106 protein-coding genes (2 of these 106 cut by a window edge) are annotated in these 114263 nt (G+C 62.7%); 54 read left to right on the top strand and 52 right to left on the bottom strand.

All coding sequences use genetic code 11. From position 1 onward, the window contains the following. Positions 1–264, bottom strand: the beginning of a protein-coding gene (locus tag B5525_RS05455; protein ID WP_079565085.1) for a c-type cytochrome. 285 nt of this gene lie to the left of the window's left edge; only the first 264 of its 549 coding nucleotides appear in the window; the start codon lies at positions 262–264; its stop codon lies beyond the left edge, outside the window. 210 nt (positions 265–474) lie between these two features. Here B5525_RS05455 and B5525_RS05460 point away from each other — a divergent pair, with 210 nt between their 5' ends. Then, a complete protein-coding gene (locus tag B5525_RS05460; protein ID WP_079565086.1) occupies positions 475–1221 on the top strand; it encodes a 3-deoxy-manno-octulosonate cytidylyltransferase in 747 nt (248 codons plus the stop codon). 125 nt (positions 1222–1346) lie between these two features. Beyond that, positions 1347–2207, top strand: coding sequence for a prephenate dehydratase (locus B5525_RS05465; protein ID WP_079565087.1), 861 nt, complete (start codon positions 1347–1349; stop codon positions 2205–2207). Between the two features lie 155 nt (positions 2208–2362). Here the strand turns inward: B5525_RS05465 and B5525_RS05470 are convergent, their stop codons facing one another. Beyond that, positions 2363–3382 carry an LLM class flavin-dependent oxidoreductase gene (locus B5525_RS05470; RefSeq protein WP_079565088.1) on the bottom strand — a complete coding sequence of 340 codons (1020 nt, stop codon included), beginning with the start codon at positions 3380–3382 and terminating at the stop codon, positions 2363–2365. A 408-nt stretch (positions 3383–3790) separates the two neighbouring features. On the opposite strand from B5525_RS05470, the gene metF reads away from it, so the two are divergent. The 5 genes from metF to B5525_RS05495 all read left to right on the top strand — a co-directional run bounded on the left by metF (position 3791) and on the right by B5525_RS05495 (position 12207). Then, on the top strand, positions 3791–4696 hold the full coding sequence (gene metF, locus B5525_RS05475) for a methylenetetrahydrofolate reductase [NAD(P)H] (RefSeq protein ID WP_079572978.1): 906 nt from the start codon (positions 3791–3793) through the stop codon (positions 4694–4696). A gap of 3 nt (positions 4697–4699) precedes the next feature. Then, positions 4700–8587, top strand: a complete 3888-nt coding sequence (metH, locus tag B5525_RS05480; protein WP_079565089.1) for a methionine synthase — start codon at positions 4700–4702, stop codon at positions 8585–8587. Positions 8588–9812: 1225 nt separating this feature from the next. Next, positions 9813–10136, top strand: coding sequence for an effector-associated constant component EACC1 (locus tag B5525_RS47710; protein WP_425305289.1), 324 nt, complete (start codon positions 9813–9815; stop codon positions 10134–10136). A gap of 6 nt (positions 10137–10142) precedes the next feature. After that, positions 10143–11441: a caspase family protein gene (locus B5525_RS05490; RefSeq protein WP_079565091.1), complete on the top strand. Its 1299-nt coding sequence runs from the start codon at positions 10143–10145 to the stop codon at positions 11439–11441. Between the two features lie 424 nt (positions 11442–11865). After that, positions 11866–12207 carry a hypothetical protein gene (locus B5525_RS05495; RefSeq protein ID WP_079565092.1) on the top strand — a complete coding sequence of 114 codons (342 nt, stop codon included), beginning with the start codon at positions 11866–11868 and terminating at the stop codon, positions 12205–12207. Between the two features lie 66 nt (positions 12208–12273). Here the strand turns inward: B5525_RS05495 and B5525_RS05500 are convergent, their stop codons facing one another. The 3 genes from B5525_RS05500 to B5525_RS05510 form a co-directional block, all read right to left on the bottom strand. Then, positions 12274–13182, bottom strand: a complete 909-nt coding sequence (locus tag B5525_RS05500) for a class I SAM-dependent methyltransferase (RefSeq protein ID WP_079565093.1) — start codon at positions 13180–13182, stop codon at positions 12274–12276. A gap of 218 nt (positions 13183–13400) precedes the next feature. Further along, positions 13401–13712 (bottom strand): hypothetical protein, encoded by a 312-nt coding sequence (locus B5525_RS05505; protein ID WP_244567837.1) that lies wholly within the window; start codon positions 13710–13712, stop codon positions 13401–13403. Positions 13713–14238: 526 nt separating this feature from the next. Further along, the gene (locus B5525_RS05510) at positions 14239–14871 is read right to left on the bottom strand and encodes a glutathione S-transferase family protein (RefSeq protein WP_079565094.1); all 633 of its coding nucleotides are present in this window, start codon (positions 14869–14871) and stop codon (positions 14239–14241) included. Between the two features lie 164 nt (positions 14872–15035). On the opposite strand from B5525_RS05510, the gene B5525_RS43615 reads away from it, so the two are divergent. Together B5525_RS43615 and B5525_RS43620 are read left to right on the top strand one after the other, a co-directional pair. Then, complete coding sequence (locus B5525_RS43615) at positions 15036–16064, top strand: hypothetical protein (protein WP_154073075.1); 1029 nt, start codon at positions 15036–15038, stop codon at positions 16062–16064. Then, complete coding sequence (locus B5525_RS43620) at positions 16048–16485, top strand: hypothetical protein (RefSeq protein WP_154073076.1); 438 nt, start codon at positions 16048–16050, stop codon at positions 16483–16485. The genes B5525_RS43615 and B5525_RS43620 overlap by 17 nt, the downstream gene beginning before the upstream one ends. A 74-nt stretch (positions 16486–16559) precedes the next feature. Here the strand turns inward: B5525_RS43620 and glpK are convergent, their stop codons facing one another. The 6 genes from glpK to B5525_RS05540 form a co-directional block, all read right to left on the bottom strand. Next, positions 16560–18065 (bottom strand): glycerol kinase GlpK, encoded by a 1506-nt coding sequence (glpK, locus tag B5525_RS05515; protein ID WP_079565095.1) that lies wholly within the window; start codon positions 18063–18065, stop codon positions 16560–16562. Between the two features lie 258 nt (positions 18066–18323). Then, positions 18324–19097: an SDR family NAD(P)-dependent oxidoreductase gene (locus B5525_RS05520; protein WP_079565096.1), complete on the bottom strand. Its 774-nt coding sequence runs from the start codon at positions 19095–19097 to the stop codon at positions 18324–18326. 176 nt (positions 19098–19273) lie between these two features. Then, entirely contained in the window at positions 19274–20416 is a 1143-nt protein-coding gene (gene pimD / locus B5525_RS05525; protein ID WP_079565097.1) for a pimeloyl-CoA dehydrogenase small subunit, read from the bottom strand. 274 nt (positions 20417–20690) lie between these two features. Further along, on the bottom strand, positions 20691–21881 hold the full coding sequence (gene pimC, locus B5525_RS05530; RefSeq protein WP_079565098.1) for a pimeloyl-CoA dehydrogenase large subunit: 1191 nt from the start codon (positions 21879–21881) through the stop codon (positions 20691–20693). A 180-nt stretch (positions 21882–22061) separates the two neighbouring features. Then, complete coding sequence (gene pimA / locus B5525_RS05535; protein WP_079565099.1) at positions 22062–23738, bottom strand: dicarboxylate--CoA ligase PimA; 1677 nt, start codon at positions 23736–23738, stop codon at positions 22062–22064. A 228-nt stretch (positions 23739–23966) separates the two neighbouring features. Next, the gene (locus B5525_RS05540) at positions 23967–26063 is read right to left on the bottom strand and encodes a 3-hydroxyacyl-CoA dehydrogenase NAD-binding domain-containing protein (protein ID WP_079565100.1); all 2097 of its coding nucleotides are present in this window, start codon (positions 26061–26063) and stop codon (positions 23967–23969) included. 166 nt (positions 26064–26229) lie between these two features. On the opposite strand from B5525_RS05540, the gene B5525_RS05545 reads away from it, so the two are divergent. The 9 genes from B5525_RS05545 (at position 26230) to B5525_RS05585 (ending at position 36295) form a co-directional block, all read left to right on the top strand. Continuing rightward, the gene (locus B5525_RS05545; protein WP_079565101.1) at positions 26230–27093 is read left to right on the top strand and encodes an IclR family transcriptional regulator; all 864 of its coding nucleotides are present in this window, start codon (positions 26230–26232) and stop codon (positions 27091–27093) included. Between the two features lie 69 nt (positions 27094–27162). After that, on the top strand, positions 27163–27960 hold the full coding sequence (locus B5525_RS05550; RefSeq protein WP_079565102.1) for an ABC transporter ATP-binding protein: 798 nt from the start codon (positions 27163–27165) through the stop codon (positions 27958–27960). Next, a complete protein-coding gene (locus B5525_RS05555) occupies positions 27957–28670 on the top strand; it encodes an ABC transporter ATP-binding protein (protein WP_079565103.1) in 714 nt (237 codons plus the stop codon). The genes B5525_RS05550 and B5525_RS05555 overlap by 4 nt, the downstream gene beginning before the upstream one ends. An 11-nt stretch (positions 28671–28681) precedes the next feature. Continuing rightward, positions 28682–29560 (top strand): branched-chain amino acid ABC transporter permease, encoded by an 879-nt coding sequence (locus B5525_RS05560; RefSeq protein ID WP_079565104.1) that lies wholly within the window; start codon positions 28682–28684, stop codon positions 29558–29560. Positions 29561–29562: 2 nt separating this feature from the next. Next, the gene (locus B5525_RS05565) at positions 29563–30579 is read left to right on the top strand and encodes a branched-chain amino acid ABC transporter permease (RefSeq protein ID WP_079565105.1); all 1017 of its coding nucleotides are present in this window, start codon (positions 29563–29565) and stop codon (positions 30577–30579) included. A 145-nt stretch (positions 30580–30724) separates the two neighbouring features. Continuing rightward, on the top strand, positions 30725–31954 hold the full coding sequence (locus B5525_RS05570) for an ABC transporter substrate-binding protein (RefSeq protein ID WP_079565106.1): 1230 nt from the start codon (positions 30725–30727) through the stop codon (positions 31952–31954). Positions 31955–32151: 197 nt separating this feature from the next. After that, positions 32152–33381 carry an ABC transporter substrate-binding protein gene (locus tag B5525_RS05575; RefSeq protein ID WP_079565107.1) on the top strand — a complete coding sequence of 410 codons (1230 nt, stop codon included), beginning with the start codon at positions 32152–32154 and terminating at the stop codon, positions 33379–33381. A gap of 175 nt (positions 33382–33556) precedes the next feature. Then, entirely contained in the window at positions 33557–34786 is a 1230-nt protein-coding gene (locus B5525_RS05580) for an ABC transporter substrate-binding protein (protein WP_079565108.1), read from the top strand. Between the two features lie 225 nt (positions 34787–35011). Beyond that, positions 35012–36295 carry a glycerate kinase type-2 family protein gene (locus B5525_RS05585; RefSeq protein ID WP_079572980.1) on the top strand — a complete coding sequence of 428 codons (1284 nt, stop codon included), beginning with the start codon at positions 35012–35014 and terminating at the stop codon, positions 36293–36295. A gap of 169 nt (positions 36296–36464) precedes the next feature. Here the strand turns inward: B5525_RS05585 and B5525_RS05590 are convergent, their stop codons facing one another. Further along, on the bottom strand, positions 36465–36995 hold the full coding sequence (locus tag B5525_RS05590) for a MarR family winged helix-turn-helix transcriptional regulator (protein WP_079565109.1): 531 nt from the start codon (positions 36993–36995) through the stop codon (positions 36465–36467). A 291-nt stretch (positions 36996–37286) separates the two neighbouring features. Between B5525_RS05590 and B5525_RS05595 the strand changes: the two genes are divergently transcribed. The 7 genes from B5525_RS05595 to B5525_RS05625 all read left to right on the top strand — a co-directional run bounded on the left by B5525_RS05595 (position 37287) and on the right by B5525_RS05625 (position 44950). Further along, positions 37287–38327 carry a branched-chain amino acid ABC transporter permease gene (locus B5525_RS05595; protein ID WP_079565110.1) on the top strand — a complete coding sequence of 347 codons (1041 nt, stop codon included), beginning with the start codon at positions 37287–37289 and terminating at the stop codon, positions 38325–38327. A 5-nt stretch (positions 38328–38332) separates the two neighbouring features. Continuing rightward, positions 38333–40102 (top strand): ABC transporter permease subunit, encoded by a 1770-nt coding sequence (locus B5525_RS05600; RefSeq protein WP_079565111.1) that lies wholly within the window; start codon positions 38333–38335, stop codon positions 40100–40102. Further along, entirely contained in the window at positions 40099–40830 is a 732-nt protein-coding gene (locus B5525_RS05605) for an ABC transporter ATP-binding protein (protein WP_079565112.1), read from the top strand. Before B5525_RS05600 ends, B5525_RS05605 begins: the two co-directional genes overlap by 4 nt. 148 nt (positions 40831–40978) lie before the next feature. Next, a complete protein-coding gene (locus B5525_RS05610) occupies positions 40979–41164 on the top strand; it encodes a hypothetical protein (RefSeq protein ID WP_079565113.1) in 186 nt (61 codons plus the stop codon). A 476-nt stretch (positions 41165–41640) separates the two neighbouring features. Continuing rightward, positions 41641–41913 carry a hypothetical protein gene (locus B5525_RS05615; protein WP_079565114.1) on the top strand — a complete coding sequence of 91 codons (273 nt, stop codon included), beginning with the start codon at positions 41641–41643 and terminating at the stop codon, positions 41911–41913. A gap of 210 nt (positions 41914–42123) precedes the next feature. Further along, positions 42124–43335 (top strand): multidrug effflux MFS transporter, encoded by a 1212-nt coding sequence (locus B5525_RS05620; protein WP_079565115.1) that lies wholly within the window; start codon positions 42124–42126, stop codon positions 43333–43335. A gap of 229 nt (positions 43336–43564) precedes the next feature. Next, the gene (locus B5525_RS05625) at positions 43565–44950 is read left to right on the top strand and encodes a glycosyltransferase (protein WP_154073077.1); all 1386 of its coding nucleotides are present in this window, start codon (positions 43565–43567) and stop codon (positions 44948–44950) included. A gap of 81 nt (positions 44951–45031) precedes the next feature. Here the strand turns inward: B5525_RS05625 and B5525_RS05630 are convergent, their stop codons facing one another. The 9 genes from B5525_RS05630 to B5525_RS05670 form a co-directional block, all read right to left on the bottom strand. Next, on the bottom strand, positions 45032–46183 hold the full coding sequence (locus tag B5525_RS05630; RefSeq protein ID WP_079565116.1) for an ABC transporter substrate-binding protein: 1152 nt from the start codon (positions 46181–46183) through the stop codon (positions 45032–45034). A gap of 203 nt (positions 46184–46386) precedes the next feature. Continuing rightward, entirely contained in the window at positions 46387–46806 is a 420-nt protein-coding gene (locus B5525_RS05635) for an acyl-CoA thioesterase (protein WP_079565117.1), read from the bottom strand. Between the two features lie 10 nt (positions 46807–46816). Further along, a complete protein-coding gene (locus B5525_RS05640; RefSeq protein ID WP_079565118.1) occupies positions 46817–47578 on the bottom strand; it encodes an SDR family NAD(P)-dependent oxidoreductase in 762 nt (253 codons plus the stop codon). A gap of 38 nt (positions 47579–47616) precedes the next feature. Continuing rightward, positions 47617–49494: a feruloyl-CoA synthase gene (locus tag B5525_RS05645; protein WP_079565119.1), complete on the bottom strand. Its 1878-nt coding sequence runs from the start codon at positions 49492–49494 to the stop codon at positions 47617–47619. Between the two features lies 1 nt (position 49495). Further along, positions 49496–50299, bottom strand: coding sequence for a crotonase/enoyl-CoA hydratase family protein (locus tag B5525_RS05650; RefSeq protein ID WP_079565120.1), 804 nt, complete (start codon positions 50297–50299; stop codon positions 49496–49498). A 197-nt stretch (positions 50300–50496) separates the two neighbouring features. Continuing rightward, on the bottom strand, positions 50497–50958 hold the full coding sequence (locus B5525_RS05655) for a DUF3237 domain-containing protein (RefSeq protein ID WP_079565121.1): 462 nt from the start codon (positions 50956–50958) through the stop codon (positions 50497–50499). A 12-nt stretch (positions 50959–50970) separates the two neighbouring features. Continuing rightward, complete coding sequence (locus tag B5525_RS05660) at positions 50971–52287, bottom strand: TRAP transporter large permease (protein ID WP_079565122.1); 1317 nt, start codon at positions 52285–52287, stop codon at positions 50971–50973. 2 nt (positions 52288–52289) lie between these two features. Beyond that, the gene (locus tag B5525_RS05665) at positions 52290–52799 is read right to left on the bottom strand and encodes a TRAP transporter small permease (protein WP_079565123.1); all 510 of its coding nucleotides are present in this window, start codon (positions 52797–52799) and stop codon (positions 52290–52292) included. An 82-nt stretch (positions 52800–52881) separates the two neighbouring features. After that, positions 52882–53898 carry a TRAP transporter substrate-binding protein gene (locus tag B5525_RS05670; protein ID WP_079565124.1) on the bottom strand — a complete coding sequence of 339 codons (1017 nt, stop codon included), beginning with the start codon at positions 53896–53898 and terminating at the stop codon, positions 52882–52884. A 137-nt stretch (positions 53899–54035) separates the two neighbouring features. On the opposite strand from B5525_RS05670, the gene pobA reads away from it, so the two are divergent. Both pobA and B5525_RS05680 read left to right on the top strand, forming a co-directional pair. Beyond that, positions 54036–55205 (top strand): 4-hydroxybenzoate 3-monooxygenase, encoded by a 1170-nt coding sequence (gene pobA / locus B5525_RS05675; protein ID WP_079565125.1) that lies wholly within the window; start codon positions 54036–54038, stop codon positions 55203–55205. Positions 55206–55480: 275 nt separating this feature from the next. Next, positions 55481–55906, top strand: coding sequence for a PaaI family thioesterase (locus tag B5525_RS05680; protein WP_079565126.1), 426 nt, complete (start codon positions 55481–55483; stop codon positions 55904–55906). A gap of 178 nt (positions 55907–56084) precedes the next feature. Here the strand turns inward: B5525_RS05680 and B5525_RS05685 are convergent, their stop codons facing one another. After that, the gene (locus B5525_RS05685; RefSeq protein WP_079565127.1) at positions 56085–56984 is read right to left on the bottom strand and encodes a LysR family transcriptional regulator; all 900 of its coding nucleotides are present in this window, start codon (positions 56982–56984) and stop codon (positions 56085–56087) included. A gap of 124 nt (positions 56985–57108) precedes the next feature. Between B5525_RS05685 and B5525_RS05690 the strand changes: the two genes are divergently transcribed. Next, complete coding sequence (locus tag B5525_RS05690) at positions 57109–57738, top strand: pyridoxamine 5'-phosphate oxidase family protein (protein ID WP_079565128.1); 630 nt, start codon at positions 57109–57111, stop codon at positions 57736–57738. A gap of 3 nt (positions 57739–57741) precedes the next feature. On the opposite strand, the gene B5525_RS05695 is transcribed toward B5525_RS05690, so the two are convergent. Then, positions 57742–58470 (bottom strand): glutathione S-transferase family protein, encoded by a 729-nt coding sequence (locus tag B5525_RS05695; RefSeq protein WP_079565129.1) that lies wholly within the window; start codon positions 58468–58470, stop codon positions 57742–57744. Positions 58471–58696: 226 nt separating this feature from the next. Between B5525_RS05695 and B5525_RS05700 the strand changes: the two genes are divergently transcribed. Both B5525_RS05700 and B5525_RS05705 read left to right on the top strand, forming a co-directional pair. After that, a complete protein-coding gene (locus B5525_RS05700; protein ID WP_079565130.1) occupies positions 58697–59395 on the top strand; it encodes a helix-turn-helix transcriptional regulator in 699 nt (232 codons plus the stop codon). Between the two features lie 139 nt (positions 59396–59534). Next, positions 59535–59855 carry a YkgJ family cysteine cluster protein gene (locus B5525_RS05705; protein ID WP_079565131.1) on the top strand — a complete coding sequence of 107 codons (321 nt, stop codon included), beginning with the start codon at positions 59535–59537 and terminating at the stop codon, positions 59853–59855. A 47-nt stretch (positions 59856–59902) separates the two neighbouring features. Here B5525_RS05705 and B5525_RS05710 read toward each other — a convergent pair whose 3' ends face one another. Both B5525_RS05710 and B5525_RS05715 read right to left on the bottom strand, forming a co-directional pair. Continuing rightward, positions 59903–60304 carry a hypothetical protein gene (locus tag B5525_RS05710; protein WP_079565132.1) on the bottom strand — a complete coding sequence of 134 codons (402 nt, stop codon included), beginning with the start codon at positions 60302–60304 and terminating at the stop codon, positions 59903–59905. A 171-nt stretch (positions 60305–60475) separates the two neighbouring features. Continuing rightward, entirely contained in the window at positions 60476–60832 is a 357-nt protein-coding gene (locus B5525_RS05715) for a DUF3307 domain-containing protein (protein ID WP_172900099.1), read from the bottom strand. A 401-nt stretch (positions 60833–61233) separates the two neighbouring features. Between B5525_RS05715 and B5525_RS05720 the strand changes: the two genes are divergently transcribed. After that, on the top strand, positions 61234–62631 hold the full coding sequence (locus B5525_RS05720) for a TAXI family TRAP transporter solute-binding subunit (protein WP_079565134.1): 1398 nt from the start codon (positions 61234–61236) through the stop codon (positions 62629–62631). 101 nt (positions 62632–62732) lie between these two features. On the opposite strand, the gene B5525_RS05725 is transcribed toward B5525_RS05720, so the two are convergent. Then, positions 62733–63614 carry a DUF6537 domain-containing protein gene (locus tag B5525_RS05725; RefSeq protein WP_079565135.1) on the bottom strand — a complete coding sequence of 294 codons (882 nt, stop codon included), beginning with the start codon at positions 63612–63614 and terminating at the stop codon, positions 62733–62735. A 17-nt stretch (positions 63615–63631) separates the two neighbouring features. Continuing rightward, positions 63632–64300: a Crp/Fnr family transcriptional regulator gene (locus B5525_RS05730; RefSeq protein ID WP_079565136.1), complete on the bottom strand. Its 669-nt coding sequence runs from the start codon at positions 64298–64300 to the stop codon at positions 63632–63634. A 328-nt stretch (positions 64301–64628) separates the two neighbouring features. Here B5525_RS05730 and B5525_RS05735 point away from each other — a divergent pair, with 328 nt between their 5' ends. After that, positions 64629–65741 carry a cyclic nucleotide-gated ion channel gene (locus tag B5525_RS05735; protein WP_079565137.1) on the top strand — a complete coding sequence of 371 codons (1113 nt, stop codon included), beginning with the start codon at positions 64629–64631 and terminating at the stop codon, positions 65739–65741. Beyond that, a complete protein-coding gene (locus B5525_RS05740) occupies positions 65738–66535 on the top strand; it encodes an enoyl-CoA hydratase/isomerase family protein (RefSeq protein ID WP_079565138.1) in 798 nt (265 codons plus the stop codon). The genes B5525_RS05735 and B5525_RS05740 overlap by 4 nt, the downstream gene beginning before the upstream one ends. Before the next feature lie 171 nt (positions 66536–66706). On the opposite strand, the gene B5525_RS05745 is transcribed toward B5525_RS05740, so the two are convergent. From B5525_RS05745 to B5525_RS05780, 8 genes are all read right to left on the bottom strand, one after another. Then, complete coding sequence (locus tag B5525_RS05745; protein WP_079565139.1) at positions 66707–67402, bottom strand: nitroreductase; 696 nt, start codon at positions 67400–67402, stop codon at positions 66707–66709. Positions 67403–67406: 4 nt separating this feature from the next. After that, positions 67407–68651, bottom strand: coding sequence for an acyl-CoA dehydrogenase (locus B5525_RS05750; RefSeq protein WP_079565140.1), 1245 nt, complete (start codon positions 68649–68651; stop codon positions 67407–67409). A gap of 20 nt (positions 68652–68671) precedes the next feature. After that, complete coding sequence (locus B5525_RS05755) at positions 68672–69919, bottom strand: acyl-CoA dehydrogenase (RefSeq protein ID WP_079565141.1); 1248 nt, start codon at positions 69917–69919, stop codon at positions 68672–68674. A 128-nt stretch (positions 69920–70047) separates the two neighbouring features. Continuing rightward, a complete protein-coding gene (locus tag B5525_RS05760) occupies positions 70048–71175 on the bottom strand; it encodes an acyl-CoA dehydrogenase family protein (protein ID WP_079565142.1) in 1128 nt (375 codons plus the stop codon). 145 nt (positions 71176–71320) lie between these two features. After that, on the bottom strand, positions 71321–73195 hold the full coding sequence (locus tag B5525_RS05765) for an AMP-binding protein (RefSeq protein WP_079565143.1): 1875 nt from the start codon (positions 73193–73195) through the stop codon (positions 71321–71323). 43 nt (positions 73196–73238) lie between these two features. Then, a complete protein-coding gene (locus tag B5525_RS05770) occupies positions 73239–74045 on the bottom strand; it encodes an enoyl-CoA hydratase/isomerase family protein (protein WP_079565144.1) in 807 nt (268 codons plus the stop codon). 165 nt (positions 74046–74210) lie between these two features. Beyond that, positions 74211–74969 carry an SDR family NAD(P)-dependent oxidoreductase gene (locus B5525_RS05775; RefSeq protein WP_079565145.1) on the bottom strand — a complete coding sequence of 253 codons (759 nt, stop codon included), beginning with the start codon at positions 74967–74969 and terminating at the stop codon, positions 74211–74213. A gap of 146 nt (positions 74970–75115) precedes the next feature. After that, positions 75116–75769 carry a TetR family transcriptional regulator gene (locus B5525_RS05780; RefSeq protein ID WP_079572982.1) on the bottom strand — a complete coding sequence of 218 codons (654 nt, stop codon included), beginning with the start codon at positions 75767–75769 and terminating at the stop codon, positions 75116–75118. A gap of 151 nt (positions 75770–75920) precedes the next feature. On the opposite strand from B5525_RS05780, the gene B5525_RS05785 reads away from it, so the two are divergent. From B5525_RS05785 to B5525_RS05800, 4 genes are all read left to right on the top strand, one after another. After that, a complete protein-coding gene (locus B5525_RS05785) occupies positions 75921–77093 on the top strand; it encodes an acetyl-CoA C-acetyltransferase (protein ID WP_079565146.1) in 1173 nt (390 codons plus the stop codon). A 119-nt stretch (positions 77094–77212) separates the two neighbouring features. After that, complete coding sequence (locus B5525_RS05790; protein ID WP_079565147.1) at positions 77213–78757, top strand: acyl-CoA synthetase; 1545 nt, start codon at positions 77213–77215, stop codon at positions 78755–78757. Positions 78758–78928: 171 nt separating this feature from the next. Continuing rightward, positions 78929–80095, top strand: coding sequence for an alpha/beta hydrolase (locus tag B5525_RS05795; protein WP_079565148.1), 1167 nt, complete (start codon positions 78929–78931; stop codon positions 80093–80095). A gap of 121 nt (positions 80096–80216) precedes the next feature. Beyond that, positions 80217–80582, top strand: a complete 366-nt coding sequence (locus B5525_RS05800) for a hypothetical protein (protein WP_079565149.1) — start codon at positions 80217–80219, stop codon at positions 80580–80582. A 115-nt stretch (positions 80583–80697) separates the two neighbouring features. Here the strand turns inward: B5525_RS05800 and B5525_RS05805 are convergent, their stop codons facing one another. Beyond that, positions 80698–81420 (bottom strand): hypothetical protein, encoded by a 723-nt coding sequence (locus tag B5525_RS05805; protein ID WP_079565150.1) that lies wholly within the window; start codon positions 81418–81420, stop codon positions 80698–80700. 186 nt (positions 81421–81606) lie between these two features. Here B5525_RS05805 and mbfA point away from each other — a divergent pair, with 186 nt between their 5' ends. The 4 genes from mbfA (at position 81607) to B5525_RS05825 (ending at position 85619) form a co-directional block, all read left to right on the top strand. Next, complete coding sequence (mbfA, locus tag B5525_RS05810; RefSeq protein WP_079565151.1) at positions 81607–82578, top strand: iron exporter MbfA; 972 nt, start codon at positions 81607–81609, stop codon at positions 82576–82578. Between the two features lie 11 nt (positions 82579–82589). Next, the gene (locus tag B5525_RS05815) at positions 82590–83465 is read left to right on the top strand and encodes a hypothetical protein (RefSeq protein ID WP_154073079.1); all 876 of its coding nucleotides are present in this window, start codon (positions 82590–82592) and stop codon (positions 83463–83465) included. 61 nt (positions 83466–83526) lie between these two features. Next, positions 83527–84057, top strand: coding sequence for a cytochrome b (locus tag B5525_RS05820; RefSeq protein WP_079565152.1), 531 nt, complete (start codon positions 83527–83529; stop codon positions 84055–84057). 89 nt (positions 84058–84146) lie between these two features. Further along, positions 84147–85619, top strand: coding sequence for an amidase (locus tag B5525_RS05825; RefSeq protein ID WP_079565153.1), 1473 nt, complete (start codon positions 84147–84149; stop codon positions 85617–85619). Between the two features lie 101 nt (positions 85620–85720). On the opposite strand, the gene B5525_RS05830 is transcribed toward B5525_RS05825, so the two are convergent. Next, entirely contained in the window at positions 85721–86809 is a 1089-nt protein-coding gene (locus B5525_RS05830) for a Zn-dependent alcohol dehydrogenase (RefSeq protein ID WP_079565154.1), read from the bottom strand. A gap of 350 nt (positions 86810–87159) precedes the next feature. Between B5525_RS05830 and B5525_RS05835 the strand changes: the two genes are divergently transcribed. The 3 genes from B5525_RS05835 (at position 87160) to B5525_RS05845 (ending at position 89886) form a co-directional block, all read left to right on the top strand. Continuing rightward, on the top strand, positions 87160–88158 hold the full coding sequence (locus tag B5525_RS05835) for a glutathione S-transferase family protein (RefSeq protein WP_079565155.1): 999 nt from the start codon (positions 87160–87162) through the stop codon (positions 88156–88158). Between the two features lie 25 nt (positions 88159–88183). Beyond that, on the top strand, positions 88184–88885 hold the full coding sequence (locus B5525_RS05840; protein WP_079565156.1) for an SDR family NAD(P)-dependent oxidoreductase: 702 nt from the start codon (positions 88184–88186) through the stop codon (positions 88883–88885). Positions 88886–89055: 170 nt separating this feature from the next. Then, positions 89056–89886, top strand: a complete 831-nt coding sequence (locus B5525_RS05845; RefSeq protein ID WP_079572986.1) for an enoyl-CoA hydratase — start codon at positions 89056–89058, stop codon at positions 89884–89886. A 113-nt stretch (positions 89887–89999) separates the two neighbouring features. On the opposite strand, the gene B5525_RS05850 is transcribed toward B5525_RS05845, so the two are convergent. Next, complete coding sequence (locus B5525_RS05850; protein WP_079565157.1) at positions 90000–90614, bottom strand: GNAT family N-acetyltransferase; 615 nt, start codon at positions 90612–90614, stop codon at positions 90000–90002. 74 nt (positions 90615–90688) lie between these two features. Further along, positions 90689–90868, bottom strand: a complete 180-nt coding sequence (locus tag B5525_RS05855) for a DUF1127 domain-containing protein (protein ID WP_154073790.1) — start codon at positions 90866–90868, stop codon at positions 90689–90691. Positions 90869–91004: 136 nt separating this feature from the next. Between B5525_RS05855 and B5525_RS05860 the strand changes: the two genes are divergently transcribed. The 4 genes from B5525_RS05860 (at position 91005) to tcuB (ending at position 95915) form a co-directional block, all read left to right on the top strand. Then, a complete protein-coding gene (locus B5525_RS05860) occupies positions 91005–91904 on the top strand; it encodes a transcriptional regulator GcvA (RefSeq protein WP_079565159.1) in 900 nt (299 codons plus the stop codon). 132 nt (positions 91905–92036) lie between these two features. After that, positions 92037–93347 carry an MFS transporter gene (locus tag B5525_RS05865; protein ID WP_079565160.1) on the top strand — a complete coding sequence of 437 codons (1311 nt, stop codon included), beginning with the start codon at positions 92037–92039 and terminating at the stop codon, positions 93345–93347. A gap of 74 nt (positions 93348–93421) precedes the next feature. After that, entirely contained in the window at positions 93422–94819 is a 1398-nt protein-coding gene (gene tcuA, locus B5525_RS05870) for an FAD-dependent tricarballylate dehydrogenase TcuA (protein ID WP_079565161.1), read from the top strand. Further along, the gene (tcuB, locus tag B5525_RS05875) at positions 94806–95915 is read left to right on the top strand and encodes a tricarballylate utilization 4Fe-4S protein TcuB (RefSeq protein WP_079565162.1); all 1110 of its coding nucleotides are present in this window, start codon (positions 94806–94808) and stop codon (positions 95913–95915) included. Before tcuA ends, tcuB begins: the two co-directional genes overlap by 14 nt. 1120 nt (positions 95916–97035) lie before the next feature. Here the strand turns inward: tcuB and B5525_RS05880 are convergent. Then, the gene (locus B5525_RS05880) at positions 97036–97548 is read right to left on the bottom strand and encodes a Spy/CpxP family protein refolding chaperone (protein WP_079565163.1); all 513 of its coding nucleotides are present in this window, start codon (positions 97546–97548) and stop codon (positions 97036–97038) included. Positions 97549–98269: 721 nt separating this feature from the next. On the opposite strand from B5525_RS05880, the gene B5525_RS05885 reads away from it, so the two are divergent. Continuing rightward, entirely contained in the window at positions 98270–99106 is an 837-nt protein-coding gene (locus tag B5525_RS05885; RefSeq protein WP_079565164.1) for a PhzF family phenazine biosynthesis protein, read from the top strand. A 60-nt stretch (positions 99107–99166) separates the two neighbouring features. On the opposite strand, the gene B5525_RS47120 is transcribed toward B5525_RS05885, so the two are convergent. The 4 genes from B5525_RS47120 to B5525_RS47715 form a co-directional block, all read right to left on the bottom strand. Further along, positions 99167–99289, bottom strand: coding sequence for a hypothetical protein (locus tag B5525_RS47120; RefSeq protein ID WP_276328838.1), 123 nt, complete (start codon positions 99287–99289; stop codon positions 99167–99169). 417 nt (positions 99290–99706) lie between these two features. Next, a complete protein-coding gene (locus tag B5525_RS47125) occupies positions 99707–99829 on the bottom strand; it encodes a hypothetical protein (RefSeq protein ID WP_276328839.1) in 123 nt (40 codons plus the stop codon). Positions 99830–100077: 248 nt separating this feature from the next. Beyond that, a complete protein-coding gene (locus B5525_RS05895; protein ID WP_079565165.1) occupies positions 100078–100434 on the bottom strand; it encodes a hypothetical protein in 357 nt (118 codons plus the stop codon). 589 nt (positions 100435–101023) lie between these two features. Then, positions 101024–101659, bottom strand: a complete 636-nt coding sequence (locus tag B5525_RS47715) for a GDSL-type esterase/lipase family protein (RefSeq protein ID WP_079565166.1) — start codon at positions 101657–101659, stop codon at positions 101024–101026. A 198-nt stretch (positions 101660–101857) separates the two neighbouring features. On the opposite strand from B5525_RS47715, the gene B5525_RS05905 reads away from it, so the two are divergent. Beyond that, positions 101858–102649, top strand: a complete 792-nt coding sequence (locus tag B5525_RS05905; protein ID WP_079565167.1) for a transporter — start codon at positions 101858–101860, stop codon at positions 102647–102649. 83 nt (positions 102650–102732) lie between these two features. After that, positions 102733–102969 carry a hypothetical protein gene (locus B5525_RS43630; protein ID WP_154073081.1) on the top strand — a complete coding sequence of 79 codons (237 nt, stop codon included), beginning with the start codon at positions 102733–102735 and terminating at the stop codon, positions 102967–102969. Between the two features lie 297 nt (positions 102970–103266). Here B5525_RS43630 and B5525_RS05915 read toward each other — a convergent pair whose 3' ends face one another. From B5525_RS05915 to B5525_RS05925, 3 genes are all read right to left on the bottom strand, one after another. Further along, positions 103267–103680, bottom strand: coding sequence for a Rieske (2Fe-2S) protein (locus tag B5525_RS05915; RefSeq protein WP_079565168.1), 414 nt, complete (start codon positions 103678–103680; stop codon positions 103267–103269). Positions 103681–103763: 83 nt separating this feature from the next. Continuing rightward, the gene (locus B5525_RS05920; RefSeq protein WP_079565169.1) at positions 103764–104873 is read right to left on the bottom strand and encodes an amidohydrolase family protein; all 1110 of its coding nucleotides are present in this window, start codon (positions 104871–104873) and stop codon (positions 103764–103766) included. Further along, the gene (locus B5525_RS05925) at positions 104870–105955 is read right to left on the bottom strand and encodes an amidohydrolase family protein (protein WP_079572988.1); all 1086 of its coding nucleotides are present in this window, start codon (positions 105953–105955) and stop codon (positions 104870–104872) included. The genes B5525_RS05920 and B5525_RS05925 overlap by 4 nt, the downstream gene beginning before the upstream one ends. 171 nt (positions 105956–106126) lie before the next feature. Between B5525_RS05925 and B5525_RS05930 the strand changes: the two genes are divergently transcribed. Together B5525_RS05930 and B5525_RS05935 are read left to right on the top strand one after the other, a co-directional pair. Next, positions 106127–107092, top strand: coding sequence for an MBL fold metallo-hydrolase (locus B5525_RS05930; RefSeq protein ID WP_079565170.1), 966 nt, complete (start codon positions 106127–106129; stop codon positions 107090–107092). A gap of 6 nt (positions 107093–107098) precedes the next feature. After that, complete coding sequence (locus B5525_RS05935) at positions 107099–107581, top strand: CinA family protein (RefSeq protein WP_079565171.1); 483 nt, start codon at positions 107099–107101, stop codon at positions 107579–107581. 228 nt (positions 107582–107809) lie between these two features. Here B5525_RS05935 and B5525_RS05940 read toward each other — a convergent pair whose 3' ends face one another. Further along, on the bottom strand, positions 107810–109120 hold the full coding sequence (locus B5525_RS05940; protein ID WP_079565172.1) for an HlyD family type I secretion periplasmic adaptor subunit: 1311 nt from the start codon (positions 109118–109120) through the stop codon (positions 107810–107812). After that, positions 109117–110865 (bottom strand): type I secretion system permease/ATPase, encoded by a 1749-nt coding sequence (locus B5525_RS05945; protein ID WP_079565173.1) that lies wholly within the window; start codon positions 110863–110865, stop codon positions 109117–109119. The genes B5525_RS05940 and B5525_RS05945 overlap by 4 nt, the downstream gene beginning before the upstream one ends. Positions 110866–111247: 382 nt before the next feature. Here B5525_RS05945 and B5525_RS05950 point away from each other — a divergent pair, with 382 nt between their 5' ends. Continuing rightward, on the top strand, positions 111248–111664 hold the full coding sequence (locus B5525_RS05950; protein ID WP_079565174.1) for a DUF1236 domain-containing protein: 417 nt from the start codon (positions 111248–111250) through the stop codon (positions 111662–111664). Between the two features lie 72 nt (positions 111665–111736). Here B5525_RS05950 and B5525_RS05955 read toward each other — a convergent pair whose 3' ends face one another. The 3 genes from B5525_RS05955 to B5525_RS05965 all read right to left on the bottom strand — a co-directional run. Then, complete coding sequence (locus B5525_RS05955; protein ID WP_079565175.1) at positions 111737–112006, bottom strand: GlsB/YeaQ/YmgE family stress response membrane protein; 270 nt, start codon at positions 112004–112006, stop codon at positions 111737–111739. Between the two features lie 114 nt (positions 112007–112120). Then, positions 112121–113104, bottom strand: a complete 984-nt coding sequence (locus B5525_RS05960) for an ABC transporter ATP-binding protein (RefSeq protein WP_079565176.1) — start codon at positions 113102–113104, stop codon at positions 112121–112123. After that, positions 113101–114263: the 3' portion of an Asp-tRNA(Asn)/Glu-tRNA(Gln) amidotransferase GatCAB subunit A gene (locus tag B5525_RS05965; RefSeq protein WP_079565177.1), read on the bottom strand. Its footprint extends 250 nt past the window's final position; 1163 of the gene's 1413 nt are visible here — the last part of the coding sequence; the start codon falls outside the window, past its right edge; its stop codon occupies positions 113101–113103. The genes B5525_RS05960 and B5525_RS05965 overlap by 4 nt, the downstream gene beginning before the upstream one ends.

Genomic DNA, 114263 nt, shown 5'->3' on the forward strand with positions numbered 1-114263 from the left:
GGTATGGCAGGCCGCGCACTTCTTGGCGGCGGCCGCGCCCTTCTCGACGGAGGCGGTCTGCAGCAGCTTCTCGATCGGCTCGGACGGCGCGGCGGCTTCCTTGGGACCGGCAGCTTCGCCTTCGGCCTTCGCGACGATGGCGAAGCCCGGCTTCTCCGGCAGCTTGGGCGCGAAGAGCGCGCCGGCGGTGAAGCTCGTCACCAGCAGAATGAGGCAGGTGCCCAGAATGGCACCGAGAATTTTGTTGAGTTCGAAGGAGTCCATTTTCGGATCAGGCTCCAGGCCGGAAATGTCGACTATAGGCCGGAGAGAAACGGCCGCGGATGCTACAGGAATCAGGCTTTCGCACCGCACCCGCAAGCCACGATGAGATATCGGTTTGCCCGTGCTCTGGCAACCCGTATAAATGCAACAGCTTTCGCCCCATCCCCATCATTTCCGGCTTGTTAGCGACCGGGCCCAGACCTCACTCTGATGACCAAAACTCGCGCCTTGGTGCTGATTCCCGCCCGCATGGCGGCTACCCGGCTGCCCGGCAAACCGCTGCTGGATATCGCCGGCCTGCCCATGATCGTCCATGTGCTGCGTCGGGCCGAGGCCGCCCAAATCGGCCGCGTCGCGGTCGCCACCGACACGGCGGAGATCGCGTCCGTGGTCACCGCCCATGGCGGCGAAGCCGTCATGACGCGCCCCGACCACCCGTCCGGCTCGGACCGGATCTACGAGGCGCTGTGCCAGCTCGATCCCCGTGGCGAGATTGAGGCGATCATCAACCTGCAGGGCGACCTGCCGACCATTCCACCTCAGGATGTCCGCGCCGCGCTCGCATTGCTCGAAAATCCGGGCGTGGACATCGGAACGCTGGCCGCCGAAATCCGCAGGGATGAGGAGCATACGAACCCGAGTGTCGTAAAGTTGGTGGGCTCACCGTCGGGCGACAAAAGGCTCCGGGCGCTGTACTTCACTCGCGCCACCGCGCCCTATGGCGACGGCCCGCGCTACCATCACATCGGGCTTTATGCCTATCGCCGCACGGCGCTGGAGCGTTTTGTCACCCTCGCCCCTTCGACGCTGGAGCGGCAGGAAAAGCTGGAGCAACTCAGGGCCCTGGAGGCCAGCATGCGGATCGACGCCGCCATCGTGGGTTCGGTGCCGCTCGGCGTCGACACGCCGGCCGATCTCGAAACCGCGCGCGAAATATTAAAGCCTCGTTCTGATTGAATCAGAACGAGGCTTTGTCATTTTGTTTTGACGTGTTTTCTTCACGCGAACCGGCATCCACTTCGCTCGAAAACGCTCTGGAAAAAGCCTGAGCGGCTGCTACAAGGCGCGCCAGGAACACAACCATGACAAAAAAGCTGAAAATCGCATTCCAGGGCGAACCGGGCGCGAATTCCCATATCGCCATCGCCGAGGCCTATCCCGACGCCGAGCCGCTTCCCTGCGCGACCTTCGAGGACGCGCTGGCCGCGATCTCGTCCGGGGAAGCCGACCTCGGCATGATCCCGATCGAGAACTCCGTCGCCGGGCGCGTCGCCGACATCCATCACCTGTTGCCGCAGTCCGGCCTGTTCATCGTCGGGGAATATTTCCTGCCGGTCCATCACCAGGTGATGGCGCCGCGGGGCGCCAAGCTGGCGGATATCAAAACTGTTGAGAGCCACGTCCACGCGCTCGGGCAATGCCGCCGCATCATCCGCGAGCGCGGCATCAGACCGATCGTGTCGGGCGATACCGCGGGCGCGGCGCGCCTCATCGCCGAGCGCGGCGACAAGAGCTGTGCCGCGATCGCCTCGCGCCTTGCGGCCGATATCTACGGCCTCGATATCCTGGTCGAGGACGTCGAGGACGAAACCCACAACACCACGCGCTTCGTGGTGCTGGCGCGCGAAGCGAAGTGGGCCGCGCAGGGTTCGGGGCCGCTGGTGACCTCGTTCGTATTCCGGGTGCGCAATTTGCCCGCCGCGCTCTACAAGGCGATGGGCGGCTTCGCCACCAACGGCGTCAACATGACCAAGCTGGAAAGCTACATGATCGACGGCAATTTCTTCGCCACGCAATTCTACGCCGATGTCGACGGCCATCCCGAGGACAAAAATCTGGCCTTCGCGCTTGAGGAGCTGAAATTCTTCTCGCGCGAGTTCAGGATCGTCGGCGTCTATCCCGGCCATCCGTTCCGGAGCACGTTCAGCGAAAAGGCGGAGTAGGTTTGACGTCGTCCCGGCGAACGCCGGGACCCATACCGCGTGATCTCTCAATAAGGCAGCGGTGGTCGACACCTTCCGCCTAACCAACACCTGTGGTTATGGATCCCGGCTCGCGCTTCGCTTGGCCGGGACGACGCGGGTTTATGCGTTGGTTCCTACGCCGCGACCTTCTTCCCCAATCCGAACGCATCCGCGAGCAGGCTATAGGATTTCTTGCGCGCCTCGTGATCGTAGACAGCGGTGATGATCATCAGTTCGTCGGCCCCACTCGCCGTGATCATCGGCTGCAACTTTTGCATCACAGTGGCGGGGCTGCCCACGAACAGGCGCGAACGGTTGCGCGCGATCGAGGCGCGCTCGGAGTCGGTGTAGGGATAGGCCAGCGCCTCCTCGATGCTGGGGAGCGCCAGATACTGGCCGCGGTCGCGGCGCAGGCGATTGAGGTCCATCGATGAGGCGAGCTTTTCCGCTTCTGCATCGGTTTCGGCCGCCACTACGGCCACGGCTAGAATGCCGTGCGGCGTCGCGCGCCAGATCGACGGCTTGAAATGCGCCTTGTAATTGGTCATCGCCTCGATCGCGTCGTAGCTCGCGAAATGATGCGCGAACGCGAAACCCATGCCGACTTGCGCCGCGAGCTCCGAACTGTAGTCGCTGGAGCCGAGCAGCCAGATCGGCGGCAGCGGCGAATCGTCGGGCATCGCCACCACATTGTTGTAGGGATGGCCGGGCGGAAAACCGCGGGTCTCCCACAGGATCAGTTCCTGCAGCCGTTCCAGGAAATCATCGCCCTCGCGGCGGTCGAGCCGGCTGCGCAGCGCATGCGCGGTGGCGCCATCGGTGCCCGGCGCCCGGCCGAGGCCGAGATCGATGCGGCCGGGAAACAGTGCCTCCAGCATCTTGAAACGCTCGGCGATCACCAGCGGGGCATGGTTGGGCAGCATCACGCCGCCGGAGCCGACCCGGATGCGGCTGGTCACCGCGGCGATCCGCCCGATCATCAGGTCGGGCGCGGGGCTCGCGACCGAAGCTAGATTGTGATGTTCGGCCAGCCAGTAGCGGACGTAGCCCAGCGCGTCCGCGTGACACGCCAGATCGATGCTGTTGCGCAGTGCCGCCGCCGGTTTGGTGCCGGTGGTGACCACGGAAAGGTCGAGGATCGAGAGCGGTATCATGGCCCCAACCTAGTGCGCCGGATCGGGCCGACAAAGCCTCGTCCGGCGCAGATCAGGAGCGCGCCGGCGAAGGACCGGTCAGCGAGCCCGGCTAGACGACGAGTGGGACGAAAATCAGATGTTCCCATAATTCTGATTCTGCCCATCCGGGGCATTGTCATCGGCATCCCAGCCATCCATTCATTAATCGTCTAAAATAGCTGTATATGGCAATTTTGACGGGAACCGTGCCTGGTCGATTCCCTTCCCACCCCCTGTGAAATTGAACCTATATTTCATTTTTCTTGTAAAAATTGGGCAATTTCCCATGAGCGATGGGCTATTGAAGAGGCATCGTTTGGCCTATTTTAGAGCTCTGCAGCTAGAGCTGTCGCGCAGGCGGGTTTGAAACGGAGTTTTGCGGTGCCGATATCCGAGTTTACGCCCCCCGCGCCCGACGGCCACCGGACGCCGGCGATTTCGTTCGAGTTCTTTCCGCCCAAGACCGAGGAGATGGAAAGGAGCCTGTGGGAGACCATCAAGCGTCTGGCACCGCTGTCGCCGAGCTTCGTCTCCGTGACCTATGGCGCCGGCGGATCGACGCGGGAGCGCACCCATTCCACCATCGCCCGCATCCTCAAGGAGACCGAGCTGCTGCCGGCCGCGCATCTGACCTGCGTCGGCGCCGCCCGCGGCGAGATCGACGACATCGTCGGCCGCTATCGCGATATCGGCGTCCGCCACATCGTGGCGCTGCGCGGCGACCCGCCCGGCGGCATCGGCACGCCCTACTCCACTCATCCCGACGGCTATCAGACCTCGGCCGAACTGGTTGCGGGCATCAAGCGGCAGCATGGCGACATCGAAGTCTCGGTTTCCGCTTATCCCGAAAAGCACCCGGAAAGCCGCGACTTCGATGCCGACATCGACGTGCTCCAGGCCAAGGTCGATGCCGGTGCCGACCGCGCCATCACCCAGGTGTTCTTCGACAACGACCTTTATCTTCGCTACCTCGACCGGGTTCGGGCCCGCGGCATCGCCATTCCGGTCGTCCCCGGCATCATGCCGATGCACAATTTCAAGCAGGCCCGCAATTTCGTCACCCGCGCCGGCACCACCGTGCCGGACTGGCTGGCCGCAAAATTCGAAGGCCTCGATGACGACGCCGAGACCCGCAAGCTGGTGGCTGCGACCGTTGCGGCGGGCCAGGTGCAGAAGCTGGCCAAACACGGCATCGATACCTTCCACTTCTACACCATGAACCGCGCGGACCTCGTGTTCGCCATCTGCCATTTGCTCGGTATTCGCCCCAAGGGCGCACAGAAAGCCGCCTGACCGATGACCGTGCCTGTTTCCCCCAAGCGAACCGCTTTGCTCGCGGCAGCCCGCGAGCGCATCCTGGTACTCGACGGCGCCATGGGCACCATGATCCAGGGCCTCGAATATGACGAGGCCGCGTTCCGCGGCGAACGTTACAAGGATTTCCACCGCGACCTCCGCGGCAACAACGATCTGTTGATCCTGACCCAGCCGAAGGCGATCGAGGACATCCACGCCGAATATCTGCGCGCCGGCGCCGACATCGTCGCCACCAACACGTTTTCTTCGACCTCGATCGCGCAGGCCGATTACGACCTCTCCAGCATTGCCTATGAGATGAACCTCGAGGGCGCAAAACTGGCGCGCGCCGCCGCCACGCGGGTGACGGCGGAGGACGGCAAGCCGCGCTTCGTCGCCGGCGCCATCGGCCCGACCAACCGCACCGCCTCGATCTCGCCCGACGTGTCCAACCCCGGCTACCGCGCCGTCACCTTCGACGACCTGCGCACGGCCTATGGCGAGCAGATCAAGGGCCTGCTGGACGGCGGCGCCGATCTGCTGCTGGTCGAGACCATCTTCGACACGCTCAACGCCAAGGCGGCGCTCTATGCGATCGCCGAGATCACGGAAGAGCGCGGCATCGACGTGCCCGTGATGATCTCCGGCACCATCACCGACAAATCCGGCCGGCTGCTGTCGGGGCAATTGCCGGAAGCATTCTGGAATTCGGTGCGGCACGCCCGGCCTGTCACCATCGGCTTCAACTGTGCGCTCGGCGCCGAGGATCTGCGCGCCCATATCGCCGATATCGGCCGTGTCGCCGACACCCTGGTGTGCGCCTATCCCAACGCCGGCCTGCCCAACGAATTCGGCCAATACGACGAGAGCCCGGAATACATGGCGCGGCTGATCGGCGAATTCGCACAGGCCGGCCTCGTCAACATCGTCGGCGGCTGCTGCGGCACCACGCCGGATCATATCGCCGCCATTGCCGGCGCCGTCGCGCCGCACAGACCGCGCATCGTGCCCACCATCGAACCGCGGCTGCGGCTGTCCGGGCTCGAGCCGTTCGAACTGACGCCGGCGATCCCCTTTGTAAATATTGGCGAGCGCACCAACGTCACGGGCTCGGCGCGCTTCCGCAAACTCGTCACCGCGGGCGATTACACCGCAGCACTTCAGGTGGCGCGCGACCAGGTCGAGAACGGCGCCCAGATCATCGACGTCAACATGGACGAGGGGTTGCTGGATTCCGAAAAGGCGATGGTGACGTTCCTCCACCTCGTCGCCGCCGAGCCCGACATCGCCCGCGTGCCCGTGATGGTCGATTCCTCGAAATTCGCGGTGATCGAAGCCGGCCTGAAATGCGTCCAGGGCAAGCCGGTGGTGAACTCGATCTCGATGAAGGAAGGCGAGGCGAAATTCATCCACGAGGCCAAAATCGCGCGGCGCCATGGTGCCGCCGTGGTGGTGATGGCGTTCGACGAAGCGGGGCAGGCCGACACGTTCGCGCGGAAAACCGAGATCTGCAAGCGCGCCTATGACATCCTGGTCGGGCAACTGAACTTCCCACCCGAAGACATCATCTTCGACCCCAACATCTTCGCGATCGCGACCGGGCTCGAGGAACACAACAATTACGGCGTCGACTTCATCGAGGCGACGCGCTGGATCCGAAAAAACCTGCCGCACGCGCACATCTCCGGCGGCGTGTCGAACCTGTCGTTCTCGTTCCGCGGCAACGAGCCGGTGCGCGAGGCCATGCACTCGGTGTTCCTGTATCATGCCATCAAGGCCGGCATGGACATGGGCATCGTCAATGCCGGGCAGATGATCGTCTATGACGACATCGACCCCGAATTGCGCCAGACCTGCGAGGACGTGGTCCTCAACCGCGACCCCGGCGCGTCGGAGCGGTTGCTGGCGCTGGCGGAGCGATTCCGCGGCCAGGGCAAGCAGACCAAGGAGCAGGATCTCGCCTGGCGCGAATGGCCGGTCGACAAGCGGCTTTCCCTCGCGCTGGTGCACGGCATCACTGAATATATCGAGGAAGATACCGAGGCGGCGCGGCTGACCGTCGAGCGTCCGCTCAACGTGATCGAAGGCCCGCTGATGGCGGGCATGAACATCGTCGGCGACCTCTTCGGCGACGGCAAGATGTTTTTGCCGCAAGTCGTAAAATCCGCCCGCGTCATGAAGCAGGCGGTCGCCTATCTGATGCCGTTCATGGAAGAGGAAAAGGCGCGCAACCTCGCCAACGGTATTGCCAGCGACGGCCGAAACTCCGCCGGCAAGATCGTGCTCGCCACCGTCAAGGGCGACGTCCACGACATCGGCAAGAACATCGTCGGCATCGTGCTGCAATGTAACAATTTTGAAGTGATCGACCTCGGCGTGATGGTGCCGGCGGCGAAGATCATCGAAACCGCAAAGGCCGAGGGCGCGGACATCATCGGCCTGTCCGGCCTGATCACGCCCTCGCTCGACGAAATGAGCTTTTTGGCCGGCGAACTGGAACGCCAGGGCATGAATGTGCCGCTGCTGATCGGCGGCGCCACCACCAGCCGCGTCCATACCGCGGTCAAGATCGACCCGAACTACCGCAGCGGGCCGGTGGTGCATGTCAACGACGCCAGCCGCGCCGTTGGGGTGGCCTCCTCGCTGCTCTCGCCGGAGCGGCGCGAGGCCTATGCCGCCGAAGTGCGCGCCGACTACGCCAAGATCTCCGCGGCCCATTTCCGCGCCCAGGCCGACAAGAAGCGCCTGAAGCTCGCCGCCGCCCGCGCCAACGCGGTGACGATCGATTTTGCGAAAACGCCGCCGAAGAAGCCGGCGTTCCTGGGCATCAAATCGTTCCGGGATTACGACCTCGCCGAGCTGGCAAATTATATCGACTGGACGCCGTTCTTCCAGACCTGGGAATTGACCGGGCGTTTTCCGGCTATTCTCGACGACGCCAAGGTCGGCGAAGTCGCGCGCTCGCTCTACGACGACGCGCGCAAGATGCTCGACCGCATCATCAAGGAAAACTGGTTCAAGGCGCAGGCGACGATCGGCTTCTGGCCGGCCAACGCGCAGGGCGATGACATTGTGGTCTATGCCGACGATTCTCGAACCAAGCAGATCGCTACGTTCCACACGCTGCGCCAGCAACTGGAAAAGCGCGAGGGCCGTTTCAATGCAGCGCTGTCGGACTTCATCGCCCCGAGCGCGAGCGGCGTGCCCGATTATATCGGCGCCTTCGTGGTCACCGCGGGCATAGGCGAGGATGTCATCGCCGACCGTTTCAAAAATGCCAATGACGATTACTCCTCGATCCTGTGCAAGGCGCTGGCCGATCGCCTCGCCGAAGCCTTTGCGGAGCGCATGCATGCGCGGGTGCGCCGGGAATTTTGGAATTATGCGCCGGACGAGGCGTTGACGCCGGAAGATCTCATCCTCGAAAAATATCAGGGAATCCGCCCCGCGCCGGGCTATCCCGCGCAGCCGGATCACACCGAGAAGGCGACGCTGTTTGCGCTGCTCGATGCCGAGAACACGGCCGGCGTGAAGCTGACCGAAAGCTTTGCGATGTGGCCGGGCTCGTCGGTCTCGGGGCTTTATTTCGGTCATGCCGAAAGTTTCTATTTCGGCGTCGGCAAGATCGAGCGCGACCAGGTCGAGGATTACGCCGCGCGCAAAGGCTGGAGTGTCGCGGAAGCCGAGCGCTGGCTGGGGCCTGTCTTGAACTATATCCCAACGCAGGATCAATCCGCGCAGGACCGCCGCGTCAAGGAGGCGATGCCGACGCTGGCGCCGGCCGCCGTGCCCGCCAACGATATCGCCTCCCCCGAACTGGCCGCGCATCCGCCGGGCTGCAACTGCGCGGTGCACCTGGCGTATCGCAAGAAGGCGGCAAGGGCGTAGCACTTTTCCGCTCAAAGGTGCGCGGTGCCTCACCAAACTCAGTTGTCATCCCCCGCGAAAGCGGGGGATCCAGTACGCCGCGGCCTCTCGATGAACCACTGGCGTCTCTGGAATACTGGGTCACCCGCCGGAGCCTGTCGTCCGGCCGGCCAAAGGCCGGACCGGATGGCGGGTGACGACAGCTGAGGACGTGGTGCGCTGGGTCCCGCAATGACGGCAAGACACGACTCGGCGTTCTCACGGCGCGATGCGCCCGAGCTTTGCTTCGAACCTTCCGCCCTCTCCGAAAAGAGGGCGCAGGGAATGCCGGGCGCCCGATGCGCCCGATAGCCGCGTGTGCAGAGATAGTGGAGTTAAGCACACGCGTTGTCAGGTCACACCGGAAACGTCCGGCATTCCCCGCGCAATGGTTTTACGGCTTATAGCGCGCTCTCCCCGGTGACCGGGCTTTCTTGCCACCGTCATCAGCGGAATCGCTTCCGCCAACTTGACGCCAGCGTCGGGGCGTCAGGACCACACGATTTTGCCGTCCGCAAAGCGAGCGCCCTCGTCTTTGGCGCCGCTTGCGTCCACCGCATCCTGTCCCGCGTTCGTGACGATCTCGAGCCGCCCCTCTGTGGGACAGGACGGCGAAGGTTATACAGGTGATTTGCGCCTTCGGAAAATCAGAATATTTTTGCAAAGGGGGCCGGACAGCGGTGTCGCCAAGCGACCCGACGGGCAAATCACTTGGGTGGCATTGGAAGAAATTCGCCGAGAAAATCCGGCCGCACGATGGGCTCTAATCCCTCCCCCTTTGCCGGCGGGGTATAGCAATGGTGAAAATTGGGCCTGTCTTGATCAGAATCCCTCCTGGCTGAGAAGTTCAGCGGATATCCCGATTAGCTACCTATGCGGTCGTCTTTCGCGGAAGCGGTCTTGCACGCGACCTCTCGCCGGCAGCGCCGATCGGAATCGGGCGAACGTCTTGATCCTTCACCAGAAATGCGAGGGTAACTTATCCTAATCCCAAGGAAGTGCTGACGGGCTTTATTGGTGGCGGGGACCAATTAAGCCCGGCGATCAAGCAGGCTGCCCTCGCGAATTTAACCATCAAAGGTTGGATCGAGATACTTTCACCTTAAGCGTGTGAGGCGTATGATGTTATCTGGCAATCCATGCGAAAGGTGTTTCCATGGAGATAGAGTTCTTTGACGAAAAGGCGGATCATAACAGTTCCGACCTAATGCGCTGGCTTCGCGATGAAGGGGTTTCCGAAGTTATGTTCGATCGGAAACGCGCGCCCCTTGAGCCGGGGGGGATGGGAGGTGACTTTCTTCCCGTGATTCAAGCCTCATTACCATATGCCTCTGCGACACTGTCGGCTCCAGCCGTCCTTCTGATAATCAAGTCGATAGGAACGTGGCTTCAGGCGGCGAAACGGAAAACCAAGATTCGGATTAAATGTCCGAACGGCGCTGAACTAAACATCGAAACTGACGGCAACAAGAATGTTGACGATAAGATCCTAGAACTCGCTAAACTTTGCTCTCAACATTCCTCACATTGAAAAACAATGACGCTTTCATTTGAACCGTCAAAATCTCGCGTTGTGTTAATCGGCACTACGCATTGTGAGTTCGATGAGGCAAATTTGCCGGATTTGCCCGCGGTTGAGAACAACCTAAAAGAGCTGGCCAAACTTTTCTACAATCCAGAAATAATAGGTCTTCCGACGCGCTGCGTCGAAACAATTCTGGATGCACCCTCTGCGACGTCCTTACTGATCCGTCTAGCCGGTGCAGCAAACAGTGCCACCGACACCCTTTTAGTCTACTATTCCGGACACGGCATCAAATCGAGCGTGGAGTCAGGTCTATTTATAGCGACAAGAGAAACAACTCAGGAGTTGTGTTTTATAAATGGGGTCGAGTGGCAAAAAATTCAACGAATTATTGCGCAATCTCCGGCGGCCAAGAAAATCTTGATTTTTGACTGCTGCTACAGCGGTGAAATTCACGCGGGCGAAATGGGTGGCGCAGCCGAAGCCATTCTTGCGAACGCGCTCGACATAAAGGGCACCTATTCGATATCTTCAGGATCAAAGAACTCTCAATCCTTCTCGTTACCAAAAGACCCATACACTGGATTCACTGGAAGACTAATTGAAACCTTGACAAATGGTATTAGCGAGAAGGTAGAAGCAATTACATTGGATAGGTTGTTTGATGATCTGAAGCGACGAATAGCGGCTTACCCGAATTTACCGGCTCCGCAAAAACGCAATCTCGGTGAGATTAACGAGTTTGTTTTGGCCAAAAATGTTGCATGGGCCTCCGATCCTGAGGTTAGGCTTGAAAAGCTCGAACAGAAATACAAGCGACTGCTTGCAGAGAAGCAAGCGGAGATCAACCAGATCAAGCAGGACAAAGAGGAAATACAAGGGCGTGTCTTGCAGGAAAAAATGTTGGAAATCGACCGACTTCAAACAGACGTTGGCAAATTAGAGGATAGAAATCGAAGCCTGATGGTGACGGCAAAAACGAAGGATGAAGAGGTCGAAACGATCAAGCGAGCGCTTGCGGAAAAGATGGCAGCGCTAAAAAAGAAGGATGAAGAGATCGAGACGATCAAGCGGCTGCTTGCCAAAATCCAATCCCAAACGCCCTCGGAAATGTATGCGAGATGGGCAGAAAATCGGCGTAACGCTCGGGACGAGCTAAAGAACGCTCGGGAAGACAAGCAAAAGGCTGAAAAAGAAATCAACAAAAAAAATGAGACGACAAAAAAGACTTGGACCGGATTTGTATTACGAATCCTTGGAGCACTCGTTTTGATGTACATTTTTTTTCAAGTGTTTGTCAGCCACCGCTAACAACTCAAGTGCATAGCTGCTCTTCACGTATATAATGCGTTGGAATATTTTCGTCTAATCGATAAACAGTCTCAGGCTGAAAATTGCTAACTCGAGTTTTGAAATTAGCAGTTTCTCGATCCAAAATCGCCGATCTCCCGGTGCCAAGTGAGGGTTTGCTGGACAGTTGGTTAAGCTAATCCCCCCTTGCGGGCAGGGTAGCGCAGCGAACGATGTGTCGGGGCGTGGCGCTTGGCTGTGCGCCAAGAATCTCTTTGCTGAAGCACCCCCCACCCGACCGGCCTTCGGCCGGCCACCCTCCCCGCCGCAAGCGGGGGGAGGGATGAAGAACGCCTCGAGACAAATGCTCCGAATGACGGAATTGTAACTGGCAGCACGCTGCGAATCACCGGCTAGATCGGACGAAGGCCGAGGGGACACCGCCATGTCGCGCCATCACATCCTGCCGCCGATCGTCTACACGCCGGCGCCGCCGAAGCCGAAGAAGACCGAGCGGCGCCCGACGAGCGCGTTGCAAAAGAGCGGCGCGGCCGCGAGCGGGGATGTCGGCGAAACCCAGGAAACCGGCGAGGTCTTCACATCGGGCACGCTGGCGCAGGCTCCCGTTCATCCGCGGGGCCCGTTTGCGCCGGTGGAATCAGCCGAGCGCCGGATACCGTCCACCACCGGCAAGCTCAGCGATGGCACGCTGAAGGAATTGCTGCTGGCGCAGGAACGGGATCAGCAAGGCACGGCCGTTGACGGCACACCGGACGCGAAGCCCTAGCACGGCGCGCCCCGTGCCGCGTCCCCGGCATCTGCGGGATCCCACGGCCGCTTCAACGCACCGCAGCTAATCGCGGGGGAAAGATATCCCAATTCCTGCGCCAGGATACCAATGGTCCTTGGGATTTTCCTTGAAAAACAAAAAATGCCTTCCCGTCCTGGCGGAAAATTTAAAAAGCTCATTCGTGACATGGGAATTATCGCCGAGAACAATCGCCTTCGGTGACAGCCTGGATTCGACGAGTCCGTACTCCTGCCCCTCATACTCGGCGGAGTGATCGCTGTCGTTGATGAAGAGGTCGATGGTTTCGTCGATGCCCCGCAACGACGCGATTGAATCGCCATACAGGATTTTGCCGTACTGGTTGAGTGGCTCCGCCAAAAGAACGCCGGCGTCGGGATTGATGTCTGTGCCGTAATATTTACCGGCGTACCCCTCCCCGGCGTTACGGCGCAACGCCGAACATAGAAGGACACTTCCGAGACCGAAATGCACCCCCGTTTCTATTGTCACGCGCGGCTTCATCGCTCTGGCTATGGCATACCATCCCAGCCGTCTTCCAAATGAAGTTGGTTTGTCGATTGGAAGCGCCGCTGCCCTCGGGCAAAGATAATCTGACAGGTCCGCCTCGGGCTCTTCAAGATAAGAGCGAATAATATCAATCTCGGCGCCCGTCACGGTGGAAACGGTCGCAGCAAGATAGTCAAGGCTCTGTTCGGTCAAATCGTACGTGAAGTTATCGTTCTCGCGGGAGTGGTGCGCCCATCGCGGAATCTCCAATCTGGCATATTGGAAATAACTTTCTGCGAACTCTATCCGGGATTTTACCAGATCGACGGGCGGCGGGTTCGTCGGCTCAGTTAGCTGGGGTGGCACCGAAGGACTTCCGACGATCGTGAGCGCCATTCGCTTCAGCGGAGCCTTCACCGAAACAGGCAATCTTCCAACGATCGAACGATAGGCTGTGTGCAACATGGTCACCCCGGAGTTGATGGCGGCAACCTACCACACAACCGGGGTTCGAACAGCCGTCACGGCGGCAGCCGCGGATGTTTCGTGCTTGAATCGTCGATTTCCGTGTCGACACGCCGACATTGCTTGATCTCGTCGCCATCGCACGTGCCACCAGGATGCGCCGCCGCGCGGCGGTCGCACCCTGGTGATTGTGTTTCAGGCTGACGTTGCTGCGCGCATCACTGGCGGACATGGCGACGACCATCGTAGCCAAAGGAATGATGGAGCTGGGCGCGGGACGAGGCAGCAGGGCGCCCCATTGCCGCATAAGCGTTGCTTTCCCGAAAGACAGGAGCCGCACCGTTTGCCCGCTCCAGGCCCATTCTGCCTGCAGGTGTCAGCGCGCCTCCGTTGAGGACATCCCGGTCCGGGTATTGCGCCTGAAACGCATCCGGATTCGAGTTGGCCCAGGTTGGGAGCTGCGCGCTTGCAGAGCTTACCGTGGCGATCGACAGCAGCGCTGCTGCGATCAGAATTTTGAATGTAGTCATTGTCGTTCTCCGTGTTGTTCTGTGCGGAGAACTCGCGCTGGCGATCACTGCTGCTTGGTTAAAGAACGTTTCCTGCGGAGTTTTCTGTTGAGGAGTATGTAGGCGTCGCATCGGAGAATGCTCGCCGAGTGAACATCACGCTTGCGCGACACTGCGTGAATGGCGGCTTGTGTGAATCACCAATCGTGTTCGATCAGCATGCGGCAGGCGTGATTTCAATAGCGTTGACAATGGCACGGCGTTGCCGACGGTGTAGCGGAGCAACGACTAAAAAATTATTTCGATTCCTAAAAACGCATTTAGTCGCTGCGGCCTCTTGTCCCTCCCCCTTGCGGCGTCGAGACGAGCGAAGTTCGCTCTTGGGGTGGCACATCGTGAGTGAAGCGAACGATGTGACGGGTAGGGGTCGCGCACGGCAGTGCGCGGAAAAATTCCTTTGCTGAAACACCCCCCACCCGACCGGCCTTCGGCCGGCCACCCTCCCCACCGCTTGCGAAGCCGCAAGCGGGGGGAGGGACTAGAACGCTCAATCGCCGCTCGGCGGGGCGAGCGGCTGCGCGATTTCGGCGAACACCGGCAGCGCCTCACAGCGCGCGCAATGGGCCGCGAGTTCGGGATAGCGCGCGGCGGGAAACAGCGCCGGGTGCGCCTCGCCGGCAAAGCGCAGCACGCAGGCGACCGCGATGTCAGCGTGGCCGATGCGTGTCCCGAACCAGTACGGCGTGATGACGCCGGCGCGCTCCTGTTCCAGCACGTCAAGCACGCCACCGACCTGGCTCACGCAGCGATCGACCCAGATTTTCGACGGCTCCTTGCGCAGCACGCGCTCATAGACAAGGCTCACCGCCTTGTCGCCGAGCCCGGTCGCCAGCGCGCATATCTTCAAGCCATGCCGCCGCTCCGGCCCGCGCACGGCGATCATCGCCTTCTCCGGCCCAACCAGCTCGTCGAGATAATCCAGGATCGCCGTGCTCTCGATCAGCGCCTCGCCGTCGTCCAGCACCAGCGTCGGCACCCGCCGCAGCGGGTTATAGGGCGCGATCTTGTCGCCTTCGCCGAAGGTCGACCACGGCCGGTGCTCGAAGGCGAGCCCGTAAAGCCGCAGCGCAATCGCGACGCGGCGGGTGAAGGGGGAGTCGTATTGGCCGATCAGGAACATGGCTTAGTAATTATCCTCAAGAAGATGGAGTTAGCGAGCACGCATTTTGCGCCGCAGCTCTAGCGTGGTTTCCGATTGACCAGATCGCTCACTTCTCGTAATAGTTGTAACTATATTTACGTCACAAAAATTGAATCGAGCAAACCTTTTGAATTGGAGGCAAGATGTTGAAAGAACTTTTTGGTGCCGCTCTTGCAGTGGCCCTGGCTCTATTAAACCTCTTGGTCAGTTCTGACGTTGCCTTTTCTGACAAGCTTGCCTGCGATTTAGTCGGTCATTTAGGACCTAACATTCCGAATGCAACAAGCGAACGTCAATCATTTTTTGAAGGCGGGAAGAATTATCCAATAGACATACATTCATTGTCTGAACCCGCACCTTGGCAGCAAAACTTCCTTTGCTTCCGCTACGAGGTAGTAAATCCCAGCAATGAAACAATTCCACTCTTATTTTGGAAGCTGATCGACGATTTCGGCGCACAAGATTTGGATACATCTCGACAGCGGGTAAGAGTCAGACCATCGGCCTTTAAAGATCCAATACGGGCTCCAACCGAGTTGAGCGCCTTTAGACGGGCTCATGTTGAAGCCGAGGTTTGGATGAGCGTCGAAGATGCACAGAAGAAAGCGGCAGACGCCAACAATCCATCCCTACAGTTTATTTATACAAAGCCAACCAACTACGGCGGAGCCATCGCAAAAGCCGTCGCATTAGGACAGCTTCCCGATTCAGAGGTTCTGCAGGTCCAAAATAAAGGCGACCTTTCTCAAATTCCCCCCGTGGCTGATGTGATCGAGAACTCATCAGGAAAAGTTAGGGTCTCTTCCTACGTGATTAGAGAAAAGGGTGCGATTTTCACCGAAATTTCCGCTAGGCCCGCTTCCAACAAGGTCAGACCAAGAATATTCGCACCGGCGTTGCTAGCTATGTGGAGCAAATCTCCCGAGATATTCGTCTCAACATTGGCTCGCTTGAGGGAGTCACCCGAATCTCTTGAAATTTCAACTGTTGACGGGACGGCGCGAATCCAAATGCCTAGCAATGCTGCAGCTAATGCGCCGCTTTTCTTAGTCGAACACCCAATTACAATTCGTTGGGAGGGGAACAACCCGAGTTCGCAATGCATACTAGTTGCCTCGTACAGCGCCTTCCCCGTGAATCTAGGAGAAGATTTCTGTGAATCAAAGAAATGAGCTTCTGAAGCTTGGATTTGGCAAAGCTTGTGAGTTTGTTTTTGGTGGGATAGGAGGTTGGTTGGCGGGTATGTTGGTTGCTGCAGGAGGTGCAGGATCTCAGATATTTTATTATCAAGAGGGATGGTACAGAGCTTTCGGAGCTTATCTGCTAATCCCTCTTTTTGTAGTTCTTGCTTATATTTTCTTGCTTCCTAATTACCCGCCAAGACCCCGTTGGGTCATCGCGATACTTGCCGCGTTACCTATGTTGATTACTTTCTTGGTGGCGCGAGCGTACATCCCTCCATCAAGCAGCTTTGGAGTTGTGGAATTTGTGGCTTTTTGGACATTCATAGCCCAGCTCGCCGCAACAATTTTGTTGGGCAGTTGGTTTCTTTTCTGGCAGTTGCGCGACGAGCTTTATCCTAGCTCACGCTAATGGGCCTATCGACTTCGGGCTCAGGAGACGAAGCGCGGCCAGAGATGATCAGAATAGAGAACGTATTCGCGCAACTACCCCTCCCCCTCGTCGCTCGCCAGCAGTCCCTTCACCGCGCGCGCCCACCCGGCGAGCTTCCGCTCCCGCGTGGCCTGGCTCATGTTCGGCTTGAAGCGGTGTTCCAGCCGCCAGTTGTCGGCGAATTTTGCGGGCTCGGGATAGATTCCGGCGGAAAGCCCCGCGAGATACGCGGCGCCGAGCGCGGTGGTTTCCTGGATCACCGGGCGGTCGACCGGCGCGTCGAGCAGGTCGGCGAGGCGCTGCATGGTCCATTGCGAGGCGGTCATGCCGCCGTCGACGCGGAGCACGATGTTGGCGGCCTCGGCCTCGGGCCAGTCGGCGCGCATCGCGGCCAAAAGGTCGACGGTCTGGTAGCAGACGCTTTCGAGCACGGCATGCGCGATCTCGGCAGGACCGGTGTTGCGGGTCAGCCCGAACAGCGCGCCGCGCACGCGCGGATTCCAGTAGGGTGCACCCATGCCGACAAAGGCCGGCACCAGGTAGACGCTCTGGGTGGAATCGGATTGCTCGGCGAGCGGATCGGTGTCGGAGGCCTGCTTGATCAGCCCGATCCCGTCGCGCAGCCACTGCACCGCCGATCCGGCGACGAAGATCGAGCCCTCCAGCGCGTAGGTGCGTTTTCCCTGCAGTTGATAGGCGATGGTGGTCAGCAGCTTGTTGTTGGAGGCGACCGGCGTTGAGCCGGTGTTGAGCAGGGCAAAGCAGCCGGTGCCGTAGGTGGACTTGATCATGCCCGGCGTGAAACAGGCTTGTCCAATGGTGGCGGCCTGCTGGTCGCCGGCGATGCCGGAGATCGCGATCGCGCCGCCGAACAGTTCCGGGATGCTGCTGCCGAAAAGGTGGGAGGAATCCTTCACCTCCGGGAGCATCGAGCGCGGCACGCGCAGGATCTTCAGCAGCTCGTCGTCCCATTCGCCGGTGTGGATGTTGAACAGCAGCGTGCGCGAGGCGTTGGTGGCGTCGGTCGCATGCACCTTGCCGCCGGTCAGCCGCCACAAGAGATAGCAATCGACGGTGCCGAACATCAGCTCGCCGCGCTCGGCCCGCGCCCGCGCGCCGGGGACGTGGTCGAGGATCCACGCCACTTTGGTGCCGGAGAAATAGGGATCGATAATCAGGCCGGTTTTCGCGGAAATTATCGGTTCGTGGCCTTCGCTCTTCAGTCGCGCGCAGATGTCGGCGGTGCGGCGGTCCTGCCAGACGATGGCACGATGAACGGCGGTGCCGGTGGCGCGGTCCCACACCACAGTGGTTTCGCGCTGGTTGGTGATGCCGATCGCGGCGATGTCTTTCGCCGTGACGCCAGCCTTGTTCAGCGCCTCGCGGCAGGTGGCAATGGTCGAGGTCCAGATGTCCTCCGGCTCGTGCTCGACCCAGCCCGAGGCCGGAAAATACTGCGGAAACTCCGCCTGCGCGGTCGCGGCGATCGAGATGTCGGATCGAAACACGATGGCGCGCGAGGACGTGGTGCCCTGATCGATGGCCAGCACAAAGGACATGATGTTTTTCCTGGCGTTGCTTCCCGGGTGGAGTGTTGGTTTGGGGTGAGGCAAGCGGATTGGGACTGGTTCGTCAATATCACGACGCTCTGCTCCCCTCCCCCCGCGCAGCGGCGGGGAGGGGTCGGGGGTGGGGGGCGGCTCAGCAAACTCTCTGCCAGAGGAGCAAGCGGATAGACCCCCCACCCGCGACCTCGAGAGCGAGCTTCGCTCGCCTCGGACCCCGCCACGCGCTTCGCGCGTGGGAGGAGGGGAGAACTACACCGACGCCGTGGTGACGCCGCCGTCGACCACGATGGTCTGGCCGGTCATGAAGCTCGAGGCGTCGGAGCCGAGATAGGCCACGGCGCCGGCGATTTCGTCGGGCTCGCCGATGCGGCGCAAGGGCGTCGTGGCGCAGCGGCGTTTCAGGCGCTCTACGTCTTCCCACAGCGCGCGGGCGAAATCGGTCTTGACCAGGCCTGGTGCTACGCAATTGACGCGCACGCCTTTCGGGCCCCATTCGCCGGCGAGGCTGCGGCACAGCGAAAAATCCGCCGCCTTGGAAATCCCGTAGGCGCCGATCACGGTGGACCCGCGCAAGCCCCCGATCGAGGACACGATCACGACCGAACCGCTGCCGCGTGCCGCCATTTGCGGGATCGCCAGCGCGCACAGCCAAATGTTGCTCTTGACGTTGGAGTTCATGATCTTGTCGAAGGCTTCATCGGTGATCTCGAGCAGCGGGCCGTAATAGGGATTGACCGCGGCGTTGCAGACCAGGATGTCGATCTTGCCGTAATGTTTCGTCGCGCCCGAAATCAGCGCCTCAACCTCGTCGCGGCGCGAGATGTTGCAGGCGATGACATGGGCGTCGCCGCCGGATTTATTGATGCCGTCGGCGACCTCGCGGCAGGCGTCGGCCTTGCGGCTGGAGATTACCACCTTTGCGCCGAGTTTGGCGAGCAGTTCGGCCGAGGACCGGCCGATGCCGCGGCTGGAGCCGGTGATGACGGCGACCTTGCCGGTGAGATCGAACGGGGTGTTTTTCACGGCAGTTCCTTTCTAGTGGCGCTGCGTAGCCCGGATTGCGCTTCGCTCGCAATGACGGGCTCATTCGTCATTCCGGGATGGTCCGAAGGACCAGACCTCAGATGCGCAATTGCGCATCGGGGAATCTCGAGATTCCGGGCTCGATGCTTCGCATCGCCCCGGAATGACGGCGAGACCTACAGCAGCCCGCCCGAGTTGGTGACGCGGCGGAGGTGGTAGTCGGTGTCGCCAAGACTGTTCTCGATCATGGTCAGCCGCTTGAAGTAGTGGCCGATCTTGGCCTCCATGGTCATGCCGATGCCGCCGTGGAGCTGGATCGATTGCTGGCCGACGAATTTGCCGGACTTGCCGACCTGCACCTTGGCCGCGGCGACCGCGGTGGCGCGTTCTTTGGCATTGTCGAAATCGTTCGCCATGGTGGCGAACATCGACATGCTGCGGGCCTGCTCCAGCGCCACGAACATGTCGGCGGCGCGGTGCTGCAGGGTCTGAAAGCTGCCGATCGGCACGCCAAACTGCTTTCGCGTCTTGAGATATTCGACCGTGGTCTTCAGCGACTCGTCCATGATGCCGACGGCTTCGGCGCAGATCGCGGTGCGGGCCTCGTCGACCACGCGTTCAACCAGCGCCAGGCCATCTGCCGGATCGCCGATCGCGGCATCGGCGCCGATTTCGAGGCCCGTAAAACTGATGTCGGCGGCATGCAGGCCGTCCTGGGTCGGATAGCCCTTCTTGGTGATCCCCTTGGCGTCGGCGGGCACCAGGAATACGCCGATGCCGCCGGCGTCGCGCTGGCCGCCCCTGGTGCGCGCGGTCACGATCAGGGTGTCGGCGGCCTCGCCGTTGAGCACGACGAATTTCTCGCCGTCGATGACCCAGCCAGAACCCTTCTTCTTGGCCGTGGTCGCGACGTCGGCGAGATCGTAGCGCGAATTCTTCTCGAGCTGCGCGAAGGCAAAGGTCTTGGTGCCGTCGATGATGCCGGGAATGTAGGCGGCCTTCTGCTCGGCCGAACCGCCATGGCGCAGGAAGCCGCCGGCGACGACAACGGTGGCGAGATAGGGCTCCAGCACCAGCGCCCGGCCCATCGCTTCCATCACGATCATGATCTCGACCGCGCCGGCGCCGAAGCCGCCGTCGTCTTCGGAGAACGGCAGGCCCAGCAGGCCCTGTTCGGCGAGCTTGCTCCAGACGGCTTTGCTCCAGCCGCCCTTCTCCGCCATGTATTTCTTGCGGCTATCGAAATCGTAGGACGAGCCCAGCAGACCCTCGACGCTTTCCTTGAGAAGCCGCTGCTCCTCCGACAGATCAAAATCCATGTTCTTCTCACTCTCTCAAATCAAGCCTGAAGCGGTTTAGCGAACCAAACCCGTAGGATGGGTTGAGCACTTGCGAGACCCATCGCACCGGTTCGGTTCTGTCGACGATGGGTATCGCTTCGCTCAACCCATCCTACGAATTTTTTCCATCGTCATCCCCGCGAAGGCGGGGATCCAGTAATCGCAATCGCCTGTCGTAACCACGACCGCCGCGGCGTACTGGGTCCCCCGCCTTCGCGGGGGACGACTGCTGTTGTTAATCGCGCGCAGCTCCCTAAAGCCCCAGAACGGCCTTGGTGATGATGTTGCGCTGGATCTCGTTGGAGCCGCCGTAGATCGAGACCTTGCGGTTGTTGAAATAGCTCGGCGCGATCTGCGCGGTCCAGTCCATGGTCTCGTTGGATCCATCGTCGCCGTGGATGTCGTAGGGGGCGGCGAACGGGCCGATCACTTCCATCAAGAGTTCGGTGGTGGCCTGCTGGATTTCCGAGCCTTTTATCTTCAGGACGGACGAAGCAGGATTGGGTTTGCCCTTGCCGTGCTTGCCTTCGTCAGCGACGACACGAAGCTGGGTCAGTTCCAGCGCCTTCAGCTCGATCTCGACCTCGGCCAGCTTCTCGCGGAATTTCAAATCCTCGATCACGGGCTTGCCGCCGGACTCGACCTTGGAGGCCAGTTCCTTGATGCGGCGGATGCGCTCCTTGGACACGCCGACGCGGGCGATGCCGGTGCGCTCGTTGCCGAGCAGGAATTTGGCGTAGTCCCAGCCCTTGTTCTCTTCGCCGATCAGGTTCTCGACGGGCACCTCGACGTCATCGAAGAACACCTCGTTGACCTCATGACCGCCGTCGATGGTCTGGATCGGGCGCACCGTGACGCCTTTCGACTTCATGCTGAACACGATGAAGGAGATGCCCATCTGCTTCTTGGCGTTGGTATCGGTGCGACAGAGGCAGAAGATCATGTCGGCGTACTGGGCCAGCGTGGTCCAGGTCTTCTGGCCGTTGATGATGTATTTGTCGCCCTTGCGCTCGGCCTTTGTCTTCAGCGAGGCGAGGTCGGAGCCCGAACCAGGCTCCGAAAAGCCCTGGCACCACCAGTCGTCGACATTGGCGATGCGCGGCAGATATTCTCGCTTCTGCTTTTCGTTGCCGAAGGTGTAGATGACAGGGCCGACCATGCTGACGCCGAAGGCCAGCGGCGCCGGCGCCGGGTGCATCTGCAGTTCCTCGTTGAAGATGTAGTGCTGCACCGAGGTCCACCCCGTGCCGCCATATTCCTTCGGCCAGTGCGAGACGCCCCAGCCCTTGTTGTTGAGGATGCGCCACCAGGCGACCATCTCGTCCTTGGAGAGATGCCGGCCCTCGACCAGTTTGCGCCGCGTCTCCGGCGGCACGTTGTCCCTGAAGAAGGCCCGCACCTCCTCGCGAAACGCCATTTCTTCCTTGCTGAAACTGAGATCCATCGGATCCTCCTGTGAGCTGAAGTCTTATTCGTTATCTTCCGTCGTCCCGGCGAAAGCCGGGACCCATAATCACCGGCGCGGGCGATCGTGAAAGGCGTCCGCCATCCGGCCACACGCGAGACCTCGCGGTATGGGTCCCCGCGTTCGCGGGGACGACGGTGGAGGTTTGGCCGACGCCGATCACGCGCCGCCCCCCGAGGCGAGTTGCGGCTGTTTCGCTGCCGGCTGCCGGTTGCGCAATTCGTGGCGGGAGAGTTTGCCGACGGAGGTGCGCGGCAGTTCGTCGACGAATTCGAGGGCGGCCGGAATCTCGTGCTTGCCGAGCTTGCCGGCGAGAAAAGCCTTCAATTCCTCCAGCGTGAACGGTTTTGCGCCGGCGCGCAATTTGACAAAAGCCTTCGCCGCCTCGCCGCGGTAATCGTCGGGAATTCCGATCACGATCACCTCCTGCACGGCGGGATGCTCGTAGATCGCCTGTTCGATCATCTGCGGATAAACGTTGAAGCCGCCGGAGATGATCATGTCCTTCTTGCGGTCGACCAGATAGAAATAGCCGTCCTGGTCCATGTAGCCGATGTCGCCGGTGAGAAAACGGTCGCCGACAAAAGCCTCGGCGGTTTCCTGGGGCCGGTTCCAGTAGCCCTTCGTGACATTCGGTCCCTTGATGCGGATCTCGCCGACTTCGCCCGGCGGCAGCACCTTCCTGGAATCCTCCAGCGCCACCACGTCCATCTCGATGCCCGGCAGCATCAGCCCGATAGAGCCCGGCTTTTCCGGTCCTTCCGGCGGATGGCCGGTGCCGGGCGAGCAGGTCTCGGTCATGCCCCAGCCGCTCTTCAGCTTCATGTTGGTCTTGCGCTCGAAGATTCGCGCGACCTCGACCGGCAGCGGCGCGCCGCCCGAACCACAGCTGACGAGCGACGACAGGTCGCGTCTGTCGAGATCGGGCAGGCTCGCGATCGCGATCCACATCGTGGGCACGCCGGGAAAGTCGGTCGCCCGCTTGACCTCGATGTCGCGCATGACCGCTTCGACATCGAAGCGCTGGTGCAGCGAGATCAAATCGCCGCGCTCGAGACAGCGCAGCAGGATCACCGTCAGTGCGTAGATATGGAACAGCGGCAGCACGCAGATGACGCGCGCGGGGCCGGCGCGCCTGGGCCGCGTATTCTTGCCCCAGACGTCGTAGATCGACACCGCCGAGGTCAGGTTGCCATGGCTGAGCATGGCGCCCTTGGGCAGGCCGGTGGTGCCGCCGGTATATTGCAGCAGCGCCACGTCATCGGCTGCGACCTTTGGCCACTGCGCTGGTTTTGCGGCGCCTTCGGCGAATTTTTTGAATGTGACGATCGCCGGATGATCCGGGATCGGCGTGTGCGGATTGCCGACCGCGCCCCAATGATCGTCCTCGCAGACGATCAGGCGGTCGAGCAGGCCTTTTTCGAGAAACTTCAGCGCCATCGGCAGCAGCGCGGCAAGATCCGAGGTGACGAGGATGCGCGCGCCGCTGTCGCTCAATTTGTGCGACAGCGCGCGCTCGCCGTCGAGCGGCGACAGATGCACCACGCGCGCGCCGGCCTTCAGCGCGCCGAAGAAATTGGTCGGGTGATCGGGCGAGTTGCCGAGGAACAGCGCGATCGAGGCATTCTTGCCGTAGCCGGCGCGCAGGAAGGCCGAGGCCGCGACCTCGACCATGGCTTCCAGCCCAATGTAGCTGATCGGCCGGTCGCGGAATTCGAGCGCCGGCCGCTCGCCGTAGTCTGCCGCCGCCTTCGACAACAGATCAGGCAGCGTGCCCCGCGCGATCGGATCGTCCCAATGGACCCCTTCCGGATAGAATTTTTCGCCAGGATGCATCTGCGTCTCAGGGTTCGCTGCGCCCCCTCTCCACCCAACTCGGGTCTACCCGGGCTGGGCATCCCAAATTGTCGAAGTCGGATAGATCCGACTTCGATGGGGAGAAGGCGGGGGTGAGGGGGTACGGTCGATCGATAGGCCTCAACCCCTCACCAGGATTTCTCGCCAAGCGAGAAATCCGACCTCTCCCTTTGGGAGAGGTGAAGTGGAGCGCAGGCAACATTTCCATCACGCAGCCTTCGCCGTCTGGGCCAGCGACGCGAACGTCTTGCCTTCGGCGGCGAGGCGCTTGAGCAGGGGTGCCGGTTCGAGCGAGGGATCGTTGGTTTCCTTGGCATAGTACGACAGCCGGTCGGCGACGTGCTTCAGGCCCACCTGGTCGGCATAGAACATCGGGCCGCCGCGATAGATCGGCCAGCCATAGCCGTAGAGCCAGATCACGTCGATGTCGCTCGGACGCGCCGCGATGCCCTCTTCGAGGATCCGCGCGCCCTCGTTGATCATCGGATACATCATGCGCTCGAGGATCTCGTCGTCGGTGACCACCCGCCGCTTGCGGCCCAGCCGCGTGAGCGTCTCGTCGATCAGCTTCTCGACCTCCGGATCGGGCAGCGGCGCGCGCGAGCCGGCTTCATATTTGTAATAGCCCTTGCCGGTCTTCTGGCCGAAACGCCCCGCCTCGCACAGCGCGTCGGCGATTTCCGACTTGATGCCGCGGTCTTTGCGCGAGCGCCAGCCGATATCGAGGCCGGCGAGATCGCTCATCGCGAACGGGCCCATCGGCATGCCAAATTTCGTCACGACGGCGTCGACCTGCTGCGGCAGCGCGCCTTCGAACAGGAGCTTTTCCGACTGCTTGCCGCGCTGCGCCAGCATCCGGTTGCCGACAAAACCGTCGCAGACCCCGACCACCGCCGGCACCTTTGCGATCTTGCGCGCCACCGCGACTGCGGTGGTCAGGGCATCCGGCGCGGTCTTCGCCGCACGCACGATCTCGCACAGCTTCATCACGTTGGCCGGCGAGAAGAAGTGCATGCCGAGCACGTCCTGCGGACGGCCGGTCACTTTCGCGATCTCATCGATGTTGAGATAGGAGGTGTTGGAAGCCAGCACCGCGCCCGGCTTGGCGAACTTGTCGAGCGCGGTGAACACTTCTTTCTTGATCGCCATGGTCTCGAACACGGCTTCGATGATCAGGTCAGCATCTCTCACATTCTCGAGCCCGACCACGCCGTTGATCAGGCCCATGCGCTTGGCGGGGGCGTCGGCCGGAATGCCGCCGCGGGCGGCGGTCGCCTCGTAATTCTTCTGCATCACGCCCATGCCGCGCTTGAGCTGCTCCTCGCCGGTCTCGATCAGCGTGACCGGGATACCGGCATTGGCAAACGACATCGCGATGCCGCCGCCCATGGTGCCGGCGCCGATGATGGCGACACGCTCGACATTGCGCGGTTTCGTGCCTTCGGGAACGCCCGCGATCTTGGCGGCTTCGCGCTCGCTGAAGAACGCATAGCGCTGCGCCTTCGACTGGTCGCTTGCGACGAGCTTGAGGAAACCCTCGCGCTCCTTCTTTAACCCTTCATCGAACGGCAGGTCGATCGCGGCGCCGACCGCGTCGGCCGCGGCGAACGGCGCTTCCAGCCCGCGTGCTTTCTTGGTCAGCGCGGCGACCGCATTGGTGAAGATCGAGCGGTCGGCCCTGGCCGCGGCGAGCTTGGAATCGTCGTCGCGCAGCTTCCGCAAGGGACGCTTCTCCGCCAGCACCTTGCGGGCAAAGGCTTCGCCGCCGGAGGCCGGGCCTTCGACGATTTCCTCGATCAGACCGTTCTTGAGCGCGTCAGCGGCCCCGATCGGATCGCCGCCTACGATCATCTTGACCGCGAGTTCGGGGCCGACCGCGCGCGGCAGCCGCTGCGTTCCGCCGGCGCCCGGCAGCAGGCCGAGCTTCACTTCGGGCAGGCCGAGCTTTGCTTCCTTGGTCGCGACGCGGAAATGACAGGCAAGGGCAACTTCGAGGCCGCCACCGAGCGCGGTGCCGTGGATCGCGGCAACGATCGGCTTCGGCGAGTTCTCCATCGCCGTCAGCACTTCGGCGAGGCCCGGCGGCTTCGGCGGCTTGCCGAATTCGGTGATGTCGGCGCCGGCGATGAAGGTGCGGCCGGCGCAGGTCAGCACGATCGCCTTTACCTCGGGATCGGCGATCGCGCTGTTCATGCATTCCAGGATGCCGCCGCGGACCGCGGCGCTCAGCGCATTGACGGGAGGGCTGTTGACTGTGACGATGGCGACCACGTCATTACGTTCGAGCTTGACGACTTCGTTCACGAGACTCTCCCTAAAGCTACCGCACTGTTCGTTGCGTTGTTCAAGAATTGGTTGTTGGCTTGCGTTTACCAGCTATTTCGCACAGCGGAATTTAATTCCACATCTTGACACGGAGGGTTATTTTGAAGCACGTGCCTTGTCAACGAGGACCACGCGGCAGCAGGCCATGAAACGTCCAGCCAAGAAGGGTGCGACCGATCGCAGCTTCGTCGTCGCGCTTTCCCGCGGCCTCGATGTGTTGCGCGCATTCCGTCCCAACGACGGGCTTCTTGGCAATCAGGAGATCGCGGCCCGTACCAACTTACCAAAGCCAACCGTTTCGCGGCTGACATATACCTTGACCAAGCTGGGCTACCTTACACCCGTTCCGCGGTTCGAGAAGTATCAACTGGCGCCGTCGGCCATGGCGCTCGGCTATGCCGCGCTTGCCAACCTCGGCGTTCGGCATTTGTCCGAGCCGTTTCGCGAGGAAGTGATGCGCGAGACCGGCGGCGCCGTGGCGGTCGGCGGCCGCGACCGCACCAGCATGATCTATTTCGGCCAGAGCCGCGGCATGACGCTCGGCGTTCAACTGGACGTCGGCTCGAGGGTCCCGATTGCAACTACCGCGATGGGGCGGGCCTATATCTGGGCGCTGCCGGCCGAGGAGCGTGCCGCTTTATTGCGCGAACTGCGCGAACATTACGGCAGCCGCTGGCCCCGGATGCGCGACGGCATCGAACGCGCCGGCGAAACGGTGGCCAAGCTCGGTTTTGCGATCTCGGCAGGCGAATGGCACGACGACATCCATGCCGTCGGCGTAGCCTTAAAGCTTAATGACGGAACCGGTCCTTACGCGTTTAATTGCGGTGCGCCCGCATTCCGGTTCACGGAAGAGCGGCTGCGCAACGATATTGGACCTCGTCTCGTGGCGATGGTAAGGAACGTCGAGGCGGCGCTTGGCGGGACGACACCGTACTCAAAAAAAGAAGAAAGCAAAAAGTTGAAAGCAGGAGGGAAAGTTGCACGTGTGGTCGAGGGGATCAGGTAGCCTTCATCATCGCGGCCGGCGAACGGTTTCGCAGGCTCAACGCGCGCCGACGGGTTCGGGCGCAGCGAAATGACGCAGGCACAACTCGCGCAGGGACAGTATCCCCTGCTTGCGGTTCGCGACGTCAGCGTCGTGTTCGGCGGCATCATCGCGCTGAATGGCGTATCCTTCGACATGAAGCGGGGCCAGATCCTCGGCCTGATCGGTCCGAACGGCGCCGGCAAGACCACGCTGTTCAATTGCCTCTCGCGGCTCTACCAGCCGAGCCGCGGCGATATCCTGATGGACGGCCGCAGCATCCTGACCCGCCCGCCGCACCGGATCGCCGAAATCGGCATCGGCCGCACCTTCCAGAACGTGGCGCTGTTTCCCAATCTTTCGGTGCTCGACAACGTCCGGGTCGGCACCCATGCCCGCACCAACAGCGACATCATCAGCGATTCGCTGCGACTGCCCTGGGTGCGTCGCGGCGAGGCCGCGCTCAACGAGCGTGTCCACGATATCCTTGGCTATCTCGACCTCGACGATGTCGCCCATGTCACGGTTTCCGGCCTGCCTTTCGGCACCCAGAAACGCGTCGAACTGGCCCGGGCGCTCGCTGCCGATCCGAAGATCCTGCTGCTCGACGAGCCCGCCGGCGGCCTCAATCACGAGGAAGTCCATGTGCTGGGCGCGCTTATTCGCCGCATCCGCGACGAACGCAACATCACCGTGCTGCTGGTCGAGCATCACATGGGGCTCGTGATGTCGATCGCCGACCACGTGGTCGCGCTGAATTTCGGCCGCAAGCTCGCCGAGGGAACGCCGGCGCAGGTGCAGTCCGACCCCGATGTCATCAAGGCCTATCTCGGGAGCAAGGACCAATGACGGTGATGCTCAATGTAAAGGACCTGCGCGCCTATTACGGCCAGGTCCAGGCGCTGCATGGCCTCACCTTCGATCTCAGCGAAGGCAGCATGACGACGCTGCTCGGGGCCAACGGCGCCGGCAAGACCACCACGCTGCGGGCGATCTGCAACATGGTGCGCTCGACCGGCGCGATCGAATTCGAAGGCTCCGCCCTCGCCGGCCGCTCCACCGAGAACATCGTCCGCCTCGGCATCGCCCATGTGCCGCAGGGCCGCGGCACCTTCACCACCATGACGGTCGAGGAAAACCTCCAGCTCGGCGCGATCTCGCGCAAGGACCGGGCCGGCATCGTCTCCGACATCGAGCGGATGTACGACCACTTTCCGGTGCTCAAGCAGCGCCATGCCCAGCAGGCCGGCACGCTGTCGGGCGGCGAACAGCAGATGCTGGCGGTCGCCCGCGCGCTGATGCTGCGTCCGCGGCTTATGCTGCTCGACGAGCCGTCGTTCGGCCTGGCGCCGCTGATCGTGCGCGACCTTTTCAAGATCCTCGGCAAGATCAACCGCGAGGACAAGGTCACCATCCTGGTGGTCGAGCAGAACGCGCAGCTGGCGCTGGAGCTCGCCGACCAGGCCTATGTGATCGAAACCGGACGCATCGTGATGGCGGGCAATGCCAAGGATATCGCCAACAACGAAGACGTCCGTAAATCCTATCTGGGTTATTGAGGAGCCGGCCGATGGAGCTTTTCACCAATCAAATCCTGGCCGGTATCGCCACCGGCGCGATTTATGCCTGCATGGCGCTCGCGGTGGTCATGATCTACCAGGCGATCGACCATCTCAATTTCGCGCAAGGCGAAATGGCGATGTTCTCGACCTTCATTTCCTGGCAGCTGATGCAATGGGGCATCCCCTATTGGGGCGCCTTCGTGCTCACGCTGGCCCTCTCCTTCGCCGGCGGCATCCTGATCGAGCGGCTGTTGTTCAAGCCGCTGGCAAAAGCGCCGATCCTGACCAACGTGGCCGGCTTCATCGCGCTGTATGCGATCATCAACAGCGTCGCCGGGCTGATCTGGGACTTCACCATCAAGCAGTACCCGACCCCGTTCGGGTCGACGCCGTTCCTCGGCAGCCAGCTGATCTCGACCCATCAGGCCGGCATGATCGGCGTCACCGTGCTGCTGCTGGTGTTGCTGTTCTTCTTCTTCCAGTACACGCGGATCGGACTTGCGATGCGCGCCGCCGCCTCGCTGCCTGAATCGGCGCGGCTGGTCGGCATCAACACCTCCTGGATGATCGCGCTCGGCTGGGGCATGGCGGCGGCGATCGGCTCGATCGCCGGCATGCTGATCGCCCCGGTGGTGTTCCTGGAGCCGAACATGATGGGCGGCGTCCTGATCTACGGATTTGCCGCCGCGGTGCTAGGCGGGCTGACCAGCCCGTTCGGCGCCGTGATCGGCGGCTTCCTGGTCGGCATCTTCGAAAATCTCGCGGGAACCTACATTCCGGGCGTCGGCAACGAACTGAAGCTGCCGATCGCGCTGGCGCTGATTATCACCGTCCTGGTTGTCAAACCGGCTGGGCTGTTCGGCCGGCCCATCGTGAAGCGAGTTTGATCATGAGCGCAGTCGAGGAAGTCGTCACCCAAGCACCCGCGGTGGAAGCCGTTCCCAAGCGGGCCATGACGCTCGGCTATGGCACGTCGCTGGCCATCCTGGCACTGCTGATCGTGGTGCCGCTGTTCGTGAAGAATTTCATCATCTTCCAGCTGACGATGCTGCTGATCTACGGCCTCGCCGTGCTGGCGCTGAACATCCTGACCGGCGGCAGCGGGCAGTTTTCGCTGGGACAGAGCGCGTTCTACGCGGTCGGCGCCTACACCTCGGCGATCCTGATGGAGCATGGCGGCGTCAATTACGCGCTGACGCTGCCGATCGCCGGCGTCATCTGCTTCGGTTTCGGATTTTTGTTCGGCCAGCCGGCACTGCGGCTTTCCGGCGTCTATCTGGCGCTCGCCACCTTCGCGCTGGCGACCGCGATGCCTCAGCTTCTGAAGCTCGGTTATTTCGAGTACTGGACCGGCGGCGTGCAGGGCCTGGTCGTGACCAAGCCCGATGCGCCGTTCAACCTGCCGATGTCGCAGGACACGTGGCTGTATTATTTCACGCTGGTGGTCACCATCGCGATCTACATCTTCTCCGTCAACCTGTTGAAATCGCGCTCGGGGCGCGCCTTCATGGCGATCCGCGACAACGAAATCGCGGCTTCCGCCATGGGCATCGACGTAGCGCTGTACAAGACGCTGGCGTTCGGCGTCTCGGCCGGCATCACCGGCGTCGCCGGCGGGTTAGGCGCCATTGCGGTGCAGTTCGTGGCGCCCGACAGCTATACCATCACGTTGGCGATCTCGCTGTTTCTCGGCATGGTGGTCGGCGGCGTCGGCTGGCTGCCCGGTTCGATCGTGGGATCGGCCTTCATCATCTTCGTGCCCAACATCGCCGAGGGGATCTCGAAGGGCCTCTCCGGCGCCGTGTTCGGCGTGCTCCTGTTCCTCGTCATCTTCCTGGTGCCGCACGGCGCACGGCAGGTCGCCATCGTCGCCCAGCAACTGGCCGGCAAACTCAAGAAAAACTAACCGGGATCATAGGGTTGAGCCAACGGGTCGCGCGAATGCGTGATAAATTCCGCAATATCCATCAAACCGCACCGAAGCCGTGCGAGGGGTTTCGCAAGCGCTCAACCCATCCTGAAGGCCAAGGTGATAAAAATGAGGAGAGAGTATGTTTTCTAAACAAGAACTAAGAATCGCCGCGTTCTCGACGGCGGTCATCGCATTCGCGGCCACCTCCGGCGGAGCACTCGCCCAAAAGAAATACGACACCGGCGCCACCGACACCGAGATCAAGATCGGCAACATCATGCCCTATAGCGGTCCCGCTTCCGCCTATGGCGTGATCGGCAAGACCGAACAGGCCTACTTCAACAAGATCAACGCCGAAGGCGGCATCAACGGCCGCAAGATCAACTTTATCACCTATGACGACAGCTACAGCCCGCCCAAGGCGGTCGAACAGGCCCGCAAGCTGGTTGAGAGCGATGAAGTGCTCGTGGTGTTCAATCCGCTGGGCACGCCGTCAAACTCGGCGATCCAGAAATATCTGAACGCGAAAAAGATCCCGCAGCTGTTCGTCGCCACCGGCGCCACCAAATGGAACGATCCGAAGAACTTCCCGTGGACCATGGGCTGGCAGCCCAGCTACCAGAGCGAAGCGCATATCTACGCCAAATATCTCCTGAACGAAAAGCCGGACGGCAAGATCGCCGTGCTCTACCAGAACGACGATTTCGGCAAGGACTACCTCAACGGCCTGAAGGACGGCCTCGGCGCCAAGGCGTCGATGATCGTGGCGGAGGAAAGCTACGAGACCTCCGAACCTTCGATCGACAACCACATCGTCAAGCTGAAGGCGACCGGCGCCGACGTGTTCTTCAGCGTCACCACGCCGAAATTCGCGGCGCAGGCGATCAAGAGGCTCGCCGAAATCGACTGGAAGCCGCTGCACCTCGTCGTCAACGTCTCGGCCTCGGTCGGTGGTGTGATCAAGCCGGCGGGCTTCGAGAACAGCCAGGGCATCCTGTCGGCCGCCTATGCCAAGGACGGCGCGGATTCGCAGTGGGACAACGATCCCGGAATGAAGAAATTCTTCTCCTTCCTGGAGAAGTACGATCCCGACGGCAACAAGCTCGACGCTTCGGTGGTGTACGGCTACGGCGCGGCGCAGACCATGGCCAAGGTCATCGAGATGTGCGGTGACGACCTGACCCGCGCCAATGTGATGAAGCAGGCGGCGAGCCTGAAGGATTTTGCGCCCGACACCCTGCTGCCCGGCGTCAAGATCAACACCTCGGAAACCGATTTCGCACCGATCGAGCAGCTGCAGATGATGCGGTTCAAGGGTGACAAGTGGGAATTGTTCGGCGACATCATCTCGGGCGAGATGGAAAACTAAGGCCGTCTCACGGAGCCTGTCTCTCACGGCTCCGTGATCCCGTCCTCTTCGACTAAATAGCGCCCCCTGCGACACAAGTCGCAGGGGGCTTTTTCTTGCCGGGCATCAAGACAGGGTATTCAATGGCTGCAGGGGCCAAAAAGCGCTCCCAATCAAAAAAATCGACACATTCAACAGACCAGACCAAGGAGGTCCAAATGCCTGCTATCCATTTGCGATTGGGGGCCTTTTCGGCTGCCTTCGCGATAGCCGCGTTGCTGAGCAGCGGCGCATCCGCGCAAAAGAAATACGACACCGGCGCCACCGATACCGAAATCAAGATCGGCAACATCATGCCCTACAGCGGACCCGTTTCCGCCTACGGCGTGATCGGCAAGACCGAACAGGCCTACTTCAACAAGATCAATGCCGAAGGCGGCATCAACGGCCGCAAGATCAATTTCATCAGCTATGACGACGGCTACAGTCCGCCCAAGACGGTCGAGCAGGCGCGCAAGCTGGTGGAAAGCGACGAGGTGCTCTTCGTCTTCAACCCGCTGGGCACGCCGCCGAACTCGGCGATCCAGAAATATATGAACACGAAAAAGGTGCCGCAGCTGTTCGTCGCCACCGGCGCCACCAAGTGGAACGACCCGAAGGAGTTTCCGTGGACCATGGGCTGGCAGCCCAACTACCAGAGCGAATCGCGCATCTACGCCAAGTACATTCTCAAGAATATGCCCGACGCCAGGATCGCCGTGCTGTATCAGAACGACGATTACGGCAAAGACTATCTCAGAGGCTTGAAGGACGGGTTAGGCGCCAAGGCCTCATCGATGATCATCGCCGAGGAAAGCTACGAGACCACCGAGCCAACCATCGACTCGCACATCGTCAACCTGAAAGCGAGCGGCGCCGACGTGTTCTTCAACGTCACCACGCCGAAATTCGCCGCGCAGGCCATCAAGAAGAACGCCGAGATCGGGTGGAAGCCGCTGCACTTCCTCAACAACGTCTCAGCCTCGATCGGCAGCGTGATCAAGCCGGCCGGCTTTGACGCCAGTCAGAACATCATCTCCTCCGCTTACATCAAGGACCCTTCCGATCCGCAGTGGAAGAATGATCCGGGCATGAACGCATTCGACGAGTTCCTCGCCAAGTACTACCCGGAAGGCAACAGGATCGATCTCAACCTGATGTATGGCTACACCGTCGCGCAGGGGCTCGTGCATGTGCTGAAGGCCTGCGGCGACAACCTGACGCGGGAAAACATCATGAAGCAGGCGGCCAGCATCCAGGATCTGGAACTCGGCGGCCTGTTGCCGGGCATCAAGGTTAATACCAGCGCCACCGACTTCGCCCCAATCTCCCAGCTTCAATTGATGAAGTTCAAGGGCGAGAAATGGGACCTGTTCGGGGAGATCATCAGCGGCGACGTCGGCGGCTGAGGCATCGGCCGGCTAGCCGGTACCCGGCTGACTACTAAAGAAGCAGCCCCTGCGGCCCTGTCGCAGGGGCTTTTTCTTGATGGCCCCCGCCAAATGGTATTCAATTGCTCCTGCGCCACAAAAAAATCTCAACCAAGAACAGGGCGCACACACAAACATCCAAGGGAGATCCGGAATGCCTGTTGTCACCAGCAGACTAGCCATTGCTTCGGCGGCGCTCATCGTGCTCGCAGCGTCGAGCAGCGGCGCGCTTGCTCAGAAAAAATACGATACCGGCGCTACCGATACCGAAATCAAGATCGGCAACATCATGCCCTATAGCGGCCCGGCCTCCGCCTATGGCGTGATCGGCAAGACCGAGGCCGCCTACTTCAAGAAGATCAACGATGCCGGCGGCATCAACGGCCGCAAGATCAATTTCATCAGCTACGATGACGCCTATAGTCCGCCGAAGGCGGTCGAGCAGGCCCGCAAGCTGGTCGAGAGCGACGAGGTGCTGTTCATCTTCAATTCGCTGGGGACGCCGTCGAATTCGGCGATCCACAAATACATGAATTCGAAGAAGGTGCCGCAGCTGTTCGTCGCCACCGGCGCCACCAAGTGGAACGATCCCAAGGACTTTCCCTGGACCATGGGCTGGCAGCCCAACTACCAGAGCGAAACCCAGATCTATGCGAAGTACCTTCTGAAGAACAAGCCGGACGCCAAGATCGCGGTGCTCTACCAGAACGACGATTACGGCAAGGACTACCTCAAGGGCCTGAAGGATGGCCTGGGCGCCAAGGCCGCCACGATGATCATCGCCGAGGAAAGTTTCGAGACCACGGAGCCGACGATCGACAGCCATATCGTCAAGCTCAAATCGAGCGGCGCCGATGTATTCCTCGATATCGCGACCCCGAAATTCGCCGCACAGGCGATCAAGAAGGTGGCGGAGATCGACTGGAAACCGCTGCACTTCCTCAACAACGTGTCGGCGTCGGTCGGCAGCGTCCTCAAGCCGGCCGGTTTCCAGAATGCGCAGGACATCATTTCCGCCGCCTATCTCAAGGATGCCTCGGATCCGCAGTGGAACGAGGATCCCGGCATGAAGGAATTCTATGCGTTCCTGGCCAAGGATTTTCCGGACGGCGACAAGCTAGACCAGAGCACCGTGGTCGGCTATGGCGTCGCGCAAACGCTGGTGCATGTGCTGCAACAATGCGGCGACAACCTCACCCGCGAAAACATCATGAAGCAGGCGGCCAGCATCAAGGATTTCCGCACCGAAGTGATGCTGCCCGGCATCAAGATCAACACCGGCCCGGACGATTTTGCGCCGATCAGCCAGCTTCAGCTGATGCGGTTCAAGGGCGAAAGGTGGAACCTGTTCGGCGACGTCATCAGCGCCGACGTCGGAGGGTAATCGTTCGTTCCCCGGACGTAGCGCAGCGCTCTTGCGGTGCGCTGCTGATTCGGGGTCCGTGCTTCACGGTGGGTCCCGGCTCTGCGCTGCATCGCGTCCGGAACACGAAAGATGTTCAGGACCCCCGCCAAGGAGGCGGGGGTTTTCTTTTGCCGGAATCGGATGGATAACCGCCGTTCAAATCCTTTCGCCGCGAACCCCGCAAGGCCAAAGTTCCTGATGACAATGACCGACCGACGCCCTCTCCTGCGCGCGATCTTTGACGCTGCGGTCGCCGCCGCGCATCCCGACATGGTGCTGTCGGCACATCTGCGCCCCCCGCCGAAGGGCCGGGTGATCTGCCTTGCCGCCGGCAAGGCCGCGGCGGCCATGGCGGCGGCGGCGGAGCGGCACTATCTCGACGGCCTTGGCCTTGCGCCCTCGCGTCTTCTGGGGGTAGCGACCACGCGCCACGGCCATGGCGTGCCGACGCGGCGGATCAGGGTGATCGAGGCCGGCCATCCCGTGCCCGACGAGGCCGGATTGAAGGGCGCCGGGGAAAGCCTGCGTCTCGCCACGGATGCCGGCGCCGACGACCTGCTGCTGGTGCTGCTGTCGGGCGGCGGCTCGGCAAACTGGATCGCGCCGGTTGCGGGGATATCCTTCGCGCAGAAGCAACAGGTGACGCGGGCGCTGCTCCGTTCGGGCGCGAGAATCGGCGAGGTCAACACCGTCCGCAAGCATTTGTCGCGGATCAAGGGCGGCCGGCTGGCGCGCGCCGGCAAGCTCGCCGAAATCGTCACGCTGGCGATATCAGACGTTCCGCATGACGACGCTTCCGCGATCGCGTCGGGACCGACGGTGCCGGATCCGACCACGCTGGCGGACGCCCGCGCCCTGGTCGCGAAATACGGCCTCGATGTCGACGACGCCATCCGCCGCGCGCTCGACGATCCCGGTAACGAAAGCTGCAAGCCGGGCGACGCCGCCTTTGCGCGCGCCCAGTTCGAGCTGATCGCACGGCCGAAACAGTCGCTCGACGCGGCGGTGCAGCTCGCAACGGATGCAGGCTATGAGGTGATTGATCTCGGCGCCGATCTCGAAGGCGAGGCACGCGAAATTGCCGCCGAACACGCGCGGCTGGCGCTCACGGCGCGCGCGGCTGGCAAGCGCGTGGCGATCCTGTCGGGCGGCGAACTCACGGTCACCGTGCGCGGCCAGGGTCGCGGCGGCCCGAACCAGGAATATGCGCTGGCGCTGGCCGGCCTGCTCAGGGACACGTCAGGCATCTCGGCGCTGGCGGCTGACACCGACGGCGCCGACGGCGGCGCCGGGAGTGCGGCCGATCCCGCCGGCGCGCTGATCGATGCCGGCACATTTGCCAAAATGAAATCCCTCGGCCTCGACGCCAAAGCCTATCTCGACAACAACGACGCCACCGCGTTCTTCGCCGCCACCGGGGATTTGCTGCTGACCGGGCCGACGCTGACCAATGTCAACGATGTCAGGGTGATTTTGGTGGATGCTTAGACCGTCATTCCGGGGCGCGCGTAAGCGCGAACCCGGAATCTCGAGATTCTCCGATGTGCAATTGCACATCGTAGTTCGATGCTTCGCATCGCCCCGGAATGACGAAGTGTGGACTGCTTCGTCGCAGCGCTCCTCGCAGTCACGATGGAGCGGTTCGCCGAACGGCCCCTCAAAACTCCCGTGCGATGGTCGCCAGCATTTCCAGCAGCGCGGCGCGGTTGGCGGGGCCGAGCAGTTCGTTGAGACGCGCTTCGTGCTTGGAGGCGACGAGTTTCTTGGCGCGGGCCAGCACCGCCCTGCCCTTGTCGGTGAGGACCAGGATGTGGGAGCGGCGATCGTTGGCGGAACGCATCCGCGAACACAGATCGCGGCTCTCCAGCCCGTCGAGCATCGCCACGAAGTTCGGCCGCAGGATGCCGAGCGTATTGGCGATCTCGGTCTGGTTGCGCCCGGGATTCTTGTCGAGCAGCAACAGCACCGAGAACTGCGCCGGGGTCAGTTGCAGCGGTGCGACGCAGCGCAGGAAATCCTCGAACACCCTCAGTTGAGCGCGCTTGAGCGAATAGCCCAGCAGTTCGGACAATTCGCCCATCTGCAGCGCGGGGGCTTCCACGGTCGTCTCGACAGGCTCCTTGCGGGCGGTGCGGGAGGTCTTGCTCGAGTCCCTGGCATCGACGGTGGCGGTCTTGGAAACAGTCATCGCGCGATGCTCGCAATCTGGCCGGAGCCCTGGTTCTGATTGAATCGGAACCAGGACTCCGGCTGCTTTGTCTTACGCGTTTTCCTCACGCGAACCGGTATCCACTTCGCGCGAAAACGCTATAGGCTGCAAATGGCCCCTCCCCGGAAGGCGGGCCTTGAGATTATATTTGATAATTGTTATCCATCATATCAAATACCGGCAGCATGTTTCAACTGCTGTTATCGGACGGTCGGGCGGCCTCTTTGAAGGCTAGAGGACCGGCCGGGGTGTGAGGGGGAGCGTCCGGTCTTGAACATGACGATCATGCTGTTCCTGGTGCAGGACGGCATCACCAATGGCGCGATCTATGCGTTGCTGGGGCTCGCGCTGGTGCTGGTATTCGCCGTCACGCGCGTGATCCTGATTCCGCAGGGCGAGTTCGTCACCTATGGCGCGCTGACCTATGCCTCGCTGTCGTCGGGGCAGATGCCCGGCACCGCGCGGCTGGCGGTGGCGATGGGGATCGTGGCGTTCGCGCTCGACCTGTTCGCAGGCCGCAAATCGCCGCACCTGAAGCTGGTCGCCCGCGCCTTCGCAGTCAACATCGTGCTGCCCTCGGCGATCCTCGCCCTCACCGCCTGGCTCGCCGGCCGCCATCCGCCGATCGCCGTCTCCATCGCGCTGTCGCTGGCGATCGTCGCCCTGATCGGCCTGTTTCTCTACCGCATCGCGTTTCAGCCCTTGGCGCATACCTCGGTGCTGGTGCTGCTGATCGCCTCGGTCGGCTGCCATCTGGCGCTGCAGGGGTTCGGGCTGGTGTTTTTCGGCGCCGAGGGCCAGCGCGGCCCGACCATCGCGGACACCGCCTTCACCCTCGGGCCGCTGCGCTTCACCGGCCAGAGCATCGCGGTCTATGGCATCACCATCGCCTTCATCATCGCCCTGTGGCTGTTCTTCGGGCTGACGCTGTATGGCAAGGCGCTGCGCGCCACCGCCGTCAATCGGCTGGGCGCGCGGCTGGTCGGGATCCGCACCACGCTGTCGGGGCAGATCGCATTCCTGCTGGCTTCCGTGATCGGCGCGATTTCGGGGATCCTGATCGTGCCGATCACGACGCTGTATTACGACACCGGATTCCTGATCGGGCTGAAAGGTTTCATCGCCGCGATCATCGGCGGCCTCGTCAGCTACCCCCTGACCGCGGTCGCGGCGCTGGTGGTCGGCACGGTGGAAGCGTTCTCCTCGTTCTATGCCAGCAATTTCAAGGAGGTCATCGTGTTCACGCTGATCCTTCCGGTTCTCGTGCTGCGGTCGCTGTCGGCGCCCGCCGTCGAGGAAGAGAAGGATTGATCGCGATGAAAGAGCGGCTGCCCGTCCTCGTGTTCGCGCTTGTGATGGCGGCAATCCCGTTCATCCCGGGGATGCCGCCGTTCTGGATCGTGCTCCTGGACAATATCGGGTTATCGGCGCTGGTGGCGATGGGGCTCGTGCTCCTGACCGGCGTCGGCGGCCTCACCTCGTTCGGCCAGGCGGCGTTCTGCGGCTTCGGCGCCTACACCACCGCGGTACTAACGACGACCTACGGCCTGTCGCCATGGCTGACGCTGCCGCTGTCGCTCTTGGTGAGCGGCCTCGCCGCGGTGCTGCTCGGCCTCGTTACGGTGCGGCTGTCCGGGCACTATCTGCCGCTCGGCACCATCGCCTGGGGCCTCGGCCTGTTTTACCTGTTCAGCAAGCTCGAATTCTTAGGGAGAAACGACGGCATCTCCGCGATCCCGCCGCTGTCGATCGGCGCCTTCAAGATGATCGATCCCGGCAGCATCTATTTTGCCATCTGGATCGCCGTCCTGCTGTCGGCGCTCCTGACCATGAACCTGCTGGACTCGCGCACCGGCCGCGCCATCCGCGCGCTGCGGCGCGGCCATATCGCCGCCGAAGCCTTCGGCGTGCAGACGCCCCGCGCCAAACTCCTGGTGTTCATCTATGCGGCCGTTCTGGCCGGGCTGTCCGGCTGGCTTTATGCGCATTTCCAGCGCGCCGCCAATCCGACCCCGTTCGGCGCCCAGGCCGGCATCGAATATCTCTTCATCGCGGTGGTCGGCGGCGCCGGCTATGTCTGGGGCGGCGTACTGGGCGCGGCCATCGTCGTCGTCCTGAAGGAGATCCTGCAGAGCTATCTGCCTTATATCTTCGGCGGCCAGGTCCAGCTCGAGACCATCGTGTTCGGCATCCTCCTGGTGGTGCTGCTGCAACTGGCGCCGACCGGCGTCTGGCCCTGGCTGACGGCGCGGCTACCCCTTAAAACCGGCCGCCGGCGGCCCGATGCAACGCTGACCCTGCCCATGCGCCCGCGCGCGGCCGGCGCGTCTTCCGTGCTGTTGCAGATCGAGAAAGCGCGCAAACAATTCGGCGGCGTCATTGCGGTCAACGACGTCTCCTTCGACGTCTGGGCCCGCGAGATCGTCGCGCTGATCGGCCCCAACGGCGCCGGCAAGAGCACGACCTTCAACCTGATCACCGGCGTGCTGACCAAGTCCGGCGGCAAGATCTCCGTGCTCGGCAAGCGCATCGACAACGCACCACCGCAGGAAGTGACGAAACTCGGCATCGCCAGGACGTTTCAGCACGTCAAGCTGGTGCCTGACATGACGGTGCTGGAGAACGTCGCGATCGGCGCGCACCTGCGCGGACGTTCCGGCGCGATCTCCAGCATGTTCTGGCTCGACCGCGCCGACGAGGCAAGACTGCTCGCGGAAGCGGCACGCCAGATCGAGCGCGTCGGGCTTTCCGGCCAGATTGACGCGCTGGCCGGCTCGCTCTCGCTCGGCCAGCAGCGCATCGTCGAAATCGCGCGCGCGCTGTGCGTCGACCCGATGCTGCTGCTGCTCGACGAGCCGGCCGCCGGCCTGCGCCACATGGAGAAGCAGCGCCTCGCCGGCCTCTTGCGCGGCTTGCGCGACGGCGGCATGTCGGTGCTGCTGGTGGAGCACGACATGGGATTCGTGATGGATCTCGCCGACCGCATCGTGGTGCTCGACTTCGGCACCAAGATCGCTGAAGGCACGCCGCAAGCGATCAAGACCAATCCCGACGTCATCAAGGCCTATCTCGGAGCGGTCGCATGAGCGCGCTGCTGACGGTCTCCGACGCCCATATCGCCTATGGCAAAGTGGAAGCGGTCCGCTCGGTCTCGCTCGAGGTCGCCGACAACGAGATCGTCACCATCATCGGTGCCAATGGCGCCGGCAAGACCACGCTGCTCAACGCCATCATGGGCATCCTGCCGCTGAAGGGCCGCGTCGCCTTTGCCGGCGCGGACATGGTGCAGCTCGAGATCGAGGACCGCGTCGCGGCGGGGCTGAGCCTGGTGCCCGAGCATCGCGAGCTGTTCGCCACCATGAGCGTCGAGGACAATCTGCAGCTCGGCGCGTTCCGGATCGCGCGCGCGGTCGCGGCACAATCGTTCGAGCAGGTCTACACGCTGTTTCCGCGGCTGAAGGAGCGGCGCCGGCAACTCGCCGGGACGCTGTCGGGCGGCGAGCAGCAGATGCTGGCGATGGGCCGCGCCCTGATGGGCGCACCGAAACTATTGATGCTGGACGAGCCGAGCCTGGGCCTCGCCCCGATCATCGTCGCCGACATCTTCCGCATCGTCGGCGAGTTGCGTTCGGCCGGGGTGTCGGTGCTGCTGGTCGAACAGAACGCGCAGGCCGCGCTGCAGATCGCCGACCGCGCCTATGTGATGGAGCTCGGCGAATTCGTCCTCGACGGCGCGGCCAAGGACATCGCCAGCAACGCGCGCGTGGCGGCGAGCTATCTCGGTTTTACCCACGAAGGCGAGAGCGCGATTTAACCGCCAATGGCCTCTTTAACCGCAATGGCTACGGCCAAAAATGGCGCGAATCGGTTCGCGACCGCCGATTCGGCCGTGCGTTAACCGAACCTCTTAAGAAAACATGAACGAATCCCTGCAAGTTTGAAGCAACTCCAGGAGGGGTGACATGAGCAACATCGGCCCAACGTACCCGGCCCACATCGTGGTTAGTCAGGCGGAATTCAAACTCGTTGCAGACGAAACGACCAAGGCAGCGACCGCGACGATCAAATCCGATCAACAGCGTGTCGAAGCCGCCCAGGAACTCGAGGCCGAAGAGGCCAAGATATCCAGCGTGGATATCGTTACCTGAGCCAGGCTGACACGCGACGTTGACATCCGGCCGCGACCGCGCCATTCGGCGCGAGATGTTTCGCGCCTGTCCAACCACGCCCGGGCGAATTCCGGCCACCTCGCAATTTTCCGAACGTCCGCTACGTCACACTCGGACCTCGGGCCGCGTCTGAGCCAGGTCCTTCATCCTCCGACGGCCGACATACGGGCTTTCACGGCGGCCGGCGGCAGCGCGCGCTTCGAGCTGCTCCACGGCGTTCCGGGCGACGGCCATCTGCTGCGGCTCTATCCCGACAGGTGGCGGCCGATTGCAGACCAATTCCTGGCAACGCTCGATGCGCAAAGGCGCTAGGGCGAGTTTCGCCCTTGGGCGGCTTCGCCTCATTTTTGTCGCCGCACGCCTACAACCGCAATTGTTTTCCGGGAGACTGAAATCGCGCGGTAGCGCGGGCCGTCCAGTTTGCATGACGGATATCAGCAACCGGAGATCCAATCATGCGAAACCTGATCAAGACCGCAGCATTGCTGGCGCTGCTCGGCAGTCGGATCGCGATGGCGCAGACCATGGGAAAATCGCTGGCCGGGCCCGCCGCTCCAATCGTGACCTTATCGCTGGCGCAGGATCCGCGATCGGTCGGCGGCGCGCCAATCGGCCACCGCCAGCCGCACCCCGCGGACCTCCCGCCGGAGGCCGCCGGCCATCTCGAGCAGCTCAGTGCGGAGGACACCGCCGTCGATCGCAAGCTTAATATCTGTCGCGGCTGCTGAGTCGACGTCCGGTTCCAGATTCTTCGCGAATTCGAGTCGCCCGCTACAACCGTAACCAATCCGTGCGGCTTTGGAAGCCGAAGCGTAACCGCGATCCTGCAATCCTGGCCGCGGAAGGCCACGAGATTGCCTCTCTTTAGGGCCGCGCGCGGTACGCGACCCCAAAGAGATGGCATCGCAACGCCGGTTCAACCATAGGACATCCGACGCGTGCGCGTTCCGCCTGCCTCAACGGCTTTCACCTTGCTGCTGGGGTTTCTCGTCGCCCTGCCGTCCTTCGGCATCGACATGAGCCTGCCGGCGCTGACGGCCATCGGTGCCGCACTCCACGTCGCGCCGGCACAGGCCGGCCTGATGATGAGCCTCTTCATGCTCGGCTTCGCGTTCGCGCCGCTGCTCTATGGGCCGGCTTCCGATCGATACGGCCGCAAGCCCGTCGTGGTGTTCGCCTGCACGCTCTTCATCATCGCCGGCATCGGCTGCGCCTTCGCCCGATCGCTCTCGACCCTCCTGATATGGCGCGTTGTCCAGGGTGCCGGCGCCGGCGCGAGCATGACCATCGCCCTGGCCATTATCCGCGATCTATTCGAGGGCCAGGCCGCCCGCACCAGGCTTTCCTACGTGGCCATTGCCACCATGATCGTCCCCGCGATCGCGCCGACCGCGGGAGCGGCGCTGCTTGCCCTTGGGGGTTGGCGCGCCATCCCCGCGGCGCTCGCGGGCGTCGGCATGTTGTTGCTTCTGGCCATGTCGATTGGTTTCGCCGAGAGCGCACGAATCGACCCGGCCAACCGCCTGGTCCCCTCCGTCATCGCGCGCAACTATCTTCGTGTCCTGACCAATCCGCTTTGCCTCGGGTACATCCTCGTCAACGCCGCGGCGTTCGGGGCGCTGTTCGCTTATGTCAGCGGCTCCTCGCTGTTCCTGATCAACGCCGTGGGATTGAGACCTGCCCAGTATGGCCTGGTATTCGCTGCAACCTCGCTGGGTATCATGGCGGGGGCCTTCCTCAACGGCCGGCTCAGCGCCCTCGGCGTCGGGCCGGACTATCCGTTGACGGTCGGCCTGGTGCTCGCGGCGGGCGCCGCGTTGCTGTTGCTGACGATGACGCTGGCCGACTGGATGCCGCTCGCCGTGGTGATCTCGCTTCTGGTCCTCGGCAACTTTGCATTCGGGCTGATCGCGCCGAACGCGATGCAGGGGGCGATGCAGCCCTTGCCGCAGATTGCCGGTGCCGCCGGCGCAGCCACCGGCTGCATCCAGATGGCGATGGGCGCCGTCGTCAGCGGCCTCGTCGCAACGCTCTCGAACGAGCACTCGGCGCTCTCGATGACGGCTTTTATGGCGGTGTGCTCAGTTCTCGCACTGGGCTCGTATCTGCTGCTTGCCCGTCCCGCCGAGCGTACCGCCATGCTGTCCTGAGCGAAGGACACTCTCAGCGCTTCCGGCGTCGGCTTCCACTATTTCTCCCGCGCACGCGCGATTTCCGGGGCATGCCTTTGCAAAGCCATCACGCGTTGCAGTCGTAACCGTTTCGCGCCGCTTCGAAGTCGAGACGTAACGGCGATCCTGCAGCCTGTCCCTCCCCGAGCCGAGCCGCCGGACAACCGTCCGGGCAACAGCTCCCTCGACAACCGGAGTGACAGGTCACATGAAAATTCTCATCGCTTCGACGCCCGCCACGGGCCATCTCAATCCGCTGCTTGCGATCGGACACACCTTGATAGCCGAAGGCCACGAGCTCGCCCTTCTGTCCGGCAGCGTCCTGCGCGGCCGCATCGAGGCGATCGGGGCGAAATTCCACGCCCTTCCCGACGGGGCGGACTACGATCTGCGCGACTTCGACTCGGTGGCTCCCGAGCTGAAAACCATGGCTCCAGGCCTGGACTGGTTGCGCGTCGCCCTGGAGCGTGTGTTCGTCGACACCCTTCCTGCCCAGCATGAAGGCCTGCAGCAGGTTTTGCGTGCCTTCCCAGCCGACATCGTGATCGGGGACGACATGTTTTTCGGGGTGCTGCCGATGCTGCTCGGACCACGGTCGAAGCGCCCTCCTGTCGCGCTTTGCGGCACGTCGTTCCTGCATTGGCGCCGCGAGGACAGCGCTCCGCATTTTGTCGGCTTGCCCCCCGCGACCACGAAGCAGCAGGTCGACGACTATGCGGCGATCGCTCGTGAACATGACCGGGTCATCTATCAGCCCGTGGCCGATCGGCTGAATCGACGCCTGCAGAAGCTGGGCGTCGGGCCGTTGTCGATGCAGTTGTTCGAATCCGTCGTGGACCTTGCGGATGCCTATCTGCAACTGACGGTTCCGAGCTTCGAGTTTCCGCGTGACATGCCGCCCTCGGTGCGTTTCGTCGGCACGCCTCCCATCATCCCGAATCAGGTTGCACCGCCATCCTGGGCCCATGAACTCGACGGCTCGCGCAAGGTGGTGCTGGTGACGCAGGGAACGCTGGCCAACCACAATTTCGGCCTGCTGATCGGCCCAACCCTGGCGGCGCTGGCGAACGAGCCCGATCTGCTCGTGGTCGCGACCGCCGGCGGGCGTCCCGTCGAAGCGATACCCGGTCCCATTCCCGGCAATGCACGCCTCGCCCAGTACCTGCCGTTCGAATGGATGCTGCCCAAGGCCGACGTGCTTGTCACCAACGGCGGCTATGGCAGCGTCAACCAGGCGCTGAGCTTCGGAGTTCCGCTTGTCGCCGCAGGATTGACCGAAGACAAGGCCGACGTGAACGCGCGTATCGGATGGTCAGGCGCCGGCATCAATCTTGCGACCAACGAGCCAACGCCCCAAGCGTTGCGTGAAGCCGTGCGCACCGTACTCGACAAGCCGGATCATCGCGCGCGGGCAAAGCGGATGGCTGACGAGTTCGGCGGGATCGACACGCGATCCGAAATACTTCGGATCGTCGGCCAACTCGCGCATCGTGCGACCGAAGCCGCCTTGCCGCCGCGCCGGGCGAACGCGGTCGGTGCGTTGCAACCACAGCTCGACAGGCCGGTGTCGAAATCGCGCGTGCGCAGCCGATAAACCTCCGGCTTTGCAGCCCAAGAAAAAGCCGGCCTCTCGAAGAGAGGCCGGCTCGCGTTCGTTCAGCGTCAGGCGTCCGGCTCACTTCGCCAGCACGTATTTCCCGTCCTTTACCGTCAGGAGGATACGCGAGCGGTCATCGAGGCCGTAGCGGTCCTTTTCGGTGAAGTTGTAGACGCCCTGGCTGGCGGCGATGTCGCGTTCGCTGAGCAGCGCCTGGCGGATCGCCTCGCGGAATTCCGGCGTACCGGGCTTTGCCGTCTTCAGCGCCACCGGGATGACGCGTTCGAGCACCAGGAAGGCATCGTAGGAATGGCCGGCGAACTGGCTGCGGCTGTTGGGCCCAAACTTGGCCTCATAGGCCTTGTCGAGCGCCAGTCCCGGCTTCTTGGTCAGCGCGGTGTCGGGCTGATCCTCCGGGTCCATCACGGGGCCCGATGCCATCAGCACGCCTTCGGCCGCTTTGCCCGCGATGCGAATGAAATCCATGCTGGCGGCGCCGTGGGTCTGGTAGATCAGGCCCTTGTAACCGCGATCGCGCAGCTCGGTCTGCGGCAGGCCCGCCGCGGTACCGGAGGCGCCGACCAGGATCGCATCGGGATTGGCGGCGACCAGCTTCAACACCTGCCCTGTGACCGAAGTATCCGGCCGCGCAAAGCGCTCTTCGTCCGCCAGCGTCAGGCCCATCGCCACGCCCTGCGACTTGAAATCGTTGAACCAGAGATCGCCGTAGGAATCGGAGTAACCGATATAGCCGACGGTTTTGACGTTGTGCGCCTTCATGTGCTCGTACAGCACCTTGCCCATGATCGGAATCGGCTGCGGCATCGACACCGACCATTTGGCGCGGTCCGGCGTGATCGGGAACGGCGACAGGCCGATATGGGGAATGCCCGCTTCGTTGGCGACGTTGGACACCGCGATCGTCGGCGGCGTGATGGAGGATCCCATGATGATGTCGGCCTTGGATTCCGTGACGAAGCGCCGCGCATTGGTGGTGGCGGTGGTGGGATCGCCGCCGTCGTCGAGCACGATCACCTTCAGCGGTACGCCCGCGATCTCCTTGGGCACGAATTCCAGCGCGTTGCGCTCGGGAATGCCAAGCGCCGCTCCCGGTCCGGTGGTCGTGATCGAGATACCGATGGTGATCTCGCTGGTCTGCGCCAGCGCCGGCAATCCAGGTAGCGCGAGCGATGCCGCGACGACCGCCGCCGACAGATAAAACCGCTTCATTGATTCCTCCCTTTAAATGTTATTGTCAGTCCAGAGCTGCGGTTCTGATGGAATCAGAACCGCAGCTCTGGATCTTTGTTTGACGCGTTTTCTTCACGCGAACCGGTATCCACTGCGCGCGAAAGCGCTACAGATCAAAATTCGACCGCTAATTCAAACCCTTCTTTAGGTCATAGCCTGTTTAAGTGACAGCCCTTGCGGGGTCATCCCTGCATGAATTTGGCGATGATTTCCGCCGGCACCGCCGCCGATTTCAGCCGCGCCGGATCGTCCGGGTGCCGGCCGACCAAGACGCGGGTCTCGAACGCCTCGATCGCCACCGCCGCGCCCTTGAACACCTTGTGGGTGACCTCGAAGCTCGAGCGATTGAAGCTCTCGACCCGGCTTTCGATGCTGATCCAGTCGCCATGGGTCGACGAAATGTAGAATTTCGCCCGCGTATCCACCATGGGGATCCCGACCAGGCCGTATTTCCTGACGATGTCCTGCTTGGAGAAGCCGGCCGCCTCGAACATGATCGAGGTCGAGTCGTCGAACATCGCGAAGTAGCGCGGGTAATAGACGATGTTGGCGGGATCGCAATCGCCCCACTGGATCTGCACGTCGCGGCGGTGGACGAACATTCGTTGGACCTTATTTCGGCGCCATGCGGAGCGCGGCGTCGAGCCGCACCACTTCGCCGTTGAGATAGGGATTGTCGATCATGTGCATCGCCAGCGAGGCGAATTCGTCGGCCTGGCCGAGCCGGTGCGGGAACGGGATGGCGGCGGCAAGCGAGTCCTGCGCTTCCTGCGGCAGTCCGCCCAACAGCGGGGTCAGGAACAGGCCGGGCGCAATCGTCATCACGCGGATGCCGAACTGCGCCAGTTCGCGCGCGATCGGCAGCGTCATCGCGACGATGCCGCCCTTGGAGGCCGAATAGGCCGACTGCCCGATCTGGCCGTCATAGGCCGCGACCGAAGCGGTGGAGATGATGACGCCGCGTTCGCCGGTCGAGAGCGGCTCCAGCTTCGACATGTCGGTGGCCGCCAGCCGCAGCATGTTGAAGGAACCGATCAGATTGACCTTGATGACCTTGTCGAAATCGGCCAGCGGCATCGGACCGTCGCGGCCGACCACCCGCTTGGCGACGCCGATGCCGGCGCAATTGACCAGCACCCGCGCCGGGCCATGGGCCTTGGAGGCGGCGGCGATCGCGGCTTCCGCGGACGCCGCGTCGGAGACGTCGCAAGCCACCGCGACGCCCTTGATCTCGGCGGCGACGCTTTCGGCGAGTTTTGCATTGAGGTCGAACACAGCGACCTTGGCGCCTTGCGCGGCCAGCCTGCGAGCGGTGGCGGCGCCCAATCCCGATGCGCCCCCGGTGACGATGGCGGCCTGATCCTTCAACTGCATGGTATCCCCCTCTGGGTAAGAACGGATGTTCGAATTCGTTAGAGCGTGATGATTTGTTCCGGCGGCGCCGCCGCATAAAGCTGCTCAATCAGCGCGGCGCGTGCGTCGAGCACCGCGCGCTGGTTGATCGATCCCTTGTCGGTGACTTCGCCGCGGTCGATCGACAACGGCGAATCCAGCAGCGCCGCGCGGGTGATCCGCGTCGAAGACCCGGTCGAGGTCGCAAGAAACTTTGTGAATCGTTCGCGAAAGGCTTCGCGGATCAAGGGATCGGCCGCCGTGAGCGAGAGGTCATCGATCGGGGTCGTCGGGTTGATCAGGCGGCAGCCGTCGAGATCGAGAATGACGATCGCCGAGACCTCGTCGCGGTTGATGCCGGCGATTACCACGTCGCGCACCAGCGGCGCGCAGGCCGCGATGAACCGCGCGCGCAACGGACCAACGCTGACCCAGGTACCGCTGGCGAGCTTGAAATCCTCGGCGAGGCGGCCGTCGAAATCGAAACCTGCGTCGAAATCGTTGGCGTCGGCAGGCTTGATCGCGTCGCCGAATTTATAAAAGCCTTCCTCATCAAAGGCCTTCGCGGTCAATTCCGGCTGCCGCCAATAGCCCGGCGTGACGTTCGGGCCCTTGACGCGAACCTCGAGTTTACCGTTGTTCGGCACCAGCTTGGCATCGTTGCCGGAAACCGGAAGGCCGATATGGCCGGAGCGGCTGGTGCGGGGATTGACCGACATGAAGAACGGCGCGCTTTCGGTGGCGCCGAGGCCGGTCAACATCGGCACCCGGAAGCCGGTTTCCTGCACGCTCAGTTCGTCGAGGCTGTTCCAGACGAACGGCGACAGCGCAGCACCCGAGAAGAACATCGCATGCAGCCGGCCGAAGAATTTTGCGCGCAACGCCGCGTCGTCGCGCAGATAAGGCAGCAGCGATTCATAGCCCTTCGGGACGTTGAAATAGACCGTCGGCGAAATCTCGCGGAGATTGCGCACGGTCTCCTCGATCCCGCCCGGCATCGGCTTGCCGGCGTCGAGATACATCGAGCCGCCATTGTACAGCGTCAGCCCGATATTGTGGTTGCCGCCAAAGGTGTGATTCCATGGCAGCCAGTCGACGATGACGGGCGGCTCGTCCTTCAGGAAGGCCATGGTCTCGCGGATCATCACCTGGTTGGCGCAGAGCATGCGCTGGGTGTTGATGACGGCCTTGGGATTGCCGGTCGAGCCCGAAGTGAGCAGGAATTTCGCGATGGTGTCGGGGCCGATCGCCTGATGCACGGCATCGAGGCGCGGATGCAGCGGCGTCGCCATGAGGTCGGCGAGCATGGTCACGGTGCGGCCCGGCAGCGCGCCAAAGGCGGCTGCGATCTCGGTTCCCAGGGAAACATTGGCCTGCAGCGCGTCGGCGAATTTGTCCGCGTCGTCGGCGAAGACCAGGCCGGGTGTCAGCAGCTTCATCAAGTAGGAAAGCTTGCCGTAATCCTTCGACACCAGCGAATAGGCCGGGGATACCGGGCAGAACGGGATGCCTGCATAGAGCGCGCCGAACGCGATCAGCGCGTGGTCGATCGTATTGCCGGAAAGGATCACGACCGGCTTCTCGGCGGAGAGGCCGCGCGCCAGGAGCCCCGAGGCGATGTGCCGGCTCGACGTCAGCAACTCCGCGTAGGTGATCTGTCGCCAGCCGCGGCCGCCGTCGCGCTCCGCCATGAAGATGCGGTCCGGCGCGGTCGTGGCCCAATGATGCAGCCGGTCGGTCAGCCGCTCCGGATAGTCGCTCAGTGCAAGCTTCGGCCGCAGATAGATGGTGCCGTCATCGCGGCGCTCGATGGTGACCGCGGGATCGCAAAACGAAATCGGGCGCAGCCGCGCGTCGCTGCGTGCCTTCGGCATGGACATGTTGGATGGCGCGCTCATGTCAGCCTGGCTTCACCTTTGCGGTCTTGCGATCGAGGAAGGCGCGGATCCGCAGTTTAGCTTCCTTGTCGCTCTGCGCCACCGTCGCCATCAGCGATTCCATCAGAAGGCCGGTTTGCGGATTGGCCTCCGCGATCAACGGCAGCGCCTGCAACACGGCGAAATTGGTCAGCGGCGCATTGCTCGCGACCTTTGCGGCGAGTTCCATCGCCTTGTCGAGGGCAGCACCTTCCTCGGTCAGATATTGCGCAAAACCGTAGGAGGCACCCTCGGTCGCGGAATAGACCCGCCCCGTCAGCATCATGTCGGTCATCCTGGCAACGCCAATCAGCCGCGGCAGCCGCACCGATCCGCCGCCGCCGACGAAGATGCCGCGCTGGCCCTCGGGCAGCGCGAAATAGGCGCTGGGCTCAGTGACGCGGATATGCGCGGCGCAGGCCAGCTCCAGCCCGCCGCCGATCACCGCACCCTTCAGTGCGGCAATGACAGGCACGCGGCAATACTGCACCTTGTCGAACACCCGGTGCCACATCTGCGAATGCCGCAGGCCTTCGGTGGCGTCGTGCTCGGTCAGTTCCGACAGATCGAGGCCCGAGGAGAAATGATCGCCGATGCCGTGGATGACCACGGCGCCGATGCTGTCCGGGATATGCGAGAAGCAGTCCCCGATCGCGAGGATAATGCCGTCGTTCAGCGCGTTGCGCTTGGCCGGCCGGTTGAGGCCGATGGTCAGCACGGCGCCCTGGGTCTCGACCTTGAGCAGCGCGGATTGATCCGCGGCGGCGGTGGTGGCGGCGTTTCCCATCGGCTTATTGCGTCCTGTCCAGAATAGTTATGTTTTATAACGAATAGAGGGGGAGTCAATCGGTAAGCTCTCAGCGTCGTCCCGGCGAACGCCGGGAGCCACACTCCGTGTGCTGTCGTTTGCCCCTATGGCAGTCGCCTTCTACAACAATACCGCTGGCGGTCATGGGTCCCGGCCTTCGCCGGGACGACGCGGGGTCACAGCACCTGATGCACGTCGAGTTCGACGCGGTCGGGGTACCGGGAGCCGACACCGACAAACAGGTTTTCCATCAGCCAGCGATAGTTTTCCGCACCCGTCTCGAATCGGGGCACCGAGCGAAAATAGATCAGCGCGGGATCGACGACCTCGCCTTTGGCGATCCGGTCGAGAAGCTCCTTGGGGCCGAAACGGATGCCGATGTTCTCGATGTAGATGACGGCGCCGTCATCCATCTCGAAGGCGTATTTGGCCTCGAGCTCGGTAAAACCGTTGGGGCGGATGGTCTGGAAATCCGCGCCAACCGGAAAGATCGTCCCCTTCATGCCCGGCCCATGGAGTTCGCCGCCGAGGACAGGAATGACCCGCCGCACCCCATGGCCAGTATCGCCGGCGACGATCGGCGTCCCCACCCTGATGGCGAGGCTGAAGACATATTTTGTCGCAAGCGCGGGAGCCATGGGTCGTCCTCCCTAATGTGCCATGCGTTGCGGCAGCCAGGTCGCGAGCAGCGGAAAGGCGATCAGGATCACCAGCCGGACGAGGTCGGTGGCCACGAAGGGGATTACACCCTTGAAGATGGTGGCAAAGGAAACGTCCTTGACCACGCTTTTGATCACAAAGACGTTCATGCCGACCGGCGGATGGATCAGGCCCAGTTCGACCGTCATCACGATGATGACGCCGAACCAGATCGGATCGAAACCGAGATGCGAGATCACCGGGAAGATGATCGGCACGGTCAGGATGATCATCGCCATCGCGTCCATCAGGCATCCCAGCACCAGATACATCACCATGATCAGCGCCAGCACGCCGTAGCTGCCGAGCCCAAGGCCGGTGAGGAATTCCGTGACCTTCTGCGGGGTCTGCGTCACCGTGAGGAAATAGCCGAAGATCAGCGCGCCGATCAGCACGGTGAACACGGCCGCCGCGGTGCGGGTGGCCTGCAACAGCGAAGCCAGGATCTTCTCTTTGTCCAGCCGTCCGGTCACCACGCCGATCAGGAACGCGCCGGTGGCGCCGACGCCGCCGGCTTCGGTCGGAGTGAAGCGCGGCAAAAACGGCAGGCCGTAAAGCCCGCCGATCACGAACACGAACAGCAGCACCGGCGCCCAGATGTCCTTCAGCCCGGCGAAGCGCTCGCGCCAGGTGGTGTAGGCGCCCTTCGGCAGGAAACCGGGGCGGAAATGGCCGATCAGCGTGATGGTGATCATGTACATGGTCATCGCCAGCAGGCCGGGAATGATGCCGGCCATGAACAGCTTGCCGATGTCCTGTTCGGTGATGATGCCGTAGACCGCGAGGACCGTGGACGGCGGCAGCATCGCGCCCAGCGTGCCGCCGGCCGCGATCACGCCGGTGGCAAAGGATTGCGGATAGCCAAAGCGGCGCATTTCCGGATAGGCCACCGCCGAGAACGTCGCCGCGGTCGCCACCGATGAGCCGCAGATCGCGGCGAAGCCGCCGCAGGCCGCGACGGTGGCGATGCCGAGCCCACCGCGCAAATGCCCGACAAAACCGTTGGCGGCACGGAACAAGTCGCGGCTCATGCCGGAATTGCTGACGAAGGTCCCCATCAAGAGGAACATCGGGATCACGCCGAAAGTGTAGTCGGTGACCGTGCGCATCGAGGTCTGGCCGACCAGCTTCAGCGCCGGCGTGCCGCCGACCAGATAGCCGAAGCCGGAGACGCCGACGAGACCCATCGCCATGCCGACCGGCACACGCAGCAGCATCAGCGTAAACAGCGCGACGAATCCGAGGATGGCAACGGCGTCGGTACTCATCTCTACTCCGTAGCCGCAATCTTGGGATCGTGCATGTCTTCGGGATGGAAAATCAGCCGGTAGGTGCGGATCGCGATCAGCAGCACCGCGGAGACGTCGCCGGCCCAGGCGATGGCGAAGAATGGCCAGGTCGGCATGTGCATGTCGAAGGTGGTGACGTGATCGTTATAGGTGCCGCGCACCTTGTCGAACAAGGTCCAGGTCTGCACCGTCACCACGAACAGCAGCACCAGTGTCGCAAAGATATCGATCATCCGCTGGTATTTCGGGCTCACATTGGCCCAGATCAGATCGACGGTGATGTGGGTGCCGCGATAGCTGGTGGCGGCGATGCCCCAGAAGATCAGGATGCCCAGCATCAGCCGGCCGATATCGAAGGAGTCGGGAATCGAATAGTTGAAGAGGTTGCGCAGCAGCACCGAAACGAAAATGTTGGCGGCGACGAGGCCGACAAATCCAGCCGCGATCCATTCGATCGTATCGATGAAACGATCCATCGAGGCGCGCTTCATTTCGGCTCCACGGGGCTTATTGGAGATTGCAGCAAACGGCGGCGGGATGATCCCGCCGCCGCAAATGAAGTTTTCAACGACCCTATTGCGCGAGGGCGTTATATTTGGCGAGCGAGGCCTTCAGCTCTGTCAGTGCCGCGTCGGGATCGGTGCCGTTTTTCTTGACACCGTCGGCCCAGGTCTTGACCAGCGGCTCGGACGCCTTCTTCCACAGCGCCGTCTGATCCGCGGTCAGCTTGTAGACTTCCTGGCCCTCCTGGGCCCTCACCCTATCGACGCCGGCGTCCTCGAACTTGCCCCAGGGCTCGCCGACCTTGCCGGCAGCTTCGGTGTTGCAGTTGTCGTCGATCGCCTTTTTCTGGCGGTCGGACATCTGGTTGTAGACGTCCTTGTTCATCACGAAGGCGAAGGTCGTGACATAGAGCGGCGCTTCCATGTGATATTTCGTCACCTTGTCGACGCCGAACAGCACCAGCGATCCCCACGGGAAGGTGACGCCGTCGGCAACGCCGCGCTCGATGATGTCGCGCACTTCCGGTGCGGAGGACTGCACGTTGGTGCCGCCGAGCAGCGTCACGAAATTCGCGATGGTCGCATCGGCGGGACGGATCTTCATGCCCTTGACGTCATCCGGCACCACGATCTTCTTGGTGCGCGTATGGAACGACGACGGCGCGTGGATGAAGGCGAGGCAGAACTTGACGTCCTTCATTTCCGTCCCGGCATATTTCCGGTACCAGGCGTCGAGCCCCATCGAGCCGCCCTTGGCGTCCGACATCAGGAACGGCAGTTCGCCGGCGCCGATGATCGGGAAACGGCCGGGCTGATAGCCGGGATTGACGTAGGTGACGTCGGCGATGCCGTCGCGCGCCATGTCATAATGGTCGAACGCCTTGCCGAGCTGCTGCGCGGGATAGACCTTGTAATGGATGGTGCCGCCGGATGCCTTTTCGACCGAAGCGCCCCAATCCTCCAGCGCCTTTTGCAGCGGATGCGACGCCGGCACCCAGTGCGACAGTTTCAGATCGATGGTTTTTTCCTGCGCGAACGCAGGCGTCACGCTGGCGGCCAGCAGCAACGCCAAGAACGTCTTCCTCATCGACATCTTCTCCCCTCGTGAGCCAGGCCTTCGACGGCCCTTTGCGGTTATTGTTATATGATATAATTATCATTGCAAGCCGGGCGCCGATGTCCGCCCGGCCGGTTTCAAGCCTATAACATCGAGGGGGGCGAGTATTGCGGACAAAAGTAGCAATCATTGGCGCGGGGCCGGCGGGATTGCTGCTGGGACAGCTGCTTCACGCCTACGGAATCGACAACGTCATCCTGGAGCGGCAGACGCCGGACTATGTGCTCGGCCGCATCCGTGCCGGCCTTTTGGAAGAGGGCACGGTTGAGCTGCTCGACGAAGTCGGCGCTGGCAGCCGCGCCCACCGCGAGGGCTTGGTCCATGAGGGGGTCGAGCTTGCCTTTGCAGGCAGCCGGCACCGCATCGATCTGAAGGCGTTAACCGGCAAGACCATGATGATCTACGGCCAGACCGAGGTGACGCTCGACCTGATGAACGCGCGCGAGGCGGCCGGTCTGACCTCGATCTACGAAGCCGCCGACGTCGAGCCGCATGATTTCGACACCGATCATCCGCGCGTCAGTTACGTCAAGGACGGCGTCGCCTGCGAATTGACGTGCGATTTCATCGCCGGTTGCGACGGCTTCCATGGTGTCAGCCGCGCCAGCGTCAAGCCGTCGGCGATCAAGACGTTCGAGCGGATCTATCCTTTCGGCTGGCTCGGGATATTGTCGGAGACGCCGCCGGTTTCGCATGAACTGATCTATTCCAACCATGCCCGCGGCTTCGCGCTCTGCACCATGCGCTCGATGCGCCGCAGCCGCCATTACGTGCAATGTTCGCTCGACGACCACGTCGACCAGTGGCCGGACGAGCGGTTCTGGGATGAACTGAAGCGCCGGCTGGACCAGAAAGCGGTCGACAGCCTCATCACCGGCCCCTCGATCGAAAAGAGCATCGCGCCATTGCGCAGTTTCGTCGCCGAGCCGATGCGGTTCGGGCGGATGTTTCTCGCTGGCGACGCCGCGCATATCGTGCCGCCGACCGGCGCCAAGGGATTGAACCTCGCCGCCAGCGACGTGCGCTTTCTCTCGCACGCTTTGCGGGAATATTACGACGAGAAATCCTCCGCCGGCATCGACGACTATTCCCGAAGGGCGCTGTCGCGGGCCTGGAAGGCGGTGCGCTTCTCCTGGTGGATGACCTCGATCCTGCACAAGTTTCCCGACCAGGGCGAAATCGGCGCCCGCATCCAGGTGGCCGAGCTCGACTATCTCGTCCACTCCAGGGCGGCAACGACGTCGCTGGCGGAAAATTACGTGGGGCTGCCGTATTAGCGATTTTCGCTACCGTCAGCACCCGCTGTCATACCTGCGAAAAGCGGGTATCCAATACACTGCGGCGTCTCGATTCCAGCGAACGCCTCTGGAATACTGGGTCACCCGCCGGAGCCTGTCATCCGGCCGGCCGGAGGCCGGACCGGGTGGCGGGTGACGACAGTTCGTTCCGTTTCAAACAGGTGACAAAATCCCGTTTAAAACTTTGTAGGCGGTGAATCCGTCGTACACATCGCGTTTAATGCCGACAGCATTACAAACACGCGAGCCCCGATATGACCGCCATCAATACCGATATCCCCGCAGGCTTCGAGCGCCACTTCCGGCAGAGCCCGCTCACCGAGCCCTGGGAACCCCTGTATTCGAAGCGCACCGACAGGGCCGTCATCATCGGATTGCGGCTCGCCAAGCCGCACACCAATGGCCGCGGGCTGATTCACGGCGGGCTCATCGCCGCGTTGTCGGACAACGCGATGGGTTACAGCTGCGCCCATGTCATGGGCGGCGTGTCGTCGCTGGTGACGATCGGGCTCGCGGTCGATTTCACCGGCACCGCGCAGGTTGGACAATGGCTCGCGGTCGAAAGCGACGTGATCAAGACCGGCAGCACGATCTGCTTCGCGCAGAGCCTGATCAAGGCCGACGACGTCGTGATCGCGCGCGCCAATGCGACGTTCCGCGTCGTGCCGAAGAAACCATAGATGTCGTTCCTCTGCACGCGCATCCTCTCCCCTTGTCATGCCCCGCCACCGGGTCTCGCCTTCGGCGAGCCCGATGACAGGCTCTGGCGGGGCATCCAGAACGCCGTGGCCGTCATTAGAATCGAGACGCTTGCGTTTACTGGGTCACCCGCTTTCGCGGGTGACGACACCTGAACAATTATTTCCCGCCAAACCGCCAGTCGGCGGTCTCGGTGACGAGATCGATGAACGCGCGCACCTTGGCCGACAGCAGGCGCGACGTCGGATAGACCAGGTGGATCGGCAGCGCCGGCTGCTCGAATTTCGCCAGCACGATTTTGAGCCGGCCGGCTGTGAGCGATGAGGCCGCCTGGTAGAACATCACGCGGGTCAGGCCGCCGTCCTGCTCGGCATACTGGATCGCGGCGTCGGCGCTGTTGGTGGCAAAGCGCGGCGTGCAGGCCACGCGGACCTCGCGGCCCTGCTCGACAAACCGCCAGTCTGGCGCGGCGGTCGTGGCGCCGAACTGGATGGTGTCATGCGCTGTGATGGAAGCGGGCGCCTTCGGCTCGCCGCGCGCCCTGAGATAGGCGGGCGAGGCCACCACGATCCGCCGCATCTCGCCGACATGGCGCGCGACCAGCGTGGAATCCGCAAGGTGGCCGATCCGCACCGCAAGATCGATCGCGTCCTCCACCAGATTGATGATCTGGTCCGACAGCAGCAGTTCGGCGGATACTTCCGGGTAGCGCTTCAGGTAGGCCGACATCACCGGGCTGACATGGAGGCGCCCGAAACCGACCGGCGCCGAGACCACCAGCCGGCCGCTCGGCCGGCTGCGCTCGCCCTCGGCGGCGGCTTCCGCCTCCTCGACATCACCGAGAATGCGCCGCACCCGTTCCAGATAGCGCGCGCCGACGTCGGTCAGCGCCACCTGCCGGGTGGTCCGCTGCAACAGCCGGGCGCCGAGCCGTTCCTCCAGCGCCGCGATCAGCCGCGTCACCGCCGATGGCGACAGCCCGAGCTTGCGCGCCGCCGGCGCGAACCCTTGCAGGTCGGCGACCGCGACAAAGGCCTGCATGGCGTCGAGGCGATCCATGGGATTATTTCATATAGCGCAATGATGAAGTGTCAATCAGGCAGATTGTTCAAATTTCGAAAATGCTCACTTTAGCCGGGTGAGACGGGCGGGTTCGCCGCCGGGAGTTTCAGGAGATTTTCCGATGTCAGACACTCACCCCTATTCCAGCGATGTCGCGTTCACCCCGGCGGTGAAGGCGATCCAGGAAGCCAAGGGATCGCGCGCCGCCTATGCCCATGTCGAGGCGCGCGGCGGCTGGCGCACCGAAATCGATGAGCATCTCGCGGCGTTCGTGGCCGAGGCCAACAGCATGTATCTCGCGACGGCATCCGCCGACGGCCAGCCCTATATCCAGCATCGCGGCGGGCCAAAGGGTTTTGTCAGGGTCCTCGACAAGAACACGCTGGCGTTCGCGGATTACAGCGGCAACCGGCAATACATCACGCAAGGCAATCTCTCGGAAAATCCCAAGGCCCACCTCTTCCTGATGGATTACGCGCACCGCCGCCGCGTAAAAATCTGGGGCGAGGCGCGCGTCGTGGACGACGATCCGGCGCTTTTGCAATCGCTGATGCCGCAGGGCTACAAGGCGCGGCCCGAGCAGGTAATCCTGTTCAAAGTATCCGCCTGGGACACCAACTGCCCGCAGCACATCCCGCAGAAGTTCGACGCCGCCGACGTGGCGGGGGCACTTGCCGCCCGCGATGCGCGGATTGCTGAACTGGAGGCCGAGCTGGCGGCGTCGAAGGCCGCGTCAGCGCCGGCAAATTGAACATCAGGCGGCCTGCTGCTGGGAGGCCCACGCAAAATCCGGATAATATTGCAGCATCATCCGGTCGACATAGTCGGTTAGATTTTGGAAGTGCTCGGTGCGCTCGCGCAATTGCGAGGTGAAGAACGGCGTCAGGATGCCGGCGAGCGCACCGAAGGCGGTGGCATCGGTACCGCAGGGCGCGTCCCCCATCAGATACGGCTTGTCGCCGAGTTGGACCGACAGCGCAAACAGCGAGCGGACCGCAAGGTCGATATCCTCGTCCGGCGCATGGCGGCCGAGGCCGCTCAGCAGATAGTTCTCGGCGACGCGGAATTGCGCGTCCTCGCGAAGTCTTTCGCGCATGTGCTCGGGCGCGCCGTCGAAGAAATGCGACGGCCCCTTCGCAAAGTTCTCGCCATCGACCCAGCGCGCGCCGACCAGTGCCCAATAGACATGGTGCTCGATCATCCGTTCGAACGCCCAGGCCTGCGCCCGCGCCTGCAGGCTGAGCGGGGCATCGAAATCGAAGCCGTATTTGCCCTCGATATGCGCACGGATGAAGGTCGAATCGGCGACGCTCTCGGCGTCATCGACGATATAGGGCAATTGCCCCTTGGGAGAGGCCGGCGGCATCGCCTTTTCCTTGCGGTAGGCGAGGCCGGCCATCTTCAGCTGGACTTCGGTCTTGGTCACGAACGGGCTGATTTCCGGCAGGCCGAAGCCGGGGCCGAAGCCATAAAGGGTGATCAATTGAGCGCTCCCGATTTCCTGAGCAGGCGCTTCAGGCTAGCCACCCCCTGCTGCCACCGTGGTGTCAGCAGCGGCGACATCGTTGACCAAAGGTCGAGGCCGTACAGAATCATCATGGACAAAATCCTCTTCGTTAGCGGGTTGTCCCGTTATACTGACCCCCTGCTGCCAACATGCTGTCAGCATCGGATGGCAGCCTTCCGATAAAGACAAAAGAGACGCTGCCATGAGACGCGCCGACCGGTTGTTCCAGATCATTCAGGTGCTGCGGCGGACCCGGAAGCCGCTGACGGCGGATGCGATCGCCGCCGAGCTCGAGACCTCCAAGCGCACGATCTACCGCGACATCGCGACCCTGATCGAACAGCGCGTGCCGATCCGCGGCGAGGCCGGCATGGGCTATATCCTCGAAAAGGGATTCGACCTGCCGCCTTTGATGCTCACGCCGGACGAGATCGAAGCGGCCGTGCTCGGCGCGCAATGGGTCGCCGGGCACGCCGACGAGGTGCTGGCGCGCGCCGCGCAGGACCTGATGGCGAAAATCGCCGACACCGTCCCCGAACGCCTGAGGCCGTTCGTGCTCGAACCCGCGAGCCGGGCGCGTCCGGTCTGGAACCGGGAACCCGACCGCATCGACATGGTGCGAACGCGCGCCCAGATTCACGAGGGCAAGAAGATCACGCTGAACTATCGCGACGAACAAGGCCGCGGCAGCGAACGTACCGTCTGGCCGATCGCCGTCGGCTATCATGAAGCGGTGCGGATTTTAGCGGCGTGGTGCGAACTGCGAAAGGACTTCCGCAGTTTTCGGACCGACCGCGTCGTCGACGCGGTGTATCACGACGAGAAATACCCCGAACGGCGCGACCTGCTTCGGGCGCGATGGCGCAGGAGCCTGGTCTGGGAGGCACCCAAAGAAATCTGACAAAGGAAATCTGATGGCGGTATCGCGAACTAGAGGCTCCGTTTTGATTGAATCAGAACCGAGCCTCCAGATTTTTGTGACGCGATTTCTTCGCGCGAACCGGTATCCACTTCGCTCGAAAACGCTATAAACGGACACCATGGAAAGCCGGGATTCAGCCGCGGATATCGAAAGCCCCTGCCAGGCCTGCGGAGCCTGCTGTTCCTATTCGCCGAACTGGCCGCGCTTCACCACCGAGGACGACGCCGCGCTCGATCTGATCCCGGAAAAATTCGTCAACGACAGACTGTCCGGCATGCGCTGCGACGGCAACCGCTGCTCGGCGTTGTCGGGTAGAATCGGGATCGCGACCGCGTGCACCATCTATGCCGTGCGGCCGGAAGTGTGCCGGACCTGCATGCCCGGCGACGCCGAATGTGCGATGGCACGGCGGCGGCATGGACTGTCGGTGCTGACATGATGCTAATGTTGTCGTCGCTGCGTTCGCAGGGACGACAGCTATAGAGATTACGCCGTCACCGCCTCGGCGAGATCCTCGTCCAGTTCGTCTTCGATCGGCACGAAGCTGGAGAGCGGCTTGGTCGAGAGCGTGATCGGCTTGCGGTTGCCGTAGGATGACGACGGCGCAGAATGCGCGGAAGGTTTGCCGGACAGCGCGTAGAGTGTCGAGCCGACGCGCCCGCCCAACTCGATCAGTTCGCGTTCGCTGCAGGTTGCGGCGATCGAGAGCGCCAGCGTATGCAAATGGCTTCTGCGGTAACAGAACAGCGCCAGCATGGCCCGAACGTCGGAAGAGACGCTCTCCACCAGCCGGGCCAGACCATGTTCGTTGGCGCGGTACATTTCGCCGAGCAATTCGTCCCGAACCGGGCAGAAGTCGTTCTCGAAGGCGTCGCGGCTTGAAAACATTTGCATATCTCCTGATCGGGAGGATGCAGTGCAACTCTATAACGAACGGTTAACCTAAGCCCCCGGTAGTACCCCGGGATGCTTGAGCGAACGAGCCGAATCAGACACCGCGGCCGCGACGAGCGCGGCACGGAGCGCCGGTGTCCGGATGATGACGTCGAGCCGGTGGGCTCAGCCGTTCGCCGCCATGAAAATCGAAAGTCCAAAGCCGGTGAGATGGTGCAGCGCCTGATCGACCCCGATCAGCGTCCAGAACCATGGGTGCTTGTTCTCCTGCGTCACGCCGAAGTTGGCGGCGCAAAGTCCCTTGGCGCGGTCGACCGTGATGTGGATCGCGAAATCGATCAGTGCGACGAACCAGAACCGCGGCGCGACAATCAGAATCAGCACCATTGCAACCGCAAGGTGCACGAGACAATGGGCCAGCAGCGGCAGCGCCCAGCCGTGCTTCTGGTCCTTGCCGATCGCCATCCAGGAAGTCTGCAGGACGAAATCGGCGATCACGTGCTTGACGGTAAGCAGCAGCATCCAGCCGATCAGCGCGCCTACCGGGACCGATGACGACATGGGGGGAAACAACAAAGCTGACGCCCTCGCTGGGACTGACTTGAAATGGCACAAACAGAACGGGAGGCCTTCAGCGCAACTTCTTCTCAAATCCGGACAATTCGACCGGTATTTGTCTTTTATGACATCTCCCGGGCCGGAATGCACCTCGGGGAACTCGAAAAACGCCAAGTGTGGCCTTATGGCGATATGCGTTCCTCCGGTAACGTTACCGGCGCGGAGCAATTTGCAATCCGCCCCGGGGCGGATATCATCGGTCTACAGGAAAATTATTGTTCTTTTTTAGATATTTACGGCCGCGCCAGGCGTTTCGCGGCGTGGCCAGGCGGGGAAATCAGCCTTCCGGGTCGCGGGTATGAGCCATGGGCGCTGAAGTGCCAACACCGAATGCGGCTACGCCACGCTCGCAGGTTGTCAGAACCAACCGCCGGCAGGTGCTCCTGTTTGCCGCCCTGACATTGCTTCTGACGGTGATCATCGTCGCATGGGGCGGCCGCACCTGGCTGAGGAATTCCGAAACGGTGGTCTTCGCCGTCGGCGACGGCAACAGCCTGGAGGCCCGCTTCGCCGCCAAGCTGGCCGCGGTGCTCAAGAGCACCAATTCGCGGCTGCGTCTGAAGATCGTCACCAATGGCGACAGCGCCAAGGCGCTCGCCTCGTTCGATCGCAGGCAGGCGAACCTCGCGGTGCTGCGCACCGACGCCAAGGTGCCGCCGCGCGCCCGGGCGCTCGCCGTGCTGGAACACGATCTCGTGCTCCTTATCAGCCCCGGCGGCAAAAAGATAAAATCGCTCGCCGAACTCCGCAAAAAGAAGATCGCGGTGCTGGCCGATGGCGACAGCGGCACCGCCTTCATCCGCAATGCGCTGGAAATTTCCGATAGCGCCGATGCCAATTCGAAGGTTCAGCCGGCGCCGCCGAATTCGACGCTCGACAGACTGTTCGCTCCCGGCGGTTACGGCGCGGTCATCGCCGTCGCGCACGCCTCGACTTTGGTGAAGGACAAGCGCTACGAGCAATACGCCAAACGCGGCGGGTTCACCATCAACGCCATCGATGAAGGCAAGGCCATGGCGCGGCGCAATCCCGGCATTTCCGAGGAGACGCTGACCACCGCCATGCTGTCCTCCTCGCCGGCGATTCCCGATGACGATATCGATACTATCGGACTGCAATGGCTGCTGGTCGCGCAATCCCGGATGTCGACGACGACAGCCGGAGACCTCGCGCGCGCGATCTACGAAAACAAGGCCGAACTCGCGCTGGACGACGGATTCGCTTCCAGGATCGAACCGGCGGATACCGACAAGGACGCCTTCATCATCGCCCACCAGGGCGCCGCCGAATATATCAACGACGACACCAAGTCGTTCATGGACCGCTACAGCGACGCGATGTATCTTGGCGTCGGCGCGCTCAGCATCATCGGCTCGATCTTCGCCGCGATCTACACCAAGATCACCCGCGTCGCGCCGGAGAAGGCCGGCGAACTGGCGACCGCCATCCTCGACATCGGCGAACGGATCGAACACGCCGATTCGCTGGATTCGCTGGAAGCGCTACAGGACGAACTGGAAGCCATCCTTCGCGGCGCGGTGATAGGCTTGCGCGACGGCAGTATCTCGACCGACGGGCTGGAGACCTTCAAGCTCGGTTATGAATTCGTGCGCGACGAGATCGGCATGCGCCGCGATCATCTGAAGCGGCACGCCGGCCACGAGGACAATGTGGTGGTCGTCAAGACCGCGCAGAGCGCGTGAGCCTTCATCATTCCGGTTCGCGCATCGGCGCGAACGCGGAATGACGGTGTCGAACACTCTCACTCTGAGTCGTCCCCGCGTTCGGGACACGACGAAGCTGTTCACTCCGCCGCGACACTGGTGCCGGCGGCCAGCGCCCGCGCCCGGATCTCCGCGATGGCGCGCTTGAGCGCGACCTGCCGGGAATCAGGCGTGGCGGCGGCACGGGCCTCGGCGACGGCAGCGGCCAGATCGGCCAAGGGCAGCACGCCGTCGAAAGTCGGCTTGGCGAGACCATCGATGATGGCGTGCCAGTCGGCGAGACCGTGGCGATAGGGAGCGCCATAGCCGGAGATCATGGTCGCGGTCCGCACCATGGCGGGGGCGGCGGCGGGCTGCTTGTCCAGGCTGCGGCTGATCATGTGCAGCCAGCGTTCGACCCAGACGCGTTCCTTGGCGTAGCGCACCGAGAACAGCCGCCATCGCCGCAAGCCCGCCTCGATCCTCAGGCGGCGAACGCCCCAGCGGCTCCTGGCGCTGAAGCGGATCGAGACCGGCATGTGGGTCCAGCCCGCCCATTCCAGCGCATCGAGCACGGGTTCGGCGATCGCCGCGGGAAGCGCGCCGATCAGCTCATCGAGCCGGAATTTCCCGATCATGTCCCCAGGTAGAAGACGGCGATTGCCGGACGCCGCCTCCCATTCCGCGAGCTTCAGCTGCGCGATCCGGATCGGATCTTCGTAGCTCATGCGGCGCGCCATCAGCCGGGCGATCTCGGCGATCATCGCCTCATCGACGCCGCGCCTTCCGACGAAGCGCCGCACCCGTTCCACATAAAGCTGCGCGTAGCTCGGGCCCTGATAGTCCATCAGCAGATGAATGCCGTCACTAACGTCGGCCACCGCGCTGTCGGGCAATCCGTCCGGCAGCAATGGCTGCGCGCCGTCGTCGTCGCCGATGACATCGGCGAGCAGATAGCGGAGCGAGGAAAGGACACCGGCCAAATCGGGTTTCCAGTCTGTCAGGCGGGGTTCGGCGCTGCCGGGGCCGGCGCCCCCTGCTGCGCCAGCCGCTGCTCCAGTTTTCCGATGTTCTCGAACAGCCGGGCGCTGGCGAGGCGCAGGAAGTAGAAGCCGAAGGCCGGATTCTGCACGTACAGTTCCTCGACCTTGCTGTAGCTGACGCTGAGGACGACGCCGGCCTCGACGCATTCCAGCGTTTGCGTCCGCTCATTCGACGGCGACAGCATGCCGAATTCGCCGACGATGGCGCCAACCGGCAGTTCGATGCCGGATTCGACCAGCTTGAAGCGGCCGCTGACGATGTAGAACATGTCCTCAGCCTTCTCGTCCTTGTAGAACAGGACCTCGCCGGGGATGCATTTGCGCTCGGTCATGAACGGCTTCAGCCATTCCAGCGACAGATCGCTGTTGACGGATTTCTTCACGTCGCGCACCAGCTGCAGCATCTGGTGCAGCCGGTACGTATTGAGCACCAGCACCACCGACTGCACCAGGATGACCAGGGAATTATGGCTCGGAATCGCGGTCGCGATCAGGACGATGTTGGTGAGAATGGCGAACACCCGCAACGGGATCATGGTCCGCATCGTCGTCGTGGCGACGACGAAAACGGAGGCGAACAGAGTGCCGGCGGTGCCGGCGTGTTCCGCAAGATGTGAGGTATCCATCGGGGCCAACCAGCTTTCCGGGGTAAATGGTTTCGCGGGCCGTGGTGCGGTGCGCTCCCGGCATCATAATGCCCGCGGGAGTTTTTGATATACGGCGAAAAACCAACGTTTTGTCGGGTAATCTATCCAATCCCGGCCAGAAAATTCCCGGCCCGCCCGGCTCTCGCGAGCGCCCCCGAGCGGATCCGCGCTTCGCAACCGGGAGCGGGCGATAACGCTGTTTTCGGCATCTCGTTGACGATCTCCCCCCGCTTGGGCACTTTGGGGCCCGGTCACGTGCAAGTCATGACCGTTAAGGTTTCTTCCAGCAACAGGCCGCCGTCTCCCGATGTCCAAGCCGCTTGTTTTCCCCGCTTTGGCACAATTTGTGGCCGCCACCACCGGCCGCAACATGACCAAGGCGGCCTATGTGGCTGTCGCCATCGGCTTCGTCATGATGCTGGTTCTGACGGTTGCCCCGGCCTACGAGGCGGCGCATCGCTGGGTCGACGCGACGCTGTGGGCATGCCTGGGTTTCTTTGTGTTCGAATGGGTGGTCCGGCTTCGCCACGCCTCCCTGACGCAGCGCGGCTGGGGTTACGCGCTGTCGGGACGCGGGCTGGTGGACGCGGTGGCTGCCCTGGCCATCCCGCTCGCGCTTGCGCTTGGCGCGGATCCCAAATCGGCGTGGTTGTTGTGCGCATTGTGGATGCTCAAGGTGGTTCCGGGGGTTCCCGGATTGCGCCAACTGCGCCGGGTGCTGGTGCTGGAATCCGGGCCGCTGCTGAGCGTGCTGGTGATTTTCCTGATGGTTCTCTTTCTCGCGTCGGTGGCAGAATACTACCTGGAGCATGACGTCCAGGCGGCCACCTTCGGCAGCGTTCCCGCGGCCTTGTGGTGGGCGGTCGTTACCCTGACCACCGTGGGATATGGCGACGTGGTGCCGATCACGGTTCTTGGCCGCCTGGTCGCAGCCGTCGTGATGATCTGCGGGCTCGGCGTGTTCGGGCTATGGACCGGCATCCTCGCCACCGGTTTTGCCGCCGAGACCCGCCGCGACAATTTCCTGAAAACCTGGGAATCGGTGAGCAAGGTGCCGTTCTTCGCCGCGCTGGGACCCGCGGCGATCGCCGACGTGACGCATATGCTGCGCACCATGGATCTGCCGGCGCGCACCATGATCATCCGAAAGGGCCAGGCCGGCGACTGCATGTATTTCATCGCCGCCGGCGAGGTCGAGGTGGATCTGCCCGGCAAGAAGGTGCGGCTCGGCGAAGGCGCCTTCTTCGGCGAGATGGCGCTGCTCGGCAACAATCTGCGCTCGGCCAATATCACCACCACGCGGGTGTCGCGGCTTCTGGTGCTCGACCTCGTGGATTTCCGCCTCTTGATGGCGCGGCATCCCGATCTTGCCGAGACCATCGACGCCGAGGCCAATCGGCGCGCGCTGGAGAACAAATGACGCAGGACCACGCCTCCGCTGCCACCGATCCTGCGAGCACACCGGTGCTCGAACTCGCCGGCGCGCGCGCCACCATCCGCCTCAACCGGCCGAAGCATTTGAACCGGCTGCAGCCCGACGACCTCGAGATGCTCTCAAGACTGTTCGACCGGATCGAAGCTGACGCTTCCATCAGGGTATTGGTGCTGACCGGCACCGGCCGCGCCTTCTCCGCCGGCTACGATCTCGGTTCGATCGCCGAACGCGCAGCCAACGCGCAGGAGCAGACCGCGGGGTCGGCGTTCGAGGTCGTCGTCAACCGGCTCGAGGACCTCGCGGTGCCGACGATCTGCCGGCTCAATGGCGGCGTCTATGGCGGCTCCACGGACCTCGCGCTGGCCTGCGATTTCCGCATCGGCGTCGACACTGCCGAGATGTTCATGCCGGCGGCGCGGCTGGGCCTGCATTATTACAAGAGCGGCATCAAGCGCTACGTGTCGCGGCTCGGCGTCGACAACGCCAAGCGGCTGTTCCTGACCGCCGAGAAAATCGGCGCCGCCGAAATGCTGCGGATCGGCTACCTCACCGCGATGGTGCCGCCGGAAGCGCTCGACGAAGAGGTCGACCGGCTGGCAGCCACCCTTGCCGGCAACGCCCCGGTCGCAATGCGCGGCATGAAGCGCGCCATCAACGAATACGCCAGAGGCGAGCTCAACGAGGAGGCCGCCGACCGCCGCCACCGCGACAGCATGCGCAGCGCCGAGATCAAGGAAGGCATCAAGGCGTTCTCGGAAAAGCGGCCGCCGAAGTTTTGATGAGGCGTGAGGTGTACTCGCAACTCAAGATGTCGTCCCCGCGAAAGCAGGGCCCCATAACCACCGGCCAACGCGGTCGAAAACAAAGCCTGCAATAGGCGCCTGTTTCAGATCGCAACGGCACGGCGTGGGTCCCTGCTTTCGCAGGGACGACGATGAACCGTGCTGGATCTATTCGTCCACGAACGTCACGGTGTCGGCGATGCTCGCGCGCGTGGTGCGGTAGCTGTTGGCCTTGTGGTCGCGGTCGGGATATCCGAACGAGATTCCGCACACCACCCGGCGATCCTCGCCGAGGCCGAAATGCCGGCGCACCACCTCGGAATGAAACGCCAGCGCGGCTTGCGGGATCGTGGCGATGCCGAGCGCCTGTGCTGCCAGCATGAAGCTCGTGACATAGCCGCCGCAATCGATCGCGCCATAGACGCCGAGCGCCTCGTCGGTATGCACGATGGCGACGTGCGGCGCGCCGAAGAAGTTGAAATTCTCCAGCGCCTGTTTGGCGTAGCCGTTTCTGTCGCCGCGGGGGATGCCGAGCGAATTGTAGAGCTGGAAACCGCTTTCGCGCCGCCGCTCCAGATAGACCCCGCGATATTCTCGCGGGAACGGAAAATCGCCGGTGTTCGGCTTGCCGCTGGAGGCTGTGCCGTATATCAGATCGCGGAATTTTGTGGTCGCCGCGCCAGAGGTGATCTCGAGCCGCCACGGCTGGCTGTTGCACCACGACGCGGTCTTCTGCGCCGCCGTCAGGATGCGCTCGATGGCCGCGCGCGGCACCGGATCGGGTTTGAACGCGCGGCAGGAAAATCGCTGTGCCAGCAGGTCTTCCAAAACCTCGATCGGCGCAGTATCGGTTTTATAGTCCATCACGTCATCTTCCCTTGGTCGGGATCTTGTTGAACGGCACGTCCTTGTCGACGCGGATGTCGCCGGGGAGCCCCAGCACGCGCTCGGCGATGATATTGCGCAGGATTTCATCGGTGCCGCCGGCGATGCGCATCGACGGCGAACTCAGCAGCATCTGCTGGAACTGGCCATGCGCAGCCTCCTCGTCAGCGCCGGTAAGGACGCCGGCCGCGCCTTCCAGATCCATCGCGTAGCTTGCGATGTCCTGCAGCATCGTGCCTGAAACGAGCTTGCCGATCGAATTCTCTGGACCCGGCCGCTCGCCCTTCGACAACGACGAGATCGCGCGGTAGCTGGTGTATTTCAGCCCGCTCGCCTTTACTGCCCAACTCGCCAGCTTAGAGCGCGTGGCGGGATCGTCGATGGCGAGCCCGTCATCGGTCATCAGGTTCGAGCAGAACTCGAACATTTCGGGGAAGCCGGTCGCGAGCCGCGAACCGATCGACATGCGCTCGTTCATCAGGGTGGTCAGCGAGACGTTCCAGCCGTCACCGACGGCGCCAAGACGCTGGCTGTCCGGGATCACGACGTCGGTGAAATAGACCTCGTTGAACTCCTGCATGCCGTTGGCCTGCTTGATCGGCCGCACCTCAACGCCTTTGCTCTTCATGTCGAGGAAGAACATCGTCAGGCCCTTGTGCTTGGGCACATTGGGATCGGTGCGCGTGATCAGCAGACCGTAATCGGAATAGTGCGCGCCGGAGGTCCAGATCTTCTGGCCATTCACCATCCAGTTGTCGCCCTTCTTTTCAGCGCGCGTACGAAGACCCGCGACGTCGGAACCGCCGGCCGGCTCCGAGAACAGCTGGCACCAGATATGTTCGCCGGAAGCGAGCTTCGGCAGATAGTGACGCTTGTGCTCCTCGCTGCCGAAAGCCATCACCGTCGGCCCGCACATGCCCTCGCCGATCTGAAACGGCTGCGTCAGCTTGCCGTAGACGCCTTCTTCCTGCTGCCAGATCACCTTCTCGATCGGGGTAGCGCCGCGGCCGCCATATTCCTTCGGCCAGTGCAGGCAGGCCCAGCCGCCTTCGGCCTTTTTCTTCTGCCAGGCCTTGCCGACATCGACGATTTCTTCCTTCTTCAGCTTGATGCGGCCCAGCGAGGACTTTGACAGTTCTTCCTCGAATTCCCTGGGCGCATTGGCGTCGATCCACTTGCGGGCCTCGGCGCGGAACGCGGCTTCCTGCGGGGTGTCGTCGAAATTCATGGCTGGTCCTCTCGCGCCGGTCAGGCGCGTCCCTTGGTCGGTATCTTGTTGAACGGCACGTCCTTGTCCACCCGGATGTCGCCGGGCAGGCCAAGCACGCGCTCGGCGATGATGTTGCGCATGATCTCGTCAGTGCCGCCCTCGACCCTTGTGCCGGGCGCGCGCAACAGCATCGCCTGGAATTTTCCGGCGACCTCGGCGTCCTCGGGCCCGCTCAGCACACCGGCGGCGCCCTGCAGGTCCAGCGCGTACATCGCGACGTCCTGCACCATCGAGCCTGCGACCAATTTCCCGATCGAGTTCTCCGGTCCCGGACGCTCGCCCTTCGACAGCGCCGAAATCGCCCGCATGCTGGTGTATTTCAGCCCGCTCGCCTTCACGGCCCAATTCGCCAGCTTCGAGCGAACATTGCGGTCGTCGATGGCAAGGCCATCTTCCAGCATCAGACCGCTGCAGAACTCGAACAATTCCGGGAAGCCGGTGGAGACCCCCGCGCCGATCGACATGCGCTCGTTCATCAGCGTGGTCAGCGACACGTTCCAGCCGTCATTGACGGCGCCGAGCCGCTGGGAATCCGGGATTCTCACATCGGTGAAGAAGACTTCGTTGAAATCAGACTGCCCGCTGGCCTGCTTGATCGGCTTGACCTCGACGCCGGGGCTTTTCATGTCCAGGAAGAACATGGTGAGCCCCTTGTGTTTTGCGACGTTGGGATCGGTGCGCGTCAGCAGGATGCCGTAATCCGAATAACGCGCGCCCGAGGTCCAGATCTTCTGGCCGTTGATGATCCAGTCGTCTCCCTTCTTTTCGGCGCGCGTGCGCAGGCCCGCGACGTCGGAGCCACCAGCGGGCTCGGAAAACAACTGGCACCAGATGTTTTCACCGGATGCGAGCGGCGGCAAATAGCGCCTTTTATGCTCCTCGCCGGCAAACGCCATCATGGTCGGGCCGCACATGCCGTGGCCAATGATGAACATGCCCGAGAGCTTGCCGAACGGGCCCTCCTCCTGCTGCCAGATCACCCACTCGATAGGCGTAGCACCCCGGCCGCCATATTCCTTCGGCCAGTGCAAGCAGGCCCAGCCGGCATCCGCCTTCTTCTTCTGCCAGGCCTTTGCGACCTCGAGGATGTTGGCGCCCTTGAGCGCGGTGCGGCCGAGCGAGGATTTGCGCAGCTCTTCCTCGTACTGCTTCGGAGCATTGGCAGCGATCCAGGCCCTTGCCTCGGCGCGGAACGCGGCTTCCTGCGGGGTGTCATCGAAATTCATATTCTTAATCCTCGACCGCGTTCATACGTTTATATTCGCTTCGTAGGATGGGTTGAGCGCAGCGATACCCATCGTTAAGCACCGTATTGTGATGGGTTTCGCTGCGCTCAACCCATCCTACGGTCGTCTCAAGCCGCGTTGCGCTTGCGCATGCGGTCGATCAGCGCGTCTTCCCAGTAGGAGAGCGAGCCGAGCGACAGCGCCATCGCGTTGGAGCGGCGGTAATACAGATGGCAGTCGAACTCCCAGGTGAATCCCATGCCGCCATGGACCTGGATGTTGTTCTTGGAGCAATGCTGAAACGCCTGCGTGGCGCTGATGCGCGCGGCAGCGGCGGCTTCCGGCAGTTCCGAGGCGTTGGTCGAGAGCGCCCAGGCGCCGTAATAGCAATTCGAGCGCGCCAGCGTCGCTGAGACATACATGTCGGCGAGCATATGCTTCACCGCCTGGAACGAGCCGATCGGCCGGCCGAAGGCGATACGGTCGAGCGCATAGTCGCGGCCCATTTCCAGCGCGCGGTCGGAACCGCCGACCTGCTCGAATGCCATCAGCACCGCCGCCCGGTCGAGCACCTGCGCGATCACGCCCCAGCCTTCGCCGGCACGCGCGAGCGGGTCGGCCTTGGCGTTCTTGAAGGTCAGTTCAGCCTGGCCGCGCGACGGATCGACACTTGTCAGCGCCTTGGCCTCGACGCCGCCGGCTTTCGTGTCGACGAGGAACAGCGAAATATCGGAATCACGCCCCGTCGATCCCGTCCGCGCGGCGACAATGACAAAATCGGCGATGGCGCCGTCGGGCACCGGCTTCTTGACGCCGTTGAGGCTGCCGCCGGAAGCCTGCATCTTGATCGCCGCAGGCGACGGATTACCCTTGCCTTCGAACAGCGCCAGTGTGCCGATCGCTTCGCCCGATGCGATTTTCGGCAGCCATTTCTGCTTCTGCGCGTCGGAGCCCGCAAGCATGATCGCCTCCGCCGCAAGATAGATCGTCGACGAAAACGGCACCGGCGCCAGCGCGCGGCCCATTTCTTCGGCGATCACGCAGAGTTCGAGGTGACCGGCACCGGCGCCGCCGAATTCTTCCGGAATCGCTATGCCGAGAAAGCCCATCTCGGCGAGGCCCTTCCACAATTCCTTGTCGTAGGCAGCGTTGCCATCCAGCACCGCGCGCACCGCCTTCGGCGCGCATTTTTCGGCAAGGAACTTCCTCGCCTCGTCGCGCATCTGCTTTTGTTCGTCGGAGAAATCGAAATTCATGGCGGCGCACCTCTTTACCTGCTGTCATTCCGGGGCGCGTTGAAAACGCGAACCCGGAATCTCGATGTAAGTTAGCTCTGGATTCCGGATCGGTCCGAAGACGGACCGTCCGGAATGACGGCTTGATGGTTCAGCGTTTCTTCCCTCAGTTCAAGATAATCACGTCCTCTCCCGGCGGATCGGCATAGAGCCGATCCACCAGCGCCGCGCGGCGTTCGAGGCCGGCGCGCTGGTTGATGTAGCCCTTGTCGGTCAGTTCGTTGCCGTCGATCGAGGCCGGCTCGACCATCAGCATGGCGCGCGCGACCCGCATGCTGCTGGCGCCTTCGGCCGAGTTGTTATGCGCCTGCAAGCCCTGCTTCAGGCACGCCAGCACTTGCGGATGTCTTACGACGTCCTCGTAACTCGCCTCCGTATTGCCGACGATCTGGCGGCAGGCGTGCAGATTGGGCCAGGCCAGCAGGCCGACAAAAGGGCGGTCCTGCCCGGCGACCAGCGCGTCCTGCACCACCGGCGTGGCCGCCGCGATGGCGTCGGTGCGCAGCGAGCCGACGTGAACGAAGGTGCCGGTGGTGAGCTTGAAATCCTCCACGACACGGCCGGCGAAGATGATGCCCTGCACGGGATCGGCGGGGTCGACAAATACACCGGCGTCGCCGATGCAGTAAAAGCCCTCTTCGTCGAACGCGGCCTTGGTCAGATCGGGGCGCCCAAAGTAGCCGGGCGTGACGTTGACGCCGCGCAGGCGCAATTCATATTTCGAGCCGACCGGCACCATTTTCAGTTCGACGCCGGGAAACGGCAGCCCGATCAGGCCGACGCGCTCGGTGTCCCAATAGGTCCCCGTCGAGGTCGGTGCGGTCTCGGTCGAGCCCCAACCGGTGTAGAACACGATGCGTTCGCCGGTGGCGCGCACCGCGAGCGCCTGCATCCGCTCATAGAGATCGTCGGGCAGCCGCGCGCCGCCATAGGCCATGACCTGCAGATTCCCAAAGAAGCTGCGGCATAGCGCATCATCCTTTTCCATCGCCGCTGCGAGCGCGGCGTAACCGGCCGGCACGTTGGCGTAATAGGTCGGGGAGACCTCACGCAGATTGCGGATGGTCTCCTCGAACAGGCCCGGCATCGGCCGGCCGTCGTCGATATAGAGCGTACCGCCGTCGACCAGCACCGGATGGAACGCGGCGTTGCCGCCCATGGTGTGATTCCAGGGCATCCAGTCGAGGACGGTCGGCAGCGTCGCGCCGGTGTCGCGCGGCCGCACCTGCATCATCATCGCCGCATTGGCGCACATCATCTCCTGGGTGTTGATGACGGCCTTGGGCATCCCGGTCGAACCCGAGGTGAACAACAGTTTTCCCACCGTATCCGGCGTGATCCTTGCGATCGATTCCTCGACGGCGTGCGTCACCGGCGTTGCCGCGAGATCGGCATAGGCGACGCTCGGGACGCCGTCGCAGGGGCGCGCGACGTGAACGACCGTGACACCGTTGAGATCGAGCGCCTTCAGCGCTTTCTCGAAGGCTGGGCCATCCTGCACCATCACGACCTTCGGCTTGATCAGGTCGAACAGATATCTCAGCTTGACGTGATCGTGACTCATCAGCGAGTACGCCGGCGACACCGGTGCTGCCGGAAACCGTGCCTGCATCGCGGCCTGCGTCATCAGCGCATGCTCGATCGAATTGCCCGAAAGGATCGCGACCGGGCTGCCCGGCTCGAGTCCGAGATTGAGAAGCGCTTGCGTCAGCGCATCTACGATGCGCTTGGCCTCGCCGTAGGAGACTTTGCGCCATTGCCGCTCGGCGCCGGTGCGCTGCGCCAGCCAGATGCGGCTGGGCGCTTCCTTTGCCCATTTTGTCAATGAGGCCGGGATATGCTTCTCATAGGATTTCAAGGGAATCCGCGATTTGAGCACGATGACGCCGTCGGGCCGCCGCTCGACCGCGATATCGCGCTTCAGCCATTCGATCTTGCGAAAGGCCGGCTTGGTCAGGACCGCGGCCGCATTCCCACTCATATTGCGTCTCCCGAAATATTGGTCCGTTTTCGGATCCTTGTCGCTAGCGCTTGATATAGACAGGCTTTCGCTTCTCAAGGAAGGCCCTGATGCCTTCGTTGAAATCTTCCGAGCGGCTGCACAAGACCTGGTTGCGGTCTTCCATTGCGATCACGGCTTCAATCGAGCCGGCGTCGACACTCATGTTGAGGCATTCCTTCGACAGCCGCAGGCCCACCGGCGAGGCCGTCATCATCGCGTCGACATAGGGAGCAGCGGCAGCTTCAAGTTGGCCTTCTTCAACCACCTCGGATACCAGGCCGACCGTCAATGCGCGCTCGGCATGGATAAAGCGCCCGGTCAGGATCAGCTCGGATGCCACCGACACCCCGACCAGCCGCGGCAGGAAATAGCTGGTGCCGATGTCGCAGCCGCCGAGCCCGAGTTTGATGAAGGCGCAATTCATGCGGGCCGATCTGGTGGCGATGCGGATGTCGGCCGCGAGCGCCAGCGCAAAACCGCCGCCGGCCGCGGCGCCCTGCACCAGCGCGATGATCGGCTGCGGACAGCGCCGCATCAGCATCACGATGTCGGCGATCCGGCGCTGCGAATCGAGCGACTCGGTGACGCCGGGCGGTTCCTGCTGCCCGGCGCGGCGTGCCATCGCCTGCTTGAGGTCGAGGCCGGCGCAGAACGAGGCGCCCGCGCCCTTCAGCACCACCACGCGGGTCGAACGATTGCGCTGCAGGCTTTCGAAATAACCATTCAGAGCGTCGATCAGCGAGGGATCGAGCGCGTTGAGGCTTTCCGGGCGATTGAGCGTCACCCGGTCGACCCCGTCGTCATGTTCGATCAGGAGCGATTGTGTCACGAAGCGCTCCCTCTCACCGTCGTCCCGGCGAACGCCAGGGACCCATACGCCGTGCCGTATCGTGCTGGCATGGTGGCCGAGACCTTCCTTCAACAAGAACCGCCGCGGAGTATGGGTCCCGGATCGCGCTCGCTTCGCTCGCTTGTCCGGGACGACGAGTGAAAATTACCGCGGCGCCATGCGGATGGCGCCGTCGAGACGGATGGTCTCGCCGTTCAGCATCGGATTTTCGACGATGTGGACCGCGAGGTTGCCGTACTCGCTAGCGTCGCCGAGCCGCGCCGGGTGCGGCACCTGGGCGCCCAGGCTCTTGCGGGCTTCCTCGTTCAGGCCCATCAGCAGCGGCGTCAGGAACAGGCCGGGCGCGATGGTGTTGACGCGGATCTTCTGGCTGGCGAGATCGCGCGCCGCCGGCAAGGTCAGGCCGACCACGCCGCCCTTCGAGGCGGAGTAGGCGATCTGCCCGATCTGGCCTTCATAGGCCGCGACGCTGGCGGTGTTGATGATGACACCGCGTTCTTCGCCGATCGGCTCCGCGGTGATCAGGCGTTCGGCGAACAGCCGCAAGCAGTTGAAGGTGCCGATCAGGTTGACGTTGATGATGCGGACGAATTTCGCCAGCGGATAGACGCCGTCCTTGCCGACGATGCGCTGCGAGCCGCCGATGCCGGCGCAGTTCATCAGCACGCGCGCGACACCATGGGCGGCCTCGGCTTTGGCGATCGCCGCCTTGATCGCGTCCTCGTCGGTGACGTCGGCATGGAGCGCAACGCCCTTCACTTCGGCCGCGACCTTCTCGGCGTTTTCCTTGCTCTGGTCGATGATGCCGATTTTGGCGCCCTTGGCGGCCATGGCGCGGGCGGTGGCCGCACCCAGGCCCGAGCCACCACCGGTGATGAGAACGGCAACGTCTTTCAACTGCATGATAGAACCTTTCCTTGGGCGTTTCTTGTTAGGGGCGGATGACGAGTAGCGAATGGCGAATGGCGAATGGCGAATGGCGAATAGAAAAACAGAGATCCGTTATCTGCGTTCTAGTTTCTTCTTCCCCATTCGCTACTCGCCATTCGCTATTCGCTTTTTTTCAGCATGCCTCCGCAAATCAGCGCTTCCATGTGTCTTATGTACTGGCGGCAGACCTCGTCGGTGACCGGACCGACGCCGGTCGCGCGCGACATCGCGTGCCGTCCGAAGAACAGGTGATCGCAGGCGCCGATCAGGCTGGTGTAGAACAGCACCGGATCGATGTCGCGGAATTCACCGGCCTTGGTGCCTTCGGCAAGCAGACGGCGATGAAAGTCCAACAGCGGCGCGACGAAAAACTTCGACACTTCGTCGGCGGCCTCCGGGGTGCTTTCATGCAGGAGATAATGGATCAGCCGGTTCATATAGGGAAACTGGTGATAGGCGCGGATGATGCCGCCGATATGCAGCTTCAATTTCGCGGTCGGCGCGATCGGCTGCGCCAGCAGATATTCGAGATTCGCCACCTCGGTTGCGGCGTCGCGTGCCAACAGCGCCAGCAGCAGGCCGTCCTTGTTGCCGAAATGATATTTCACCAGTGCGGCGTTGACACCGGACTTTTGGGCAATGTCGCTCAGGGATACTTCGATCGACGAGCGCTCGATCATCAGCTCGCTCGCCGCGACCAGGAGCTTGTCGGCAGTTGCGTTCTTCGCTGCCGGAAGCCTGGTCGGTATGCTGGTATTCAACTGTGATCCCATGACCTGCCTGCCGGGGAATTCCGCGGCGCAGATAACCCGATGCGCGGCCCGCACTCAAGAGTTAATTGATTGATTGACTAAATCCCGGGACATCCCTTAAATCCGGCCCATCCTTCAGAACCCCAGCCAAAAACAATCAGGGAGAACAGTCATGGCCGAGGCCTATATCGTCGCCGCAGTCCGTACCGCGGGCGGCCGCAAGGGAGGCCGGCTCGCCGGCTGGCATCCGGCCGATCTCGCCGCTTCCGTGCTCGATGCGCTGGTCGAGCGCTCCGGCGCCGCCCCCGACCAGATCGAGGACGTGATCATGGGCTGCGTGATGCAGGCCGGCGAACAGTCCAACAACGTCGCGCGTAACGCCATCATGGCATCGAAGCTGCCGGAAAGCGTGCCCGGCACGTCGATCGACCGGCAGTGCGGTTCGTCGCAGCAGGCGTTGCATTTCGCGGCGCAGGCTGTGATGTCCGGCACCATGGACTGCGTGATCGCCGCCGGCGTCGAATCCATGACGCGGGTGCCGATGGGCACGCCGAGCGTGCTCGCCGCAAAAGCGGGACTTGGCACCTACAAGAGCCCGGGCATCGAGAAGCGCTACCCGAACATCGTGTTCTCCCAGTTCACGGGTGCGGAGATGATGGCCGAGAAATACGGCCTGTCGAAGGACGAACTCGACGAGTACTCCTATAACAGCCACCAGCGCGCCATCGCCGCGACGCAAGCCGGAAAATTCAAGGACGAGATCATCCCGCTGCAGATCACCCGCGCCGACGGTTCGACCGATACCCACACCATCGACGAGGGCATCCGCTTCGACGCCAGCCTCGCCGGCATCAAGGGCGTCAAGCTGATCGCGGAAAACGGCAAGCTCACCGCCGCCAGTTCCAGCCAGATCTGCGACGGCGCCTCCGGCGTGATGGTGGTCAACGAGCGGGGCCTGAAGGCGCTCGGCGTCAAGCCGATGGCGCGGATCCATCACATGACCATGATGGGCGGCGATCCTGTGATCATGCTGGACGCCCCGCTGCACGCCACCGAGCGCGCGCTGAAGAAGGCCGGCATGGGCATCGACGACATCGACCTGTTCGAGGTCAACGAAGCCTTTGCTTCGGTGCCGACGGCCTGGCTGAAGACCACCCGCGCCGACCCGGCAAAGCTCAATGTCAACGGCGGCGCGATCGCGCTCGGCCACCCCCTGGGCGGCTCCGGCACCAAGCTGATGACCACGCTGATCAACGCGCTGAAGCAGCGCAACAAGCGCTACGGCCTGCAGACCATGTGCGAAGGCGGCGGCATGGCCAACGTGACCATCGTCGAGCGGCTGTAACAATAAAAGCCGAATAGCGAGTGGCGAGTAGCGAATGGTGATTAGGTGAAGGGCCACGATTTGCCTTTCTTCCCTATCCGCCATTCGCTATTCGCCATTCGCATATTGAGGAAACACCCATGACCCATCCGTCGGTGCACGCCCGCACCCAGCCGAACAAGATCGCCTATCGGATGGCCGGCACCGGCAAGGCGATCACCTATCGCGAGCTCGACGAGCTATCGAACCAGGGCGCGCATCTCTTTCGTTCGCTCGGCCTGAAGGCTGGCGACCACATCGCTTTCCTGATCGAGAACAGGCTCGCCTTCATGGAGATCTGCTGGGCGGCGCAGCGCTCCGGTCTGTATTACACCGCGATCAGCCGCTACCTGACGAAAGATGAGATCGCCTATATCGTGAAGGATTGCGGCGCCAAGGTATTCATCACCTCGCCGAAATGCGCCGAACAGGTCAGGGAACTCGTGACCGGCGCGCCTGGCGACCCGATCTTCTACATGCTCGACGAGCCGCTGCCCGGCTTCCGCTCGTGGGACAAGGAAGCGCTGGCGCAGCCGACCACCCCGATTGCGGACCAGGAAGCCGGCTACGACATGCTCTATTCGTCGGGCACCACCGGCCGGCCCAAGGGCATCAAGCGGCAATCCGAACACAACCCGATCGAACGGCCGAATCCGTTCCTGAAAATTCTCTGCGCCGACATGTGCGGGATGAATTCCGACAGCGTCTATCTGTCGCCGGCGCCACTTTATCACGCCGCTCCCTTGCGCTTCAACATGATGGCGATCACGCTTGGCGGCACTTCGATCATCACGGAATCCTTCGACGCCGAGGAATTTCTGAAGCTGGTCGAGAAGCACAAGGTCACCCAGTCGCAACTAGTACCGACCATGTTCGTGCGCATGCTGAAACTGCCCGAGGAAGTGCGCCGGCGCTACGACGTCTCGTCGCTGAAAGGCGCGATCCATGCCGCGGCGCCCTGCCCGATCGACGTCAAGGCGAAGATGATCGAATGGTGGGGGCCGATCCTGATCGAATATTACGCCGGCTCCGAAGGCAACGGCGTCACGGTGTCGACCTCGCAGCAATGGCTTGATCATCGCGGCACCGTCGGCCGCGCCGTGGTCGGCAAGGTGAAGATCCTGAACGAGAACGATCACGAAGCGCCCACGGGACAGATCGGCACGGTGTATTTCGCCGACGCGCCGGTTTTCGCCTACCACAATGATCCCGAGAAGACGAAGCGCGCCTATAACGTCAGGGGCTGGTCGACGCTCGGCGATGTCGGCTATTTGGACGACGAAGGCTTCCTCTATCTCACCGACCGCAAGAGCTACATGATCATCTCCGGCGGCGTGAACATCTATCCGCAGGAGACCGAGGACGTGCTGATCACCCACACTGACGTCGCCGATGTCGCGGTGTTCGGCGTGCCGAACGAGGAGATGGGCGAAGAAGTCAAGGCGGTGGTGCAGCCGCATGACATGGCGAAGGCCGGCAAGGAATTCGAGGCCGAACTGATTTTATTTTGCCGCAAGCATCTGTCGCCGATCAAATGCCCGAAGAGCATCGACTTCGCGGCCGAACTGCCCCGCACGCCCACCGGCAAGCTGGTGAAGCGTCATCTGCGCGACAAATACTGGCCGAAGGCGGCGGCGCGGGTGTAACGCACAAATCTCGTGTTAATCGTCGTCCCGGCGAACGCTGAGACCCATAAGCACTGATGTTAAATAGGGAGGGGATTGCCGCCCAGGCTTGCACGCCATACACATTGGTGGCTATGGATCCCGGCTCGCGCTTCGCTTGGCCGGGACGACGCGAGGAGGAGAGTGCCGCTCATGAACACAACCACCACCCTCCCCGCCATCCCCCTTCCACCCGGCATTCGCTCGCGCTTCGTCGGTGACATCAACGGCTTGCGCATGCACGTGCTCGAAGCCGGCTTCGAGACGCACGGCCGGCCCGGCGTGCTCTTGCTGCACGGCTTTCCCGAGCTTGCCTTCAGCTGGCGCAAGGTGATGCCGGCATTGGCAGAGGCCGGCTATCACGTGATCGCGCCGGACCAGCGCGGTTATGGTCGCACCACCGGATGGGACGGCGACTACGATGGCGACCTTGCCTCGTTCCGGCTCACCAATCTGGTGCGCGACGCGCTCGGCCTGGTGTCGGCATTCGGCTACGCCAGCGTCGATGCCGTGGTCGGACATGATTTCGGCTCTTCCGTCGCCGCCTGGTGCGCGCTGCTGCGGCCTGACGTGTTCCGATCGGTGGCGCTGATGAGCGCGCCGTTCGCGGGGCCACCGCAACTGCCGTTCGATACGGCCGATCAACCGCCGCAGCCGAAACGCGAGGATCCCGTGCATCGCGAGCTCGCCGCGCTGCCGCGTCCGCGCAAGCATTATCAATGGTACTATTCGACACGCGAGGCCAACGCCGACATGCAGCGCGCGCCGCACGGCGTGCATGATTTCCTGCGCGCCTATTACCATCACAAGAGCGCGGACTGGAAAGACAACAAGCCGTATCCGCTCAAATCCTGGTCCGCGGGCGAACTGGCAAAGCTGCCGACCTATTACGTGATGGATCTCGCCAAAAACATGGCCGAGACGGTGGCGAAGGCAATGCCCGGTGCGGCTGTCATTGCCGCCAACCAATGGCTGTCCGACCGCGAGCTTTCGTTCTACAGCGCCGAATATCAGCGCATCGGATTCCAGGGCGGCCTGCAATGGTATCGCTGCGGCACGTCAGGCGAATTCACAGCCGAATTGCAGATATGGTCGGGCCGCACCATCGATGTGCCCTCCTGTTTCATCGCGGGAAAACAGGATTGGGGCATCTATCAGCGCCCCGGTGTCTACGAGGCGATGCAGCAAAGCGCCTGCACCCGCATGCTCGGCGCTCACCTGATCGAGGGTGCCGGCCACTGGGTGCAGCAGGAGCAACCGGCCGAGGTCAGCCGCCTGCTGCTGCAATTCCTGAAGCAGGCCACAGTGCAAGCGCAATAAACCCCACTTCTCCAAATATCGGCTTCAAGCGGCCGGCGCGACAACGATGGCGGAACGATCCCGGGTTGGCCGCGTTGCGGTACGGGCAATGCTCACTGGAAATGCTCATTGGAGAGACTTTATGGACAAGAAGATAGCCGGACTTTTGGGAGCGGTGGCGACGCTCGGGGCAATGAACGCCGCTCAGGCCGCCCCGACGCCGGCCCCGACAGACGTGATGCGGGCGAATTCATTCGCCGACCTGCTCGAACCCATCCCGAACGCGGCCAGATTGCTGCAAGCCATCGATGAATCTGCTCCGGCTCAGCCTACGGACCCGAACATCCAGTTGGCCCAGATCGTCATCGGGGTCGGCCGTGACCACCACCATCACCACCACCATCATCATCATGCATACCGGAACCGCATCGTCGTGGTGCCGCGCTATCGGCATCATCACCATCACCACCACCACCATCATCACAGCTTCTATCGCCGCGACTATTGAGGTCGGGCGGCATCGGCTGATGCGAAAACAGGACCCCAAGGGGTCCTGTTTTTTTGCGCCTGATCCTGACGCGTTTTCTTCACGCGAACCGGTGTCCACTTTGCTCGAAAGCGGCTTAGTCCTGCCGGGCCTTTTCCTTGGCGGCGCGGTGCAGATGCCGATAGGTGCCGTCGAACACGGTATCGGACGATGAAGTCCATTCGGTGCCAGCCGAAAGCTTCGGCCGGCTATTATAGATCCGGCGCGCCTGCAGCTCGCGTTCGGCGGCTTCTTCCTCGTTCATCGGTTCGAGCTCGAAATTGGCTTCCTCGGGGATCACGATGATCTGCGCGAACGGCTCGTTCGGCCTGAAAATGTGGGTGCGACCCTCGGCCGGCGCCTTGAACACGCAGAAGAACATCATCGGCCACCAATTGCGGATCAGCGCTGGCACCGCGATCGGCACGGTTTCGGTGGGGTCGGTATAAAAACGCGGGTGCGGTTCGGTCCGGACCGCCATGCCCTTTGGGACCTTGAGATCGAGCAGAATCTGGTAGGTATAGAAAGTGTCGCCGAAATTCCGGAATGGCGGCCACTGCACGCCCCCATCCGGTGGCGGACCCCAGTCGCCCTCCAGAACCAGCTGGCCATCCCTGGTGGTGACGTACAGCTCGTTGTCGTAGGGGTAAAACAGCTCGATCCCGTATTGCGCGCCTTCCGAAAACGGCACGCAATGCCACACCTGCTCACGCGAACCATTGGCGCGGGGTTCGCGCTTTCCAGCCCATCCGGGAATCTCGAGCTTGGTCCGGCGCGGCGCGAGGCGCGGATCGTTCAACCGGTATTTGACCTTATCCATGCGATCTCCCGCGGACGTTCCCTGCAACGATGGAACTCGAACGGCCGGACGGCTGGAACGGTTCCATTTCGTGGCAGGGGAAAATCATGCGAAAGCGGCTTTATCACGCGCGCGGTGAATTTGACCCCATCAGGCTAAGCCCCTATATGTTTAGAACCGTTCTAAAAGTATCCTTGGGAAGCTTTGATGAAGAATTTCGCCGATTTGACCGAGCGCGAGGTGCTGGCGGTCGCGATCTCTGCGGAAGAGGAGGACAGCCGCATCTACATGACCTTCGCCGAGGACCTCGCGGAACGTTATCCGGAATCGGCCAAGATCTTCGAGGAGATGGCGGAGGAGGAAAAAGGCCATCGCCACATGCTGCTGGAGATGTACGAAAAGCGGTTCGGCCCGAACCTTCCGCCCATCCGAAGGGACAATGTCAGGGGATTTTTGCGCCGCCGGCCGATCTGGCTGACCAAGAACCTGTCGCTCGATGCCATCCGCAAGGAAGTCGGGACGATGGAGTTCGAAGCCGAGCGCTTCTATGTGAAGGCAGCCGAGCAGACCCAGGATGTCGGCGTACGCCGGTTGCTCGGCGATCTCGCGGAAGCCGAAAAGGGCCACGAGAAAGTCGCGGCCAAGCTGACCGACCAGATCCTCAGCCCGGATGTGCGCGCGGAAGAGGACAAGACACGGCGGCGCATCTTCGTCCTGCAATATGTGCAGCCCGGCCTCGCCGGATTGATGGACGGATCGGTATCGACGCTGGCGCCGTTGTTCGCGGCGGCCTTCGCGACGCATCAGAACTGGCAGACCTTTTTAGTCGGCCTGGCCGCCTCGATCGGCGCCGGCATCAGCATGGGTTTTGCAGAGGCCTTGTCCGACGACGGATCGCTGACCGGGCGCGGGTCGCCCTGGCTGCGCGGCGTGACCTGCGGCGCGATGACGACGCTCGGCGGCCTCGGCCACACTATGCCGTATCTGGTTCCCGACAGCTGGGCCAATGCGTTCTGGATCGCGACTGCGATTGCCGGGATCGTCGTGTTCTTCGAATTGTGGGCGATCGCCTATATCCGCACGCGCTACATGGACACGCCGTTCCTGCAGGCGGTGTTCCAGATCGTGCTCGGCGGCGCCATCGTGCTCGCGGTAGGCATTCTCATCGGCGCGGCGTAGCGCAAATTATAATGAAACACCGCCCGAGACCCGCTACCCATGACCCTCTCTGCCTGCTGGCCGTCGCAGCCTTTTCGGCCATCGCGGTGCAGCCGGCAAAGGCCACCGACGAGATCCAGGTCTACAACGCCGGCATCGCTGCGCCCGGCCAGTTCACCATCCAGCAGCATCTCAATTATGTTCCGCTCGGCGTCAGGGAACCGCCGTTTCCCGGCGGCCTGATCTCCCACAACAGCGTCAACGGCACGCCCGAATTCGCCTATGGCGTCACCGACTGGTGGGAAGTCGGGCTTTATCTGCCGTTCGCGATCCAGGACCAGCAATTCCTGTCCGACGCTTTCAAGCTGCGGACCCTGTTCGTCTCTTCCAATGCCGAACAGCGCAACTTCTTCTACGGCGTCAATTTCGAATTCTCCAACACCATGCCGCGATTCTCGCAGTCGAGGTTCGGGCTGGAGATCCGCCCCATCGTCGGCGTGCGCAACGCGGAGTGGGAATTCATCGTCAACCCGATCGTGGATGTCAGCTTTGGAAAATACGGCGAAGCGGACTTCGCGCCCGCGGCGCGTGTGGCGCGCAAGCTCGCGCCGGACACGTTCGTGGGCCTCGAATATTACGCCGACTTTGGCGAGATCGGGAATTTCTCCAGGCTTGCCGATCAGCAGCACACGCTGTTCGCCGTCACCGATTTCAAGGCCGGCGTCTTCGACGTGGACTTCGGCGTCGGTTACGGCCTGACACCGGCGTCCGATCGCTGGGTGGTCAAGACGATCATCGGATACGCGTTTCCGGTCCCCGGAGGCAATCCCGGCGCCAGCGAGCGCACCACCGGGGCCGGCCCTGGCAACCCGATGGCGCATACTTCCGCCCGATTGCCCCAACCCTGACGAAACGCCGCAAGTGCCCGTGCGTCAGGCCTGCTTTGCCAACCTCCCTTCAAGGAATCTCATGACCGCTCGTCTGCAATATGGGACCACAGCCAAGGTCCTTCACTGGCTCATCGTGGCGCTGCTGATCATGCAATATCTGATCGGCTGGCTGATGCCGGACATTCATCGCGGCATGAAGCCCGGCGCCGGCATGACCTTTCATATCTCGGTTGGAATGACCATCCTGGTGCTCATCGTGCTGCGCTTTGCCTGGCGGTTGACCCATCCCGTCGCGCCCGAGAGCTCGCTGCCGCCCTGGCAGCGATTGAGTTCGGAAGTCGTGCACTGGATGCTCTATGTCCTGGTGCTCGCGACGACCGTCACCGGCTGGCTGTTCGCCTCGTACCGCGGCTGGTCGGTCGCGTTGTTCTATGTCATGCCGATGCCGATGCTGGCCTCGGACAATGCCGCCGCCGGCAAGGCCATCGACGGATTGCATCAGGCGTCGGAATGGGCGCTGCTGGTGCTGATCGGCATTCACGTCGCCTCCGCGTTCGCCCACATCTTTGTCTATCGCAACCGCATCATGCAGCGGATGCTGCCGGAATAGCTGTGTTGCGGCAGCAATAGCGGTCTAGCGAAGGCGGCCAAAACCAAGCATCATCCGGCGAGTTGCAAGGACATTACCGGGAGTACGTCTTGGCCAAATCGCAATGGAGTTTCAAGTCCGCGACCGAATTGTCGGCGGCGCTGGCGGCAAAGAAGGTCTCCGCCGTCGAACTGGCCGAAGACGCGATCGGCCGCATCGAGCGGCACGATGACAAGATCAACGCGATATGCGTACGCGATTTCACCCGTGGCCTGGAAGCCGCCCGCGCCGCCGACGCCGCACGCGCGCGGGGCGAGACAGGTGCGTTGCTCGGCCTTCCCCTCACCGTGAAGGAATCCTACAATATCGCGGGACTGCCGACGACCTGGGGTTTTCCGGCGCAGAAGGATTTCGTCCCGCCGGAAGACGCGCTGTCGATTTCCCGCGTCAAACAGGCCGGCGGCGTAATCCTCGGCAAGACCAACGTGCCGGTCGGGCTCGGCGACTGGCAGAGCTATAACGAGATCTACGGCGTCACCAATAATCCGTTCGACCTGGGCCGCACGCCGGGCGGCTCCTCCGGCGGATCGTCGGCGGCGCTGGCGGCGGGCTACGGCCCCCTCTCGCTGGGTTCCGACATCGGCGGCTCGCTGCGGGTGCCTGCATTCCATTGCGGCGTCTACGCGCACAAGCCGACCTTTGCGCTGGTGCCGTCGCGGGGCCACACCCCGCCGCCGATGCCGCCGCTGCCGTTCGACCGCGATCTCGCGGTGATCGGGCCGATGGCCCGCTCGGCCGCCGACCTTGCGCTACTCCTTGACGTGATCGCGGGACCGGACGCGATGGAAGCGGGGAAAGCCTACACATTGGCGCTGCCGGCGCCGCGCCACCGCGAGTTGAAAAATTTTCGGGTGCTGGTGCTCGATAGCGATCCGGTGATGCCGGCATCGGCCACCGTCCGCGCCGAGATCGAAAAGCTCGCCGCCAATCTCGGCAAGGCCGGCGTCACCGTGACACGCGAGAGCCCGCTATTGCCCGACTTCGCCGCCTCGACCCGGCTCTATATGCGGATGCTGATGTCGTTCCTGGCCGCCTCCTTTCAGCCGGAGATCTACGCTGGCGCGCAAGCCGCGGCAGCTAAACTTTCTCCTGGCGACAAGAGCCTGGCGGCCGAGCGCCTGCGCGGCATCGCGCTCGGCCATCGCGACTGGCTGTTCGCGGACGGCGCACGGGCACGGCTGCGCGCCCAGTGGCGCGAACTGTTCAGGACATTCGACGCGGTGATCTGCCCGGTGATGCCGACGCCGGCCTATCCGCACGATCATTCCGATGACCAGGAAGCGCGCCGCATCAATGTGGACGGCAAGGACTTCGTCTATGTCGACCAGCTGGCATGGCCCGGCATCGCCACGCTACCCGGCCTGCCCGCCACCGCGATCCCGCTCGGTCTGTCGGCGGAGGGCCTGCCGGTCGGCGTGCAGATCGTCGGCCCGTGGCTGGAGGATCGCACGCCCTTGAAGCTCGCCGAACTGATCGAGCGCGAATTCGGCGGCTTCGTGCCGCCGCCGATGTTTGATGATTGATGTCATTCCGGGGCGCGAGTGAAACTCGCGAACCCGGAATCCAGATATTATCGCGCGGGATTCCGGGTTCGCTCGCTGACGCGAGCGCCCCGGAATGACGATTACGTATCGAACATGATCACGCTGCGCACGGTCTTGCCGGCCTTCATCGCGGCAAAGCCCTCGTTGATCTCGGACAGTTTCAGCTTGGCCGAGATCCAGTCCTCCAGATGCAGCCGGCCGCGCATGTAGAATTCGACCAGCCGCGGCATGTCGACGCGGAAATGGTTGGAGCCCATCGAGGAGCCCTGGATCTTGCGCTCGCGCAAAAAGTCAAAACCGTGCAGCTCGATCTTCTGGCCGAACGGGATCATGCCGACGATGGTCGCGGTGCCGCCCGGCGCCAGCATCGCGAATGCCTGCTCGGCGGTCTCCTTGCGGCCGAGCACTTCGAACGAGTGATGCACGCCGCCGCCGGTGAGGTCGCGTACCTGCTGCACTACGTCGCCGTTTTTGGGGTCGACGATGTCGGTGGCGCCGAGCTTGGTCGCGAGCTGCAGCTTGGCCGGATTGGTGTCGACCGCGATGATACGGCCGGCGCCCGCGATCTGCGCGCCGTTGATCGCGGCCATGCCGACGCCGCCGCAGCCGATCACCACCACGCTTTCGCCGGGCGCGACCTTGGCGGTGTTCACCACCGCGCCGTAGCCGGTGATGACGCCGCAGCCGATCAAAGCGGCGAGATCGAGCGGCATGTCCTTGCGGATTTTGACGATGGCGTTCTCGTGCACCAGCATCTGCTCGGCGAAGGACGACAGATTGAGGAACTGGTTCAGCTTCTCCGAGCGCGCCCACGACAGCCGGTTGGACACGCCCGGCATCAGTTTTACAGTCGTGTCGGTACACAGCACGGGCCGCCCGGTGGTACAATTGTCGCAGGTGCCGCAGAACACCGACAGGCAGGTGACGACGTGATCGCCGGGCTTCACGTAGGTGACGTCCGAGCCGACCTGCTCGACCACCCCGGCGGACTCGTGGCCGAGCACCGCCGGCAGCGGATGCGGATAGAGCCCTTCCATGAAATGGAGGTCGGAATGGCAGAGCCCGGCGACGGACGTGCGGATCAGCACCTCGCGCGGTCCGGGCTTCTGCAGGCTGACGTCCTCGATCACCAGCGGCTTGTTGACTTCGTACAGGACGGCGGCCTTCATCGAATACTCCCTGGATTTTGTTGTATTGTTTTTTGAACCACTGACGACTTTCGGCAGCGAGCCTACGCTGACGAAAGCAATTCGCCAACTTCGGCCATGCCGACCGCGCGCTCGCCGAACAGATGGTCGGTGATCGCGCGCTGCACCAGATTTTCCGTGAGCCGGAACGGATAGTTCATGCCGGAGGTATCCGGCGCGAGCAGTCCCGGCCGGGCTTGTCACGTCACTTTGTCTGGCCAGCTCTGGCATTTGCAACTCTTGTTCGTTCCGCCCATTATTTTAGATGATATAGATCATTCCAGACCACACAGGCGATAAAGCCGTCACCAGACATATCCGGAGGAATGCCTATGGCGGAGGTTTATCGCATCATCGGGGCCGAGATGTCGCCCTACTCGGTCAAGGTACGCTCCTATTTTCGTTACAAAGCCATCCCGCATCAATGGGTTTTACGCAACGCGGAAAGCCAGGCGGAATTCGAGAAATGCGCCAAAATGCCGATCATTCCGCTGGTGGTGACGCCCGAGGGCACTGGCATCCAGGATTCCACGCCGGTCATTGACGCGATGGAGAAGCTGTTTCCGGAGCCCTCGGTCCATCCGGACGATCCCGTCGCCCGCTTTATCTCGGCGCTAACAGAGGAATTCGGCGACGAGTGGGGCAACAAATGGATGTTCCACTACCGCTGGGCGCGCGACGTCGATCAGATCTCGTCGGCGGGGCGCATCGCGCGGATGCGCGGGCCCTCGGCCGACGAGGAAAAGCACGCCGCCTTCGCCGGCCAGGTCCGAGCCCGCATGGTCGACCGGGTGTGGTTCGTCGGCTCCAACGCCGTGACCGCGCCGCAGATCGAGGCCGGTTTTGTCGCCATGCTGGACCTTCTGGACGCCCATCTTGCGACGCGCCCGTATCTGTTCGGCGGAAGGCCGGCCTATGGCGACTTTGGTCTGTGGGGGCAGATCTATGAAATGTGGACCGATCCGACCGCGGGCGCGCTGATCGGCGGCGGCGCGCCCCATGTGCTGGATTGGGTACATCGGATGCTTTGGCCGAAGGCGGAAGGTGCGTTCGAATTCTGGCCCGGGCTCGCACCGACCCTGATGCCGATCCTGCAGCAGCAGGTGGGTGCGCAGTTCATGCCCTGGACCTGCGCCAATGAAAAGGCGCTGGCAGAGGCGAAGGACGAATTCAGCGTTACGCTCGCCGATAAAATCTGGACCCAGAAACCGCAGAAATATCACGCGCGCTCGCTTGCCATGCTGCGCGCCAAATACGCCGCCGCAATCGACAAGACAGCGCTCGATCCGGTCCTGGAAGCCGCCGGCTGTCTGGCCGGACTGCGCGGCTGAACGTTCAAGGAAGAGGAGAACACGCATGGAAATCCCAAAATACAAGATCGCCCTGATCGTCGGCGCCGGCGAAGGGCTCAGCGCATCGCTGGCGCGGTTGCTCGCCAAGCAAGGCATCCGCATCGCGCTGGCCGCACGGCAAATCGAAAAGCTCGGCGCGCTCTGCGCCGAGACCGGCGCCCGCGCCTTTGCCTGCAACGCCACCGACCCCGATGAAGTCGAGCGTTTGTTCGGCCTGGTCGAGCGCGAGATCGGTACGCCCGACGTGGTGGTCTATAACGCCAGCGGGCGATCGCGTGGCGCGTTTATTGACCTGGCACCGACGGAAGTGGAGCAAGCCATTGCCGTCAGTGCGTTCGGCGGCTTCCTGGTGGCGCAGCAGGCGGCCAAGCGGATGCTGCCTGCGAAACACGGCGCGATCCTGTTCACCGGCGCTTCCGCCAGCGTCAAGGGCTATGCGCAATCCGCGCCGTTCGCGATGGGCAAGTTCGCGCTGCGTGGGCTCGCGCAAAGCATGGCGCGCGAACTATCGCCGCAGGGCATTCACGTCGCGCATTTCGTCATCGACGGCGGCATCCGCAGCGCGGCGCGCACCGAACCTGCCGACCGCCCGGATTCGATGCTCGACCCCGACGCCATTGCCTTGAGTTACTGGAACGTTCTGCAACAGCCGCGCAGCGCCTGGACCTGGGAGCTGGAGTTGCGGCCGTGGGTGGAGAAGTTTTGATGATGATCCAGCCACATATATGAGCGTCATCATCCGCGAAAGCGGATGATTCAGTACTCCGCGGCGCTGATGAGATTCTCTGAGGGCGGCGATTACTGGATACCCGCCGTCGCGGGTATGAGAGCCGGCTTTTGCTGAACGCGGAGCACGCCGCGAAGGGGAGCGATTTGATGACCACTGAAATCACCATCGACACCGGCACCAACGAACTGCTCTGCGTGATCCGCGACCGCGTCGCGATCATCACGCTGAACCGCCCGGAGGTCCGCAATGCGCTGTCGGACGACCTGACCCCGGCGCTACGCACGATGATCAAGACCTGCGGCGAGAACCCGGACGTCGGCGTGCTGCTGATCACCGGCGCGGGCACCGCGTTCTGCGCCGGCGGCAACGTCAAGGGCATGGGCGCCCATCGCGACAAGAAGAAGCTGGACATGTCCTATGACGAGAAGGTCGCGGACCTGCAGGAACGCCAGCGCCTGCTCACCGGCGCGCTGATCTCGGTGCGCAAGCCGACCATCGCCGCGCTACCCGGCGCCGCGGCCGGCGCGGGGCTCGCCATCGCCATGGCCTGCGACATCCGTATCGCCGCGCAATCGGCCTTCGTCTCCACCGGCTATCTGCGGGTAGGCCTTTCCGGCGACTATGGCATCGCCTGGCTGTTGACGCGGCTGGTCAGCACCGCGCGGGCCCGCGAACTGATGTTCACCGCCGACAGGGTCGATGCCACCAGATGCGAGGCGATCGGCCTCGTCAATCGCGTCGTGCCGGACGAAAAGCTCCAGGAGGAAGCACTTGCACTGGCCAGGTCGATGGCCGAAGGCCCGACCATCGCGTTGCGCTACATGAAGGACAATCTCGACGAAGCCCTGCTGTTCGACTTCGCCACCGCCCGCGACCACGAGGCGGAGCGCCTGATCCGCACCACCATGACGGCGGATCACAAGGAGGCCGTGCAGGCGTTTATTGAAAAGCGCAACGCGGTGTTTGTAGGGAAATAGGTTTGGCAGGGTGGGCAAAGGCGCACTTGCGCCGTGCCCACCATGCTTCTCATGCTTTGTTGAAGTTGGTGGGCACGCTTCGCTTTGCCCACCCTACAGATCGAGAGGCGTCCTCAAACCGTCGCCTGCAGCGAGATCCGCTGCGCCGCGAGGCGCCAGCTGGCGCAGGGGATTTCCTTCGGCGCGAGATCGCTGTGCTTCTGGAAGCGCACCAGCTTCCAGTCGTCGGGATTGTTGGTGAAATCAAAGCCGGATTTGCGGGCGAGCGCGATCATCGCCGTGTTGGAGCGCAGGGTATCGCCGAACAGCCGCGTCGCGCCGAACGCGGCGGCGCGACATTCGAGATTGCGCATCAGGGCCGTACCGAAGCCCTGGCCCTGCCAGCGATCGTCGATCGATAGGCCGAACTCGAAACTGTCCTTGTCGGGGTCGAAGGCGTAACGGGCTTCGCCGACGATAGTCTCATGGCCGTCGATGGTCATGGTCGCGATCACGCTGAAGCGGTCGCCCTCGCCGACATGGATAAAATCCGCCAGCAGGTTGTGGGGCAGTTGGCTCATGGCGCCGAGGAAGCGGTTGTAGCGGGAGTTGGTCGTGAGCGCGCGGAAATAGGCCTGCAGCGGCTCGGCGTCGCCTGGCTCCAGAAAGCGCACCGTCAACGATTTGCCGCTGCGTAGCCGCAACACATCGGAATGCCGTCGGAGCTCATCGAGGCGAAGCGCGGTCATGGCTGGCTTCCATCTGTTGCGAAAGTCGATGGCCGGCGTCCCCCCTCAGGAGGCAACGCCGGCCGCGGCGGCCCTTAGGCCCGCCAGAACGGCTTTTCCGCCTCGCGCATGACGTCGCTCCAGGACAGGCCGACGTCATGGAGGTCGCGATCGGTCCAATGGGTCAGTTCGCGGCGCTGGCGCCGCCGGTCACGCCAGACATGGAATGCCTCGGAGAGCTGGGTCAGAAATCCCGTGCTATGATGATTTGTCATTGATTGATGTGAATAGATGGACACGGTGTCCTCCTAAAGCTAAGCTGCAACCGACAATATCTGTGTCTTCGACGCTCCCGACAAACGACATGTTGTCCAGCTTGACATGAGATAAATTCATGGATTGGGGGATCCCATGACCGCGCGGCTGCCCTCGCTCAACGGCCTGCGCGCGTTCGAGGCCGCCGCGCGCCATTTGAGCTTCACCAACGCTGCAGCCGAGCTGAACGTCACGCAGACCGCGATCAGCCATCAGATCCGGCGGCTCGAGGAGGAACTCGGAGTCCGCCTGTTCGTCCGGCAGAACCGCGCGCTGGCGCTGACACCGGAGGCCCGGGAATATCTCCCCGGAATCCGCGCCGCCTTCAACGATCTCAGGCTTGCCACTGACCGGCTACTGCGTAAGGACGACGACCACGTGTTGACGGTATCGACGCTGGCCTCGCTCGCCGCCAAATGGCTGCTGCCGCGGCTTTCCGCCTTCCAGGAGGCGCATCCCGGCATCGACGTGCGCATCACCACCTCGACCAGCCTGGTCGATTTTGGAAAAGGCGATGTCGATGCCGCGATCCGTTATGGCCGCGGTCACTGGGCCGGCCTGCGCGCCGACTGGCTGATGGCCGACGAATTGTTTCCGGTGTGCAGTCCGGCGCTGGCGAGCGGCGACAAGCCGCTGCACTGCCCGCAGGACCTCGCCAACCACACCTTGCTGCACAGCAGCGGAGGCTATGACGATGACTGGAGGCTGTGGCTCACGGCCGCGGGCCTGCCGGCGAACATCTCAAGACAGCCCGGCGTGAGCTTCGACCTGATCTTCGTCACCGTGCAGGCGGCGATCGACGGCATCGGCGTGGCGATGGGCCGGACCTCCTATGTCGAGGCCGACATCGCCAAGGGGCGGCTCGTGGTTCCCTTCAAGATCGCGCTGCCGGCGGATGCCGGCTTCTATCTGGTCTCGCCCAAGAGCAGGGCGGATCCGCCGAAACTCCGCGCGTTCAGGCAATGGCTGAAAACCTCAGGTCAGGGCAAGGCCTGAAAATCCGGCTCGCTCGGCATTTTCCGGGTTGGTCGCGCGGCGCGGACGTGGCAGATTGCCGCATCAAGCAAGCAACTGTCGGCTGACGAGAAGTCTTTCCGCACAGGCATTCGAAACGGGGAGAAACTCGTCATGTCGCAAACATCCACATCACACCCGCCGCAGATCAAGTCGCGCATCGGCGCCATTCTGCGCGCGACCAGCGGCAATTTCCTCGAACAATTCGACTTCTTCCTGTTCGGGTTTTACGCGCAAGCCATCGCCAAAGCGTTTTTTCCCGCGCAGAACGAAACCGCGGCGCTGCTCAACGCCTTCGGCGTGTTCTGGCTCGGCGCATTGATGCGGCCCGTCGGCGCGGTGGTGCTCGGCGCCTATATCGACCGCATCGGCCGCCGCCAGGGCTTGATCGTGACGCTCGCAATCATGGCGGTCGGCACGGTGGTGATCGCCTTCTGCCCGACATACGCGAGCATCGGTCTTGCTGCACCCGTGATCGTGCTGATCGGCCGGCTGCTGCAGGGATTTTCCGCCGGCGTCGAACTCGGCGGCGTCTCGGTCTACCTCGCGGAGATTTCCACCCCGGGCAACCGCGGCTTCTACACCTCGTTCCAGTCGTCGAGCCAGCAGGTGGCGATCTTCGTCGCCTCGATCCTCGGCTTTATTCTCAGCGAATTGATGCCCGCGGATGCAGTCGCAGCGTGGGGCTGGCGGATTCCGTTCTTCGTCGGCTGCATCATCATCCCCGTTATTTTCGTGCTGCGGCGGACGCTGGAGGAAACGCCGGCGTTCCTCGCGATGAAGAAGCATCCGACCGCCAGCGAGGTATTTGCCGCGGCCCTGGCGAACTGGCGCATCGTCATTCTCGGCATGATGATCGCGATCCTGACCACCACGACGTTCTACTTCGTCACCGTCTATACGCCGACCTTCGGCAAGACCGTGCTGAAGCTCACCAACCAGGACGCCCTGCTGGTGACGCTTCTGGTTGCGGTCACGAATTTCATCTGGAATCCCGTCGGCGGCGCGATATCGGACCGGATCGGCCGCAAGCCGGTGCTGCTGACGATCGCAGGCCTCTCGCTCCTGACCGCCTATCCCGCGCTGCACTGGCTGGTTGCCGCGCCGACCTTCGGCAAGATGCTGGCTGTCGAGATGATGTTCTCGTTCTATTTCGGCGTCTACAGCGGCACCATGCTGGGTGCCCTGGTCGAGATCGTGCCGGCCCATGTCCGCACCACCTGTTTCTCGCTGGCCTTTGCGCTCGCGGCGGCGCTGTTCGGCACCTTCACGCCGTTTGCGTCGACCTGGCTGATCCAGACGACCGGCGACAAGGCTTCTCCGGGATACTGGCTGATGTTCGCCGCCGCGCTCGGCATCTTTGCGGCCCTCGCCGTCTATCGCGGCGGCCGCACCATCGAGACCCGCGAGGCCCTCGCCACGTGACTCCTCTAACTGCCGGGCCGGCCGATCCCCCCGGCCCGGTTTGATTTCCATGCAAACAACGATAACAAGACGGCATGGTTGACTTAGCCCGTAAATACGATGTGCTGGTGATCGGCGGCGGCAATGCCGCGCTGTGCGCCGCGATCAGCGCGCGGCGGCTGGGCGCCTCCGTATTGGTGCTGGAAGGCGCGCCGAAATTCTACCGGGGCGGCAACACCCGTCATACCCGCAACATGCGCTGCGCCCATGATGCGGCGACCGACATCCTCACCGGACCTTATACCGAAGCGGAATTCTGGGAAGATCTGCTGCGCGTCACCGGCGGCCAGACCGACGAGGAACTGGCCCGCCACATGATCGCGGAGTCCAAGGACGTCCTTGACTGGATCGTCAAGCAGGGCGTGCGCTGGCAGCCGTCGCTGGGCGGCACGCTCAGCCTCGGGCGGACCAATTCGTTCTTCCTCGGCGGCGGCCGGGCGATGCTGAACGCGCTCTATCTCACCGCCGAACAGCTCGGCGTCGAAATCCTCTACGACGCCGAAGTGCTCGACCTCAACATCGACCACGGCATGTTTCTCTCCGCTACCCTGAAGCAGGGCGACGGGCGCGCCAAGGCGAGCGCCGCGACCCTGGTGGCGGCAGCCGGCGGCTTCGAGGCCAATATCGAATGGCTGAAGCAGTATTGGGGCGAGGCCGCCGACAATTTCCTGATCCGCGGCACGCCCTATAATCGCGGCTCGATCCTGAAGATGCTGCTCGACAACGGCGTGCAGGAGGTCGGCGATCCCACCCAGTGCCACGCGGTCGCGATCGACGCCCGCGCGCCGAAATTCGACGGCGGCATCATCACGCGGCATGATTCGGTGGTGTTCGGCATCGTCGTCAACAACGGTGGCTTACGCTTCTACGACGAAGGCGAAGACATCTGGCCGAAGCGCTATGCGATCTGGGGCCGCCTGGTCGCCGCCCAACCTGACCAGATCGCCTATATCGTTTTCGACTCCTCTGTTCTCACCAGTTTCATGCCGACGCTGTTTCCGCCGATCAGGGCCGACAGCATCGCGGAGCTTGCCGGCAAGTTCGAGCTCGACGCCGCCGCGCTGGAAAAAACCATCGCCGACTTCAATGCGGCGGTGCGGCCCGGCACCTTCGATCACACCATCCTCGACGACTGCCGCACCGAAGGCCTGACGCCGCCGAAGACGCACTGGGCGCGCAGGATCGAGACGCCGCCTTATTATGCCTATCCGGTGCGGCCCGGCATCACCTTCACCTATCTGGGCACCCGCGTGAACAAGCAGGCGCGCATGTTGATGAAGGACGGCAAGCCATCAGCCAACATGTTCGCCGCCGGCGAGATCATGGCGGGCAACGTGCTCGGCAAAGGTTATGCGGCCGGCATCGGCATGACCATCGGCAGCGTGTTCGGACGGATCGCGGGACGGGAAGCGGCGCAAAATGCACGGAACTAAGACGCTCGAGGAAGCCGACCGCCTGATGACGGTCTGTAATTCCTGCCGCTACTGTGAGGGCCTGTGCGCGGTGTTTCCGGCGATGGAGATGCGCCGCGCCTTCTCCGACGGCGACCTGAATTATTTCGCCAATCTCTGCCATGCCTGCGGCGCCTGCTACACTGATTGCCAGTTCTCGCCGCCGCACGAATACAACGTCAATGTACCGCAGAACTTGGCCGCCGCGCGCGTCGAATCCTGGGCCGCCTATGCCTGGCCGCGCGCCTTGTCCGGCCTGTTCGCGCGCAACGGCCTTGCGATCAGCGTCATCGCGGCCTTGAGTGTGGCCGCGTTCATCTTCGGCTTTGCGGCTTTCAACGACCGGCAGGTGCTGCTCGGCATCCACACCGGTCCCGGCGCGTTCTACGCGTTGATGCCGCACAATGCGATGGCTTTCTTGTTCAGTGCGGCGTTCCTCTACGCGATCGTGGCACTGGTGATGGGCGTGCGCGCGTTCTGGCGCGATATCGGCGAACCCGTCGGCATGCTCGCCGATCCCGGGTCGCTGTGGCAGGCGATCAAGGACACCGGCCAGTTGCGCTATCTCGACGGCGGTGGCGTCGGCTGCTTCAACGAGGATGAACGCCCCACCGATCACCGCAAAATCTACCATCATCTGACCTTCTACGGTTTTGGGCTCTGCTTTGCCGCCACCTGCGTGGCGACGCTGTATCATTTTCTGCTCGCGCGCGAGGCGCCCTATCCGTGGTGGGATTTGCCGGTCGTGCTGGGCACGCTGGGCGGCATCGGGCTTCTCGTGGGTCCCGCGGGGCTGCTCGCGGAGAAATTCAAGCGCGATCCGGCGCTGGTGGACGAGAAGCGCACCGGCATGGATGTGGCGTTTATCGTCATGCTGTTCCTGACTGGTTTTACCGGCATCGTGCTGTTGCTGTTGCGCGAGACGGCGGCAATGGGGCCGCTGCTGGCGCTGCATCTCGGATTCGTATTCGCGCTGTTCATCACCATGCCCTACGGCAAGTTCGTGCACGGGCTCTATCGTTTCGTCGCGCTGGTGCGCTACGCGCGGGAGCGGCGGATGATGGCGGGCGGGACCTAGTCCGGAGTTTCGCGAGCGAACGCTAATCCGTCTCCCCTCCCCCCGCGAAGCGGCGGGGTCGAGACGAGCGAAGCTCGCTCTTAGGGGTCGGGGGTGGGGGGTCTATTGGCTGGGACCGCAGCTTCGGTGGACGCCGCGCTACCCCCCACCCCCGACCTCGAGAGCGAGCTTCGCTCGCCTCGGACCCCGCCACGCGCAAGGGCGCGTGGGTGGAGGGGAGTTCAAAAGCGGGGCTCGCTCGTCCGGGACGACGAATTCTATTTCCGATTCGAATTTCAAACAGCGGATACACGTTAGCATTCTCGCGGCACGATTTTGCCCGAGCTTTGGGTTTCGTTGTCCCTCGTGAGAAGAGGGAGCAGGGAATGCCGGATGCGCGCTGCACCCGCGGTCTCGTGTGCAAAATGGACAAAGGAAAACGCACACGAGCATACAGGTTCAGCGGAGGCACTCCGGCATTCCCTGCGCAATGGCTTTACGGCTTACTCCGCGCTCTCCCCGGAGAATCGGGCCTTGTTGTCTCCGTCGCCTGCGAATAACTGGCTCGTCCGCGCCCGGTCGGGCCGACTTGCCTTTTCGCCGACTTGACGCCAACCGCTGAGGCGTCAGGACCACACGACTTCACCGTACGCTTCGGCACCGCTCGTCAGCACGTCCTGTGATCGCTCACGAGCCCAAAAAAAGCCCGCCCTGCCATCCCATCGCGCGCACGGCGCCGCCGCGTCCACCGCATCCCGTCCCAACGTTCGTGACGATGGCCAACGCCCCTTCCTTGGGGACAGGATGCCGGGACTCCTAAAGGTGATTTGCCCGACGGCGAAAGCGGAAATCTGCCCGTCGGGTTGTTTTGTCGCAGCCACGACCGCCATCAAGGCGTGAACGCCTGAATTCGCATTGTTGAGCGGGCGTCCGCTTTGCTGTGCATCCCGGACTCAAGTCGGACGTCGCGTGATGTCAGAAAACTGCCGATCTTGTTGCAAAAGTCGATTGAGGCAGGTCGCGTCCGTTATGCAATGTTCCGGCAGCAATGACGCTGCGGTATGCGCTTGAATGACGGCAAATGATGGCACCGTCGCGGACCAAAACGACTTGCTCCGCGACGGTGGCGGCTCATGTGGCCTTAGTCGTCGTCATCTCCGGATTCGATACGACGTTCAATCGTATCTCGCATTCCGCGCATCGCCACGACCGTCACGAAAGCCATCCTCTTCTTCTGATCCTGGCTTAGCGTCTTGTAGAGTGGCTCCCACGCATCGGCTTCCTTCTTGAGGTCGGCCGCACGTTGACTCAGTGCCTCCGCCCGACGTTGCATGTGTTCGACCGCATTTTGTTCGCGAAGAACTTCCGTTGGGCTGCTGCTATCGCGCAGTTCCGCGACCCGTTCCAACCGGGCTTGTCGGTTCTTCGCTCTGGCGCGGATGGCCTCCTCTACGGCCGGCCAGTATTTTTCCTGCTCGGGTGTCAGCTGCAAAGCAGCCTTGATCATGCCGACCCGTGCATCCGTCAAGGCGTTGAGGTCGGCGCCAGTAATAGGATGCCGCATTCCTACAGTGGAAGACGTTTCTGCGGCGATAGCAAAAGGCGATGCTGTTATAAGAACTGCAGCTGCTGCAAAGGCTATTTGCTTGATCATTGCAAACTCCTGTGTCTCGTGCCGTTCGCCCCCAGGTAGAAGGCCGCAATCGGGACCACGGGTCAAATCAAGAAGACGTTCACGCGCGTCGCGCGTCGGTAAGTTCCGTCGGCTGCCCCCAGACCAAAACAATTATGACGTGATCGTGACGCTCCCCGAGTCCCGCCGGGCGTCCCCGCCGTGACCTCGCAAGCGGGCCTCGGCCCGACCTTAATAAAAGCGTGGTAGGCTGCCCTGTCTGAGGTCGGAATAGGAGGCTCACGCAGTGCGAGCGCGCTTGGGAACGGGTTCAGTGGTTGTGGTAGTATCGCTCACGGTTTCAGCTCCTGAAGGTGGCCTTTCGCTCTGCCGCGTCCGGTGGCAAAGGTCCCGGTCCTAGATTTGGCGAAATGCCCTGAAAGCCGATGATGTAGGGTAGAGGAAAATCCCTTGTTTTGAAGGGTTTTGGTGCCTTCAGAACCTTTCACCGCCGTTCAAAATAGAGACGTACGGGCACGAGGTCTGGCGTGTGCTCATGCCGGACCTCGTTTGTTTATGAACGCTGATCGGTGTACCGCTCCAAATAGGTCTACTTAGAGTCAATCTCGACCGAATTGGGCTGACGGCGTCATGTCCGGTTTACCCCGGTTGTGATCGTCGGAGCGGACATGCCGCCTCGGCAGCTTCGTGCCAGGAACGGACTCGGGGGGGCAACAGGTGAACACGAAACAGGATCACGAGCATGACAGTTCTTCGCATCGCTGCATTTTCGGACGGCAATAAAGGCGGCAATCCTGCCGGTATATGGATCGGCGACGATTTGCCGCCTGCATCGAGGATGCAAGCGATGGCAGCGGATGTTGGGTTCTCGGAAACGGCCTTCGCGGCTCCCGAGGGTGGCGCATGGCGCGTTCGGTATTTTTCGCCACTATGTGAAGTGCCGTTTTGTGGACATGCCACCATCGCTCTGGGGGCCGCTCTTGCACTTCAACACGGCGACCGAACTTTTCAACTAAAGCTGAATCGCGCAGATATTTCGGTCGCTGGCCGCCGAGACGGCCAGACAATTGCAGCCGCGCTTCAATCACCGCCGACACGCAGCACATCCATTGATCCGTTGCTACAAGCGGATTTGCTGCAACTTCTCGACTACTCGATCGACGATCTCGATTTGAAAATTCCGCCCGCGAAGATTCACGGCGGTGCCGACCATGTCGTCCTGGCTCTGAAAACGCGCACCGCGCTTGCTCGCATGAGCTATGACCTCAAGCTCGGCCGAGAGCTGATGGAAAGAGCCGGATTAGTTACGGTCGCGCTTGTTACGGCAGAGAACCCGCAACTGTTCCATGTCCGCAATGCGTTTGCCGTCGGAGGCGTACTGGAGGATCCGGCAACAGGTGCAGCCGCCGCTGCGTTAGCGGGATACTTGCGTGACATAGGCTGGCCGCACGGGGGTGTCATTAATATTGTTCAGGGAGAAGACATGGGAATGCGATCGCTTATCCGTGCGGAGATTAGCGAGATTGCAGGCAGTTCAATAAGGGTATCAGGGACGGCACGCATCATGAGCGACGCATGATCATAATTAAGTGCACTGTCACCGTAACCAATGAAGAGGGTCACCCTCATTTTTTAACCTCTAAAATCGAAGAGCTAACAGCAGAGCAAACACGAGTACGATCAGCAGCGCCGCTGCAATCGCGACAATGCCCTGCGCATCCAGCCGAAGCCCCCAAAAACTGACCTGAAGTCGATTGCGCATACCTGGCTCTCCATTGAAAAATTGAGAGCCTTCGGGGGACGATCTATCTGTCGGCCGCTTTGTGCGCCCGTCAACAGCGAATAATGTCACCATGTTCCTACCGTAGGAACATGGCGAAGGCAGCAACTACTTGAGGGCACACAGCAATTGGCAAGCACTAACGAACCGCGTGTCAGTGGTGCGTCAGATGAACTTTTGTGACTTGCGCATTGTCCACAGTTGAATCGCTGTCACCCCGGTCATCTATCCCGCGCCAGCTTCCGCTTTCCCCAATGATGGTCTTTGCGGTCCGGACTAAACTCGCGCTCGACGTGCCGGTTCAACGCGCGCGTGACACCGATCCGCGCAAACATCGTCGGCCCGCCGGACGTCGCCACTAGGATCAGCGCTTCCATGGCTACTTGCCATTCTGGAGCCTCATGTTCGGCCTTCGGAAAGCTTGGTGATGTAGTTATCAGCATCCTCCAGGGTGACGAGTTGGCTGCCCCGTGGCAGCAAAATAAGATCGTCGAACGATCGTTTCCAGCCCGTTTCAGGCATAGCTAGCGCCAGCCGCAGACACGATGTCCCCAGTGCCACCAGCGACGATCCCTCTCCCACCAGCAACCCCAACGCCGGTGACGGCTACGCATGTGGCGATGCGGACGGATCATCACCGCTCGCACCGGCTGAGTCGCCTCCGCTGCTCTAGGCGCGATACTAAAACCGGCGACAGCAACGATGGAGCCGGGCAGGATATCTGTCAGGATGTTGCGGCGACTTATTACTCCCACTGTGTTTGCTCCGTTTCATCTCGCGCTCGGCTGTTGCGAAGAGAAACGCTCACCGCGCTCCCACATCGCATATTTGCGCTCCGTCCAGTCTCGCTGATCGCGCCATTCCTGGAAATCGGCCTCCGTCCGCTTCGATAGAAATACGCGCCACGCGGCTTCGAAATCGCGGTGCGCCTCGTCAAAGGTCGGCGCCGATCCGTTGGTATGTTCGCGCGGGTGGCTACCCGGGTAGAAACCGCAGCTCCAGCCCCAGGGATCTTCGTCATGCGGGATGCCGGCGCGGATAGCGATCGTTCCCACATGCACGTCGCCATAGTAGACGTGCCAGCAGTCCTGGCGTTTGGGATATCGGCGGCGGGTTAGAGTGGACATGCGCCTATTGAAGCGCAGCCGCGCCGCTAGAACAATCCGCTACCGATTGTGGATTGGGGGCAGCCGGGGCACATGACCGAAACCCGCCGGCCATATCTGAGGCGAAAGGGCGAGGGCAGCCTACGGATGTGTGGCGCTTTCGCCGCCGTGCGCGGATGCGTCGCCGTTGTTTCCATAGCCCCGATGATGCCGGGCGTCGGCGGGGGCACATAAAGTGACCAAAAGGCATAACGCGAAAACATATCGCATCGCATTTGCTCCAGTCGGTTATCGCAAAGCCGCTCCGAAGGGCTTCGTAATCGCAAAGAGAAACGGCTCCAGCCCGGGACAAGCTGGAGCCGTAGTCTTGAGAAGTGCCGGGAGGGAGGAGTCCGACACAATCTTGATATGGGCGAAGGGCGAACGATTCCCACCTATATTATGGTTTAGGAAGCCGCATCATTGGTATGTAACCGCCACCGCGCCGGGCTGCCCTCATTGGTCCGCGGCATGCCTTTACCGTCGGGATTTCGCAGGCTCGACAGGAATTACGGTGACCCGTGCATTCAATTAATAAGAATTAAGTGCACTGTCACCGGCCACTCCAAATTTAGGGACTTCGGCTCTCGGATTCTTTTACGAGCGCCTCTATAGCGGGAAGTGTGCGCTCAACCACAATGGCATAACCGGCCCTATTTAGATGCCACATCGTATTTGACTTATCGTGCATATTTTCCACATGAAGTTCGGATCGATCAACTAAGCCCCGCTGCATTCGAGTGATCCTGTAAACAGCGACTCCCTTGACCCGCAGCTTCGCCATAATCGATTGAGCCCCCGCCTCCGCAGCAGCTGGCGAAAGATGATGCAACACGACATCATTTCCCCGTGGGTCCCCGATATTCAGGACAACGATATCACTGCCTGGGGGTACAGCCCGATCTAGTCTTGCGAGGACGCCTGCCGTTGTGTCTCCGTCGACGCCTCGGTTGACGACAGTGACCTTATGTCCCCTTGCTCTTAGAGCCGCCTCAAGTTGGGCCGGGTAGGCCTCGCTTGCCGAGACGCCATGGCCTCGAATGGCGCTGTCGCCGAGCGCAACTATATGAACTTCCGCTTTGACGGCAGTCGCCCCAAGAGAAATTGCAGACACCAGTGCAGCACCGACCATTGCTGAACGCCTTCCTGGCCACCGAATTGATACATCCATGTTGTTCTCAACGCGTCTCTCTGCCGCTATTCGCATACGACTGTCAGCTTCAGCCAGCGGACAACTAGGCACCTAACCGTATTCCAGCTATACACATTTCTCTGTGTGGAAACACTTGCTTGATCGGCAAATCTGCGTGGCCATTTCGTCAATTCGGCTTGGGGTGAGCGACGCATGATCAGAATTAAGTGCACTGTCACCGTAACTTCCTTTATTTGAGGCCGACCTGCGCGCATGCGAACTCGCCAGATTTGTTTGCTGTTGGCGTCTTCAATCCTCGGTACCGTCGAGGCACAGGCGGAAGGTTGCCCAACTGCGAAAGACGACATTGCAACTGATCGGCCGGATGTTACAAACTCGAGCCTTGTAGTGCCAACCGGCAGTCTCCAGAACGAAAACGGCGTGAATTTCAGCATCCGTGAAGACGGTCGTACCATCGACGGGACGAACAGCCGGTGGCGATTGGGCGTTGCGCCGTGTCTTGAGCTACTGGTTGACCTGCCCACCTATTTCGCGAACGTTCAAGGGCCCGGTAATTCGGGGTTTTCTGACGTGTCCCCGGCGCTCAAGTGGCAGATCAGTCCGATACCGGGCAAGGTCGATTTGTCGGTCGTATTCGGCTTGGCGTTGCCTACCGGCGCGGTCGCGATCGCCGGTCGTGGCGCGCAGCCTTATCTCCAATTTCCCTGGTCGTGGGAGCTGCATGATGGCTGGGGCGTCAGCGGCATGTTCACCGAGTTCTTCCGTCCTTCGGACTTCACGACCAGGCGCATCACCGAGACGACCTTCGTGCTGGAAAAGCAGCTGACGAAGGAATTTAGCGTGTTTACCGAATATGTCGGCGACTTTCCCGAAGGTGCCGGTCCCAGCCTGCTCCTGAATTCTGGCGCGATGTATCATATGAACCGAACCGAGCAGGTCGACTTCCACATCGCGTTCGGTCTCAATCACAATGCCCCGAGTTATATTGTCGGCGTCGGGTATTCGTTCCGCATCGATGGATTGTTCGCCAACCATCCAAGGTGAATCATCGGCGTGGTCAGTCATTATTGCGGCCGTAATAGTTCCTGATGAGCCGATAACGGCCCACCGGTAGAAACATATTCCTGGTGAAGGCAACTATCTACCCTGCAAAATATTGTCTGATCGCCGCAGTGCAGATGCTCAAAGTGCAGCTTTATCAAATGCGCATTGTCAAAATAGGTCGCAAAGTAGTGACCGGCGCGCGGGGAATCTCTGCACATACGGCTTACAGCATACCGAACCTCGGGCGGCAGGCGGTCGATATGTTCCGGATTCCACGGATCATCGTGTCCAACCTGACTACCGCGAGCGAGCGCGGGTGATTGATTGGCGCAGCTAAGCAGTAGAATGGAGGCGACTGCCGAAACCCGTGCATGCAGAGGCCACATGCCGGCACCCTTACATAGACGACGCAAGACTGTCAGGAATGCCGCCGACTTTGAATGGCCTGAGGGTTATTCACGTCGCACCAATTTGACGGCCCCCGCTGGGACGTTGATGTCTGTTGTGGGTCAATCGCGTCGATTTTGTCATGTCCGCGGCATGTGCGGTTGGGCGCAATATCAGAACTTCCGACACGAGAGCCATGAATCGGGCTCTCGGTAAAAGTTAGCCAATACCTACAAATCCACCACCACGTAATCGCTCTCGACCGACACGGCGATGGTCTCCGCCACATACGGGCTCTTCACCACGTGTGACCCCGGCTCGACATGGGCCGGATAGGCCCGCGCGCGGAAGCGCTTGGGGTCGCAGTAGGATTGGCCGGTGCGGATATCGAATTCCCAGCCATGCCAGGGGCAGCGGATGATCTCGCCGAGTTTCGTGTATTCGATCTCGCCGGGGTCGGAGGATTGCGCCAAGCCGATCAGCGGCCCTTCGCACAAGGCCGCGCCCTGATGCGGGCAGCGGTTCAGCAGGCCGAAGAACTCGCCGTTGATGTTGAACACCGCGATCGGGCGTTCATCGATGGTGAGCAATTTTCGGGTGCCCGGCGGCAGCTCATCCACCGCGGCGATGACATGCCGAGCCATTCTGTTATGTCCGCATGATCTTTTCGGAAAACCGGTTCCCACCCATCGGGTCGTAGCCCGAGGGCATGCTTTTTCGGATCATGCTACGCGAGACCATACAGCTTCAGTGCATTGCCGAGATAAAACGCCTCGCGGTTGGCATCGCTGACGCCGGCCGGCAGCACTCGCGACGGCTCGTCATAATCCCAGTGCGGATAGTCGGTGGCGAACAGCAATTTGTCCCAGCCGATCCAGTCGATCACGTCAAACAGGTGGTCGCGCTTTTCCGGGTCTTCCATCGGCTGCGTGGTCCACCAGATGTGGTCGCTGATATACTCGGAAGGCTTGCGCTTCAGATGCGGCACCTCGCTGTGCAGCCGCTCGAAAGTCTTGTCGAGCCGCCACGACAGCGATGGCGCCCAGCCGAAGCCAGCCTCGACCATGATCATCTTCAGTGTCGGATGCCGCTCGAACACGCCCTCCAGCACCAGGCTCGAAAGCGCGGTCTGCTGGCACTGCGAATGGCCGACCATCTCCTCGATGTAATAGCTCGGCCAGCCCGAGGCGGTGATCGGATTGCCGCCGAAGCCGAAGGCGTGGACGCCCACGGGAAGCCCGACCTCTTCGGCGGTCTCGTAGATCGGCCAGTAGCGGCGCTGGCCGAGCGGCTCGACGTTGCGGCTGAGCAGCAGCACCTGGACGAAATTTGTGTCGCCGGCGCGCTTGCGGATTTCGGCCGCCGCGGTCGGGCCGTCTTCATTGGCGACCACGACCGAGCCCTTCAGTCGAGAATCCTTGCTGGTCCATTTGTCGATCTGCCAGTCGTTGATCGCCGAGCAGATCGCGGCGGCGAGATCGTGATTGCGGATGCCTTGCCCGGTGGCGAGCGGATTGAGCACGCCGAGCACGACATTGTTCGGATCGAGATGCTGCTGCTGCATGAAGGATAGCGACGATCCCTGCGGGCCGCCTTCCGGCGGATAGGCGTCGCGGCGCGAGGCGTTCGGCTGCGCCTTCGGATAAGGCGGGCCTTCCATCATGCCCTGATAGGGATGCTTGTCGTAGGTCTCGAGATGCGTATGCCAGCGCTTTGCGAGGTAGGGATACAATTCGGTCGCGGTGGCGCGCGCGGGATGGATGTCGCAATCGGCAATCCCGGTTTTCGCATGAACGGACGAGGCTGGCGTCGGACTCTCGCGGAACTGTACGTTCATGGCATGGTCTCCTTGAGAACCGGCTGCTTCAGGCGAGTATAGGTGGCATAGGGATTCTCGATCATGACCTTGCGCACGAAATCGGCCGACATCCCCTCCGGCAGCGCCGCGTCGCCGTCGAATTGCCAGTGCGGATAATCGGTCGAGAATAGGAGCAATTCGTCCGACTGCATATGCTCGAACAGCCGGTTCAAGATCTTCGGATCCGGCGGCGCATCGACCGGTTGCAGCGAAAACCGGATGTTACTGCGCACAATATCCAGCGGCGCGCGATCGACCCACGGCGTTTCCATCCGGATGCCGCGCCAGAATTTATGCAGCCGCCACAGGAAGGGGGGCAGCCAGGTGAAGCCCGATTCCAGCATCACCATTTTCAAATTCGGATGCCGCGCGAACACGCCCTCGACGATCAGGCTGGTCAACTGGGTCTGGAAGGCCTGCGCCTGCGCGACATAATCCTCGATGTGGTAGGAGCCCCAGCCGACCGAGGTCGGCGGGTTGTGATAATTGCTGCCGGCGTGAATGCCGATCGGCAATCCCAGCCGCTCGGCGGCGGCGTAGATCGGCCAGTAGGCGCGTTTCCCTAAGGGCATGTCGCCCATGACCAGCATCAGCACCTGCACGAAACGCCTGTCCCTGGCGCAGCGCTCGATCTCCGCAACCGATTTCTCCACGCTCTGCACCGGGATCACGATCGAGCCGCGCAGCCTGTCGTCCCTGTCGAGCCATTCCTTCACCAGCCAGTCGTTCAGCGCCCGGCAGAACGCATCCGCCATATCCTCGGAAAACACCATCTGCACGCCGTACAGCGGATTGCAGATGCCATGGCTGACGCCGAACGGATCGAGCGCCTGCGCCTGCATGTCGACAAGACTCGAACCCGGCTTGCCCTTCGCCGGCCGCCAGTCCGGCCGCGAGGAGATCGGCGAATGGGTGGGATAGGACTGCGACACCAGATCGGTCATGCCGCGCGTGGTGACCTGGTCGCGCCAGTAGTCGTTCAGGTACGGCAGCAGGCTGGTCAGATGAGGAACGGCAGGATGCAGATCGCAATCCACGCCGCCCGCGATCGGTGACGTCATGACCTCGGTTTCCTCGTAGTCGCGGCGCCCGTTAATCCCGGCGCTCGTCGTTCGGACCCCAGCATAAAGCGGGCGGGCTTGGCCGTCCATCGCGGAGCCCTGCCGATCCCTGTTCGGCACCCATGCAATCCTGTGCTAGGACATCCCGAGGGATCGCCGCGGGGAGTTGTTATGCACAAGATGAAATTAGCCGTCGTCGTCGCCCTGATGGCGCTGTCCGGCGGGGTGTTCGCGCAGACGCCGGCGGCCACACCGCCGCCGCCGGATTTCTCCAAGGTCGAGATCAAGACCACCGATCTCGGCGACGACGTCTATATGCTCGAGGGCCAGGGCGGCAATGTCACCGTGGCGGTGGCCAGGGACGGCATCATCATGGTCGATAGCGAGTTCGCGCCGCTGCACGACAAGATCAAGGACGCCATCGTGCTGGTGTCGAAGCAGCCGATCAAATATCTCATCAACACCCATTTTCACGGCGACCACACCGGCGGCAATGAACCTTTTGCAAAAGACGGCGCCACTGTCGTCGCGGAGGTCAATGTCAAGAACCGGCTCGCCGCCGGCACCACCAACGGCCTGACCGGCGCCAAGACGCCGCCGGCGGCGCCGGACGCGCTGCCGTCGAAAACCTATACCGGCGCCTTCAAGCTCAGGCTCAACGGCCGGGTCGCCGACCTCAAGCATATCGCCAACGCACATACCGACGGCGACACCTATGTCTGGTTCAAGACCGCCAATGTGCTGTCGACCGGCGACACCTTCACCAACGGCCGCTATCCCAACATTGATTTCGCCAATGGCGGCAACATCAAGGGCATGATCGCGGCCACCGACGTCTATCTCAAGCTGGTCAACGCCAGGACGCGTATCGTGCCGGGCCACGGCCCGATCGCCGACAAGGCCGCGCTGATCGACTACCGCACCATGCTGCTCACCGCGCGCGACCGGATGGCAAAGCTGGTCAAGGATGGCAAGAGCGAGGACGACGTGGTTGCCGCAAAACCGTTCGCCGATCTCGACGCGAAATGGGCGCCGACGGAACTCGCCGGCAAGAATTTCATTCGCGTGGTCTGGCACTCGCTCGCCGACAGGCCGGAAAAGAAGCCGCTGTTGAAGCGAATCCTGCACAGGAGTTGAGAGCCGATGAAGGACCTCGTTGCGATCGCCGAACAGATCGCCGCCAAGCTGATCGAGCGGCGCCAGACCATCGCGGTCGCGGAATCCTCGACCGGCGGATTGATCTCGGCGGCCCTGCTCGCGGTGCCCGGCGCATCGGCCTATTTCCTCGGCGGCGGCGTGATCTATACGCGCGATGCGCGGCGGATCCTGATGGACATCCCGGACGAGGCGATGAAAGGCATCCGCTCGGCCTCGGAGCCCTACGCCACATTGCTGGCGAGCCAGATCCGGCAGCGCTTTTCCACCGACTGGGGCCTGTCGGAAACCGGCGCCACGGGTCCCACCGGCAACCGCTACGGCGACGCCGCCGGCCATAGCTGCATGGCGGTCGCGGGGCCGCAGTCGCAGGTGATCACACTGGAGACCGGCAGCAACGAGCGGCTCGCCAACATGCAAATGTTTGCCAGTACGGCGCTGAATCTGCTGCTGCAGAATTTGTCGCGGTAAGTGTTCATCGTCGTTGCTGCGACAGATGATGTAAGGGGGTGCTCCGCAACCAACCGTCGTCATACCCCGCGCATGCGGGGTATCCAGTACGCCGCGACCTCTCGATTCCAGCATCGCCGTCTCTGGAATACCGGATCGCCCGCTGGAGCCTGTCATCGGGCGGCGCGACGCGCCGACCCGTTGGCGGGCGATGACAATTGTGGGTTTGGCGCGGTCCGCCCGTAGCCGTCACTTCTCCCGGAACGCGCGCATCAGCTGGTCGCTGAGTGGCTTGATCAGGTAGGACATCAGGGTGCGGTCGCCGGTCTGCACGAAGGCTTCGACCGGCATGCCGGGGATCAGCCTGGCGTCACCGAGGCGCGCGAGCTCCTCCGGCGACATCGAGACGCGGATCGTGTAATAGGATTGTCCGGTGCGCTGGTCGGTGGTGACGTCGGGCGAGACGCGGGTGACGACGCCGGTCAGTTCCGGCGTGGTGCGCTGGTTGAAGGCCGACAGCCGCAGCAGCGTCTTCTGGCCGATCTGCAACTTGTCGATATCCTGCGGATTGACCTTGGCTTCGACCTGAAGGTCATCGGCCTGCGGAACGATCATCATGATGGCATCGCCGGCGGTGATCACCCCGCCGACGGTGTGAACCGTCGACTGCAGCACCATGCCGTCTTGCGGCGCGCGGATATCGACCCGCCGCAACTGGTCTTCGGCGGTCACCTTGCGCTCGACATATTCACCGATCTTGTCGTTGGTCTCGCGCAGATCCTTGGAGACGTCGCTGACCATGTCCTTGTCGACCTGGATGATCTGCAGTTCGGTCTCGGTGATCTTGCCCTTGGCCTGCGCGCGCGAGGCGATGTATTGCGCCCGCTCGCCGTTGAGCCGGGCCGCGTCGCGCTCCAGCGTGGTGAGGCGCGTCAACTGCACCAGATGCTGATCGTAGAGCTGGCGAACGCCGGTGAGTTCCTTTTGCACCAGCGCGATTTCCTGATCCTTGGCCTGCTCCTGCGCGATCAGGCCGGCGATCTCCTCGTTGAGCTGTGTGATGCGCTCGCGCAATTGCGCCTTTTGTCCGATCCTGCCGTTGACCCGAACGTCGAACAGCTTGGTCTCGCTGGCGATGATGGCCTTGACGTCGGGGTCATCGGCACGGTCGAGCAGCGATTTGGGAAACACGATCTTGTCGACGCCCTGCTGTTCGGCCTGCAGCCGGGCGGCCCGCGCCCACAGCCCGTCGAGGTTCTTGGTGACGATCGCGAGGTTGGCCTTGGTGACGGTGTCGTCGAGCCGCACCACCACCTGGCCGGCCTTGACGAGATCGCCGTCATGCGCGAGCAGTTCGCCGACCACGCCGCCGGTCGGGTGCTGCACCTTCTTGACGTTGGATTCGACGACGATCTGTCCCGGCGCGATCAGCGCGCCCGAAATCTCCGCCGTCGAGGCCCAGCCGCCGAGCCCGCCGGCCAGAACGACGACGATGGCGAGGCCGACGATCAAGTGCAGCCGGATCGACCGCAGCGCGCCCTGTTTCTCGGTGCCGCTCATGATTTGGTGACTCCCCCCTCGGAAACGATCTTGATCGGGGTGGGTGGCGCAACCCGCTGCTGCAGGACCTGCCCCAGCACGGTTTCCTTGGGACCGAAGGCCTGCATGCGGCCGTCCTTGAGCACCAGGAGCTGGTCGACGCCCTCGATCCCGATCGGCCGGTGCGCGACAACCACCACGATGGCGCCGCGCTCGCGCGCGCCGCGGACCGCCCGCGTCAGCGCCTCATCGCCCTCGGTGTCGAGGTTGGAGTTCGGCTCGTCGAGCACGATCAGGAACGGATTGCCGTACAGCGCCCGCGCCAGCGCCACGCGCTGCGCCTGGCCGGCCGAGAGCGCGGTGCCCTGCTCGCCGATCTGGGTGTCGTAGCCGTCGCGCATCTTGATGATCATCTCATGCACGCCGGCTTCCTTCGCGGCCGCGATGATGGAATCGGCCGACGCTTCCGAATCGAAGCGCGAAATATTCTGGGCGACGGAGCCTGCGAACAGCTCGACGTCCTGCGGCAAATAACCGACGTGACGACCGAGCACGTCGCTCGACCATTGGTCGAGCGCCGCACCATCGAGTCTCACCTTGCCGCGCACCGGTTGCCATACGCCGACCAGCGCACGTACCAGCGAGGATTTTCCGGACCCGCTCGGCCCGATCACGCCCAAACCATTGCCGGCGGTCAGCTCGAAGGTTACGTCCTGGACGATAACCTTCTGATCGCCCGGCGGCACAATCGCGATGCCCTCGACCGACAGGCGGCTCGACGGGTTCTGCAGCAGGGTCTGCTGGACCGCCGCCGGCACCTGCTCGAGCAACCGGTTGAGGCGGTGCCAGCTCTGCCGCGCGGCCACAAAACTCTTCCAATGCGCGATGGCGAGATCGACCGGCGCCAGCGCCCGCGCGCTCAGGATCGAGCCCGCGATGATGATGCCCGCGGTCGCCTCCTGGTGGATCACCAGATAGGCGCCCACCGCGAGCACGGCCGATTGCAGGGTCATGCGCAGCACCTTGGCGATCGCGCCGAGACCGCCGGCGACGTCGCTGGCGCGCTGATTGCCGGCGAGATAGTTCTGGTTGGCCTCGCTCCAGCGCCGGGTCAGGCGTCCGGACATGCCCATCGCGACCAGCACCTCGGCGTTGCGCCGGCTGGTGGCGGCGAGATCGTTGCGGCGCGCCGCCAGGCCCATCGCCTCGCGCGCCGGCGCGCGCGACAAATATTCGGTGAGAACGGTAAGGCTGACCAGGATGATCGCGCCGACCAGCGCGGTGAGGCCGATCATGACATGGAAGGCGAAACAGATCGCCAGATAGAACGGCAGCCATGGCAGATCGAACAGCGCGCCCGGGCCCATGCTGGAGAGGAACGAGCGGATGTTGTCGAGATCGCGCAGCGGCTGCAGGCCCTCGTTGCGGGCGCCGACCATCAGCGGCAGGCGCACGATGGTGTCGAACACGCGGGCATTGAGGGCTTCGTCGAGCGAGGTTCCGATACGGCCGAGAATTCGGCCCCGGATCAGGTCGAGGACACCCTGCGCGGCGTATAATCCGCCGGCGAGAATGGCCAAGCCGACCAAGGTCGGTATGCTCCGGCTGGGAAGCACGCGGTCGTAGACCTCGAGCATGAACAACGAACCGGTCAAATACAAAAGGTTAATCATGCAACTCATGGCGCCGACGCCGGTGAATGCGTTGCGGCAGGCGCGCAGTGCATCACCGAGTTCGGAACGCCGGACACCGGGAATGGCTGCCATCAATTCTGATCTCTAAAATAAGGGTACGCGACCCTAACTCACGGAGGTTGCGTGACTGCTAACTTACAGATTCCTGCGGCGAACGTCCATGGAAGTCGCATTAACCTAAACGTTCTCAATGGCCTCAGGTCTCGTCGGCGCGTTTAACAACCCGATCTGGCGCGCACCGGCACGTCTCGGGGCGGCCGGCCCAAGGAAGGCGTAAGGGGGCGCAAGGGGAACCGCCGGACCAAGTCCCGGGCAAACGACCGGTTTACCACCGCAGGCTTGGGAAACGGTCGGCGCGAGCCGCTTTTGCAGGGACGGCGCACCCTCGCGCGGCCGGAACCTAATCGGCCCCCATGACTTGTCCTGTACCTTAGCCAGCACCATTGGAGTTGCCATGATCCGCCGTTTTATCGGAATTGCCACCGTTGTCGCCGCCGTGGCGCTGCCTGTCGCGGTGCAGGCCCAGGGAGTCCCCGGCGGGGTTGAGCGGGGCTCAAGAGATGGCGAACGGGCAGCCGGCCCTGTCGGCGCCGTTGTTGGTGGTGTGATTGGCGGCGTGGTCGGTGGCGTCGCCGGAGTCCTCGGCGTCGATCAACGCCCCCGCTTCCACAGCTATGTCGCTGGGCGGCACGTTCCGTCCTATCAATATCGCGAGGACGTCCGGGTTGGCGTGGTCCTGCCGGAAGAAGGCGTCACCTATTACGACGTGCCGCCGGAATATGGCGTGCGGGACTATCGCTACACGGTCGTGAACAGCCGCACGGTCCTGGTCGATCCGCGCACCCACCGGATCGTCGAGGTCGTCGAATAAGACGACCGCGGCATCGATCGAATCGATTGGGGGCCGTCCGTCGGATGGCCCCCTTTTTCAACGCAACAGGCGTCAGAGCCGGCCGCCGGTTCGAACCAGCCGCACGATCAGGAGCAGCACGACCGCACCGATCGCTGAGTAGATGATTTCCGAGACCAGGCCGGTGCCGATATGGATGCCGAGCTTGGGAAACAGGAAAGTGGCGACCAGCGCGCCGGCGATGCCGATGCAGATGTCGCCGATGATGCCAAAGCCGGTGCCGCGCACGATCTTGCCGGCCAGCCAGCCCGCCACCAGGCCGACAAATAAAATAACGAGAATGCCTTCATTGGACAGATACATCGAAACAACTCCCCCCGGTTTTTCGTGCGTCGTTTCTTGAGAGACGCCGGTAAAGCCTATCCACAATTGCCCGATGTGACGACTCCTATCTCGGAGTCCCGGTATTCGCGGCGGTTACGCCACGCCAACCGCCGCGGCGCGTTCCGCCAGGATGCACCTTGCGATCCGTCCCGGCCCAACCCGCACATTGGGCGGCAGCCGCTCGACGCAGCGGGCTTCGGCAGAGGCGCAGCGCGGCGCGAACGAACAACTCGCGGGCGCCTTGTCGAGCGACGGCGGCGTCCCCGGAATGGTTTCCAGCCGCTGGCCGCGTTTGGCGCCATGCACGGTGGAAGCCAACAGCCCCTGCGCATAAGGATGGATCGGCGAGCGCACGATCTGGCTGAGCGTGCCCTGTTCGACGATTTCTCCCGCATACATCACCGCGACGCGGTCGCAGATTTCGATGGCGACGCCGATATCGTGGGTGACGAAGATGACGGACATGCCGAACTCGCGCTGCAGCTCGCGCAGCAACAGCAGGATCTGGATCTGAACGGTGGCATCGAGCGCGGTGGTCGGTTCGTCCGCGAGCAGGATTTTCGGCTTGCAGGCGAGCGCCAGCGCGATCATCGCGCGCTGCCGCATGCCGCCACTCATTTCGTGCGGATAGGCCTCCAATCGCCGCTTGGCTGACGGAATCCGCACCACTTCCAGCATTTCCAGCGCGCGCGCCGTGGCCTCCGTTTGGCTCTTGCCCTCGTGGCGCATCACGGTTTCCGCGATCTGCGCCCCGATGGTGTAGACCGGATCGAGCGCCAGCGCCGGCTCTTGAAAAATCATCGAAACGGTCTGGCCGCGAAACGCCGACAGTTCCTCGTCATCGAGCGCCAGCACGTCGCGGCCGAGAACCCGAACGCTGCCCGAGATCTGCGTACGCTTTTTCGGCAATAGCCGCATCAGCGCGCGCAGGGTGACGCTCTTGCCCGAGCCGGACTCGCCGAGCAGGCCGAGCACCTCGCCTTCGCCGAGCGAAAAGCTGAGATCGTTGACGGCATGGACGGTGCGCTCGCCGGTGAAGCGAATGTTGAGGCCGCTGATCTTGACGAGATTTGTCATGCGAACTTCGGTACCCTGTCGTGGAAATCGGTGGCGCGCTGGAACACAGCCCCAATCCGCAGCAGCATGGCCTCGTCAAAGGAGCGGCCGATCAGCTGCATGCCGACGGGAAGCCCGGCGTTGGTAAAGCCTGCGGGGATCGCCAGCGACGGCAACCCGAGATAATTGATCGGGCGGGTAAAGCGCGTCAGCCGCTGGATCACACTTTCCGCATCCGGACTGTTGCCGACGTCGCTTTCGGCGATCGTCGGTGCCGGGACCGGCGCTACCGGCGCGATCACGGCATCGACATCAGCCACGGCCGCGTTGAACGCGGCCAGCGCCGGACCGCGCCAGCGCATCGCTTCGAGATAGGACACGCCGGGTATCGCGAGCCCGTTCTGCAGCCGCATCAGCACCTGCGGCCCATAATCCCCAGGGCGTTCGATTAGCCAGCGCTTGTGAAAGCTGGCGGCTTCGACCGCGAGAACGAGCTGGCAGGCGGCGGTGAGCTGGCGCTGGTCGGGCAGTTCGACCGTAACGACGTTGGCGCCTTCGCGCTTGAGCACGGCGATTGTCTCGTCGAGGATCTTTGCGACCTCGGGATCGAGATCGTCGACATAAAAGGCGGTGGGCACGCCGATGGTGAGGCCTTTGATCGATTCCCGTGTCGCGGTCATGTAATCCGGAACGGGATCAGCGCTCGCGGTGGGATCCGCAGGATCCGCGCCCGCCATCAGGCCGAGCAGCAGGGCGCAGTCTTCCGCCGTGCGCGCCAGCGGCCCGACGGTGTCGAGCGATTGCGACAGCGGCATCGCGCCGGCGCGGCTGATGCGGCCATAGGTGGTCTTCAAGCCCGTCACGCCACAGAAATGCGCGGGCATCCGGATCGAGCCGCCGGTGTCCGAACCCAGCGCCGCAAAGGTCAGCCTGGCCGCGACCGCCGAGCCCGACCCCGACGACGAGCCACCGGTGATGTGATCAATCGCGAAGGGGTTATGCACCGCGCCGTAATGGCTGTTGTGCCCGGTCGGCCCGTAGGCGAATTCCACCATCTGCAGCGAGCCCAGACGAATCGTGCCGGCATCCTTCAGACGCTGCAGCGCTGTGGAGGTGGTCGTCGCGACGAAATCCCGGCGGATCTTCGAGCCGCAGGTGACCACGTGGCCGGCATCGTAAT

Origin of the sequence: Bradyrhizobium erythrophlei, assembly GCF_900129505.1 — a bacterium.
GTDB lineage: Bacteria > Pseudomonadota > Alphaproteobacteria > Rhizobiales > Xanthobacteraceae > Bradyrhizobium > Bradyrhizobium erythrophlei_D.

Coding starts and splice junctions, on each gene's coding strand:
- B5525_RS05460 (WP_079565086.1), top strand. CDS start 475: ATGACCAAAACTCGCGCCTTGGTGCTGATTCCCGCCCGCATGGCGGCT.
- B5525_RS05465 (WP_079565087.1), top strand. CDS start 1,347: ATGACAAAAAAGCTGAAAATCGCATTCCAGGGCGAACCGGGCGCGAAT.
- B5525_RS05470 (WP_079565088.1), bottom strand. CDS start 3,382: ATGATACCGCTCTCGATCCTCGACCTTTCCGTGGTCACCACCGGCACC.
- metH (WP_079565089.1), top strand. CDS start 4,700: ATGACCGTGCCTGTTTCCCCCAAGCGAACCGCTTTGCTCGCGGCAGCC.
- B5525_RS47710 (WP_425305289.1), top strand. CDS start 9,813: ATGCGCTGGCTTCGCGATGAAGGGGTTTCCGAAGTTATGTTCGATCGG.
- B5525_RS05490 (WP_079565091.1), top strand. CDS start 10,143: ATGACGCTTTCATTTGAACCGTCAAAATCTCGCGTTGTGTTAATCGGC.
- B5525_RS05495 (WP_079565092.1), top strand. CDS start 11,866: ATGTCGCGCCATCACATCCTGCCGCCGATCGTCTACACGCCGGCGCCG.
- B5525_RS05500 (WP_079565093.1), bottom strand. CDS start 13,182: ATGTTGCACACAGCCTATCGTTCGATCGTTGGAAGATTGCCTGTTTCG.
- B5525_RS05505 (WP_244567837.1), bottom strand. CDS start 13,712: ATGACTACATTCAAAATTCTGATCGCAGCAGCGCTGCTGTCGATCGCC.
- B5525_RS05510 (WP_079565094.1), bottom strand. CDS start 14,871: ATGTTCCTGATCGGCCAATACGACTCCCCCTTCACCCGCCGCGTCGCG.
- B5525_RS43615 (WP_154073075.1), top strand. CDS start 15,036: ATGTTGAAAGAACTTTTTGGTGCCGCTCTTGCAGTGGCCCTGGCTCTA.
- glpK (WP_079565095.1), bottom strand. CDS start 18,065: ATGTCCTTTGTGCTGGCCATCGATCAGGGCACCACGTCCTCGCGCGCC.
- pimD (WP_079565097.1), bottom strand. CDS start 20,416: ATGGATTTTGATCTGTCGGAGGAGCAGCGGCTTCTCAAGGAAAGCGTC.
- pimC (WP_079565098.1), bottom strand. CDS start 21,881: ATGGATCTCAGTTTCAGCAAGGAAGAAATGGCGTTTCGCGAGGAGGTG.
- pimA (WP_079565099.1), bottom strand. CDS start 23,738: ATGCATCCTGGCGAAAAATTCTATCCGGAAGGGGTCCATTGGGACGAT.
- B5525_RS05545 (WP_079565101.1), top strand. CDS start 26,230: ATGAAACGTCCAGCCAAGAAGGGTGCGACCGATCGCAGCTTCGTCGTC.
- B5525_RS05550 (WP_079565102.1), top strand. CDS start 27,163: ATGACGCAGGCACAACTCGCGCAGGGACAGTATCCCCTGCTTGCGGTT.
- B5525_RS05555 (WP_079565103.1), top strand. CDS start 27,957: ATGACGGTGATGCTCAATGTAAAGGACCTGCGCGCCTATTACGGCCAG.
- B5525_RS05560 (WP_079565104.1), top strand. CDS start 28,682: ATGGAGCTTTTCACCAATCAAATCCTGGCCGGTATCGCCACCGGCGCG.
- B5525_RS05565 (WP_079565105.1), top strand. CDS start 29,563: ATGAGCGCAGTCGAGGAAGTCGTCACCCAAGCACCCGCGGTGGAAGCC.
- B5525_RS05570 (WP_079565106.1), top strand. CDS start 30,725: ATGTTTTCTAAACAAGAACTAAGAATCGCCGCGTTCTCGACGGCGGTC.
- B5525_RS05575 (WP_079565107.1), top strand. CDS start 32,152: ATGCCTGCTATCCATTTGCGATTGGGGGCCTTTTCGGCTGCCTTCGCG.
- B5525_RS05580 (WP_079565108.1), top strand. CDS start 33,557: ATGCCTGTTGTCACCAGCAGACTAGCCATTGCTTCGGCGGCGCTCATC.
- B5525_RS05585 (WP_079572980.1), top strand. CDS start 35,012: ATGACCGACCGACGCCCTCTCCTGCGCGCGATCTTTGACGCTGCGGTC.
- B5525_RS05590 (WP_079565109.1), bottom strand. CDS start 36,995: ATGACTGTTTCCAAGACCGCCACCGTCGATGCCAGGGACTCGAGCAAG.
- B5525_RS05600 (WP_079565111.1), top strand. CDS start 38,333: ATGAAAGAGCGGCTGCCCGTCCTCGTGTTCGCGCTTGTGATGGCGGCA.
- B5525_RS05605 (WP_079565112.1), top strand. CDS start 40,099: ATGAGCGCGCTGCTGACGGTCTCCGACGCCCATATCGCCTATGGCAAA.
- B5525_RS05610 (WP_079565113.1), top strand. CDS start 40,979: ATGAGCAACATCGGCCCAACGTACCCGGCCCACATCGTGGTTAGTCAG.
- B5525_RS05615 (WP_079565114.1), top strand. CDS start 41,641: ATGCGAAACCTGATCAAGACCGCAGCATTGCTGGCGCTGCTCGGCAGT.
- B5525_RS05625 (WP_154073077.1), top strand. CDS start 43,565: ATGAAAATTCTCATCGCTTCGACGCCCGCCACGGGCCATCTCAATCCG.
- B5525_RS05630 (WP_079565116.1), bottom strand. CDS start 46,183: ATGAAGCGGTTTTATCTGTCGGCGGCGGTCGTCGCGGCATCGCTCGCG.
- B5525_RS05635 (WP_079565117.1), bottom strand. CDS start 46,806: ATGTTCGTCCACCGCCGCGACGTGCAGATCCAGTGGGGCGATTGCGAT.
- B5525_RS05640 (WP_079565118.1), bottom strand. CDS start 47,578: ATGCAGTTGAAGGATCAGGCCGCCATCGTCACCGGGGGCGCATCGGGA.
- B5525_RS05645 (WP_079565119.1), bottom strand. CDS start 49,494: ATGAGCGCGCCATCCAACATGTCCATGCCGAAGGCACGCAGCGACGCG.
- B5525_RS05650 (WP_079565120.1), bottom strand. CDS start 50,299: ATGGGAAACGCCGCCACCACCGCCGCCGCGGATCAATCCGCGCTGCTC.
- B5525_RS05655 (WP_079565121.1), bottom strand. CDS start 50,958: ATGGCTCCCGCGCTTGCGACAAAATATGTCTTCAGCCTCGCCATCAGG.
- B5525_RS05660 (WP_079565122.1), bottom strand. CDS start 52,287: ATGAGTACCGACGCCGTTGCCATCCTCGGATTCGTCGCGCTGTTTACG.
- B5525_RS05665 (WP_079565123.1), bottom strand. CDS start 52,799: ATGAAGCGCGCCTCGATGGATCGTTTCATCGATACGATCGAATGGATC.
- B5525_RS05670 (WP_079565124.1), bottom strand. CDS start 53,898: ATGAGGAAGACGTTCTTGGCGTTGCTGCTGGCCGCCAGCGTGACGCCT.
- B5525_RS05680 (WP_079565126.1), top strand. CDS start 55,481: ATGACCGCCATCAATACCGATATCCCCGCAGGCTTCGAGCGCCACTTC.
- B5525_RS05685 (WP_079565127.1), bottom strand. CDS start 56,984: ATGGATCGCCTCGACGCCATGCAGGCCTTTGTCGCGGTCGCCGACCTG.
- B5525_RS05690 (WP_079565128.1), top strand. CDS start 57,109: ATGTCAGACACTCACCCCTATTCCAGCGATGTCGCGTTCACCCCGGCG.
- B5525_RS05700 (WP_079565130.1), top strand. CDS start 58,697: ATGAGACGCGCCGACCGGTTGTTCCAGATCATTCAGGTGCTGCGGCGG.
- B5525_RS05705 (WP_079565131.1), top strand. CDS start 59,535: ATGGAAAGCCGGGATTCAGCCGCGGATATCGAAAGCCCCTGCCAGGCC.
- B5525_RS05710 (WP_079565132.1), bottom strand. CDS start 60,304: ATGTTTTCAAGCCGCGACGCCTTCGAGAACGACTTCTGCCCGGTTCGG.
- B5525_RS05715 (WP_172900099.1), bottom strand. CDS start 60,832: ATGCTGCTGCTTACCGTCAAGCACGTGATCGCCGATTTCGTCCTGCAG.
- B5525_RS05720 (WP_079565134.1), top strand. CDS start 61,234: ATGGGCGCTGAAGTGCCAACACCGAATGCGGCTACGCCACGCTCGCAG.
- B5525_RS05730 (WP_079565136.1), bottom strand. CDS start 64,300: ATGGATACCTCACATCTTGCGGAACACGCCGGCACCGCCGGCACTCTG.
- B5525_RS05735 (WP_079565137.1), top strand. CDS start 64,629: ATGTCCAAGCCGCTTGTTTTCCCCGCTTTGGCACAATTTGTGGCCGCC.
- B5525_RS05740 (WP_079565138.1), top strand. CDS start 65,738: ATGACGCAGGACCACGCCTCCGCTGCCACCGATCCTGCGAGCACACCG.
- B5525_RS05745 (WP_079565139.1), bottom strand. CDS start 67,402: ATGGACTATAAAACCGATACTGCGCCGATCGAGGTTTTGGAAGACCTG.
- B5525_RS05750 (WP_079565140.1), bottom strand. CDS start 68,651: ATGAATTTCGACGACACCCCGCAGGAAGCCGCGTTCCGCGCCGAGGCC.
- B5525_RS05755 (WP_079565141.1), bottom strand. CDS start 69,919: ATGAATTTCGATGACACCCCGCAGGAAGCCGCGTTCCGCGCCGAGGCA.
- B5525_RS05760 (WP_079565142.1), bottom strand. CDS start 71,175: ATGAATTTCGATTTCTCCGACGAACAAAAGCAGATGCGCGACGAGGCG.
- B5525_RS05765 (WP_079565143.1), bottom strand. CDS start 73,195: ATGAGTGGGAATGCGGCCGCGGTCCTGACCAAGCCGGCCTTTCGCAAG.
- B5525_RS05775 (WP_079565145.1), bottom strand. CDS start 74,969: ATGCAGTTGAAAGACGTTGCCGTTCTCATCACCGGTGGTGGCTCGGGC.
- B5525_RS05780 (WP_079572982.1), bottom strand. CDS start 75,769: ATGGGATCACAGTTGAATACCAGCATACCGACCAGGCTTCCGGCAGCG.
- B5525_RS05785 (WP_079565146.1), top strand. CDS start 75,921: ATGGCCGAGGCCTATATCGTCGCCGCAGTCCGTACCGCGGGCGGCCGC.
- B5525_RS05790 (WP_079565147.1), top strand. CDS start 77,213: ATGACCCATCCGTCGGTGCACGCCCGCACCCAGCCGAACAAGATCGCC.
- B5525_RS05795 (WP_079565148.1), top strand. CDS start 78,929: ATGAACACAACCACCACCCTCCCCGCCATCCCCCTTCCACCCGGCATT.
- B5525_RS05800 (WP_079565149.1), top strand. CDS start 80,217: ATGGACAAGAAGATAGCCGGACTTTTGGGAGCGGTGGCGACGCTCGGG.
- B5525_RS05805 (WP_079565150.1), bottom strand. CDS start 81,420: ATGGATAAGGTCAAATACCGGTTGAACGATCCGCGCCTCGCGCCGCGC.
- mbfA (WP_079565151.1), top strand. CDS start 81,607: ATGAAGAATTTCGCCGATTTGACCGAGCGCGAGGTGCTGGCGGTCGCG.
- B5525_RS05815 (WP_154073079.1), top strand. CDS start 82,590: ATGAAACACCGCCCGAGACCCGCTACCCATGACCCTCTCTGCCTGCTG.
- B5525_RS05820 (WP_079565152.1), top strand. CDS start 83,527: ATGACCGCTCGTCTGCAATATGGGACCACAGCCAAGGTCCTTCACTGG.
- B5525_RS05830 (WP_079565154.1), bottom strand. CDS start 86,809: ATGAAGGCCGCCGTCCTGTACGAAGTCAACAAGCCGCTGGTGATCGAG.
- B5525_RS05835 (WP_079565155.1), top strand. CDS start 87,160: ATGGCGGAGGTTTATCGCATCATCGGGGCCGAGATGTCGCCCTACTCG.
- B5525_RS05840 (WP_079565156.1), top strand. CDS start 88,184: ATGGAAATCCCAAAATACAAGATCGCCCTGATCGTCGGCGCCGGCGAA.
- B5525_RS05845 (WP_079572986.1), top strand. CDS start 89,056: ATGACCACTGAAATCACCATCGACACCGGCACCAACGAACTGCTCTGC.
- B5525_RS05850 (WP_079565157.1), bottom strand. CDS start 90,614: ATGACCGCGCTTCGCCTCGATGAGCTCCGACGGCATTCCGATGTGTTG.
- B5525_RS05855 (WP_154073790.1), bottom strand. CDS start 90,868: ATGACAAATCATCATAGCACGGGATTTCTGACCCAGCTCTCCGAGGCA.
- B5525_RS05860 (WP_079565159.1), top strand. CDS start 91,005: ATGACCGCGCGGCTGCCCTCGCTCAACGGCCTGCGCGCGTTCGAGGCC.
- B5525_RS05865 (WP_079565160.1), top strand. CDS start 92,037: ATGTCGCAAACATCCACATCACACCCGCCGCAGATCAAGTCGCGCATC.
- tcuA (WP_079565161.1), top strand. CDS start 93,422: ATGGTTGACTTAGCCCGTAAATACGATGTGCTGGTGATCGGCGGCGGC.
- tcuB (WP_079565162.1), top strand. CDS start 94,806: ATGCACGGAACTAAGACGCTCGAGGAAGCCGACCGCCTGATGACGGTC.
- B5525_RS05880 (WP_079565163.1), bottom strand. CDS start 97,548: ATGATCAAGCAAATAGCCTTTGCAGCAGCTGCAGTTCTTATAACAGCA.
- B5525_RS05885 (WP_079565164.1), top strand. CDS start 98,270: ATGACAGTTCTTCGCATCGCTGCATTTTCGGACGGCAATAAAGGCGGC.
- B5525_RS47120 (WP_276328838.1), bottom strand. CDS start 99,289: ATGCGCAATCGACTTCAGGTCAGTTTTTGGGGGCTTCGGCTGGATGCG.
- B5525_RS47125 (WP_276328839.1), bottom strand. CDS start 99,829: ATGCCTGAAACGGGCTGGAAACGATCGTTCGACGATCTTATTTTGCTG.
- B5525_RS05895 (WP_079565165.1), bottom strand. CDS start 100,434: ATGTCCACTCTAACCCGCCGCCGATATCCCAAACGCCAGGACTGCTGG.
- B5525_RS47715 (WP_079565166.1), bottom strand. CDS start 101,659: ATGCGAATAGCGGCAGAGAGACGCGTTGAGAACAACATGGATGTATCA.
- B5525_RS05905 (WP_079565167.1), top strand. CDS start 101,858: ATGCGAACTCGCCAGATTTGTTTGCTGTTGGCGTCTTCAATCCTCGGT.
- B5525_RS05915 (WP_079565168.1), bottom strand. CDS start 103,680: ATGGCTCGGCATGTCATCGCCGCGGTGGATGAGCTGCCGCCGGGCACC.
- B5525_RS05920 (WP_079565169.1), bottom strand. CDS start 104,873: ATGAACGTACAGTTCCGCGAGAGTCCGACGCCAGCCTCGTCCGTTCAT.
- B5525_RS05925 (WP_079572988.1), bottom strand. CDS start 105,955: ATGACGTCACCGATCGCGGGCGGCGTGGATTGCGATCTGCATCCTGCC.
- B5525_RS05930 (WP_079565170.1), top strand. CDS start 106,127: ATGCACAAGATGAAATTAGCCGTCGTCGTCGCCCTGATGGCGCTGTCC.
- B5525_RS05935 (WP_079565171.1), top strand. CDS start 107,099: ATGAAGGACCTCGTTGCGATCGCCGAACAGATCGCCGCCAAGCTGATC.
- B5525_RS05940 (WP_079565172.1), bottom strand. CDS start 109,120: ATGAGCGGCACCGAGAAACAGGGCGCGCTGCGGTCGATCCGGCTGCAC.
- B5525_RS05945 (WP_079565173.1), bottom strand. CDS start 110,865: ATGGCAGCCATTCCCGGTGTCCGGCGTTCCGAACTCGGTGATGCACTG.
- B5525_RS05950 (WP_079565174.1), top strand. CDS start 111,248: ATGATCCGCCGTTTTATCGGAATTGCCACCGTTGTCGCCGCCGTGGCG.
- B5525_RS05955 (WP_079565175.1), bottom strand. CDS start 112,006: ATGTATCTGTCCAATGAAGGCATTCTCGTTATTTTATTTGTCGGCCTG.
- B5525_RS05960 (WP_079565176.1), bottom strand. CDS start 113,104: ATGACAAATCTCGTCAAGATCAGCGGCCTCAACATTCGCTTCACCGGC.